The sequence below is a fragment of the Shewanella oneidensis MR-1 genome (assembly GCF_000146165.2).
GTDB lineage: Bacteria > Pseudomonadota > Gammaproteobacteria > Enterobacterales > Shewanellaceae > Shewanella > Shewanella oneidensis.
In genome coordinates this window covers 403,700-519,042 of the sequence record NC_004347.2, presented here as the reverse complement: position 1 = coordinate 519,042, position 115,343 = coordinate 403,700, and the positions used below count along the sequence as shown (strand labels likewise).

Below are 115,343 nucleotides of genomic sequence, written 5' to 3'. Positions count from 1 at the left end.
TTGCCTTTTTTAGAATTTCTTTTTCCATGCGTAATTCTTTGTTTTCTCTACGCAATCGCTTCAACTCATCACGCTCAGACTCTTCTAAGGTGATGCCTTGTTGCAGGGCTTCGTGTTTTTCCTTCCAGTTGTAAAGCAGGCTCGTGCTAACTCCAAGAGACTTTGCCGCATCGGCAACGCTATAACCTTGCTCCAGCACCATCAAGACGGCTTCATCTTTAAATGCCTGCGGATAACTCTTATGTGATTTTTTCAGACTCATATAGACCTCTTAATTTATTGACCATACTGTCTCAAAATTAAGTGTCCGATGGGATTAGACCAGAACAGTCGTTGCTTCTAAGTTCTCGACAATCAAAATGAAGACAACTGATATTGTGCTAGCAAAAGCTGTATATATCGACTGGATGTCTAGCAAAAATCAAATGGATGATAATGCTACTATACTTTTAAATGTGGAGAAATATCTCTACAGTAGCATTTGTTTTAGCATAATCGCTTGGGTTATTATATCGTCATCTACAGTTAGTGAACGTTTAGATGTTTCTTCTGGTTTAAATGCGATATTAAATTCGGCACAGGTTGTTGAAATCGCAAACTGTGACGGTAAAGTAAATATGGAACAAGTATCAAGGGTCGCAGCTGCTTTTGAGCGAAAACATGTAGCTTCTGTATTGTACTCAAAAGATAATCATCTTGTAGATACTGTCCTACCATTCCTAAAGAATTTTTCGACAGATAATAGTACTCAGATTAATTATGAAATAGATCTATCTGATTCTGATTGTAAATCCATCGTTATATTAGTAAAGGACGAAAAATGAAACCTTATATATTGCAATATAGTGAAACTTTTGAATTTATTCAGCAAGCACATCAAATGCAACTAACTAAAGGGGAAACGTGGATAACTAGGCAAATGGAACCAAGTGATGAGGATCAGGTATCGTTTGCTCACGATACAACAACTCTAACATTTGTAGTGGAGAACATCGACCACGATGAACTGTTGCTAGTAGATGAAACCACAAGACTAACGAAGACCACCGAAGTTAGTGACCCAGATGAAATAGTCATGTTTGGAGAGACTACACTCATTACTAATGTAGTTGAGAATGTAGATCCTGATGAAATCACATTAATGTAATATTTTTCTTTAAAAATTTATCAAAAGATGGGACAGGCAGAACTCTTTTGAGATACACAGCTAACCCAGAAATAGCAGAAGTTCACCTTCCCCTGCGAAGTTGTCGAAATACGCAGATAGCTCTTAGTTGTTTGAGTGGGACCGTGGCGACATCATGGATGATGGCGCAGGCTCGGGGGGACAGGGACGTCCCATCTGAGCCGTTAGGCGATTTTTATTGGAGTATGAGACAGGTAACCAATGCATCTAACTTCGCTATGGTGAGTGCTGCGTAGCAGCGTTACGAACGAGAGCCATGGATGGCGAACTGGCAGTTAAACAAGGACGTTGTTCGGCAAGGGAGATCCAAGAGGGAATTGCTGTTGATCCCCTCTTGGTCGGGTGTGGGGTGAAGCCCCACGACGTTGATTTAGCTTTTAATTACTAATGTATAAACCTTTAACACCACAACCATAAACCAACGCAGGGTTAAACACCCAGCCCTGCGGCGCCTGAGCCCCCTAAACCTGTGGTCTATGCAAATCAAACCGTAACGCTTCCGAAATCCCATAGTAGGCCGATGGGCCGCCAGCCCGCAGCACGGGTTCGGCGAGGGCGGTTTGATACACGCCGTCACTATCGAGTAAATGCTTGGCGATATGCACAGCGACCACTTCACCTAACACTAACCAAGTATCAATCTTGTCACCATTGGCGGCAGTTAATTGAATGCATTGAGAAAGCTTACATTCAAAGTTCACAGGGCTTTCTGCCACCAGCTCGGCTTTGACTATTGTGCCCGATTTTGGGGTGAGTCCAGCAAAGGCAAATTCGTTTTCACCGCGGGGCAGCATGGCTGAGGTTTGATTCATTTTCTCGGCAAGGCTGCGAGTGGTGAGGTTCCACACAAATTCGCCGGTGTCGACAATATTGGCGACACTGTCCTTCCAGCCCGTGCTGGCAAAGCCGATGATAGGTGGTTTGTAGTTGAAACAATTGAAAAAACTATAGGGCGCGAGATTGCGTTGCCCCTGTGCATTGCGGGAAGAAATCCAACCTATGGGTCTTGGAGCGACAATGGCATTTAATGGATCGTGCGCCAGTCCATGTCCTTTGCTCGGTTCGTAAAAATAGCGGTTTTCGGTGGTCATACTGCATCCCTTAATCACAATGAAAATGCTAAACCGCTATCTTACAGGACTTAATCCATCCACAAAATCGGCATCCGGATGAATCATTCAATAAATAAGGGGAACATAATATTCCCCTTTCGTTTACCGCATTAGGCTTACCAGATTTTTACCCGTTCCTCTGGTGCTAAGTACAGCTTATCGCCGGGCTTCACATCGAATGCTGTGTACCACGCATCTAAGTTACGCACCGTTAGCGCGCGATACATGCCGGGGGCATGACCATCGGTCGCCACGCGGGCACGCAAAGCCTCGTCACGCATCTTGGTCGCCCAGGTTTGCGCAAAACCGATAAAGAAGCGTTGATCGCCAGTAAAGCCATCGATAACCGGTGCAGGCTTGCCGTTAAGTGAGGCATGGTAGGCATCGAGTGCAGCCGCTAAGCCCGCTACGTCGGCAATGTTTTCGCCTAAGGTCAGCTTGCCGTTGACATGCAGATCGGGGAATGGCGCGTAGGCATCAAATTGCTTCGCCAGTGCCTCGCCCTGTTTAGCAAACTGGGCAAAGTCCGCCGGTGTCCACCAGTTACGCATAGCGCCCGTCGAATCGAAGGCCGCGCCATTATTATCGAAGCTATGGCTGATCTCATGGCCAATCACAGCACCAATCGCGCCATAGTTATAGGCGGCATCGGCCTTCGCATCGAAGAATGGCGGCTGTAAAATCCCCGCGGGGAAGTTAAGCGCGTTTTGCACTGGCAAGTTTACTGCGTTGACGACTTGCGGCGTCATCCACCACTCGCCCTTATCCATAGGTTTGCCGATTTTGGCGAGTTGATGGGCATATTCTACCTTCTCACCATTGATGGCATTGGCGTAGGCATTGGTGGGCAAAACAGTGTAAGCATCATAATTACGCCATTTATCGGGGTAACCCACGCCCACGGCAATGGTTGCGACCTTAGCCAGTGCTTCTTTCTTGGTTGAGGGGTCCATCCACTCTAGTTTTTCGACGCGCTTGCCAAAGGCAGTCACGATATTGTCGACCATAGTGCTAACTTCAGCCTTAGCTGAGGCAGGGAAATAGTGCTCGGCGTAAGCGCGGCCCACGGCATCCCCTAAATACTCATCCAATGCACTTAGTGCCCGCTTATCACGGCTGCGCTGCTCAGGCGTGCCCGACAGCTTAGTGCCATTAAAGGCAAACGACGCATTATCAATATTGGACGGCAACACATCCGCATGGCTGTTGATATGGTGGAACACAAGCCAGTCTTTCCACGCATCCAACGGCTCTGAGGCCACCAGCGCCGAGAGGTTGGTAATGGCACTGGCATGGTAGGCGGCAAATTTGCCTTGCTTATCCAGCTGCGCTGCGGCTAAAAAGGCGGTCCAGTCGATACCAGGGGCTTTGGCATCAAAATCAGCGCGGCTCCATACACCCGATGCCTTAGTGAAATCTTCGCTGTCTTCACGACTGGCGTGGGCAGCAGCGATTTTGTGCTCGAGGGCAAAAATGCGCTCGGCACGGGCAGCGGCATCGCTAATTCCGGCATCCGTTAACAGGGTTTCGATATAGGCGCGGTAAGCGCTGCGTAGTTCCACCATTTTAGGATCGTCCGAGAGATAATATTCGCGCTCGGGTAATCCTAAACCGCCTTGGAGAAAGTAAGGCAGTACTTCACCTGGGGTAGCTAAACCTTGGGTGACGAAAATACCGAAGAGGTTTTCGGTGAAAAAATCAGTGGCATTGAGTGGGTCCACATCAGCGCGCAGATTCGCCCCGAGCGCCGCCGATAAGCCCTGTTTATCCATAATGGCTTGATAACGGGCTAAGTCGGCTGCCATCGGCTTCATCCCCGCTGCATCAATGGCGGCGGTATCGGTAAAAGCCTTATAAAAATCGGCGATACGCGCTTCATCGCTGCCCGCCGCGTGTTCGGCCTTAACTAACTCAGCAATCAGGCTGGTCTTATGCTTTTCCGTCTCTTGGAAAGCGACTAAAAACGCCCCCGTGCTTGAGCGATCCGCAGGGATCTCTGTGGTTTTCATCCATTCGCCATTGGCGTAGGTATAAAAGTCATCACCGGGTTTAACCTTGGGCGACATAGCCGCGAGATTAATGCCGATGGGCATGGCGTTGGCTTGTTCGGCGTTTTGGCCAGTGCTGGTTTGGGCTGAAGCGACATTGCCGCTCACTGTTGCGACGGTATCTTTGGTGGTGTCACCACAGGCAGATAGTCCCGTTAGCACTGTCGTCGACAGTAATAAGGCGGGGATCAGGCGGTCCGACATAGAAGACTCCTTCCGTTGTTATTCTTGTATTTTGGCTTATGAAATGCTCGGTCGTGACTGAGCATAGGCGAAGCAGTGTAACTGGCGATAAGCCAAGATGTAAAAGAAAGTCACGCTTTATGGTGGAAAGTTAATGCAAAGTCTTTAGGGCGTGTTGACGTTTCGAGATTAGATTTTGTTCGTTCTGGCAAGCACGTGCTCGCGAAACGAGGAATGATGTGTAGTTATTCTACTCAAATGACGAGTGCCAAAGAACAAGGGCTTGCCAGACGAACCCTTCGGGCAGCATTTGGCTGACGTTTCTGCTGCGTTATCGTCTGTTTATGTAGAATAACTACACTGCACAGACGTTGCCTTGCATAAAAGCCAGCCAAACTGCTGCAAAAATAACCTGAAACGTCAACACGCCCTAAATACACTCCTAAAAGCAAAACAGCCGATGGCTATCGGCTGTTTTAATAACATGCGAAGTTAGAGTTTGACTTGGGTGTACTGAGTCCACGCCAGCAATTGTCCCATTTGCGGGACGATCCAGACTGCGGTGTCCTTATTTTGATAAACTCGGTAGTAAAACAGATCTTCATCGCGAATATCGTGCTTACGAATCGCACGATAAAACTGCATGGCAGAATGGCTTACCTCATCGGGTTTGGTCAGCTCCTTCTGCGCCACTTTGACATGGAATACATCCACATTCAGATCATCGATTTGAGTTTGATATTGCTCAAACTCTCCCCGAATCGTGTACTTAATCGGCGTAGTTAAACAGTCCTGATCGGTAATGCAGGAGGTAGAGTAAAACTTACCTCTATTTTGCCCTTGGTACACCAGCGACATGCTGAGGTCTGTACGAACCAATAATTCACCCGCCACCGGAAAATAGATATCGGCGTGATAGTTATGTTCCAGCAGTTCCCCCACCCCTTTATCATCAACGGGCAAGACCACACGGTTATAACGAATGCGCTCTTCCATCTTTTTACTAAGAGGAATAAATTCCGCCATGCTTAGGCCTGCGGGTTTAGCATCAATCGAGGTGATATTGATAATGCCTTTGCCAGTACAATCCTTGGCATCTAACGCAGGGCAAATCGCCATTGAATAGTTTTGACCATCCGTCGACGCAAAAGCACTGAAATAAGGTAATCCATTGATATGATTACCCTCTGGTGCTAAATGTTTTTGCCACCACGAGGGGTGCAGGTGTTCTTCCTCATCAATATACAGCACCTGCGCCGTGCCTAAGGTTCCACCAATATTAAGGCTGATATACTTGTCGGCATTCCATTTCGCAACATGCTTAACCACAGCATGGTGATCACTCCAGTACCAAACGAAGGTTAGGAGTAAACCCAGCATAATGATGCCCGCGACCTTAGTCCAAACCGATACACCCACAATGGCATCGCGGATGGCGTCGGCATCATTAATCGCCAACATCTTGACATGGGACTGTTCAGAAACATGCAATTGATAACCGCGGCGCGCCACAGTCTTGAGTTGAACCTCGGTATAAGGCTCTAATTTTTTTCGTAATGTACTGATGCACTGAGTCAAGGAGGTCGGAGCGACCACACGCTCAGGCCAGCCTACTTGCAACAAATCTTCCTTGGTAAAAATCGCATTCGGCGATGACAGCAACAGCACGAGTACGGCGGTTTCTGAAAAGGTCAGACCGATCTCGGTTCCATGAACATGGTCAACAAGCTGCTTGGCCTGTTCATCTAGCATTAGGTATGAAGTAATTTTATGCATGTTAAGCGCCCAAAACTAAGCCAAAACAATAGACTATGATTGCGCTAACAACGGGCAAACACAGTGAAACTCAGTTTCACCCGAGAGCAACCGTGATTTGTGGCTACCAAATCAAGATGACTGATTTTACCTTTTAACAACATAAAATACTGTGACTCTATACTCAGTTTACTTATTGTTTTACTGAACAATATTCAAACTTATATCCGGTAATTACACCTCTTGCCGATTAAAAATAAAACAACAAATCAGCGATAAAACCGCTAACCAGCCGACAAACAAACCGTACATTAAAGGGATGCCCATCCCCGATTGAGCAATGAGGGCAAGACTACTCTTAGCCGACAAGCTATCTGCAGGGTTTGCTAGCAGATTTAACGCCCGGAAAAGATCGGTCGGATTGATTAAAATCAATAGGTTAAATAAGTGACGACTAAGCACTTCCGCCATGCTGACGAGGGCGGTTAAGAGTACTAAATCATAAACCAATACCAATACAAACCAGAGTAACAGTAACACTCCAAGGGCTTTGGCTTTTTCCCGCACACATAGGCTCACGCAGTAACCTAAGAGTACAAACACTAAGGACAGTAAAATCCCACTGCCAATCAGATGGATAAAGCCAGTCACTAGGGTCAGTCTTGCATGCGCTTCCCCAAGCGCAACTAACAACAGCGCCGTTAAGCCAAATCCCAATAAACAGGCTGTGGCGATCACATAGGCATGGCCGAGTAATTTGCCACAAACCAAATGCCAACGTGCCAAGGGATAGGTAAGCAGCAACAGCAAGGTACCCGACTCCCGCTCGCCGACAAAGCTATCATAGCTGAGTAAAATGGCGCCCAATGGCAAAATAAACACCGCGAGCGTGACTAAACCCGAGAAGATTTGCGCGCTCTCAGATACCACTAAACTGCCCGACACAGCACTGCCCATAAAGCTCACGCACAGGGACAGAATCAACAACATACCTGCCATAAGCCATAACCAGCGGTTACGCAGGTTGTCTTTAAATTCTTTTACCGCAACAGCTTGAATCAGTGTCAACGCCATGGGCGGACGGTAACTCGCTAAACTGGACGGCTGTTCGAGGTGACGGATTTGACTCATGCCACTAACTCCGATTTAACGTTTTTTGCACTACCAAAGGCGGCGCTACTGGGCGTGCCATGGGGATAAAGACTTGCCATATAAAAATGGAAAATATCCTGCAAACTCGGCGGTACCACGGAAAACTCATGGATTTTGAGGCCCTGTAATTGCTGTATCACCTTGGCTTTTAGCACATCGGGCACCCTTAAGCACACTCTGTCCGAGGCTGAGGGTTCTAACAGTGAGGCGAATAAGGCTTGGCTTAACAACTGTTGATATTGCAGCGGCGTGACGTGGTGCAACTCAATCAGGCTTGGCAGCGAGGTGGCAGCCCTTAGACTGTGCAAATTCCCCGAGGCAAGCATCTGGCCTTGGCCTAAAATCAGCGCACTATCCATTTGATCTTGCACTAAACCTAACTCGTGGGTACTGATAATAATCGCGCAGCCCTGCGCCTTAAGTTGCGCCATTTTTTGGTATAAAAAGGCCGATGCGAGGGGGTCAAGCCCGACTGTCGGTTCATCCAGCAGCAACACTTTAGGATCAGCAAGCACCGCCTGCGCTAAGCCTAAACGTTGGCGCATCCCCTTAGAAAAGGTGCGCAGCCGTTTATCCTTCGCCGCCATCAGGCCAAACTCTTCCAGTAAAAGGTTGACTCGCACAGGTGCAACACCCTTAAGTTTGGCAAAGTAGCTTAAGAGTTCATGTGCCGTCATATTGTCATAAAAGCTTACATTTTCAGGTAAATAGCCTAAAGACAAACTCGCATTTACCCGTTTGGCTTGCACCTCTTGTCCCTGCACATACAACTGGCCCGCGCTTGGGGATACCAAGCCTAAGATCAATTTTATCAGGGTAGATTTACCGGCACCATTATGGCCTAGCAGCGCCAAGGTTTGGCCTGTAAGCACTTCAAAGTTAAGATCTTTTACCGCTTCAAATTCAGCATATCGCTTGCTCAATCCCACGGCCTTAACGGCTACTTGCCCTTGGGCGGCAGTTTGCTTTGTCATTAATGTCAGCGCCTGTGGATTGATGGCGTTGTTGGTAAAATGGCTCATATTCCATCTCCCTCTGTGATCAGTCGCATTAAGGGGAAACTATCACTCACACCGCTGATACTGGTTGGCTGAAACTGCCGCTCTACCCAACGTAGCAGCAATACCACTGGACTTTCCATCAATAACTTCGCCTCGGGATAGAGCCAAAATAGCTTGTCTAAACTGTCGTTAGGTCTGTGGGCGATATCCCCCACACCGTCGCCATTTGTATCCCAGCCACGGTATTCAGACCAGTAATTGCCCTGCCCCTGATAACTCCATTCCAGTTGCGCTTCACCAACGTATTTCACTTGGGTCTGGTTGCCTAAAATACGATTATGCCAAAGGCGATTGGCTTCGCCGCCCATGGCCATGCTGATCCCAGTATCACTCTGACTAAATTCATTATCTTCAATACGATTATTCTGCGCGGCGTAAATAAAAATGCCCTTGCCTTCGTTACCGAGCTCCACCGAACCTTGGGGATGCTGCACCTCTGTGGCGATATTCGCCTGAACATGGGAATCGTTGGTGATATTGAGCAGAATGCCAAAGTCCCGCGCTTGGCTAACGCGATTATGATGCAGATAGATTTGTTGTGAGTTCATCAGCGCATAGCCACCATCAACACTAGTGGCTTGATTTTGCGAAGCTTCATCGCCACGGGTATACATGTAGTGGATGCCGTATTGCAGCTTAGCAAATTGATTATGATGAATTTTGCTGTCCGTCACAGACTCGAGATATACCCCATCGCGAACAAAGATAATATGATTTTGTTGCACATCGGGCGCGGTCACATGCTTAAGAAAAATCCCGTCGCCTCGGTCTAATACATAAATGGCGCCATTGCCGCTGATGCTATTTTCAATAATGCGGGGCGATGCAAGTTGTTCGCCATAAATCCCAAAGCCATCACCGACGAAACGATTGCCCTTGATAAGCACCTCGTCAGCCCCGGGCAGCAATAAAATGCCAGCATCGTGATAGTAAAGATCCCGCCCCCAATGGCGGATATTAAGCCCTTCAACAATCACCTTGGGTGCGGTAATGGTTAAGGCACTACCTTGGCGCTGAGCATCGAGGGTCGCACCCGCTTCGCCCTTAATATGAATGGAGCGGGTGACACTGAAATTGCCCTCATACACCGCGGTGTCGAGCACTAAGGTGTCACCGTCCTGCGCCTGCACCAATGCTTGAGTCAAAGAAGCTGTATCTTTAACCCTTAACTCCTGCGCCCCCCCGATAAAGGATACGCCACAGAGCCAACAAAGGAGCAATAAACGCAACATGATCAATCGCCTACTTATCGCCAGCTAGCAATTCGAGGGTGATATCGTCAAAGGTTAATACTCGTCCACCGTATTCTTTAGCAAAGGCTTCGGCGGCAGCTTTGGTACTAAAAGGTGCCACTGCTGGCCCCATCACGGCTTTTTTACTGGTGCCATAAACATAAAAAGCGCTAGCGGCATCGATAAAGGCACCATCGTCAGGCTGATCCCAATCGGTCGCGGCGGCGTCATGCACCATCATATAGTCGATTTGTCTTTTATTTTCAGGTTGTAATGCAAAGTTAAACATATCGCGGCTAGAACAAAACTTAGGCACCATCTTCTCAGCCTTAAGGTGTACTTGCCCCTTTGGTCCTGGGTATTTGGTGATCACCATGCCGCACAGGTGACAACGATCATGCTCGTGGATCATTTCGGCCTTATGTTGGTGATCGGTGGCCTCACTCTTATTGCATCCCAATAACAAAGGAAGGAGTAATAACAACCCAAAGAACTTTTTCATACTGCTAATCCTTTGAAAAATATCAACACCTCGCCAAGGCACCTTGCAGGGACAGACCTCTTGCGACGAGGGTTGATAAAAAAAATGGTTCATCAAAGGCCTATGGCCTTATTACATTGCTAAATCGCGTAATTTTGGCCAGCTAACAGGATAAAGAGTCGTAGACACATCATCCCCACTACCGCACACATTCCCGACATATAAAACGCTTTGGCCGAATGACTAAAATGTTTACCCGTCGCAAAATTGAGTAGCAGTGGCGCGGCAAAGCCGATACCCACGACACCAATCCAGAATACGCTTGCCCACACACCTTCATGGAAGGCGGCAAAGGCAAATTGACCACCCGCATTACCAGTTAACAACGCTGTCGCGATCATGAAAATAAACATGGCTTCGGCGAACATAATTGGCCACTCAGCACCGTGCAGAATCTTCATTTCACCGCTGTGCAGGGGTTCTTTAAATAACCATACCGCCAGCATTTTGGCTGAAGCTCCACCCGCAGATAGACCCGAGGCAATAAATAGCGCTGGGAGTACCGAGGTGTTGATCAGCGGGAAGCGGATCAGCGCTGAAATCAAGAAACCAGTGTAAGCACACACAGATAACGCCAGCACTAACGCGAGCGCTTCCATTGGCCGTCTAAAGCCTTTTAACTTGGCAATAATCGGCGCTAAGAACTTCAATTGTGGGATGGCCATCAGCTCTTTTTCGAGGGCTAAAAGAGCGACTACTGCGACTAACGGGATATACACCGACAGCGCAATAACACCAATTGACATCACAGAATTTAAGTTATAGAACACCAAAATTCGCCAGAAGAATAAGGGGTTAGTTAAGTCAAGAACTAGACATAACATCCCTAAGCTAATGGTGACAAAGGACAGCAGGGTCGCCGCTTTTAAGAAGGCGGTATTTTCCACCTGACCTAAGTAAAAACGCAGTGCCAGCGCAATGGTTAACGCCCCGCCCGAAATCCCCGCGAAAAACAAATACACTGCAATCGGCCAAGGCCAAGCAACGCCTTGGGAGAGTCCTAGGGTAAAATCCATACTGGTATCCATATTTACACTCCCAGTTTGACGATTGGTATGTAACGTAAGCTCGGCTCAGTACCAAACTGTGGCTTAATGCGCACAGAGTCTTTTACCGCCAATAACTTACTGACATAGGACTGAGGATCATTGGCATCGCCAAAGATCAATGCATCATACTTACAGCTCTGCACGCATGCTGGTAACTCACCCTTAGATAGCTTGCTGTGCAGGCAGAAGTCACAGTTGTCAGCCACATCGGTATTGTTGTTAATCAAACGCGCATTGTATGGGCAGGCACCGATACAGTACTTACAGCCAGCGCATTTGCTTGCATCCATAGTCACGATGCCCGTTTTCGCGTCGCGGTGCGCCGCGCCCGTTGGACAAACCGTAACACAGGGGGCATTTTTGCACTGCTGACAGGAAACCCGCACAAACTTACGTTCACAGTCACAAACCATCTTGCCGCAGTGAGGGCAGGCTTGGCCTTCAACACGACCACTTTGCTGCTCAAGGATCACCCGAGAAACACCTGCGGGTAAGTTGTTTGCTTGGTTACAGGCGGTCTTACAATCGCCACAACCGACACATTTATTTTGGTCAAAGACCATGACGTAATGGGGCTTATGGGCGCTGTCAGCATCTTCTTTGACCGAACAACCCGCTAAAGGCGTTAAAATCAAAGAGCACATGCCAGCGCTTTTAAGGAACCTCCGTCTCTCTATATTTTCACTCACAACATCCTCCATCTATCGGTTTTATACCGACGTTTTTATTTATATCGTTATCGTTCCTACATGCCTGAAAATGGCTAGCGACTTGATTAATATCCACTTTCATTCAATTTTATTTGTGCTTTTTGTATCGCGTTATTGATGGCATCGCGATTTACACGGCCGCTGGCTTGAGTCAACAATGACTGCCAATGATCGATTGCCTCTTGATAACGGGTATGCAGGTAGGCATCGGTCGCCAGTAACATCTTGGTTTGAGGTTCAAAGGGCGAGAGAACCAACGCCTTGGCTATCACCTCTAAGGTTTCGGGGGTCATTTGCCTGCGGTCGCGGTAATACAGTGCATTAGCCTTTGCCCCCAACACCTCAGCATCTTCCGGCGTAAGTGCTAACAACTTATCTAGCGTCTGCACTGCATCGCCATACTTGCCACCCGCGCTGTATGCCTGGGCGAGTGACATCAATGCCAATGGATTTTTGGGTTCAGCATCCACCAGGCGTAGGGCTTTGGTGATGTCAGCAGCGACTAAATAGTCAATATGTTCATCGAGCTTGCCCTTATCCCAATCGCTATAACGTCCTGTTTGGCTGTAGATGGCGAGCGTCATCGCAAGCAATACACCACTGCACAGCACTGGCAACCAATGGGAGACTAGGGGCAGTCTCGCCACGGTTTGCAGCTGATTTAAGCGTGCGTGTTGCCAGAAAATCCAAGCAACAAATCCGCTTAATAAGAGTGCGATGGTGAACCCTAAACTTGCCATGCCTAACCTCTTTGCTCGCCTATCCCAAGCTCATTCATGAGCATTCAGCACTGAGTGCTTAGCCCGCGCTTAAACCTATCCTCAAACCAAACCTTAGTGAGCGGGCATCATGCCCATCATGCGGGCTTCTTTCTTCTCACTTGGCTTTTCGATATTTTTCAGCTCAATTTCAAATATCAAGGTAGATTGCGGTGGAATTTCACCCACAAATTCATTGCCATAAGCTAAGTTTGCGGGAATGACAAAACGGTATTTTGAGCCCATCGGCATCAGCTTTAAGCCTTCTTCCCAACCAGGGATCACTGTCATTAAGGCGAAACGTGTCGGCTCTTTACGACCAACAGTATTTTCAAACTCAGTGCCATCGATAAGCTTGCCGACGTATTCAACGGTCACCACATCCTCAGGATTAGGCTTGTTACCTGTGCCTTTGGTTAACACTTCATATTGCAGGCCTGATTCGGTCACAGTCACGCCAGCTTTCTTTTTGTTTTCAGCAAGAAAGGCTTCACCCGCTTTGATATTTTCAGCGGCTAATTTTTCAGCGTTAGCTTTTCTCACTTGATTTAATTCTTCGGCGCGTTGATTGAGATACGTCACCACTTCTTCATCGGTTAATTGCTGTTGCTTTTTCAGCGCGTCCACAAAACCTTGAACGACTAAATCCACATTCACTTCCGCGCCCAATTCCACTTGGTTATAAACCTGGCCAGAAATGTAGTTACCGACAGATGCACCGATACTGTATGACGCTTTATCTGCATCGGTTTTAAGGCTTGGGGCGGCAAAGCTCGCCATTGACACAAACAATGCGGCGCAGGTCGCCACTGTGATGGTTTTTGGGATAAAAGAAGTTGGCATAGATTTTTTCATTTTATGTTCTCTACAATTTAGCCCTTGGGCTTAGTGCTTTAGCCGAAAACGTATGGGCTTTGCCCATAACAGATTAAATTATTTATTTGATTACTATGGCTTTTCTGTTGCTCTTCCTGACATGCGCCAGCCGAAAATACCATCGGCCATATGGCGCACACCGGTGTAACCTAGCTTCATGGTTTCCCGTGCGGCCATGTTGCTGGCGGTGCAAAGGCGGTTAGCGCAATAGAACACCATCACCGCATCTTTATTCTTTGGAAGTAACTCTCTCCAATTTTGAACATTGAAAAAAACCGCCCCGGGGATAAAACCTTCCGCCCAGATTTCCAGCGTATTTACATCGAAAAAATAAACCCCTTGCTGACCGACTAAGGTCTCTGCTTCACGCATGGAAATGGGATTCAACTGAATTTCGTTATAGGGCACCTCTGACATTTCAGAACCACCCCCAGCCAAGGTTGGCATTGCAGGGATGAGCAATGTCGCGAAAAGAGCTAATTGAGTTAAGGTTTGGCGAATGAATTTATTCATAAATTAGTCTCTTAAGTTCCCGACATCCGAAGATGTCGGGACTTTATTTACACCTTATGTGCCGCTAGCTCAGCCGGATGACAAGGTGCATAGTCGAACTACATTTTAGCGTTGTAGCCATTACCATCGATGATGGCTTGAGCTTGCTGTACATATGTAAGCGCAGCATCTAAACGTTTTTGAGTGTAACGTGGGCCATGGGCACCCCATGAACCGTCTGCTTCCACCAACTTAATGACGTCTTGCGCTTTATCAGTCAGCATCAGTACTTCGGTTTTCTTATCTACAGGTAACTGGGTCACTTCCAGTAACTTGTCGATACGTTGTAAACCTTGCAGAACTTGGCCAAACAGATCTTTCACTGGTTTTTGCCACTTCTGAACTTCACCATAAATTTCCATTTGGTCTTCGAAATGTAAGCCCACTTCGAGTTCAGATTGGAACTGGCTATGACAACCTTTGTTTTCAGTTACGTCGTGGTCAGAAGCCGAAGTACGGGCACAAGTCCACATCAGGTCGAGGTAGTTGTAACCGTTTTCGTCTTTAGCCACAGTCCAACCTTTGGTGGTCGCATCGCGAGACTTACCTTCAGGTGGGTTAAGGGTCTTACGCAGTGGATCGACATCAATCTTCCACATGTGTGACTTACGAACGTTGTCGAAGCCCGCCATATCAGGGAATTGGATCGCAGTGAAGTTTTCACAGCTTCCCATGTTTGGCATGTGACAGCTTTGACAGGTTTGGTTGCTGTGAGTGTTGGTGTTCTTAGCAATCTCAGCTTGAGCCGTGTGACAGTCAGTACACTCTTTGATGATTTTTGGCTTAGTGATACCAGATTTCCAATCACCATCAGTCACTTCGTGTGGATCGTGACAGGTTGAGCAACGCATACCTTTGTCGTAGTGAGCAGAAGCAAACATTTGCGAACCTTCAGTACCGCAAGATGGGCAAGAAGACTTCATCTTCACGTTGAAAGCGTATTCCAGCTTTTCTTGACCCTGTGGTGTCTCAGCTAACTCTTCAACAAAGTTGAAGCGTTGGTGACAACGTTCACAGTTAGATGGCATGCCGCCACCGATACCACCGTCTAAGTGACCACCCGCGCCGTGACACTCTTCACAGGTAATACCTTTAGAAATAGTGTGTTTTTGCAGCTCTTTCGGGTTCCCTAGAGCAGCAAAAAACTCCTCTTTAGTTTGGAAGTCAAACTTGAAGCTGTGGCACATTTCACAATAGGAGCTAGCAGGTTGAAATAGGAATTCTTTCTCGTACTTAGCACCGTACGAGCTCATGCCCCATTGGTGTGAACCGCTAGTACCAAAATCTTCCATTTTGAGAGGGAAACTTGGGATGGCTTTGTTAATTTTTGCAGCCATTTCAGGCGTTAACCACTCAGCCCAACCACGGGAGAACTGGTTACCACCGGCGACCATAGTACCAGTGCCATCCTTTAACAGACCATCTTTCACGTGGTAAGTACCGCGCACCAGATAAGCATCGATAAAACCGTATTTGGTACGTGGTGTACCCACAGTGGCATAGATAGCGTCTGGAGTAATACCCGATGGCAGAATCGAGGTATCTTTAGTGGTATACATTGGTTTTTTCAGGTCGTTATCGACCTCTGGATGTTCGCCAGGGAAGCGAATCGTCTTAGAGTGACGTGAACGTCTCCATTTTTCGTATTGCGGACCATGACACTCACCGCATTTTTCTGGGCCAACAAACTTGTTAGGAAAATCTAAAATCGATTTTGCCCCTAAACGATATTGCAGTGCCTTTGGGCGTTGACCATCTTCATAGGCGCTGTAGCGAACTGCCGTGCCGTCAGTTGAGTTAACTTCTTTACTGTGTTTACTGTAAGCAACACTGTCACCACCGTGTAGATATTCTTCACCACGGTCACTGACTTTATAAGTGCCCTTTAATCGACCTTCTGCGTCATATTTAAAAACTGGGTGATTTTCAAAAAGAAAATCAAACAATTCTTGCTCTTGAACAATATAATCCTGCAGTGTTTTAACACCACGAGATTTTTCCATTAAATTTTCTGACACCTTTGGATTAGCCAGAATATCTTGAGTATAGTGAGTTTGTTGTTTATTACCCACACCAGGGACCACTTTACCATCCGATTTAGCATCGGATGCGATTGTGGTAGCGCTTACGGCAGAACCTAAGCAAAACAGCACGCCTAAGGCTGTTTTGGTTTTCCATCGCTTCATCATTCACTCCTAATTTATCATTAGTTTTATATTTTCCACTGAACCTAACTGTTCACTGAACGACATAAACAATTGACCAGTGACTGCATGATGAATGAGAGAAAAAGCAAAAAATCTGCGCTAGAGCACATTAATTTTCGATTCAGAAATCAATAGAGCTAAAAACATAAAAAACACATTAAATCATTAACTTAACAAATTTAAATTAGTGATTTCTTAGATTTTAAACCTGTTTTTTTAGATCTAAAAAAACCTAAAAACAGGTTTGATTTTTCAAAAATAACCAAAGTCATAAATGACCATTTTAATGCCGAGACAGATCACATTCCGCCCTCAAAAACTCAGTTACCCTGCGAGCTAATCGTTGAGTAGCTAACTACCAACATCCCGTTTGTCCAACGCGACGATAAATAAGTCAGCACAGATTAACAGCGAAAAAATTAATCCATCATTAATCTCAGTATTAATGTAAATCGTTAACTAATGCTATGCAGGAAATATCAATGATAAATATGATTCCAGAAATCGGGCACATATTGCTGATCATGAGTACTGTGTTTGCATTATTGTCGGCGGCCAGTCATTTAATCGGTAGTTACCAGCGCAACCTTTATTTAATTGCATTTGGCAATAGATTATTTTACGCGTTATTTTTCACCTTATTAACCGCGTTATGTAGCTTAGTTTTTAGCTTTATTGCCGATGACTTTTCAGTCGCCTATGTTGCCAATCATTCCAACAGCCAACTCGCCCTCGGTTATAAAGTCGCTGCGGTGTGGGGCAGCCATGAAGGCTCAATGCTGTTTTGGGTATTTGCCATTGCCCTATGGGGTGCAGTGATCAATTGGCGCCAAGCAACCCATAGCGCCAAACTCGATCTGGAAAACTTACAAGCAGATAAGGCTTACTTTGGTCGGGTACTCGCTATTTTGGCCTTAGTGATCCTCGGTTTTAATTTGTTTTTACTCTTTACTTCCAATCCCTTTGCTCGCTTGCTACCGAACATTCCAGTCGAAGGGCGCGACCTTAACCCCATATTGCAGGACATTGGCTTAATACTGCATCCACCTATGCTGTTTTTGGGTTATGTCGGGCTAACGGTTTGCTTTGCCGCAGCGCTGGCATCACTGATTGGGGGCAAGTTACCTGCTCGCCACCTCGATTATTTACGTCCTTGGGTGCTACTGGCGTGGATTTTCCTCACAGGTGGTAATGCCTTTGGCTCTTGGTGGGCCTACAACGAACTGGGTTGGGGTGGTTGGTGGTTTTGGGACCCCGTTGAAAACGCCTCTTTTATTCCTTGGTTGGTTGCAACAGCGCTGGTGCATTCCTTAGTACTCACCCGAAAAACCCAGGGATTTACCCTCACCACCCTGTTTTTATGTTTATTGGCCTTCTCCCTCAGTCTGTTAGGCAGCTTTTTAGTGCGTTCAGGCATAGTGCAATCGGTGCATGCCTTTGCCGCAGATCCAACCCGCGGTATGTCTATTCTCAGTTTGCTGGTGATTTTTGTTGGCGCTGCATTATTAATTTTTGCGCTCAAGGCCAATCTATTAAGGCGTGAAATCGACTTTGGTCTGTACAGTAAGGAAACGCTATTACTGCTCGGGATAGTGATTTTAGTGGTTGCCGCCTTTTCAGTGTTGCTTGGCACTTTTTACCCGCTGATTTATGAACTCCTCAACCTAGGTACACTTTCAGTCGGGGCGCCGTACTTCAACGCCATATTTGTACCATTGACCTTTTTAGTCGTACTACTGATGGGGATTGCCCCCCTCGTCGAATGGCAAAATACCTCTAAGGCTCAAGCTATGCCGATATTGCTGTTCGGCTTTGGGGTATTGGCTATCGCCTTTTGGGTAAGTCTACAGGCGGCGTCTGGCAGCAACTTATTCTTACTGCTTGGCACGGCGGCAGCCTTATGGCTTATCGTGTGCTTATTACTGACGCTGTTAGTGAGTCTTAGTGTTCGCAAACGCGCCAGTACAAACCAAATTACAGCCAACGCGCCCGTAAAATCCCGCACCTCAAAACAACGCTTTATCGGCATGATGCTCGCCCACCTCGGGGTTGCCATCACCATTATTGGTGCCTCAGCGGTATCCAATTTTGAAGAAGAAGCACTGCTCAGAATGGGCCCAGGCCAAGGTAAGCCGTTAGCGGGTTATATCTTAGTGTATGAAAGCACTGAGAATGTCGAAACCAATAGCTTTACGGCAATCCAAGCCAATATCAGTATCCGCGATGGCGCGAATGATGAAGAGATCCTCGGTTATGTAAGGCCGCAACGACAAACTTTTAAAAGCAACGCGATGGAAATGTCCCACGCGGGGATCGACCACGGTTTTTGGCGGGATATTTATGTCTCAATGGGCGTGCAATTAAGTGACAGCGAATATCTGATCCGTATTAGCTATAAACCACTGGCCACTTGGATTTGGCTGGGGGCACTTTTCATGATGCTCGGCGGCGCCATTGCCGCGTGGCCCGTAAGGCAAGCTCGCCGCGTCGAACAATCAGAACAGCTCAGTACAAGCTCATCATCTGCAAGGGAGACGGTAACCCAATGAATCCACTCTTTCGCTCACCCTATTTGTGTTTATTATTTTGGTTGTTGTCGCTTGCTCTCTGCTTTGGAGGCGCAACCTTCCTCGCCACAGCACAGGAAGGCCCCAATATGGGCGCATCCTATCAACAACAGGCAATAGCGATCAGTAAAGAACTGCGTTGCCCAATGGCAACCAACCAGACCTTATTTGAGTCACAGGCGCCTATCGCCCATGAGCTCAAAGGACAAATCTTTTCGCTGCTAGAACAAGGCTATAAACGGGATGAGGTGCTCGATTTTATGGTGCAGCGCTACGGCGAGAAAATCCGTTACCAACCAGAATTTAAGCCATCAACAATGGCGCTTTGGCTTGGCCCGCTGGTGTTATTAGTCGCAGGTTTAGGCCTAGGTCTCACCTTGATAAAACGTAAGTCTGCGTCACCCGACAAAGCGACTCGATCAGTTTGAATATAAGGATTAACCCATGAAATCTTACACAGCCAAGCTCACACTCCTTTGTACTTCACTACTGCTGAGCTGCACCGTTCAAGCCCATTCACTGCAAAACAAACTGTATGACACAGGCGAAACCATCCCTAAACCAAGAGTCATGACGGGTTTTATTGAGATGCAATATGCCCGCGGGATACCCGAGGTGCCTTTTATGGATGAAGCTGGACAGGCACAAACCCTCAAGCAGCATCAAGGTAAGCTAACACTAGTGAATCTCTGGGCAACCTGGTGTGTTCCCTGTTTAAGGGAAATTCCTGAGCTACAAAAACTAAAGCAGCAGTTTGCCGATAAAAATATCGCCATCGTCCCGATTTCAATTGATGAAGAAGTAAAAGATGTGCGACCGTTTCTTAATCAACATGGCTTTAACAACTACAGTACCTGGCTCGATCCTAACAAAAACATCGAGCAGATCATCCCTGCCAACGTAGTTCCTGCAACTTATGTGTTTGATGCAAAAGGTAACCTTGTAGGTTTTGTTCGCGGCTATTTAGATTGGACAGATAAAGAGGTAACCCCCTATCTGGAAAAACTGATCGCCAAATACGCTCAATAATCCCGTAAAGCACGGCGGTAAATGGCGCCGTCTTTACTGAGCTTGTAAATCAAATCTCCATTCGGTCCATCACCCTACTCTTTGCCGAAACCCGCTGCTCCCCGATTTGGCAGCGGGTATTTTTACTTCAAGGCCAGCACGCTTTGTATTCTGCGCCACCTTTCTTTAGAATTGCCGCTGTTATCCATGATATCGATTTCACAAATCTATTCGTACAACCCATTGATAAAATCTAAGGCTCCCCGATGAAACTCACCTGTTTAACTCAACCTATTTATGACCACTTGTACCGTGATATCAGTGAGTTTCGCAGCACCTTCGACCTCGCCGTCAACGATGCCAGCTCATTGGATGATAAAGCCGACACCTTACATACTTCTCTGATTATTGAAGAGTTAACTGAACTTGCCGAAGCCGATAGCCGTATCGAACAGGCCGATGCCATTGTGGATTCTGTTTACGTGTTGATGGGTCGTTTAGTGCATTTAGGCGCTGAACAAATGAGTGACAGATTGGAAATCAGCTACCTTATCGATCTGCTGCTGTGCGTTGCCAAAAACCGTGAAATTGACTTTATCGCCTGCTGGGACGAAGTCCATTCCAGCAATATGAGCAAAGTGTGCCGTAACGAGCAAGAACTGGCTGAAACGATTGCCTTTTATGCCAAGCAAGGCGTTGAGATCGTCGGCAGCAAAAAAGGCGAATTTATCATCGCCAAATGCGCTAAAGATGTGGAAATGGCGGGCAAAGTGGTACGTCAAGGTAAAGTGTTAAAGTCGGTATATTACCGCCCTGCGGATTTAACTAAGTTAGTAAAAGCCTAACGTTTAGTTAGTCTTCACTTGCACTGGCGGCCAATGCTTTTATCATCAGGAGAACCAAATGAATCCAGCAAAAGTGGTTCGCTCAGAGGTTAAGCAATTAACAGATTTACCCAATATTGGTAAAGCCTGCGCTGCAGATCTGCGTCTGCTCGGCATAGAGACGCCAGTGCAATTGCTTGGGAAGAATCCCTATGACATGTATAAAACACTGTGTGACAAAACGGGCAGAAACACGACCCCTGCATGCTTGATGTGTTTATCTCTATAACCCGCTTTATGGCTGGCGACGATCCTAAACCTTGGTGGTTTTACACCGAGGAACGCAAACAGACACTTAGCATCGCTTAATCTTTTGTAAACACGGTTAATCTAAGCGGCGCTGCACCTTATCTGCTTCAAGGGTTTCAGGGGCAAGGGATTCAGGCATTACGAAGGTATCAGGATCATCCCTTAGCCACTCGCGCCAGATAGCGACTAACAACGCCATTAACACCGGGCCCACAAACAGACCCACAAAGCCCATGGTTTTAACCCCGCCAATTAACCCGAAAAACGTCGGTAAGAAAGGTAACTTGATAGGCCCACCGACCAGATTAGGCCTCAGGGTTTTATCAACAATAAACAGCTCAATACTGCCCCAGAGAAATAACCCCACCCCAGCGGTCATATCGCCGGTACCCACCAAATAGAGGGAGATCAGGGTAAACATGGTTGGCGCCCCGCCGGGTATCAACGCCATAAAGGCCGTTAAGACCCCAAAAGCCACCGCCGAAGGTACGCCGGCAATCCAGTAGGCAATCCCCAGTACTATGCCTTCGCCAATAGCGATAAGCGTCATGCCGATAACGGTTGAACTCACCGTCGCAGGCACCACACGGGAAAATCGATACCAGCGAGCGGGCAAAATCCGTTCTCCCACAACATCAACCTGCTTAGCAACAGATTCACCATCTTTATATAAGAAAAACAAGGTAATCAGCATAAACAGTAGAGTCAGCAGCAATCCAAGGGTATTCCAGCCCAATTGCAGCACCCAGCGGGAAATGCCGGTCAAATTTTGGCCGCTGATCGCACTCACAATCTGGCCTAATTCATGGGGTTCGCCAATAAACTGCTGCCATTGCAGGGTTAACCACTCGCCCACCCAAGGTAAATCCTTAATCCAAAGGGGGACGGGTGCACCATGTTGGTTAGCATACACTAACCATTCGGCCCATATTCTTATCTCTTGTAAAGCATAGGAAAAAACAAAAATTAGCGGCGTAATCAGCCCGAGGACAATTAACACTAACGCAATACTGGCCGCGACAGCCGAACGACCACCGCATTTAACCAATAATTTTTTATACAGCGGCCAACTGGAGAAACATATGATTAGCGCAGCCAAGGCAGGAACTAAGAAATCAATAAAGAAGAAAACACCAGCACACAGCAATAAAATCAATAGGGTACGACCAACCGCAGCATTGCTGATAATTTGTGCCATAGTCAAACTGCTCCTCGACTAAAAAGACTTTACAACCTACATAAAAATAGCGCCTATTTTCCCTGTGCAGACTAACTTAGATAAGCCAATAAATCATCCTGTTAGCCAGACTTTTCTTGCGGCTCAACGCAAGATGAGGGCAAGCTTAGCACAAAGCTTCTAGTCAAATCTGCGGCAGGGATCGCTCGGCACCCACTGGCATTCTGCCCGCACCATAGCGGACTAAAATCCCAAAATCCTAGTCGCTCCGCCGCTGTCCTTAAGCCTGCAACCGCCGAGGATGCCAAGGGGAAATCAGGCACAGCCTCATTCATCGGTCCCATTTCTGCCATAAAACGGTTCACTATGCCACGCGCAGGTCTACCGGAAAATAAATTAGTCAGTGCCGTATGTTGCGCAGCGTCACTTTGCAACGCCTCACGATGGATTGCACTGGTATTACATTCTGGACAGAGCAAATAAGCCGTCCCCACTTGCACGGCCGAAGCGCCCATTGTCATTGCCGCCCGAACCGTGGTGGCATCGACTATGCCGCCTGCGGCTATCACGGGAATCTCCACCGCCGCAATAATCTGTGGTAATAGACTAAAAGTGCCGAGCTGCTCGGTTAAATCCTCGGATAAAAAGTGCCCTCTGTGGCCTCCAGCCTCTAAACCTTGGGCAATAATCGCATCCGCGCCACGGGCTTCGAGCCAGAGCGCTTCTTCGACTGTGGTCGCCGTGGAGATAACTTTTGAGCCCCAAGATTTAATTTCCAGCAGCAACTCTTCATCGGGCAAACCAAAATGGAAACTCACCACCTCGGGCTTAAACTTGGCTAACACCTCAGCCTGCGCCTTGCTGTAGGGTGTGCGCTGCGCGCCAGCAGGCTGCGCGTTTGGGTCGAGATTAAATTCCGCAAAATAGGGCGCTAACTGTTCAAGCCAAGCGGCTTGTTTAGCTGCCTGCGCTACAGGCTCGCGATGGCAGAAAAAGTTCACATTGATAGGTTTAGCGGTTTGCGAGCGTATTGCAGTTAATTCAGCCTCGAGCGCCTCAAGGGATAACATGGCACAGGGTAATGAACCTAAACCACCCGCCTCAGAGACGGCAATCGCGAGCGCACTCCCCTGCACTCCGGCCATAGGTGCCTGAATAATCGGAAATTCAATCCCAAATAATCGCGTGAGTCGACACGGCATACTTCACCTCCTTTGAACTTAATCCTGGCGTTACTCGCTCCGCAGCTGTTACTCAACTTTGCAGTTGTCTGCTTCTCAATAACGACATACCACCGAACAGAGCGCGCATTAAGCACAATCTACCAGATAAAGTGCATGCAGCTTATCACTTTTAGTAATGTTAAAAATCAGCAAATTTAGCCAGATGATAAAATGTCATTAATTAAGGGATATTTCAGTCTAATTAAAAAGAAAAATAATAACGCCACAATCAAAATTACATTTGTATCAAATATAAAAACATATATTCGTTATTTTAAAAAATTCCCGTGACATCCGCCGCAGTAACTCATTAAAAAACTATTTTGGTTAATTTAAATACTTTATGATTCGCCCCTTTTTTTGGAGGCTCTATGTTATTAAAATCAAGTTTACTTTCTGCTGCAAATATAAATCGATTTATCATCACTGTACTCTTGATGTTTACGACATCCGTTGCCTATGCAAAAAATGATGATAAGGAAGATGAGATCACCCTTGGTCGCACCATATTACTCGGCATTGGCGATCATCCTGCAACCATTCCGTTAGTTATTTGCCGACAGGCAAAATACATCAAAATCAAGGCCGAAAGAGATGTGAGTATCGATCGCGTCGTCGTGACCTATGGTGATGATAAAACCCGCACAATCAAATTTGATACCGATATTGAGAAAGATGAACACTCAGAGTGGAAATCATTAGGTGCACGCCGCTGTGTGAAAAAAATTGAAGTGTATGGCAACTCAGATCGCAGCAAAGCAGGGATTAAAGTATTAGGACGTAAATAACCTGAGCTCGTAATAAGCAGAGCCGCTGAATAAGCATCTTTTCGGGCCTCTCTGCGTTGCTCTGTCTAACCATAGCTCGCTATGGCGTACGACAGAGCGCCTTGATATGCGCAAAAATCTGCGCATTCAGTCAGAAAATAGATTTTTCGTTTCAAAATAATTATTTATAGCATTGATTTAGTTTGTCAAATTTAGATTATTCGACACTCATTACCCCGAGTTCAGGTTAAATAACCTATTACCTTAAAAATTAAATATCCATTAGGAGCTTAAATTGAAACATTTGCGTTTATTTACGCTACTCACCTTAATGACATTAGGGCTAAGCGGCTGTATTACCTTTCCAACGGCTGAATCTAGCCATGTTAAAGTCATTTGGAATAATCCTGCAGCGCTAAATAACTGTGTCCATAAGGGAACAATTTTTGGCTCGGAAGGGCATTTTTATGACTATTGGCTCCACAGCGACCAAGATATGGTGTGGGGCACATTGAATGAAATGCGCATCAAAGCGCATAAACTGAATGCAGACACTGTTTATCTATATGAAAATTTTGGATTTTTAAGTTCAGTCACGTTAATGGGTAATGCCTACGATTGCTCACAGGTTCCGCTGATAGACAAGCCAGCGTCTGAGCCAGATGCAGCAACCAATTCTAGCGAAATAAGCGAAGCGCCAAAGCAATAAGCACACGCTTTTAAGTCGCTAAAAAGCGTAAGTGTAAAATAGCCCGTCAATGTGCGGGCTTCTTATTGGAGCAATCACATTATTGGTTAATGCTATTAAAACAGGTAATCGGCACCTAAGCTGACAAACAATACTAAACCCGCCCAATTATTATTGAGGAAGGCTTTAAAGCAAGGGGCTCTTTCGCGGCCAAAAATAAGCATTTGCTGGTAAGTGCTAAAGCCAACGAAGGTGAGTAATCCCAAACCATAAACTAAACCTCGGTCGGCGCTCCAGCCCGCTGCGACAAAGCAAAAAAGCGCGGCAATTTGAAATAATCCAATGATTTGACGATCGTATTTGCCAAAAAGAATCGCGGTCGATTTAATACCTATCTTTAAATCATCATCCCTGTCGACCATGGCGTACATGGTATCGTAGGCTACTGTCCAGAACCAATTGGCGGCAAATAACCACCAGGCTTCAATCGGTACTTCGCCGGTTTGCGCCGCATAGGCCATAGGTATCGACCAGCTCCACACCACGCCCAAAAACATCTGCGGCATATTAGTCACGCGCTTCGTAAAGGGGTAGATAATGGTGAGGATAATGCCGACGACAGATAGCTTAACCACTAAACCATTGAGTAATAAGACCAATCCGAAGGCTGCTAAACCTAAAATGACAAACAGGAGCAGGGCTTCTTTGGTGCTGATTTCACCACTAGCAAGGGGGCGGGATTTGGTACGTTCAACATGGGAGTCGAGATCGCGGTCGGCATAGTCGTTAATAATGCAGCCACAGGCACGCATTATCACCACACCAATAATAAAGATAATGAGTACTTTAAGATCTGGCATCCCTCCGGCTGCTAGCACCAGCGCCATTAAACAGGGCCAGAGTAATAACAAAGTGCCAATAGGACGGTCGAGTCGAGTCAAACGGGAATACACATCCCACTTGTGCTTTAAATTCATTAACTAGCTACTCCCACCTAATTCTTTATCTCGTTTTTATCTCGGTTGCTAGGGCAAACATCATATACCCTAGCGAGCGTTGAAGCGAACTTATACCGATAAAAGCGGCCACAAAATCATGGCATTGGCGCTAATCAACGCGCCTCTAAGCGGGCGTAAGCGACCACCAACCATTTGCTGCCAAAATCGCTAAAATTCACCTGTACCCGCGCCTGTGCGCCACTGCCTTCAAAGTTAGTCACTTTGCCATCGCCAAATTTAGGATGATGCACTCTTTGGCCGACGCTAAAGCCGGTATCGTTGGCAACCGCCGATTTTTGGGTACTAAAACGATTATTGGCCATCGGTGTCGACACCTGCGCCTTTAAGCGGATCTCGTCCACATATTGCGGCGGGATTTCCTTAATAAAACGCGATGGCCGAGCATAATCTTCACGGCCATAAATCCGCCGAGATTCGGCATAGGTGATATAGAGTTTTTCCATCGCGCGGGTCATGCCCACGTAACAGAGGCGGCGTTCCTCATCGAGTCTGTCGCCCTCTTCGAGCGCCATCTTACTCGGGAAAATCCCCTCCTCGACACCCGCCATAAATACCATAGTAAACTCCAGCCCCTTGGCCGAGTGCAGAGTCATCAGTTGCACTGCATCGGTAAAGGCATCGGCCTGACCTTCGCCCGCCTCTAAGGCCGCATGGGATAAAAAGGCATTCAGCTCGCCCATATCCTCAAGCTCTTCAGGCATTTCGAAGGTGCGCGCGGCGGTGACGAGTTCCTCTAAGTTTTCGATACGAGCGTGGGCCTTTTCGCCCTTTTCTGCTTCGTACATAGCTTTAAGGCCAGAAGCTTGGATCACTGTGTCCGCCATCCGGTACAGCGCCATATCTTGAGTGTCTTCCTGCAGGGTGACGATAAGATCCATAAAGCCACGCACCGCTGAGGCGGCTCGGCCCGCGAGCACTTTTTCATCCAGCAGCCGTAAACACGCTTGCCATAACGTGAGCTCTTGCTGGCGCGCGGTAGTGCGTAAAATATCTAGAGTGCGATCGCCAATGCCTCGGGGCGGTGTATTAACCACGCGCTCGAAGGCGGCATCGTCATTTTTATTGCTGATTAGACGCATATAACCCATCGCGTCTTTAATCTCTTGGCGTTCGAAAAAGCGCAAACCACCGTAAATCCGATAGGCTAAGCCTTTGTGTAATAAGGCTTCTTCGAGCACGCGCGACTGGGCATTCGAGCGATATAAAATCGCGCAGTCACTTAAATTGCCGCCTTTTTCGTACCAATCATTGATCCGGCCGACAATAAAGCGCGCTTCGTCCATTTCGTTAAAGGCGCAGTAGAGGGAAATCGGCTCACCATCGGCTTCGTCGGTCCACAGCTCTTTACCTAAACGCTCGGGGTTATTGGCAATAAGGGCATTTGACGCCTTCAAAATATTGCCCTTGGAGCGATAATTTTGTTCGAGGCGAATCGTGGTCGCCGTCGGGAAATCCTTCAGGAAGCGGTGCAGGTTTTCAACCTGAGCGCCGCGCCAACCGTAAATGGATTGGTCGTCGTCACCGACGATCATCACATTGGCGGTTTGGCCGGCTAGCATGCGGATCCAAGCGTATTGAATGGCGTTGGTATCTTGGAACTCGTCCACCAGAATATGCTTAAAACGTTCTTGATAATGCGCCAGCAAATGCGGCTTATTGAGCCAAAGCTCGTGGGCACGTAATAGGATTTCGGCAAAATCGACAAGGCCAGCGCGATCGCAAGACTCTTGATAAACCTGATAAATCTTCAGCAGGTTTTGCTCAATCGGAAAACCACCCGCATCGATATGCTTAGGCCGTAATCCTTGGTCTTTTTTACCATTGATATAACCCTGCGCCTGACGAGGAGGATATTGTTTTTCATCCAGATTCAAACTTTTAAGGATGCGTTTCAGCAAACGCAGCTGATCGTCCGAATCAAGAATTTGGAAGCTTTGCGGTAGTCCCGCATCTTGGAAGTGAGTGCGTAATAAACGATGCGCCAGCCCGTGGAAGGTGCCAATCCACATCCGCCCCATATTGGTGCCAGCGACTTTTTCAACCCGCTCGCGCATCTCAGCCGCGGCTTTATTGGTAAACGTCACGGCTAAAATCGAGTAAGGACTCTGCTGTTCAACCTGCATTAACCACGCGATACGGTGAGTTAACACCCGCGTTTTACCACTGCCCGCCCCCGCAAGCACTAACATGCTAGATTGCGGTGCCGCGACAGCCTCGCGCTGTTTATCATTCAGGCCGTCTAGTAAAGAAGATACGTCCATTCTCGCCTCCAAAAAATCGAGGGAGCATTATAACAGAAGAAATCCCACCTGCGCGCCTGATCCACAAGACAAGAGGCTCGAGACTATAGCCATAAGGTGAATGACAAGTTGCCGTACCTTGGTTTGCGCTTATGTCGTAATGACTACATTGATTAAGCACTGTCATTCCAGTGACTCGCAGCAAGCACATCCCTGTGTGCTCGACGACGGCATCCATGCCGTCAACGGTCACTTCCATGACAGCGCTTAATCTTGCAATCCCCTACAGTCATCCGAACCCTTTCTTACAAGCATGCACCGTGTAAATTTAATGATGGATGGCTCGTTATTTTGAGCGGCTTATATTCATGATGGAACAATTTTTAATTGGCAGGATTATATAAACAAAACCCGCAAAGTGCGGATTTAAAATTTTGTTCTGAAGTTATCAGCGACAACTTTATATTTGATAATCAGACTATAATTATTTGCACGACTTCGTTCATGTGCTTTTTCACTAAGGAAATCTATTACACGTATTGCATCTTCATCAAAATAACCGAATGTATAAACAATATAAGAATTACTTGTCTTTGCTGCATTCCAAGTGTCTGGACAAGAAATACCCTTAACAAATATATGAATATGGTGTATTTCAGAATCTTGAACATGACTAGGATCACGGTATGGTGCATCTTTTCCAAGATAAGCAACGCGTTTAGTCTTTTCTGAATTAAAGTAAAGCTCTAGATCTTCCTTTAGTTGAGTCAGCTTGAACCCCTTGGCTGCAAGCTGGTTTTCTAAATTGTCTTCAAATGTTACTGTTGCTGCCACTACACGTCCCTATGAATAGTGTTAATGTGTTGGGTACAAGTTTTCGCTAACTTGATAAGCGGCAGTAATAAACTTTTCAGTTGGTTCAAAAGCAGAATTATTAATAGTTTCTACTTCACCCATTTTATCTTTATAAAAGGCAACAATATTACTGATGTTTTTACGCACCTGACCATGTATGGCAACTAAATGTCTGAATGATTCATACACTTCATCACCATGTTCTTCTTTGATAGAATCAGCTTCATTCACTAAAACTCCCTTCATAAACTCACTCATTCCACGTGAGAATAGTTCAAGATTTTTTAGTTGTTCATACTGACTGTGGTCAACGGTTTCAATATCATTACAAAGATTGTAATAATGTTCTCTGAAACTTTTAAGGATACACGCAAGCTCTTCCCTGCGACTTTCTATGGAGCTCAGCACAGAAGTTGCGCTAGTCACGTCCTCACAATGGCGATTACAAACGGTGTGTTGCTTTGATGCAAGCATGCTAGCTTCAACAGTAGGAGTTGAAGCAAAGGCTGACATGATGGTGGCGATTAGCATAGCAGATCCCCCCTTCATAATAATTACTCCGTATTTATTATAGCAGCTTAGACACAAAAGGCCTGTTACGTAGCGTAAACAGACCAACTTCTAAGGCCGCGACATTATCCATTTCCCTGAATAAAATACAAGCGATTTAGACACGCTTCTGTCAAAAAACCTTGTACCTTATTATCCACTCTACATGAGAAATACCAAATTACAAACAGATAACAAAAGATATTTTGATATCTGTGACAGAGTGTAAATGCTTTAAGTACTGTGATTACATACAGTACAAGAGGCAGAACATCCACAACTCTTTGATGCTTTAAGTGACCAACAGACAACTCAACAATCACAGGAATACGCCATCCCCTCGGAGTTGCCGCAGGGCATTTGCGTTCTTTGCGTAATCGAGGCATGGATGCCGAGATAGCGTCAGTCGAATCAGGGACGAGCGTCTGACGCGGTAGCATTAGAACGCTTAATGCACAAGGGGCTTTCAACTCCGTAAGGGGCGTCTTGGAGCATCCAAGGAGGATAGGACGAGCAGTCCTCCTTGGTCGGGTGTGGGGTGAAGCCCCACGACTTTGACTTTGATTTTATTAAAGAAATCAAACAGGGTTTGGGCTGCGCCCTCCAACAAGCAGAAACAGGACGTCCACCACTCTTTAATGCTTTAAGTGACCAATAGACAACTCAACAATCAAAGAAATACACCATCCCCTCGGAGTTGCCGCAGGGCATTTGCGTTCTTTGCGTGAGCGAGGCATGGTCGCTCACGTGCATCCATACACTTCACGACATTCAGGCATCCTGCCTATCAGATGTCGAGATAGCGTCAGTCGAATCAAGGACGAGCGTCTGACGCGATAGCATTAGAACGCTTAATGCCCAAGGAGCTTTCAACTCCGTTAGGGGCGTCTTAGCTAATGTGAAAACAATAGGCAAGGAGGATAGGACGAGCAGTCCTCCTTGGTCGACTCTTGATTAAAAATCAGGGGGTGAAACCCCACGACTTTGAGTTTGCTTTCAAAAGCAATCAAACCAAGCAACTGCCCAATCTTACTGGCAAAACCTTAAAACTTTGCACTTACGACAACACCATTGAAATTAAGGCAATCTTTGATTCTTTGCTGCTGAACCGCACTAAGCGTGTCGATATCATGAAAGGCAAACTCTGAGTGCTCATGACTCAAGCGAATCATCGCATCGGCAGCAGCAAACTCACAACGAAAGATAAAGGCTTGGGATTGATAGGCACTGTGATAATACACGCCGCTTAGGTAGTGGATGTTAACCTCAAGCCCCAATTCCTCTTGGCATTCGCGCAGCAGCGCTTCGTGAATGGTCTCTCCTGGTTCTAAGGCGCCACCGGGTAAACCCCAAGCAAAATTGCCATAGTTCGCTTTGAGCAGCAGCACTTGCCCTAACTCATTGGTGATAACTGCATGACTACTGAGCCGAAACCTATCTTCAAATGCCATCTACCCATCCTACGTTGGCGCGATTACCAGCTCGCTATTTGCCATTAAAAGTATTGCAGCTGGCAGGTTTGCCGGAGGCAAAGCCGATATTAAACCATTTCACCCTGTCCGCCGAACTACCATGGGTAAAGGCTTCAGGTTGCACGGCGCGACCCGCCATTTTTTGCAGGCGATCATCCCCCACTGCACTGGCGGCGGCAATGCCTTCTTCTACATCGCCAGGCTCAAGCAAATTGAGCTGTCTATCGACATAATGACCCCACACGCCAGCATAACAATCGGCTTGCAATTCAAGGGCGACACTCAGTTGATTGGCCTGCGCCTTGCCAGCGGCTTGCTGCGCCTGACGCACTTTAGTGCTGGTGCCGAGTAAGTTCTGCACATGGTGACCCACCTCGTGGGCGATAACATATGCGAAGGCGAAATCCCCCGACGCCCCAAGCTTTTTCAGCTCTTCGAGAAAACTCAAGTCGATATACACTTTGCCGTCAGCGGGGCAATAGAAAGGCCCCGATTGCGCCTGCCCCATACCGCATCCGGTTGAGGTCATATTGCGATAAAGCACTAGCTTAGGTTCGACGTATTGCCCTTGCAGTAATTGATTCCAAACGGTCTCCGTCGTGCCAAGAATCGCCGCCACAAACTGGGCATTTTCATCTTGAGCAGCGGTATTGCTGGCCGACTGTGACTGACTAAACCCCGCTTGATTACTCGGCTCGAGGGATAATCCGCCAGTAAAGTATTGAAACGCAAAATATAGCCCGCCTAGTAGCAATATCACTCGGCCGATTTTAGTTTGCAGCAGAAAAGGCAATAACCTAAGCAAGAGCGCACTGGGCACCCCCGCCGAGGCCATCTGTTGGTCCCGTCTGTCTTCGATATTGGAGCTGCGGTCACTGTCACGCCAACGCATTGGATTTCCTCGGCTATGGGTATGCAATAGACATTTCAGTTTAGCCGTTATTTGGGATCATTCTGCTCAGTGGGCGCCTCTTTTAACGAACGCAAAAACAAGCCTAGTCCACCGAAGGCCAACACTAAAATCACGATCAAATCGAAGGCCGACATGGCTTTAAAGTGAAACTGAATCGAGCTAATGACGCCGGCAATTAAGGCGACTAACGCGCCTAAGGTGAGTAGCCAACCTAGCTTAGTCTTGCCATCAAAAAACACCATCACTATCCCGATGATAAACGGCAGCATTACCATGCCTGTAGTGATCGAAAATCCCTGTCCAAAGGCATTCATGCGGTAGAGGCCGTAACCTAGCCCAAAGCTGGAACTTAGCTGTATCGCATTGAATAATAGATAAAATCCCGCACACATCATACCCAGCCCGATAAAAAACTGGCCAATACCGCCCTGTGTTCCACCCGCTCCCTTCATATCAATCCTTTTCTATTGACGTTGTTTGATCGCCCGATCCACAGCTTCTTTAAGCTGTTGTTCCTCTTCAGCCTTTTTGGCCTTTTCATAGGCCGCTAACTGCTTATCCGCCTCCGCCACGCAGCGCTGCTTATCTAGCATTGGCTCATAGGGGTCGACATCCGTCCGAGCGGAACAGGCTAACTCAGCACAGCCAGAGGTCAATAATAATGTCGACAAGACTAACATAATCAATGGGGTTTTCATCTTAGGCGCCTCAATAAATGCAACAAAATGACTACACTTAGCCAAGCTAACACTGGCAAGCTTTACTAGGGCGTGTTGACGTTTCAGGGTTATTTTTGCAGCAATTTGGCTGGCTTTTATGCAAGGCAAAGTCCGTGCTGTGTAGTTATTCTACATAAACGGACGATAACGCGGCAGAAAAGCCAGCCAAATGCTGCCCGAAGGGTTCGTCTGGCAAGCCCTTGCTCTTTGTCACTCGTCATTTGAGTAGAATAACTACACATCATTCCTCGTTTCGCGAGCACGAACTTGCCAGAACGAACAAAATTTAATCTCGAAACGTCAACACGCCCTAAACCTGTATCAATTATGTGCTCATCGACATTGACAGAAATTGGCTAAAGGCAAACACTGGATGATGTTTTTTTATCCGCCCATGACCAACTCCCCCTTGGTTCACCTTGGGGTGTTAATTAAGACAAGGACTGCGCTTGAATACTCTACTCTTAGATAAAGGTGAGCAACAGGTTCACTTAAATCTTAAATATGCCAACCGCCACGGGCTCATTGCGGGCGCTACAGGTACAGGCAAAACCGTTTCGCTGATGAGCCTAGCAGAGGGTTTCTCGCGCCAAGGGGTGCCAGTTTTTATCACCGATATTAAAGGCGATATTTCAGGGCTTGGCGTGGCGGGTACACCAAACGATAAGCTATTACAGCGGGCGGCTGAAATCGGGGTTGAGGGTTATCAAACCGAGGCAAATCCCGTCGTGTTCTGGGACTTAGCAGGGATTCAAGGACATCCGCTACGCACCACAGTAAGTGAAATGGGCCCCACCTTGCTTGGGCGCATCCTTGAGCTCAACGACACCCAAAGCAGCATTTTAGACATAGTGTTTCAACTGGCTGACGACCAAGGTTTATTGTTACTCGACCTTGACGATCTGCGCGCGATGCTGAACTTAGTGGCCGATGAGCGTAAAGACATCTCCGCCAAATATGGGTTAATTAGCGCCCAATCCCTCGCTGCTATTCAACGCTCAGTGCTTGGTTTAGAACGCGATGGCGGCAAAGACTTTTTCGGCGAGCCAGCATTGCAACTCGAAGACTTGATGCGCACTAACTTGCAAGGGCGCGGCATTATCAACCTGTTAGCCGCCAATAAACTAATCCTCACCCCTAACCTCTATTCCAGCTTCTTACTCTGGCTGCTATCAGAACTCTTTGAAAATTTACCCGAAGTCGGCGATCTCGATAAACCTAAATTAGTCTTCTTTATTGATGAGGCACACTTATTGTTTGAAGGTTGCCCAGCAAGTTTGCTTAAACGCATAGAGCAAATTATGCGGCTTATCCGCTCCAAGGGCGTCGGGGTATATTTCTGCTCGCAATTTCCCGACGACATTCCCAATGAAATTCTCGGTCAGCTCGGCAATCGCATTCAGCATGCCCTCAGGGCGTATACCCCAAGGGATCAAAAAGCCGTTAAAACCGCAGCCGAAACCTTTGTATCGAATCCTAAATTGGTGGTCAGCGAGGTAATTTCACAACTTGCCGTGGGCGAAGCCTTAGTGTCAACCCTTGCCGAGAAAGGTGTGCCAACTATGGTTGAGCGCACCTTGATAGCACCACCACGCTGCCGTATGGGGCCAGCCAATCCCGAGGAGTTAACCGCTATCCGCGCCCTGAGCCCGATAGGCGGCAAATACGATACCTTAATCAATCGCGAATCTGCCTATGAGCGACTGAATCAACGACATACCGACGAAACGAATGGCGTCAATACTGCACAGCCAGCCGCGAATGAGGCTGAACAAGGATGGTTGAGTGAACTGATTTTTGGCAATAAACGCCGTCAAGGGTTGGCCGAAACCTTGTCCAAACAAGCAGCAAGAACCGTTGGTAATCAACTCGGGAAACAAATTTTACGCGGTTTACTCGGCGGTATACTCGGAAAATCGACCCGTAGGTAAATTGATGAAATTTGTAAATACCGTGTCCTGATTCGCATATTTTATATACAGATTCGCACTAGCGTTAGCGTGAATTATTCTAAGCAGCGAGTGGATCTTCCTTAGGATTTAGGTGATAAGATTATTTTGCGAGTACAGCTCAGAGAGGCAAACAAATTCAAATAAATTACCAATCGTTTTAAATAGTTGTGATTTAAAAATGGTGTAATTCGAGTTTAAACGTTTCGCTTTAATCAGGACATCATGGAACGGGTTTTACGCAAATGGCTTACATGATTAGCCTGATGAACAACCACTGAAAGTACATGGAGTTAACTATGAGTAAAGAGCAAAAAAATCGCAAAGAGGCCAAGAAAAAGCCGTTAATGTCGATGAAGGAAAAACGCGCTGCAAAGCACGCCAAAAACGCGACTAAAGGTCTCCTCGATAACGTTAAGTAATATTGTGACACCTTAGGGTGCGCCTCCAATATCTTGATTAAGGGTTAACTACGGTTAGCCCTTTTTGTTAACCCGTTTTTTATTCTCACCTCCCACTAGGGCGTGTTGACGTTTCAGGGTTATTTTTGCAGTAAAGGAAAAAATCTTAGCAACTGATTTTTACATGCCCACTCGCTAACACACCTTTATTTAGAAAGTCACCTAGACAAAAGCAATATCCACATTACTTGAGTCTTTTGTTAAGGTTTTATTCACCTAGATCACCAAGAAGCACAACCGTAGCTAAGTTCTCGATTTATTAGCCTATTCCAGCATCGCCATCGCTGTACCCGACACTCGATCGCCCTGCAGCAAGAGACATCATAAGCCTAATAAATCACAGTTATAGCTGCATCGATACTCGCGTTAAAGCTTGTATTTTGAACAGATTTGGGTATATAAGGTCTTTGACTTGAATAACTCATCAACGATATCGACTTTACTCACCTTATATAACACAATAATAAATAAGGATATTTCAGCATGAAAATCAATAAACGCTTTATCGCCGTAAGCGCCGCTCTCACCCTCTCACTCAGTGCAGCCACTATGGCGGCCGCGCCAGCCTTTATCAATATTTTGACCGGTGGCACCAGTGGTGTGTATTACCCAATTGGTGTGGCACTGTCGCAACTCTACGGTACAGGGATTGAAGGCGCGAAGACCTCTGTGCAAGCGACTAAGGCCTCAGTTGAAAATCTTAACTTACTCCAAGCGGGTCGTGGTGAGCTGGCCTTAGCCTTAGGTGATTCAGTGGCTGCGGCCTATCAGGGCGATGCCGATGCAGGCTTTAAAAAACCGTTAGATAAGGTTCGTGTACTCGCGGCGGCTTATCCTAACTATATTCAAATTGTGGCGAGTAAAGAATCAGGTATCAAAACCTTAGCCGATTTAAAAGGTAAACGTATCTCTGTTGGCGCACCTAAATCGGGCACAGAACTCAATGCTCGCGCCATCTTCAAAGCGGCCGGTTTAAGCTATGAGGATATGGGCAAGGTAGAGTTTTTACCTTACGCCGAATCCGTTGAGCTGATTAAAAACCGTCAGTTAGATGCAACCTTACAGTCCTCAGGCTTAGGTATGGCTGCAATTCGCGATTTGGCAACGACTATGCCAATTAACTTTGTTGAAGTCCCCGAGGATGTCATCCTCAAAATTAATAATCCAGCCTACCAGCATGGGGTGATCCCCGCATCGACCTATGAAGGTCAAACTGCTGATGTCTCAACGGTTGCCATTCAAAACCTATTTGTCACTCAAACGGGTGTCTCAGACGATTTAGCCTATCAAATGACTAAACTGATGTTTGAGCATTTAGATCGTCTCGGTAACGCACACTCAGCGGCGAAGGCCATTCAATTAGACAAGGCAACCAAAAACCTGCCAGCGCCGCTGCACCCTGGTGCGGAGCGTTATTTCAAAGAAGTTGGTGCACTCTAAGGGTGTAACCTCAATCTGTGCGACCCTTTTCCAGCTAAGCACTTGGGTGATGCACCCAAGTGCTGCGTCGCCCTCTGTAGTCTAATGCTGTGAGGCATAAATATGAGCGATTCCGAACAAGGCCTAAGTGCAAATACCAGTGACTGGCCCAAAGCGCTGTTTTATTCAGCGCTTATTTTCTCGATTTTCCAAATCATTACCGCTGCATTTCACCCCGTATCAACCCAAGTGCTGCGGGCAACCCACGTTGGTTTTTTACTTTTGGTGGTTTTTTTAAGCTATCCCGCTGTGGGCAAATCTCGACCTTGGCAACCCTTAGCTTGGCTGCTTGGCCTTGCAGGTATGGCAACGGCTGCCTATCAATGGATTTTTGAGGCCGATCTGATCCAACGATCGGGTGAGTTAACCGATGCCGATATGGTCATGGGTATTATTTTGATTGTATTAGTCTTTGAAGCCGCGCGGCGGGTGATGGGTTGGGCATTACCGATCATTTGCTGTATCTTTTTGGCCTATGGCTTATTCGGCCAATATCTCCCCGGTGACTTAATGCACCGCGGCTATGGCGTTGACCAAATTATCAATCAGTTATCATTTGGAACCGAGGGACTCTACGGCACCCCAACCTATGTGTCGGCAACCTATATCTTCCTGTTTATTCTATTTGGTGCCTTTTTAGAGCAGGCGGGAATGATCCGTTTGTTTACCGATTTTGCAATGGGACTATTTGGCCATAAACTGGGTGGCCCAGCAAAAGTGGCCGTAGTGTCATCCGCCTTGATGGGAACTATCACAGGTTCTGGTGTCGCCAACGTGGTGACTACAGGGCAATTTACCATTCCTCTGATGAAACGCTTTGGTTACCGTCCCGCCTTTGCCGGTGGTGTTGAAGCAACCTCCAGTATGGGTAGCCAAATCATGCCGCCCATTATGGGCGCGGTTGCCTTTATCATGGCTGAAACCATTAACGTGCCGTTTATTGAAATAGCCAAAGCGGCCTTACTACCAGCGTTACTGTATTTTTGCTCCGTTTTTTGGATGGTGCATTTAGAAGCCAAACGCGCCAATCTTTGTGGCTTGCCCAAAGATCAGTGTCCCGATCCTTGGGCGGCGGTTAAAGCGCGTTGGTATCTGCTTATTCCGTTGTTTATTTTGGTTTATTTGCTGTTTTCCGGTAGAACGCCCCTGTTCTCTGGCATGGTCGGTTTAGCCCTGACTTCGATAGTGATATTAGGTTCAGCCATTGTGCTGCGTCTGCCTTCTAATGCCTTACGTTTTGCCTTTTGGATTGCCCTTGGCGTGCTGTGCGCGGGCTTCTTTCAGATGGGGATTGGCGTGGTATTTGGGGTCATTGCCATACTCGTTGCCATTTGTTGGTTTATCAAAGGCGGTAAAGATACTCTGACCATTTGCTTACATGCATTGGTTGAAGGTGCGCGCCATGCTGTACCTGTTGGGATTGCTTGCGCCTTAGTAGGGGTGATCATCGGTATTGTCTCGCTCACGGGGATTGCTTCTACTTTTGCCAGCTATATTCTCGCCGTGGGGCAGGATAACCTGTTCTTATCCTTAGTATTAACCATGATCACTTGTCTGGTATTAGGCATGGGAATTCCGACCATCCCTAACTACATTATCACCAGCTCAATTGCTGCGCCTGCATTATTGGATTTAGGCGTGCCGCTGATCGTCTCCCATATGTTTGTGTTTTACTTTGGGATTATGGCTGACTTAACGCCACCCGTTGCCTTAGCCTGTTTTGCGGCCGCGCCGATTGCAAAGGAGTCGGGGTTTAAGATCAGTCTGTGGGCGATTCGTATCGCCATTGCAGGCTTTGTGATCCCCTTTATGGCGGTTTACGATCCGGCCCTAATGCTCCAAAGCGATAGCTGGTTAGCCACTATTTATGTGCTGATTAAAGTCACTGTCGCCATTGGAATTTGGGGCGTGGTCTTTACTGGCTACCTGCTGCAAAAGCTGTATCTGTGGGAGAGGGTCATCGGCTTCCTTGCGGGGGGTAGTTTGATCCTTGCGACCCCTCTGAGTGATGAAATTGGCTTTGGACTGGCGCTACTGTTTATCGTGCAACACAGCTTACGCGCGCGCAAACTCAAACGTCTTGCAGCGCAAGGATAAGTCCTTGGGATTGCTAGCCTTGAAGATGTCGAGGGTAACTCAATGCTAGGCCTGTGCTTAGGCCTCGCGGGCACACTGTGGGCACAAGTGCCCACAGAGCACTTTACCTTAGCTTGGAACCACAGCATCGAAAAAATCCGCTGGGAGGAGGACTATCAGCTCACGCCTCAAGGCTTAGTGTTAGTTGAAGCCAGAGTGAAAGGCACAGGGGCGGGTATGGAAATCCCCGATGATGCCGTGTTTAACAATGGTAGTTGGCATTATCGGCCTAAGTTACCAACGCTGCCCAAATTAACCCTAGGCCGAACGCCGGAGGCGGGCGACTATGACTTGTGTTTTGCCAACCGCAAAAGTGAAGCAAGCTGTTATCCACTGGCGTACTGGATTGGCAAACCTGAAAAACAGCAGGCAAAAGTAGAAGTGTGGGGATGCGAGCTGATACGCACTCCCCAGTATCCGGATTAGTCGCGAGTCAGCACTTCAAGCAATTCGATTTCAAAGGTGAGATCAGAATTTGGTTTGATATGAGCCCCAACTTGGCGCTCACCATAGGCTAAATGAGCTGGCACCAATAACTTGCGTTTGCCGCCCACTTTCATCCCCATAATCCCTTGGTCCCAGCCTTTAATCACTCGGCCAGTCCCAATCACACATTGAAATGCCTGACCACGGTCATAGGAGGAATCGAACTGCGTACCATCCTGTAAAAATCCCCGGTATTGGGTAGTGATCAACGCGCCTTTTACAGCTTCTTTTCCATCACCGACAACCAGATCGATTATTTCTAATTCAGTCATTTAATTAATCTCTTACTCTTCACTTAACACAGTGACTTATCAAAGTGCCTATTCTAACATCGCCAGCCAAGCTTGTCGGCGCGTGCCATCTATTTTGTGGCGCGCCTGACGTTCCTTTAAATTCGCCGCAGCGCCCCCATATCTAAATCGTGCATTGAGCTAAGGAGCCATTCCATGATTATTGCTTGCCCCCACTGTGACACCTTAAACCGTGTACCCAACGAGCGGTTAACTGAACAACCAACCTGTGGCAAATGTAAACAAAGTCTGTTTGCGGCAGCCCCCATCGAGCTCACAAGCGCCAATTTTATCAATCATGCCCATAAATCAGAGTTACCCATAGTTGTTGATTTTTGGGCCAGTTGGTGCGGCCCCTGTAAAAGTTTTGCGCCTATATTTTCTGATGCCGCAAAAGCATGGGAGCCAAGGTTCCGCTTCGGTAAGATCAATACTGAAGAACAACAATCACTTGCAGCTCAATTTAATATTCGCTCCATTCCTACCTTAATGATTTTTAAACAGGGGCATATTATCGCCCAGCAATCAGGAGCCTTACCCAGAACGGCACTCGACCAGTGGCTAAAGGGTTATCGTTAATTTGTGCTCCCATAAAATTACCCAGCTAAGCTGGGTAATTTTTACCTCGATATGACCAGAACCATAAACGATCTCATTGGCCAGCGTCGGCACTGGCAGCATAAAGGCGAACACGGCAAATACAGACAGCCACATATTGTTACAGCCAAAGAGGCCATTCAGTGGGTGAGCAACACACTCTTACCCGTAGTTTTAAGCACAGCACTTAGGGTCAAACCACCAGCAAAATTGCTGAAAAAATACCCCCGCAAACCTCAATACCCCTAATATGCTGCAAACCAATAACATTTAAATTTCATTATCTATATGAATAATAAACACAAATATTATTCACCACCTCAGTCAATCTTACTCACTTTACCCCGTGAGCAATCCAGCCTAAAGTCGCGCTCGCAACCTCGCCTCCTGTTTATTTTTTTACCTGTTTGGTACCGCTTGTGGAAAATATGCTGTTAGCTCAACCCAATCAAAAGCCAGGGCTATTTGTTCCAGTGGCTGGACTCAGTCTATTTGCCTTGGCGTCAGGCTACTTGATGAGTTTGATCCCGCTCTCGCTCACTTACTTTGATCTAAGCCTTGATCTTGCGCCTTGGCTGGCGAGTATTTTCTACCTCGGCTTATTACTGGGCGCACCTTGTATTGCGCCGATAGTCAGCCGCATAGGCCACAGTAAGGCCTTTATTTTGTTCTTAAATATCTTACTGTGCAGCGTTGTAGTTATGGTGTTACTGCCGCAGACAAGTATCTGGTTGGCATCACGGTTGATCGCGGGCTTGGCCGTTGCGGGGATTTTTGTGGTGGTTGAGTCCTGGTTACTAATGGCCGATACCCAAAAACAACGGGCAAAACGCTTAGGCTTATATATGACAGCCCTCTACGGCGGCACCGCCATTGGACAGCTCGCCGTAGATTATTTAGGCACCACAGGTAATTTACCCTATTTGGTGGTAATTGGTTTGCTGGCTGCGGCCAGTTTACCCGCACTTTTGGTTAAACGCGGCCAACCGCAGTCAAGTGAACAACACTCTATTGCCCTTTCCGACCTAAAAACCCTGAGTAAACCCGCCATTGCAGGCTGTTTAGTTTCAGGATTATTACTCGGCCCCATCTACGGTTTATTACCTATCTATGTATCGCAGGACATGGGGTTTGCCCAGCAAACGGGGCAATTTATGGCACTGATTATCTTGGGCGGTATGATAGTCCAGCCCTTAGTGAGCTATTTATCTCCCCGCATTCAAAAGAGTGTGTTAATGATCGCCTTTTGCTTAGTGGGTGCTGCTGCGCTGTTATTACTGATGCAAACATCGCTTGTGGGATTATGGTTGGGTTTTGTGTTACTCGGTGCTTGCGCCTTTGCCCTTTACCCCATAGCCATTAGTCTGGCGTGCGATCACTTGCCTAGCAGCCAAATAGTCTCCGCCACTCAGATTATGTTGCTAAGCTATTCTGTGGGTTCGGTTATCGGCCCCGTTGCCGCCAGTCGTTTTGATGATATAGAACATGGCTTACCACTCTACTTAGCAGCAAGCTTTTTAATGACGGCTTGCTACTTAAGCGCACACTTACTCGCACGAAGCAAGGCCCGCCTACCCACTGCGAAAGCTTAGTCCAGAGCCGTTAATGTTAAGTCTCTACACAGTGTGAATAGCAATGGGCGCCGATAACTGCGCCCATTGTGATTACGATGTTTGCTGGGTTAATTCTGCCACTGGCACTGTGGCGGCAATGGCCCAGACACTGTCCTGTGGCCCATTAAGCACCCGATGACGAGTAAGCTTGTAACCATAAAAAAACACCCCGCTAAAGGCTAACGCCACCAGATCAACACCCCAAGTCGCTGTAGAATAAGGCGCCCACAAACCTAAACTTGGCGCGAATACCGCAACTAAAGACGTGATTGGCATCGCCAATGTAGCCAAGGCGCACAAAGGCAAAATCAGTAACGCCGCCTTGGCTGCGCCACGCCAAAAGGCGTAAGCCACCAGCAATCCAAACAGCAGATAATATAGCCACAAATAGACGTGGTTAATATTGCTAACGTGGGCATATAACCATTTACCCAGCAGCATACTTACCGCTAAAGCGGCAACAGAGCCAAGGCAAATCCCCACTGTAGCGCTGGCCATTAAACGACAAGCACGGGTTTGCTCGCTCGCCTGCTTTTTACGGCGTTTTTCCAGCCACAGTAAATTGCCACTGTAGAATAAAAAGGCGCCGCTTAACCCTAAAAAGAAATACACCCAGCGACCGAGGTCGCCACCATAACTGCCAAAGTGCAACCCAAAGAATACCGCAACGGTTCTAGCCCAGATGCCCTGCTCACTTTGATCAATCGTGCTATTGGACACCTTAAGACTGTAAGGATGCAGGTATAAGAAATCAGTAACGGGTCCACGCATAAAACCATTTGGGTTATATAACCCCAACCGCAAGGTCGCACGGGGATTATCCAAGTTCATAAAGGTCATTTCATTCACTTGATAATCGGGAGCAATTTGCTGCACTTTGGCCAGTACAGTTGTGATCTTTGGCAAATCGGCGAGTGTGTAAGGCGTTCTGTCCGGCGCCGATTGGGCAAATAATGGTTTTTCACCATAAACCATATGCTTAAGCCCATCGTAAAGCTGATCATGGAAAGCAAACACAATCACAGTTACACATATCACCAGATGAAACGGCAGGCTGGTAATCCCCACTAAGTTATGGGCATCGAGCCAAAAACGACTCTCACCTTTATCTTTACGCAGGGCGAAAAAGCTCTTGGTTAAGGTGGGTAGTAAAAAAATCACCCCAGAAACCAATGCCAAGAAGTATAAAACGGCGGCTATCCCCAACACATAGACACCGGCCTGATCGTGACCGACTTCGCCCGCAATCCCCGCGGTGCGGTGTAATTGGTCAATCAATTCTGCTAACTCACTTGATGTACTTAACTGTCTAAGTAGCAGCCCATTTTCATCAAGGCTTGCATGCCAAAGCTGGTGACTCATGCTGAGCTCACGCTCCGAACCCTGTTGATACCAGGTCATCGGCGATTGATGTTCATCATTTAAGTGCAAACTAAAACCGATTTTGGCCTTATCATCCTGCGCTAACACTTGCGACACTAAGTCATCCAGTTTCTCAGCGGGCACTTGGGGCAAAGTCATGGCTGGCGGCATTGACCAAGCGTCAATCGCCCCTTTAAACATCGTGAGCGAGCCAGCATAAAAGCCAATAAACAATACGATTCCGGCGATGATCCCTGTCCAAATATGGATAGACTGATACACCCTTAATACATCACTGCGAACTTTCATCCCTGATCACCTAAAGGCATATAACACTATATAAGTCAAAATGTTAAGCAGACTCAAATAGCCGATTGCCCTGAGTCCGGTCTTAAACAGAAAGCTAAAACTTAAGATCAATAACCAGATGGGTGTAATTAGCCACATGTTGAACTGCACTTTGGTATCGGCGTCGATACCGCCAGGGCCAAACCAGGCAAATAACCCCACCAATCCAAGCGCTAAAGTAAATCCTAAAATCAATCCCGCCAGAGACTTAGTCCACCAGTCGGGTTGTAATTTGTCCTGCTCAGCTAAACGCGCCATGAGTTATTTCCGACCGATAAGAGAGAGAAAAGGCACCAACCCCGTCAATAACATCAACAGGGCTAACCAAATAAAAATAGCGGCGCTAAGGGTAAATAGACTGAGCCAACCGATTAAGCTGGCAAAGGCAACACCATAGGCGAGTAACCGCCAAGGCCGCTGAGGAAGGGAGCTTGCAAACAGTTTTTGCTGCTTATTCGTCAAATAAAATAACAAGCAGGCCAGAAGCGTCGACAACAGGAATATAAGTTGCAACACGGGATGTTTTCCTCTCACCACAAAGCGTTAGCATTCGAATCCACTTGCCTATACGCGCTCGACATCCTGTAAAAAGGTAACAGCATGAAAGCAATGGAAGAATCTTAGTTTTGGGACTCTAGCACTGATGAGAATAGTTCGCAATAAGATTTACACTGTAAGGATGGGATGTGATACGCCAGTCACAAATTGATAAGCCAGCCCCCTATTGTTGCCTACTGATAACCATTAAGATACATTCTGCAACAACCGTTCATCGCAATACAAATAGCCATTAACCAGATTCGCCTCACCCCAACAAAGCTCATCACAACAACAGCAAAGGATGCTACATGATAAAAAATGAACTCAACCTGCCGAGCTCTTTCGGTCTTACTAAAATCATCCCTTTAGTGATTTTATTAACCCTATTCATCTCGCTCTTTGGCAGTTGGTATACGGTTGACCAAGGCGAGCGAGGGGTTATTTTGCGTAACGGTAAAATCATTGGCACCGCGGAGCCAGGCCTTGGGTTTAAAATGCCATTGTTTGATACCGTGGTGAAGATTTCGACCCAAACCCACACCACAGGCTACAGTTCATTACAAGCTTACAGCCGCGACCAACAACCCGCGACACTCAATGCCTCTGTGACCTTTAGTGTACCGCCGGATCGGGTCGAAGAAGTCTATGCCAACTTCAAAAGTATCGATGCCATGGTGGCTCGCTTGCTCGACCGCCAAGTGCCAACGCAAGTAGAGAATATTTTTGGTAAATACACCGCGATTTCGGTGGTGCAGGAGCGGGTCAAATTTGGTATCGATGTTACCAACGCAATTACCCAATCGGTGAAAGGGCCTATCGAGATCACCTCAGTACAGATTGAAAATGTCGACTTTTCGAACGCCTACGAGAAATCCGTTGAAGACAGAATGCGCGCAGAAGTTGAAGTGCAAACCCAATTGCAAAATCTAGAGAAAGAAAGAGTCAGCGCGCAAATCGTTGTCACCCAAGCACAAGCCGAAGCCGACTCGCAACTCGCCCGCGCGAAAGCCGAAGCCGAAAGTATCCGTATCAAAGGGGATGCTGAAGCCTCGGCCATTAAGAGCCGCGCCGAGGCTTTGGCACAAAACCAGAATCTCGTCGAATTGACCAAGGCCGAGAAGTGGGATGGCAAACTGCCGACTACCGTCTTACCAACAGGCACACTGCCCTTTATCGACGCCAAGAAGTCGAATGAATAAACCGCTTGAAATAGCAAGTTAGCGATTCCCTGTGAGCAACACAATTTACTGTTGCTGCATAAAAAATCCCCAGTCATTGCTGGGGATTTTGATTTGCTCTTATGACTATGAGCAACAATCGCTGCGGCGTAACCAACTGCGGGGGATCTTTTCAAATACCGCTTTCGCCATTAACAGTGCAAGGACGATGCCCGAGCTTGCCACTAACCACTCAGGCAACATTTGGTGTTGTTCACCGATTTGTGGCATCACCTCAAAGCCGAAATGTGTCACCAAATAATTGACTAAAGCGCCAGCAGCCAAAGCAACGCCGATCACGCCGCCAATATAACCATAGAGCGCACGCTTACCCAACTCTTTGGTCACAACGCCTAAAGTCGCGATATTGGTTGCAGGCCCCGCCAACATAAACACCAACACAGCACCGGGAGAGACCCCAGCGAGCAGTAATCCCGCGGCAATCGGTGTTGATGCCGTCGCACAAATATACATAGGCACAGATACCAGCACCATCACCAGCATTGCCAATAAACCATCGCCCCATTTGGATAAAAAGTCTGCAGGAACATAAGTTTGCACTAATGCCGCAAAGAATAAGCCCACCAACAGCCATAACGTAGTATCACGCACCAGATCCGTTGCGGCATATTTAAGACCAATCCCAACCCGTGCAATCACAGACTCTGACTTTAACTCCGTCGCCATATCTTGCGTAGAGGCGCAGCAGCTTTCACCTTGAGGCTTGTCAGCAACCTGCGAGCTTGTGCTGCAGCAGGCGCCTTTTTTCACTACCACCAATTTTTCAAGCTCAGCCGTTTGCGTGCCACAACATGAACCCGCGCTTTCACTCTTAACAGGGTTCACCTTAGCCACAGCCCCAAACGTTTGACCAGCCATCACACTGGAAGAAGCCGCCATTAAGCTCGGCGTAGCCATAGGGGTCATTTTGATTTTCGGCTCGGTTGATGGCGTTTGCTCACCATCGCTGCCACAGCAGGAAGACTTAACCGGCGTCATCATGGGCACCTTGGTCGATGAGCAGCAGCTTTGCACCGCTTCGGCTTTTACCATCGCAGGTTGCGCCGAAGATTTAGAAGCACAGCATGAAGCCACCGGAGCACTGCTATCTAACGCCTTGTCTGATTGAGATAGAGTTTCAGCCTTACCCATAGGCTTGCCATCGTCATCATCACGGCCAACCAATAAGCCCGCAAGAATGGCACTGGTGATCGCCGCAATTGGGCGCACTATTGCCATAAAAGGGCCAAGCAACACATAAGAAACAGTCACCGAATCGACGCCAGTTTCAGGGGTGGAGACTAAAAAGGAGGTGGTTGCCGCTTTCGATGCCCCAGAGCGGCGCAGCCCTACCGCCGCTGGGATTACCCCGCAAGAGCACAGCGGCAAAGGGGCGCCTAATAATGCCGCCTTGACCACGGTTTTAAACCCATGCCCGCCTAGCTGTTTTTGCATCCATGCCATGGGCACAAATACCTTCAGCAATCCTGCTAAAACCAACCCAAGCAACAGCCAAGGGGCGGAATCTAAAAACAGATCGATAAAATTGTTCAGTAACATCATTAATCCCCTGATTTATCTGCTGTTGCAGCAATATGAGCATGCTCTGAATGGGAGCCTGGCCCATGGTCGTGCTCAAACCGAACTCGCTCGGTACTCGACTCCAGCGCCTCTAAAATCGAGCAATGTTCGGCGCTACGAGGCCCGCCACAGCAGGCATTCGACAGACTCTGCAAACTGGTTTGAAAATGCAGTAACTCGGCAATCTTCGCCTGCACCTGCGCCAACTTGAGGTCGACCATACCCTTGACATCGGCACAGGCCCAATTGGATTTATCGAGGTCGATAGACAACAACTCACTGATCTCACTCAAGGTAAAACCCACGGCCTTCGCCCGCAAAATAAAACGCAGCCTCGCCGCGTCGGCATCGGTATAGACCCGATAACCAGAGTCGGTACGGCTCGAAGGCGCAAGTAGGCCGTGTTTCTCATAGAATCTGAGGGTATCGGCCTTCACCTCGCATAAATCGGCTAACTCACCAATTCGGTACATAGTTAATCCTTTGCAGTTTTACTCGAATCATCTCAAGCAACACTGACAACCAATATAATAGAGCGAGTATAAACCTTGGAGCCTACTCCAAGGTCAAGGGCTATTTTTAACTTTATACCGCACTCAAAAACCATTGCACTTTGTTCTGATATCAATATTGTGAAATCGCGCAGAAAAAACACCCGTAAATCCCGTTTTACGGTAGAATACGCGCGCCTGACGCTGGGACAAAAAATATAAGTAGGACCAAGGGGCTTTTGGAAAGCAGAACCGATTGAAGTTGTTCTGTTTTCCGAAAGATCCTTGAAACTAAAATAACTGGACCCTGTACCCAAATGACTGTTGCAAATCATGCCAGACCCATTCGTCGCGCGCTGTTAAGCGTTTCAGATAAAACCGGAATTCTCGAGTTCGCCAAAGCATTACACGCCCAAGGCGTTGAACTGCTATCAACTGGCGGCACCGCTCGCCTGTTAGCGGATAACGGTGTACCTGTTATCGAAGTATCTGACTATACAGGACACCCTGAGATCATGGATGGTCGCGTTAAAACTCTGCATCCTAAAGTGCATGGTGGTATTCTGGCTCGTCGTGGTCTTGATGAAAATGTCATGGCTGCCAACAATATCAATGCAATTGATCTGGTTGCAGTTAACCTCTACCCCTTTGCCGATACTGTCGCAAAAGCCGGTTGCACCTTAGAAGATGCAATTGAAAACATCGATATCGGTGGTCCAACAATGGTTCGCGCTGCGGCGAAAAACCATAAAGATGTGACTATCGTGGTGAATGCTGCTGATTACAATCGCGTCTTAGCTGAAATGGCCGTCAACAATGGCAGTACAACTCATGCAACCCGTTTTGATTTAGCGATTGCCGCCTTCGAACACACTGCCGGTTACGATGGTATGATCGCCAACTACTTCGGCACTATGGTTCCAATGCATAGGGTTCCAGCGCATAGCACTGATGAATGCTTCCAAGATTCCCTATCCGTTGAAGGCTCAAAGTTCCCACGCACCTTCAACACCCAATTAGTGAAGAAGCAAGATCTGCGTTACGGTGAAAACAGCCATCAAGCGGCGGCTTTCTATGTCGACACTAAGATCGATGAAGCTTCAGTAGCCACTGCCGTTCAGCTGCAAGGTAAGGCATTGTCTTACAACAATATCGCCGATACCGATGCCGCCCTTGAGTGCGTTAAAGAGTTCAGTGAGCCAGCTTGCGTTATCGTTAAACACGCTAACCCATGTGGCGTAGCACTGGGTAAAGACTTACTCGATGCCTACAACCGCGCCTATCAAACTGACCCAACCTCAGCCTTTGGCGGCATTATCGCCTTCAACGGCGAATTAGATGCGGCCACCGCCAGCGCTATCGTTGAGCGTCAATTCGTTGAAGTGATCATCGCGCCAGTTGTGAGCCAAGGTGCCCGCGATGTGGTGGCTAAGAAAACTAACGTGCGTCTATTAGAGTGTGGCCAGTGGAATACTAAGACCCAAACCTTAGACTACAAGCGCGTAAACGGTGGTCTGCTGGTGCAAGATCGCGACCAAGGCATGGTTGGTTTAGACGACATTAAAGTGGTGACTAAGCGTCAACCCACAGAAAGCGAACTCAAAGATTTAATGTTCTGCTGGAAAGTGGCTAAATTCGTTAAATCTAACGCCATTGTTTACGCTAAAGACGGCATGACAATCGGTGTCGGCGCTGGCCAAATGAGCCGTGTCTACAGCGCCAAGATCGCCGGTATCAAGGCTGCCGATGAAGGTTTAGAAGTGGTGAACTCTGTGATGGCCTCCGATGCGTTTTTCCCCTTCCGCGATGGTATTGATGCCGCAGCGGCAGCAGGCATCAGCTGCATCATCCAGCCAGGTGGCTCAATGCGCGATGCGGAAATCATCGCAGCGGCCGACGAGCACGGCATGGCCATGGTGATGACTGGCATGCGCCACTTCCGTCACTGATCACTAGGCCCTAGATTCTAGATTCTAGGGCCTTATCTATTTCGATTCATGGGAGCTTTACAATGAAAGTATTAGTTATTGGTGGCGGCGGCCGCGAACATGCCCTAGCGTGGAAAGCGGCTCAGTCGGCTCAGGTAGACACAGTCTATGTTGCACCGGGCAATGCGGGCACAGCCCTTGAACCCAACATCGAAAACGTCGACATCAGCGCGACGGATATTCCTGCGCTAATCGATTTTGCAAAAATTAATCAAATAGAACTCACTATCGTCGGCCCTGAAGCGCCGCTGGTATTAGGCGTAGTGGATGCCTTTAACGCTGCAGGCTTACCCATTTTTGGTCCAACCAAGGCGGCGGCGCAGCTCGAAGGCTCTAAGGCCTTTACCAAAGACTTTTTAGCCCGCCACAATATCCCCACCGCAGGTTATAAAAACTGTACCGAGATTAGCGATGCCAAAGCCTTCGTGCGTGAATTAACCGCAACTACTGGCTATCCAGTAGTGATCAAGGCCGACGGTTTAGCGGCGGGTAAAGGCGTGATCATCGCCCAAGATCAAGCAGAAGCGGATGCGGCAATTGATGATATGCTCGCCGGTAATAAGTTTGGTGATGCTGGTTCACGCGTCGTCATTGAAGAATTCCTCAAGGGCGAAGAAGCCAGCTTTATCGTGATGGTCGATGGTAAAAATATCCTTGCCATGGCGACTAGCCAAGACCATAAAGCCCGCGATAACGCCGACCACGGTCCAAACACCGGCGGCATGGGCGCTTACTCCCCTGCGCCAGTCGTTACCCAAAGCGTACACGATTGGACAATTGCCAATGTTATCCGCCCAACAGTGGATGGTATGGCTGCCGAAGGCAATGTTTACACAGGCTTCCTGTATGCGGGTCTGATGATCGCACCAGACGGCAGCGCTAAGGTACTGGAATACAACTGCCGTTTTGGCGATCCAGAAACCCAACCTATTATGATGCGCTTAAAATCAGACTTAGTTGAACTCTGTTTAGCAGCAACCCGCGGCGAGCTGGATAAAGTCACCGCTGAGTACGACGAGCGCGCCGCAGTTGGCGTAGTGCTGGCCGCAGGCGGTTATCCAGATGAGTATCGCAAAGGCGATGTGATTGACGGCCTCAGCTTAGGTAATCACGATGCCAAGGTCTTCCACGCCGGTACCGAAATGAAAGGCGGACATGTAGTCACTAATGGCGGCCGCGTGTTATGCGCTACAGCCTTAGGGAACACAGTGACCGAAGCACAAAAAGCCGCGTATCAACTGGTTGATGAAATCCACTGGGATGATGTGTACTTCCGTACAGATATTGGCTATCGCGCCATCGCCCGTGAACAACAGGGCTAAGTATTAATCCTGCGAAGAACCGGCTTTCTGCCGGTTTTTTTATGCCTTTATTTTGACGATCGCCAAAAATAAGATGATGATTTAAATAGTTTTTATTTGAATAAATTCTACTTTAGCCCACATTATTCCGATACAATGCTGCATAATTGTTAATTATCTAAAAGATTAAGGACTCCCTATGGAGATTAGACTGATATCTGCCGCCATCGCCTTACTGATTGGCGGGTGTGGGGGCGGATCTGAGGATACGGGCACCACAACACCACCCACACCACCACCGGTTCCGCCTCCGACAGTGACCCAATATACTGCCAGCGCGAGTCTGGTAGCGGGTGGCAAGCTCACTCCCGCAAGCCAAAAAGTCGATTCGGGCAAAAGAGCCAGCTTTAGTGTTCAAGCGGACGCGGGCTTTGTACTGGATAATATTAGCGGCTGTGGCGGCTCATTAACCGAGTTAACTTTCAGCACGGCTGCAATGACTGCAGATTGCACTATTACCCCAGCCTTTATCAGCAATGCTGAAAATGCCATTCGGCATCAAGATCATAGCCTTGCCAGCGCCATTGAGCTGATTGACTTCAGTACCGCTAAACTGGCAAGCATTGATGCGGTACGTAAAGCGCAAATCACCCAGCTCTATCAAGGTGTAGGTAGCAGTATTAGCTGGCATCCGACCCACGACTCCATTACCTTTTCGAGCTTTATGCCGGAAAACACTTTTACCCTACTGCCATCAAATGTGGATGGCAGTGGCGCCAGTGTCGTTCGCGGCCTAGTGATGGCGGGCGAGCAACAGGGACAACGCTATGCCGCTATGGGTGGCAACTTGTTTAGCGTTAACACCTCAGCTCAAACAGTTACGTTGCTGAAAAATCTTATTTCCTGGCTAACCCAAGGTAACGATCAACGCGATGGCCTCAGCATAGTCACGGCACAAATGCCGAGTCGTGCCGACAGTTGGTATTTCCCCCATAACGAAGGGATCCGCACTTGGCTGACCACCCATTACCCCAATGCCCACAGTATCAATACCGCCAATAGCTGTGACTACAGCGCCCTTGCCAGCTGTATTGATAACCAAAAGCCAGATTTAATTGTTATCAGTGATATTGACCGCGACGGTTTAGGTTACGCTGGGGTGAAAGCGGCGATAGCCAAAGCCAAGGCTGCGGGTATTCCCCTGCTACTCTCAAATTATCGACGCGAACAAAGCCCAATGCTCTCAACCCTTTACCTTGAAATGGGGCTCTCCACCGCGGGCAACTATTGGTCCAAACTCAATGCCGACAATCTGAGCGTGAGCACCATTCTTGCTGAAGATAAAGCCCTTGAAGATGTTAAGAAACTGCTGACGAATCTGCGGGAGCAGCGCTTTGACACGCAAGTATTAAATGACTGCACAGGCAATTACTTAAGCTGTAATAGCGGCGCCTTTGTTGAGGCCTTTAAAGCAGGCGCAGACTGGTACCGTAGCAGCGCTGAAACCTTAGATAGCAATGGTATTGATGTGTTTAGTCGCACTAACTTCCCATTAATGAAGGCTGGGTTACTGCTCGCCGATAAATACCGCAGCGAAATTGACTATCCCATCGCCTACAGCGAGTTCACTCAATGGCAGCAGGCGCTATTTGCCGATTGGACTGTGAGCTACGCCCGCGCCCATAACCTTGCCCAAGCCGATTTAGGGGAATACGTCACCGACAAGGCAAATCTAAGTAAAGGCACGAATGCTCACTACGCTTATCCGGCCACAGTATCAGAGCGCAAAACCATCACAGTGCCTTACTCGGGTCAATGGACGAGCACAGGTTGGTACGCCTTGCCGGGACAAACCATCAAATTCAGTCGTTTGGATAACACCAATGCCAACGTGGAAATTAAGCTCAATTATCATAGACGTAATACCAACCGCGCCTTTGAGCAAAAGGTTTATCGCGCGCCGCTAGAGTTAGCACAGCAACGCATTAAACTCGCTAAAGGACAAAGCATTGAGTTTTCAACACCCTATGGTGGCCCGATTTACCTCTATATCAGTGGTGGCGAGGGAGCCCTCAGTATCGATGTCAATGCACAGAATGTGGCTAAACATCCAAGTATCATGGATTTCTCCAATCCTACTGAAATCACTGCCTTCAATGACAAAATCCAAAATACCGAGCTGCCCCATGTAGATCTGCGCACCGATGGCGCCGAGCAGCATTTACGCCGCGACCGTTTTATGAATGCCATTGGCGGTAATGTGCCCGATGTAAATGCACTGCTTAAAAGTATTGTCGATGACCATATCAACAGTGTTTACACCTTAGCGGGACTTAAGATCCAAGGTAAAAGCTTAACTGAGTCGTTACCCGCCGATGTGCTCTCAAGCTGTCAGGCACTGTTTGGGCAAGATTGCATCGATGCCAGTCTGCACACTCGCACGATTATCCAACATGCTAACTATGACCAAAATGCCCACTGCGGCTCGGGCTGTAGCGGTAACCCTTGGGATGCAGCTTGGAATATTTCACCGACAGGTTGGGGTGATAACCACGAGCTAGGGCATAATCTGCAAACCAATCGCCTCAATGTGCAATATGCCACCGCTGCCAATAGTGACAATTGGACTGGCTATGGCAGCCGCGCGGGTGAAAACTCCAACAATATCTTCCCCTATGTGGTGAAGTGGAAAACTCACTATCTGCGTGATGGTAATACCAACACCATCAATGATGGCCATATGAATCACAAAGATCTCTTCTATGTGTTTATGTCCGATGCTGCAGGCACGACGGATACCAGTGGCAAACGCGTAGTCTTTGGTGCCAACTGTAAAGTGCTCGATATCGGCGAAGACCGATATACCGCGCCTTGGGCCAGCAATGCCTATGCTGTGCATAACGGCTATCGCATGGCGTTTTACATCCAAATGGCACTTAAGGCCCATGGCATGACATTAAGTGACGGCACTACCTTAAATAATGGTTTTAATCTTTTCACCTTGTTGTATCAGCACAGCCGTATTTTTGGTAAATACGCCAATAACGCCAGCGACTGGGAGGCAAACCGCAGCAAACTCGGTTTTGACTTATTCCCCTTCGATAGCCACAGCGTCTACGGTGGTAAAAGCGTCAGAGATATTCCGGGCAATGACTTTATGCTGGTTTCCTTAAGTAAACTCACAGGTAAAGATTGGCGCAGCTATTTCGACATGCTGGGGCTGCGTTACTCCAGCCTTGCTGCAGCGCAAGTCACGGCAAACGCCACACTCGGTACTATGCCTATGGGCATGTATGAGCTCGAAACCGATTTGCCCCCCGCCAACATGAGCCAAGGCTTAACCTTTATCCCACTGTCACTGAGCGATAGCAGCACACTTTGGAAAGGCACAGGCTCACCCAGCCAATGCGCAAAACCTTAAGGCATTGAAATTTAAATATAAAAACTAATAAACCTCGCCAATGCGAGGTTTATTTTTGCCTAAATACGTGATCTGACGCACATCAGCAGAGGGAGGGATGGCGCACTATTTAACCTCAATAATGATATCCAACAATAAATCAGGGTTTTTTATGGGTTATTCAATCAAAGACATCATTTATCAAGGCGAAAAGTCCGGCGTGCACAACTGGCAAACACTGTCGGGGCAGAATTTTTACTGGCACCCAGACTGGCTGCATATCGCCGAGGATCTTACAGGCCACAAAGCGACCGCGAGTATTCAGGCAGAGGGAACAAAAGCGACTCAAAACGAAGCTGAGCAAACCATCGTTAAACACCTCAATAAAAGCTAACGCCCTGAAGCAATTGCTTTACGGGCAATTTTATCGATTAAGCCCGGCGCAATCAGCTTAAGCCAACGCCCGAGACGGCCGCGCAGAGAAGTAATGAGCAGCCGACCTCGGGTTGCTATCACAGGTAGCATCATGTTGGCACATTGCTCCGCAGAGAGAATTTTTGCTTCTTGCATTGGGGATTTACCGAGTGGCTTACCCGCTCCATCTAGGGCTCGCTTATGAATTTGCGAAACGACAAAGTCAGGACAAATAACCGTTACCGCCACATTATCATCCGCAAGTTCAATCCGCAGTGAATCAAAAAAACCGATAACAGCATGTTTAGACGCCGCATAGCCACTACGTGTCGGTACACCCGTTAACCCCGCCACCGAAGCAACAATCACCACCTGACCTTGGCTCGATTTTAAATAAGGCAATGCGGCATGGGTCAAATAGGCTGGGCCTAAGTAGTTGACTCGCATGATGTCCTCAAGCACGGACAACTGGGTTAACTCATCAAAACGTGACCACATGGTCATGCCCGCATTATTTACCAGAATATCGATACGACCATAATGGGCAATCGTGGCATGAATTAAATCTTCACACTGGGAGGCGCTACTAACATCGGCAGCAAACACAAAAGGAGTGGGACCATAGTTAGCCACTTCGAGGGCAAGGGAGGCGAGCCGCGTTTCGTTGCGAGCACTCAATACAAGTTGGCATCCTATCCGCGCCATCGCAATGGCCAGCGCACGACCAATTCCTTCAGACGCGCCAGTAATGATGACCACTTTCCCCGTCAGTCCATCCATAACTATTCCTTTGTTACTAATGTGTTAATTACATTTAAGGCTAAGCTCGCACAATCACCTTAAAAGCGCAATCCCCTATGCGCGTTGTGCTAAGCGCGTCTCAAACTGCTCGCAATAACTCGCTAAAGGTTGCGGCCGTCCGATTGCATAACCTTGCGCATAGTTGATACCAATCGTTTGCAACCTATCAATAATCTCTTGATTTTCAACAAATTCAGCAACCGTTTCGATCCCCATAACACGACACACGTCTTGAATGGATTTCACGATGGCATAGTCCTTGGCATTAACGGCAAGGTTTTTAACAAAGCAGCCGTCTATTTTTACGTAATCCACAGGTAATTCGCGTAAATAGCCGTAGGAAGCAAAGCCACTGCCAAAATCGTCCAATGCAAAGGAAAACCCGAGTTTGCGCAGCTGTCTGAGCATTTCCATGCCGCGGTGGCGGTTTTGAATAGCGGTAGTTTCAGTAATTTCAAAGCACACACATTGGCTCGGAATATCAAAAATCTGTTGCTGCTTGGCGATATATTCCACCATGCCTTCGGCGCCTAAACTATTGCCCGAAAGGTTGATTGAGATGCAGTGATCCTGCCAAAGCTGCGAATTTAAAGACAGCCATAAAAAGGCTTTACGTATCACTTCTTTATCAATTTCAGGCATCAGCTTAAAACGCTCTGCTGCGGCAATAAACTGCGCCGGCGCCAAAATACGGCCGCAGGGCTCTTGGATCCTAAGTAAAACCTCCATCCGCTGGCGTTTAGAACTGGCGCCTAATCCTCGGATTGGCTGGTAATAAAGTAGCAGTTCATTTTCTTCAATCGCCTGGGCAATACGCACCGCCCATTTGGGAGCATTGCGCTGATAAGTCAGCTCTTTATCTTTATCATCGTAAATGTGGATTTGGTTGGTGCCCTTGGCTTTAGCGGCAATACAGGCGATATCTGCATCCTTAAGTAACTCTTGCGCATTAATATAGGGCGCTCGTCCAAAGGCAACACCAATACTTAACCCCACTTTGTAGTTGCAGTTTTTGTCGTGCAGCACTTGCAGCGATACTTGAGCAATAATTTGCTTCAGCAACTGCGCCACAGCTAACGCGGTGCGATCGCAAATCACCAATCCAAACTCATCACCTCCTATGCGGGCTAATAATTCCTGTGGCCCAAGACATGACTGAATCGCCCTAGCGACCATCGCCAACATACGATCACCCGCAGTATGCCCACAGCTATCATTGATCAGCTTAAACTGCTCTAAATCCAGATAACATACTGCAAGGCTCCTCGCCTGACTGGCAAATTCGGGCAGTTGTTCTTCAAATGCTTGCCGATTCAGTAGCCCAGTGATGCCATCGAAATTAGCGCGTTTTTGTAGCTGATGCTTAAGAAGTTCTTCTTGGGTAATATCCCGCAGCACCACCACAGTTCCGACAATCTCTTTTTCATGATTAAGGACATTGCTAATGCTACGTTCGATAATCCGCGGCATTGTGGTTAACAATTTGATTTTAGCGACCTGAGGCATTGTTTCCCCAAGACGAATACAGTGAAATACCGCTTGATTTAACTGCTCTCCCGCCTTTAATAAACTAGCAAGGCTCTCGCCAACGGCATTAGAACTGGCAACTTCAAGCAGTGTTTCGGCCTTAGGATTCATATAAATTACCTTGGCCTCGATGTCGGTCAAGATCACGGCTTCGGCAATCGACTCTAAGGTTATTTTACCGCGCTCTTTCTGCTGATAAATCCTTGCGAGTAGGCTATTGACTCTATTCGCCAGCACAGATAACTCTTCATTGCCCTCGCTGGTAACAGGCCGATAGACACTTGCCATGGGATCAACAAGCGCCAATTGCTGCATTAAGCTTTTAAAGGGCTGTAATAGGCACGCACGCAACCAAACATAACCTAAGGCAACAATCAATATCCCCAGCAAGATCACCGCGAGCGACACCCAGTCGAGGCTAAGTTTTACATCACGGAAGGGATCATCGGAAAATTCAACGTGAAGATAAATAGGTTGCTGACTAATCAAACTCGGCAACGCAACCGAACTTGAGTGTGAGGAATGATGGGCTGTTACAACATTAGACATGCTGACCCGAGCAACGAGGGAGGTTTGAGCATATTCCAGTAGATCACGCTCAGTAAGTTGCCGCACCAACAACACATACTCGCCCAGATGTGAAGCGACTGCCGTCACCACATATCCTTTATCGCCAATTAAATAGGCGCTTGCAAACTCGGGCTTAGCCTGCGTTGTTATCGCCTTAGCAATTTCCTGCCGATTGGCTTCTGCGATTGGTTGCTCGTTCTGGAAAACATTTTGCAAATTTCCGTCGCGCAGAATAAACCAGCTTAAATTGCCAGACATGGAGCTCTCAAGCCACGAGGATTCGAGGGATTTTAACTGCTCACTATCGAGATGAGATAATGGTGAGGCATAGATATTAGTGAGAAAACCTAACCGATCAACATCGATTCGAAACTGCTGCTGGATATTCGCCAACTCGTGCCGCACATTATCTTGACGTAATAATTCGACCCTATGGTCAAACCAAACACCGAGGCAATAGGAGACAAGCACAACCGCAGGTAAACAGAACCCTACAATAAATACCAATATTTTGTTGCCTATGCGCATCTTTTACCACGGCTTACGTAATTAAATTAACAAACGGCTTTATTTAGTCCTTTATCGCGCCATGCAACATATCTCATTTGCAAATAGTATTAAATATCACTTTGCTTTATCCGTTGCTAAAGTAAGCAATAGCATGCATTTAATTGTGTTAAACGCCTTTGATTTAACGCAGCTATTCGATAAATAAGTGATTACAAGTTAAAGATTAATCAACATCCTATGCACTAAAACCCCGAGTAAGCGCTTTCTAATACATTTGCTTAACGCACTTATTATACCAATCACATTAAATATCTAATCAGTTCAGAGCCTCACAGGCATTTCAATCCAAGGCGCATTGACGCAGAAATGGTCATTCCCTTTTAAGTCAATGCAACACCGGAGTGGGATGCCTGTGTGGCTCCCAAAGGGCGGCTGATGTTCACTGTATGGCAACGCGCTTTATACTGCGTTTAAGGCTTTCGACAGAGCACCACTATGCCTTCAAGCCTTCGCCTTGTCTAAAGCGCGTTGAATTCCCGCTGAATGAACAGATATTTAATACGATTGGTATTATCATCCAAGCTTCAAGTAACCAGAACCTAAAGCATAAGATTATGGCTTGGCGGCTTATCCCATAAAAAAACGGACCCTTAGGTCCGTTTATCATTTAGTGCTGTTTACTTATGGTATTGCTTAGATTGAGCGTGGACCGCCTTAATAAAGGCGCCTGCATGCTCTGGATCGACATGCTGGTGAATACCATGGCCTAAGTTAAATACGTGGCCTGTACCTTCACCGTATCCCGCAAGGATTTGACCAACTTCCTCTTCAATGCGTGGGATAGGTGCATATAACATAGATGGGTCCATGTTGCCTTGTAGCGCAACTTTATGGCCTACACGGCGACGAGCATCGGCAATATCCACCGTCCAGTCTAAACCTAAGGCGTCACAACCGGTTTCCGCCATGGCTTCTAACCATAAGCCACCACCTTTAGTGAATAGGGTTACTGGTACTTGGCGACCATCGGCAAAGCGAGTCAGACCATCGACAATCTTCTGCATATAACGCAGTGAAAACTCACGGTAAGCTGTATGCGACAATGCACCGCCCCAAGAGTCGAAAATCATTAAAGATTGAGCACCATTAGCGACCTGCGCATTCAGGTATAAAGTCACTGAGTCAGCTAACTTGTCGAGTAACATATGCAGTGCAGCAGGCTCGGCATAGGCCATTTTTTTGATTTTTTCGAAGGTTTTGCTCGAACCGCCTTCAACCATATAAGTGGCCAGCGTCCAAGGTGAACCTGAGAAGCCGATTAATGGCACTTGACCATTCAATTCACGACGAATTGTACTCACCGCCTTCATCACATAACCCAGCTCATCTTCTGGATCAGGAATTGATAATTTTTTGATGGCATCAATAGTGTCTGTCGGGCGCTCAAAACGTGGGCCTTCACCCGCCTCAAAATACAGACCTAATCCCATAGCATCGGGAACCGTCAGAATGTCGGAAAACAGAATCGCCGCATCTAGCTCGTAACGACGCAGCGGTTGTAGCGTCACTTCACAGGCCAATTCGTGGTTTTTACATAAAGACATAAAATCACCCGCCTGGGCGCGAGTTGCTTTATATTCAGGGAGATAACGGCCCGCTTGACGCATCATCCACACAGGGGTCATATCAACAGGCTGTTTTAGTAGGGCGCGTAAATAACGATCATTCTTTAATTCTGCCATTTGGCTTGATTCCTAGACTTATTGAGATCCGCTGGGGCGGTAGTTTAGCATTTACGCGAATAATGTAACCAAAATGAGCTAATTTATGTGAGCTATTCCCCATCATTACTGTCCATTTAAGCACTTATCCTCAAAATGCTAGCCAGATAACATACTGTTTATTTATCGGACATGAAGTCACAGTCAGACAGAAAAAAGTTGCACCGGTTCCCCGCGTTTGGTATAAAAAGTCTGCGCTAGCAAGAACAATCAAGAAGCTCGTCGCATCGAGCCTGCTATATACATACTCGCCCAACGATAGCTTTCTATCGTTGGGCTTTTTATTTCCACATTTTTTTATACAAAACAGCTGGTTTGTCCATCAGACAATTCTTACAAATCCCGATAAAAAGGGTTGATCGAATAGCAGTTTCTCCCCTACATTAGAGTTATGTCCTAGCACCTAAATGGAATGCATCATGCTGAGAGAACTCGAAAAAGCAGAACAAAAGTGGGGCGGTTCAAATAAGCTTATAGATCAATGGCTAGAAAATCGTCGCAAACTCTTGGTGCATTATTGCCAAATTGCTGGGCTACCACCCTACACTAACGCTGAAAAATCGCTTCCCTCCTTCGAACACGTAAAATCCTTTTGCGACTTATTAGTGGATTACGTTTCCGAAGGTCACTTTGAAGTGTATGACCAAGTGATTAATGCCTGTGAAAAATTTGGCGCCCCTTGCAAAGCCGCGATTCAACAGGTTTTGCCAAAAATCACCCCAACAACCAACGCAGCGTTAGACTTTAACGATAAATATGCAGAAACGCAGGACGATCAAGTGCTGTATCAACTCGATAAAGATCTCTCTGAACTGGCCCATACCATGGAGACGCGTTTCGAGTTAGAGGATAAGCTCCTCGAAGTGCTACACAGTAAATACTCAGAGCACGCCCAACAAGCTTAATGCTACTCGATAATCAATGGATAACTCTTTACCACTGGAGTTAAGCCATTGATACCCAATGAGCTGCCTCAATGTTTTTCGTATTTGTACATTATCCTTACCCAAAGAATATGATAGAAACAAAAAAGCCAGCTTTCGCTGGCTTTTGCATTTTATATCAATCAATTATACAGCTGATTGAAAGATCACTTGCGATGCTTTCTTGGTGTAAGAATCGATTTGATCGAAGTTCAAGTAACGGTAAGTGTCAGCTGCAGTTGCGTCTAACTCTTTAGCGTATTCTTGGTACTCTTCTACCGTTGGCAGACGACCTAACAGTGCTGCTACTGCCGCTAATTCCGCAGAAGCTAAGTAAACGTTAGCGCCTGTACCTAAGCGATTCGGGAAGTTACGGGTAGAAGTAGAAACCACAGTTGCACCTTCGGCCACTCGTGCTTGGTTACCCATACACAGTGAACAACCTGGGATTTCGATACGCGCACCGACGCGGCCGAAAATACCGTAGTAACCTTCTTCGGTCAGTTGATCTTTATCCATCTTAGTCGGTGGTGCAATCCACAAACGTGTTGGCAGTGTCTTAGCAAACTTGTCTAACATCTTACCGGTCGCACGGAAGTGACCGATGTTAGTCATACAAGAACCGACAAACACTTCGTCAATCTTAGTTTGCGCAACAGATGACAGTAATACGGCATCATCAGGATCGTTAGGCGCACATAGGATAGGTTCTTTGATCTCGTTCAGATCGATTTCGATCACAGCAGTGTATTCGGCATCAGCGTCAGCACTCATCAGCTCAGGATTGGCTAACCACTCTTCCATGCCTTTGATACGACGCTCTATTGTACGACGGTCGCCATAACCTTCAGCGATCATCCACTTAAGCATAGTGATGTTCGAGTTCAGATACTCGATGATTGGCTCTTTGTCTAACTTGATGGTACAACCCGCCGCAGAACGCTCTGCTGAGGCGTCAGACAGTTCGAATGCCTGTTCAACTTTCAGGGATTCTAAGCCTTCGATTTCCAGTACACGACCAGAGAAGATGTTCACCTTACCTTTCTTCTCAACAGTCAACATGCCCAGTTCAATAGCTTTTAATGGAATCGCATGTACTAGATCACGCAGGGTGATACCAGGTTGCATCTTACCTTTGAAGCGCACTAATACTGATTCAGGCATGTCCAGCGGCATTACACCAGTCGCAGCAGCAAATGCGACTAGGCCAGAACCCGCAGGGAATGAAATACCAATTGGGAAACGCGTATGAGAGTCACCACCAGTACCGACGGTATCAGGCAGGAGCATACGGTTTAACCATGAGTGAATAACACCGTCACCAGGGCGTAGCGACACACCGCCACGGTTCATGATGAAGTCTGGCAGCGTGTGATGCGTGTTCACGTCAACGGGTTTTGGATACGCTGCAGTGTGGCAGAATGACTGCATAGTCAAATCGGCACTGAAGCCTAAACAGGCTAAGTCTTTCAGCTCGTCACGGGTCATAGGACCGGTAGTGTCCTGTGAACCCACAGACGTCATCTTAGGTTCGCAGTATTGCCCTGGACGCACGCCAGCAACACCACAAGCTTTACCGACCATCTTCTGTGCAAGGGTATAACCTTTGCCATTATCAGCGATGTCTTGAGGACGAACAAACACCTCAGAGGCTGGTAAACCTAACACAGCGCGTGCTTTGTCAGTTAAACCACGACCAATGATCAGTGGAATACGACCACCTGCACGCACTTCGTCTAACAGTACGTCGGTTTTCAGGCTGAACTCAGAAATCACTTCATCTGAGCCATGACGCTTAACCACACCAGCGTATGGGTAAATGTCGATCACATCGCCCATTTCCATTTTGCTAACGTCAAGTTCGATTGGCAGAGCGCCCGCATCTTCCATCGTGTTGAAGAAAATCGGTGCAATCTTGCCACCTAAGCAGAAACCACCAGCACGTTTGTTAGGGACGAATGGGATATCATCACCCATGAACCACAGTACTGAGTTAGTCGCTGACTTACGTGATGAACCCGTACCAACTACGTCACCCACATAAACTAATGGGAAACCTTTGGTTTTTAGTTCTTCTAATTTCTTGATTGGACCTACGCTGCCAGCAACATCTGGCTCGATGCCATCACGCGCGTTTTTCAGCATAGCTAATGCGTGCAATGGGATATCTGGACGAGACCAAGCATCGGGTGCAGGTGACAGGTCATCTGTGTTGGTTTCACCGGAGACTTTAAATACCGTCAGGGTCACTTTGTCAGCTAATTTTGGACGACTTAAGTACCAGTCTGCATTTGCCCAAGCTTCAACCACTTGCTTAGCAAACTGATTGCCCGCTTCCATCTTCTCAACCACATCGTGGAAAGAATCAAACATCAACAGAGTGTGAGCTAGCGCTTTAGCGGCTAATGGCGCTAGCGCAGGGTTATCGAGCTGTGCAATTAACGGCTCGATGTTATAACCACCTTGCATAGTGCCAAGTAATTCAGTAGCACGTTCGGCAGACAGGATTGGTGAAGTTGCAGTGCCTTTAGCAACCGCATCTAAGAATGCAGCTTTAACGTAAGCCGCTTCGTCAACACCGGGGGGAATTCGATTTTCGAGCAGGTCAAGAACAAACGCTTCTTCACCAGCGGGGGGATTTTGAACCAATTTAACCAGTTCAGCCACTTGATGTGCATCTAATGGCTTAGGGACTACGCCCTCTGCAGCACGTTCTGCGACGTGTTTACGATATGCTTCTAGCACGGCAACATTCCTCTTTGTTTGGCGCTCTAACAACGAAACTGCACGTCTTCTCAATTGAAGCTGACAGTCCGACATGATCGACCCGTATTTCCGGCCAGCAGTATACTACAGCTTTGCAAAAGTATGAATCAGGTCACACTCGGCAAAAGACGAAATAAGGGCTAAATCCGGAGGTGCAACTCAACTTACGGCATGAATAAAACAATGGAAATTAGACAATAGTTTGAAAACAGATAAAAAACCATAATCTACAGATAGTTAATATAAGTTCATCAATTTAAAATCGAACGAACATTTTTCTGATAACGAAATGCTTTTCACAGTAAATATTTCTCAACTTTGTGTATTTAGGCTTTGAAGATAGCGGGCTTAAACTTACACTCAAGCTCCAATAACCCATTTCCCGTCCTTTGGAGTAGTAATGACATCCCTTAGCATTCAAGCCGTCATTTTTGATATGGATGGCGTTTTAATCGATTCTGAACCCCTATGGCAGCGGGTTGAATATGAAGTCTTATCCGCCCTCGGTGTGCCTGTCACTCTCGAAACGATTCAACAAACCACGGGGCTACGTATCGACCAATGTGTCGATTATTGGTATCACAAAGCCCCTTGGGCCGACTACGACAATGCCAAAGTCAGTAAAACAATTGTCGATAAGGTCGCAGAAGAAATCCTGCAAACGGGTGAGCCGATGCCTGGCGTTCAGCAAGCAATGGCATACTGCCAAGCCAAAGGCTTAAAAATAGGCTTAGCGACCTCATCACCAACGGTGCTGATTGATGCAGTGCTGGCAAGGCTTAAGCTTAAGGGCCAATTTATGGCAGTCGAATCGGCAGAAGCGCTCACCTATGGTAAACCGCATCCCGAGGTTTACCTCAATTGTGCGACCGCTCTAGGGGTTGATCCACGTTATTGTCTTGCCATTGAAGACTCTTTTAATGGGATAATCGCTGCCCGTGCGGCCAATATGCAAACGGTCGCAATCCCTGCACCAGAGCAACGCGGCGAGACTAAATGGATAGTAGCCCATCATCAGCTGGAAAGTTTATTCCAACTAAACAAGGTGTTATAGCTAAAATCACCAAATTTATTGGCCATAAGTTAATCAACGCTAGGACAAACCGATGAAGTATTATGTGTTGTTAGTTCTCTGGGCTGCGAGCTTGCCAGCCTTAGCCACGGACTCTATGCGCTGTAAGCAATTCGTTATCAGCGTTGGCGATCCCCTAGATACAGTCTTTGAAAGATGCGGTCAACCAAACGAAGTTAAAGAATACAGCAAACCAGCAACCTACCGAAATTCCGCTGGCGATATTGTCGTTGATCCAAGCAAGTTGCCGATAGAATATGCTGAATGGACCTATGATTTTGGCCCGACACGGTTGATGCGGCGTATTTATGCCACCGAACAGAAAGTTGAAAAAATTGAAACCCTAGGATATGGGCATTAATACCAATCGTATTAAATATCTGTTCATTCAGCGGCAATTCAACGCGCTTTAGACAAGGCGAAGGCTTGAAGGCATAGTGGTGCTCTGTCGAAAGCCTTAAACGCAGTATAAAGCGCGTTGAAAACCGCCCTTTGGGAGCCACACTGGCATCCCACTCCGGTGTTGCATTGACTTAAAAGGGAATGACCATTTCTGCGTCAATACGCCTTGGATTGAAATGCCTGTGAGGCTCTGAACTGATTAGATATTTAATGTGATTGGTATAACCTAAGCAAAAAGCCAGACAGTGTCTGGCTTTTTCGTTATAACAGAATGGATTACCAGATTTTTACGCGCTCTTCTGGTTTTAAGTACATCTTATCGCTCTCTTTCAGCTCAAAGGCTTTGTAGAAGGCTTCAATATTACGCGGTGTCCCCATCGCGCGGTAATGGCTAGGTGAATGAGGGTCAGTCAACAGACGACGACCTAACTCTTCATCACGGTAGTTACGGCGCCATACCTGAGACCAACCGACAAAGAAACGCTGCTCGCCCGTTAATCCATCGATCACTGGTGCAGGCTTACCATTTAAGCTCATCAGATAAGAACGAGCAGCCACCGTTAACCCACCTAAGTCACCGATATTTTCACCTAGGGTTAAATCACCGTTTACAAACTTACCGGGCAGCGCTTCATAGCCTGAATACTGTTCAGACAGTTGCTTACCGCGTTTTTGGAACTCTTCACGGTCTTTATCTGACCACCAGTCACGAAGATTGCCGTCGCCATCGTATTTCGCGCCTTGGTCGTCAAAACCATGACTGATTTCGTGACCAATAACCGCACCGATACCACCGTAGTTCACCGCATCATCGGCTTCCATATTGAAAAATGGCGGTTGCAGAATCGCCGCAGGGAACACGATCTCATTGCCGACGGGGCTGTAATAAGCGTTTACCGTTTGTGGTGTCATACGCCACTCAGTACGATCGATAGGTTTACCCAGCTTATTGAGCATGTCTTGATATTCAAACTGGGCATAACGCATATAGTTACCCACCAGCTCATCGGGTTTAATCTCGAGCGCGGAGTAATCTTTCCATTTGTCTGGATAGCCAATTTTGTAAGTAAACTTAGACAGTTTTTCCTGCGCCGCAACTTTAGTCTCTGGCGTCATCCATTCCAGTTCATTAATACTGACTTCAAAGCCTTTGATCAGATTTTTGATCATGGTTTCCATGCGCGCTTTGGCTTCTGGTTTGAAGTATTGTTTTACATACTCCTCTCCCACCAGCTCACCAATCACAGTATCTGCACCATCCACCGCTTTTTTCCAGCGCGGTTGCTGCTCTTCAATACCCATCAAGGTTTTGCTCTTAAAGGCAAAGTTAAGATCAACAAAATTTTTGCTTAACAGCTCTGCGTAGCTATCAACGAGGTGGAACGTTAAATAATCCTGCCAAGCCGAAACAGGGAAGGCATCAAAATTGGCACCTAGCTTTTCAAAATAAGAGGGTTGGCGCACAATCACGTCAGCCACTTTATCACCTAAGCCAGCATTCGCAGCAAAGGCATTAAAATCAAACTGTCCCAACAGCTTTTGCAGCTCAGCGCGGTCAAGTTTGTTATAGGATTTGTTTGCATCGCGCGACTCAACACGGCTCCACTGACTTTTCGCGATCATCATTTCGATGTCGGCCACGTTTTTCGCGGCGCGTTTCGCATTTTTATAGCCTGCTTCAGTCAGAATATCTGTCACATATTTCGCCATCGCTTGGCGGTTAGCGACAAATTTTGCGTCATCTTTTAAGTAGTAATCGCGATCAGGCAGGGTTAAACCCGATTGGCTTAAATACACCGCGTATTGGCTCGAGTTTTTCGCGTCGTTATTGACGTAGAAACCAAAGGGAATGCCTGAACCACTGGTCAGTAACTTGCCCATCACTGCGGGTAGTTCGCCGTGGGTTTTCACCGCTGCGATATCCCCCAACAATGGATTGAGCGGTGTAACACCTAAGGTTTCGAGCAAATCGGTGTTCATAAAGCTGGCGTTAAAGTCACCAATTTTTTGATCGTTGGAACCTGGGGCGGCATTCTTTTTCGCGGCTGCGGCATCGATGATTTTTTTCAATGCATCTTGGCTTTGATCGTACAGCACAGAGAAGGCGCCGTAGTTAGACTTGTCGGCAGGGATAGGCGTGTTCGCTAACCATTTACCGTTAACGCTGTAGTAAAAATCATCTTGATGGCGAACTGAGGCATCAAAGTTTTGTAATTCAATGCCAGAAACCGCGGCGACTTCAGTTTTAGGCTCGCTGCTGCAAGCGGCTAAACCTAGGCTCAAGGCAATACCCAGCGCCAGTGTGCTAATCTTCTTCATTGTTTTCCCCAGCTTCCGTTGAGAGTGTGGTTATTTTTTTCTCGCAAAACCTTAGCATTTTGCCAAGTCTCACTGTAGTAAGATTTTGTAAAAGGTTATGACACTTACCAATAGGACTTATCAATAGGGCATCTAATAAACCTAAGCACAAGGTGTTTAGTGAAAATGGCTACTCTACTCGTGATAAAAACAAGGACATAACTCCAGTTATGTCCTTACCGTTAGAATGCTTTACCGATGAATAAATAAACTGACTTATCCCCCATATCGGTAATACCAAACCCCAGCGCCGCAGGTCCCATTGTGGTATCCGTACCAATATACAGGCTCGATGCATAAATAAGGTCAGTGAGCGACACTTCGGAGCGCTCAAACCACACATTACCCGCCTCTAAACTTAGGCCTAAATAAAGTGGATAATCTTTCATGCCTAAGGCATCTCGACCTAAGTCATACTGATAAACAAAAGCACCAAAAATCTTATGAGCACCGGTCAATGAGTCTTTGTGATAACCCGAAAGATTCAAGAAACCGCCTAAATCGGACAAATGTAAGGTATTGAAGCCATCATTATTATTGGTGGCAAGCGATGCTTTACCCACAAAAGCATGATTACCAACGCTGAGCGCCCCTTTCCAGTCGGCCTCTATCTGCACGCTATAGTCGTTCTGATATTCGACGACATCATCAAAATTCTCTTTACGAACATAAACGTTTAAGGTGATATGGTTACCCGATGTTGGGAAACTAATACTGTCTAAGCTGTCGTACCCCACTTTTAAGTAAGCACCGTAGGAATTAAAATCAAAATCTTGAGACAGCCAAGCATCATTAATAATGACGCCTTTTTCCGCCACTAGCCCCAACTCAACAACCCCTTGAAGCACATAGTTATAACCAATACCCAATTCTACGGTGTGGGTTTTCTTATCGAAGACAAAGGCACGGTTATTGTTATCGTATAGATCCCAGTTATGGACGTCGTATTGATAACGAGCTCGGCTATAAAACTCTTGGTCCCGATTCAGTGGTTGGTAAAACTCGGTTGCAAATAATCTCTCGAATCCGAGTTTCACTTCGTTTCGCCACTCACCACCATTAATGGTTAAGTCAGTCATGGTATAAGCCATATCAAAACTGATGGCCGAGTCAGAACTAAAGTCATCTTCCCAATTAAAGCCTAATTGGAAATAATTGGGACCCCATGATTTGGCACGGGTAGTCACGGTAAGCACTCGTCCATCTTCACCCTCTACAAATTCGGCGTCAACGCGTTCAAACTTGTTTAAGGCATAGATACGTTTTATAGCCTCATTTAACTCATCTTTAGTAATGTTTTGGCCGGGTTTAAGCTCTAGGGTTTCTTTTAATAAATTGAGGCTGACTTTGGATTGGTTATCAAAAACAATGTCCTCAATTACATGAGACACATCAGCCATCACCATTTGGCCCTTGGCTTTTTTGCCCTCAACATAGGCGGCGTATTGCTCTTCGCTGACACTTAACTTTTGTAGCTTAACCAACTGATTGGTAGCCGCTTCTTTTCCTAGGGTTAACGCTAAGGGCATGATGGTGAAATCGGTAGTGCTCAGGGCATCGATCGCCGGACGAATTAGCACATCTTTATCAGTCAGTAGTTGTTTTTGTTTTTCAGTGCTGGCATTGGTCAAGAAATTAGATAACTGATCCAGTACAGCAATTGTGCTATCGAGCTTATCCTTTTTTACCAGCGGCGAGCCGATATCCACCGCAATAATAATATCGGCGCCCATGGCTTTCACGACATCCACAGGCATATTGTTGGCAATACCGCCGTCTACCAGTAACTTACCGTCGATTTGCGTGGGCTGTAACGCGCCTGGCACTGTTGCAGAAGCCTGCATAGCTTTGACGATACTGCCATGGTTAATCACCACAGGTAGGCTGGTTTCTAAATCCGTCGCCACCGCACGATAAGGAATGGCTAACGCGTTAAAATCACCGAACTGCTGTACCAAATCCGTAGACTGACGTAACAGCTGCGACATGGTTTGCCCGCGCAATACCCCACTTGGCGCTTTAACTTCCCCCTCAGAATAACCAATATTGAGCGGGATATTATAACGATCTCTTAACTTTTTATCTCGGTAACTCAACACATTACGTGGGATGGTGTCCGAATAACCACTGTCCCAATCAACCCCCATCATAATGGCTTCAACTTCAGTTGCACTGTATCCCAAGGCATACATACCTGCGACATAAGCACCGATACTCGTGCCTGCAATATAGTCCACAGGAATATGATGTTCTTCTAAGACTTTAAGCACGCCGACATGGGCAGCACCTTTAGCGCCACCACCGCTTAACACCACTCCTATTTTTGGCCGTTCAGCCGCATATAAAGGAGTGAGTAACACACATAAAAAGAGAGAAGCTACTATTCGGCGCATCATAATAAGTACTTTTTATAGGGTAAAAATTCGAGTTAATATTAACAAATTTATCAAGTTAACTGTCAGTCATATTTTATCTGAACCGATGAGTTACGACATTTTCAATCAATAACTGCAACCTTTCATTTCCGCTTAAGACCCACCTATCAATCGGATGATTGAAAGGTTTCATCCTTGAGTATTAACCTAGATAGATGAAGTACAATTAAACCAGCTAAAATTGCAGATTAAGATTGCAATGAATCAAGCGGATACTGCGACTGTAGATATTTCTCAAAATCACTGACAGACATAGGCTTAGCAAAATAATATCCCTGAACAATATAACAGCCACGGCTAAAAAGCTGCTCTAACTGTTCTACGGTCTCAACCCCTTCAGCGATAACGGTTAACTTTAAATTACGCGCCAGCTCAATAATACTGCTCACAATAGCCTGATCTGCACCATTTGAGGCGATATCGATCAAAAACGAACGGTCAATTTTAAGTGTATCCACTTCAAAATTACGCAAATAAGCTAAAGAGGAGTATCCAGTACCAAAGTCGTCAATCGCAACTTCAATTCCTAGGTCATCAAGTTGCTTTAAATGGGTCTTGGCCACTTGCAACTCTTTCATTAATACCCCTTCAGTAATTTCTAAACACAAAGACGAAGCTGGCATGTGGGTAGCATCAAGTATTTTCTTTACACCGTCAATAAAGTCGGGTTGACGGAAATGCACGGCTGAAATGTTAACCGACATTTTAAACGGCTCTATCGTTTGTTTAGCCCATCTTGCCCCATCCAAACACGCACAGCGCAAGACCCAGCGATCAATATCAACGACTAAACCACAAGCTTCAGCAACTTTAATAAAAATATCCGGGCGAACAAAGCCATCGACGGGATGCTGCCAGCGAATGAGCGCTTCCATCCCAATAAATTTATCCCCCCGCAAAATATCAATTTGTGGTTGGTAATACAGTTCAAATTCTTGCCGCTCTATCGCTTTACGTAAATCGGCCTCTAGCCGTAAATGGTATAACGCTTGGGCATTACGCTCTGATGAATAATATTTGAAGTTACCGCGCCCTTCCTCCTTGGCGTGATACATGGCCAGATCCGCATTTTTAATGAAGGCTTCTGGCTGCATTGCATCATCGGGCCAAATACTGATCCCAATACTGGTTGAAATGTAAAACTCGCGACCAAACAACCTAAAGGGGGCTACGATTTGTGCGAGTAGCTGCTCAGCCAAATGGTTGATATCGGATAATTCTTTGACATTCTTTAATAAAATAACAAACTCATCACCGCCAAAACGACAGAGTAAATGCTCACTCCCGATACAAGACTGTAGCCGATTTGATGCCTCAACTAAGAGTGCATCCCCCATACTGTGGCCATAGGAGTCATTCACATGCTTAAATCTATCGAGGTCAAGGAACAATAACGCTAATTTTTCACCGTTTTGCTCCGCCGCTTGTATCGATTGCATCAACCGATTCGAGAATAAAGAGCGATTAGGTAGCCCTGTTAATACATCGTAATTGGCCAGACGTCTAAGATCCGCCTCTGTACGCTTACGCTCGGTAATATCAGAAAATACAACTACATAATGAATGGCATTTTGATTCACTGACTGCATCACTGACACGTTAAGCCACACTGGACATACCAAGCCATTTTGCCCCACTAACTCACGTTCCCCCGTCCATGAGGTTTCCTGACCAAGCAACTGGGCCACCTCAGTAGACAATCCATCTTTCATTTGGACAAACTGCGAAAACGATAAGCCGACAAGACTCTTTTGTTCAGAGCCAATAATGTGCTGTGCGGCATGGTTGGCAACTCGAATATTTTCATCCACATCTAAAATCAACACACCTTCAGATGTATTTTCAAATGCTTGGGCTAAGAGGCTTACCTCATCTTCAAGCTGACGTCGTAGGGTAATATCACTATAAATCCCCGCAACCCGCTCAATTTCCTGAGTCTGTTTATTGCGAGCCACAGGACGCCCACGCACCCGCAACCACCCCCAATTGCCATCTCTGCGATGATAGCGATATTCGGCTTCAAATCGATCGAGGTCACCACTTAACATACGATTCCACTGTATAAGCACTTTTTCTCGATCCAAAGGATGAACGGGAAGCGTTTCAAGGGTAAGTACAATTTCGTTTGCATGGTTTCCCAATACATAACCGCGGTTATCGAGGTAAAAACACTGGGTATCCCTGTGCCATTCCCACAAATCCGAGTCACTGCCCCGTAACGATTGTCTGAGGCGATCATCACTTTCGGTTAACGCTTGGTTCATGGCCATAAAGGTGCGAACCTGACGCTGGCGGTACCAAGCTAAACCCAGTGCAATAATCGAAAAGACTAACAGCAAGATGCCTTTAAATCCTTGAGAGAGCCACCAATGCTGCTCAACATAGAAAGGAAAGGTGAAGGGCTTATCCGACCAAATACCGTTAACTTGGCTTAAGACCTCAAGTACATATTCCCCAGCAGCTAAACCTGCAAGGTTAATCTGCGATTCCCCCTGAAGGAGTACATAGTTATCTTCGTCACCTTGGTATCTAAGCCGATATTTAAATTGAATAGGAGAATCATCAAGGTAATCCAAATTGGTAATTTGCAGACTCACCATATTGGCGCCAGGTTTAATCACCATCATGGGCTGAGGCAATAGTGAGACTTGGGTGTTATTGTCGTAATAAACCGATACCGACTCTAACATCACATGATCATCAGCAATGCGGTTCGTCAGCTTATCGGCATCGAGATGCATCACCCCTTCTGGCGTACCAATATATAATCCAGCCCCTGGAGAGTAAAAATAGGCGCCTTCATTCATCTCGTTAGAAATCAGGCCATCAAGCTGAGTAAACATCGCGATTTGCCCAGACGCCCTATCTTGGCGAATAAGCGAATCAGCGCAGGCCACTATGTTGGCATTAGTGGTCTTTTGTATGAAAAACACTGAACTACAGTTAACTTGCCACTGTAAAGTGAGTGAAACAAGTTTGCCATCTTGGAGGTGGTACTCGAATAAGCCCCTCTCGTAGGAGCCAAACCACATCACTCCGGGAGATATTTCTTCAAGATGACTAATTGACGGCTCAGAATTTAAGCCGCTAAACAATTGCCTTTGATCATGGAAAAGATTTTGCTCGTCAATATAACCAAAAACTTTTCGTCCACTTATCCATAACTTACCATCGGAAGCACGATACAAAGTACGGATTGTTGGCCGCTTGAGCTCAGGCGAATCATCCCCCGTTGGCCCATCAATGTTAAAAGGCTGCGGCTCAAATAGCCCCTGCTCCCAAAAATACAGGCCCGTAGCCGATGCAATCCAAAATCGTCCTTTTAGCTTGGGATCGGCATAGGTGCCATAGATGACTTTATTTTTAAATGCTTCACTTCCATGCGCCCACTGGGCAAAACTGCTCCCTTTTAAGGTCAGCTTATCCACAACAAACAAACCACTGGTGGTAGAAACTAATAAGTAGTGATCAATAAAATCACTGATCCCATAGATACTCTCATGGGGCTTTAATCCATCAATGTCTATGGTCACGGCTTTTTGGCTATTTCGAGCGATAAAGCTGAGGTGTGAAGCACCAAACCATAACCCTTCATCACTTGCAAACACCGACCATACCATAGCATCCGATAATTCATGGGGCGGTTCACTGGTGAAAGTGTCGAGAATGAAATCCGGCTGTGAAGCCAGTAAAGCTAAACCATCTCCAGAACCACCGACCCACATCAAACCTGATTTATCAAACAAGATTGCCTTTAATGTTTCCATATTGGCTTGAGCCTTAAGCTCTTGTTGATAATTTTCAAGCTGATGAGTATCTGGTGACCACTTCAATAATCCCGCGCGGCTTGAAAACCAAATCTCACCATGACGGTCTTCAACCATAGCCGTGCTCCAATCCGGTAATTCAGGCACTGGCGAAATCTGCAAGGTCTGAGGTTCAAATCGATAAACGCCTCGACTGGTCGCAATCCAAATGCGCTGCTTTGAATCCTCAAGCATATCCAGAATGTTACCCATGGACTCAGTCCATTGATAATCAACTAGCTTTTCCCCCAAGTGATTAAGAAGCAACAATTGGAATTGCCCTGCGACAAGGATCTGACCATCCGGCATGCTCAGCAACTTGCGCCAAGGTAAATCACGATTAACGGGTAACTGAGTGACTAAGGTTAAGGTTAACGTTGCGGTCGATAAATCGTAAATCTGGCCGTTATCAATCAACAAGCGCCATTCTTGGGCATTTTTACGAACAGCAGAAATTAACACGCCACCTGAAAAATGTGGGAATAAATTGGGCGAACCCATTTGAATAAACTGATTTTTGGCGATGTTATACAGATAGGTTGCCGCATTGGTACTCAGCAACAATAAATCTCGATCAATATTGACGACGGTCGTTATAAACTCATCGGCAAGGCGTAACTCGGAACCGGTTTTATCAATCCGCCTCACTTTAGAATTACTAACTCGATATAAACCTTGCTCCGTTGCCGCCCAGATAAAGCCATGGTCATCGAGTGTGAGCGCTCGAATACTGGTTGCTTCAAGTCCGTCCCTATCGGTAAAAACCCGCTGCACAAAATTACCAGCCCAAGCTGAATACAGACCAGAGCAGAAAACCAACATAGATGCCAAAAGGAAGTGAATTATTATTTTTTTCATCTGACGACTTACTTCACACCATAGTTGTACAGTAACAGTTCAACAGCCTGAATACACTCACACATTCACATTAACGTCACATCTTTACTTAGGCAATAAAAAAGCGCCTCGAAGGCGCTTTTGCAAAATAAGCCTAGATTACTTTTTCTTTGCCTTTGGGTTTGGCAAGTCAGTAATCGAGCCTTCGTAGATTTCAGCCGCTAAACCAACAGACTCATGTAGCGTTGGGTGAGCGTGAATCGTTAATGCTAAATCTTCAGCATCACAACCCATTTCGATTGCCAGACCGATTTCGCCTAACAGTTCGCCACCGTTTACACCGACGATAGCACCACCGATAACGCGGTGAGTATCTTTATCGAAAATCAGCTTAGTCATACCTTCAGAGCAATCTGACGCAATAGCACGACCACTAGCTGCCCATGGGAAAGTAGCAGTTTCGTAAGCAATACCTTGCTCTTTCGCTTCTTTCTCTGTCAGACCAACCCAGGCCACTTCAGGGTCTGTGTAAGCGATTGATGGGATAACTTTTGGATCGAAGTAATGCTTCATGCCCGCGATAACTTCGGCCGCGACGTGGCCTTCATGCACACCTTTATGAGCCAACATTGGTTGACCAACGATGTCACCGATGGCGTAGATGTGCGGTACGTTAGTACGTAATTGCTTGTCTACGTTGATGAAACCACGCTCATCAATCTTAACGCCCGCTTTTTCAGCGTCGATCAGCTTGCCATTTGGCGTACGGCCGATGGCGACTAATACCGCATCGTAACGTACAGGCTCAGCTGGCGCGCTCTTACCTTCCATAGAAACGTAAATACCGTCTTCACGGGCTTCAACCGCTGTGACTTTAGTTTCGAGGATCAGGTTGAATTTCTTCTTGATTTGCTTAGTGAATACGCGAACAACGTCTTTGTCAGCCGCAGGGATCACTTGGTCGAACATTTCAACCACGTCGATTTCACTGCCCAGAGAAGAGTAAACCGTACCCATTTCTAAACCGATAATACCACCGCCCATTACCAACAATTTGCCAGGGACTTCTTTCAGTTCTAATGCGTCGGTCGAATCCCAAATACGTGGGTCTTCATGGGGAATAAATGGCAGTTTAATTGGGCGAGAACCCGCAGCGATGATCGCTTGGTCAAACTTAACAACCGTCACAGTGCCGTCTTCTGCAGTCACTTCTAGGCTGTTAGGGCCAGAGAATTTACCGAAGCCATTAACAACGTTAACTTTCCGCATTTTAGACATGCCGCCTAAGCCACCAGTCAACTGGCTGATTACTTTTTGCTTGAAGCTGCGTAACTTGTCTAAATCGATGGTTGGCTCGCCGAAAACCACACCGTGTGCAGCAACGGCTTTGGCTTCTTCGATCACTTTAGCAACGTGTAACAGGGCTTTAGATGGGATACAACCCACGTTCAGACACACACCACCTAAAGTGCTAAAACGTTCAACGATAACGGTTTCCAAGCCTAAATCCGCCGCACGGAAGGCCGCAGAATATCCAGCAGGACCCGCTCCTAATACCACTACCTGAGTTTTGATTTCGTTACTCATGTTTTCCTCTAATTCTCATTCAATCCGTTGGAGGAGAGTAATCCTGCCAACCGAAAATGCGCCAGCGCGTAAGGTGGGCGCATTTTAACCTGTGTTTGATACTGATCACAATAAACAAAAGGCCACTCTAGATGAGCAGCCTTATTTGTTTACAGAATCAAAGTACGAATATCGGACAGAATTCCTGACAGGGTCACGCTAAAGCGTGCCGCCATTGCACCATCGATCACACGGTGATCGTAAGATAGCGACAGTGGCAACATCAATTTAGGCTCGAACTCTTTACCATTCCACTTAGGCTTAATTTCAGATTTAGACACACCTAAAATCGCCACGTCTGGGTAGTTAACGATTGGGGTAAAGGCTGTACCACCAATGCCACCTAAACTTGAAATAGTGAAGCAGCTACCCTGCATATCGGCAGATTTGAGCTTACCATCGCGAGCGCGGATAGAGATATCAGCTAATTCGCGAGATAACTCGATAATGCCTTTCTTATCCACATCACGCACCACAGGCACAACTAAACCGTTTGGCGTATCAACCGCCACACCGATATGGAAGTACTTCTTCTGGATCAGTGATTCGCCGTCGCTGCTTAGGCTTGAGTTGAACACAGGGAACTGTTGCAACGTTTTCGCCACGGCTTTCATCATAAAGACCAGCGGAGTGATCTTATAATCGGCTTTCTTCTTCGCCGCCGCGTCGTTTTGCTGTTTACGGAACTCTTCCATTTCGGTGATATCAGCTTCATCGAACTGAGTCACGTGGGGAATAGTTACCCAGTTGCGGTGCAGGTTTGGACCTGAGATCTTCTGGATACGGCTTAATGGAATTTCTTCCACTTCACCAAACTTGCTGAAGTCCACTTTAGGTGCCGCAATCACTTGCAGACCGCCACCGTTACCCGTTGCAACTGAGGTAGCCGCTGTCGCCTTAGGACGCGACAGTTCGTACTTCACATACGCCTGCACGTCTTCCTTCATGATGCGACCTTTACGGCCAGAACCCGTCACTTGAGTGAGGTCTACACCAAATTCACGGGCCAAACGGCGAACCGCAGGAGACGCATGCACCGCACCAGTAGATACTGGCGCACCCGCACTTGGGTGATGTGGCACCGGTGGACGGCTCGGTGCAGCAGCAACAGGGGCTGGTGCCGCTTCTTGGGCAACAGGAGCAGGAGCTGCGGCTTGAGCCACAGGTGCAGTAGCTGCACCCGCACTTACTGTTGCAACAGAAGTAGTTTCAATCGTCGCAATCACGCTACCTTGAGAAACCTTATCGCCCACTTTAACGGTCAACGACAGCAGTTTGCCGGCGAATGGCGCTGGTACTTCCATGGTTGCTTTATCGGTTTCGAGCGTGATCAAACCTTGGTCAGCACTGATCATATCGCCCACTGACACTAGCACTTCGATCACATCGACATTGCTGGCATCACCAATATCAGGCACTTGGATTTCTTTAACGGCAACCACAGGCACAGCAGCTACTGGAGCAACAGCCGCCGCAGGTGCAGCTTGAGCTACAGGAGCTGACGCTGCTGGCGCGTTCGCTTGTGGAGCTGCAGCAGGTGCCGCGCCGCCCACTTCGAGCATGATAACCAGTGAGCCTTGGGAAACCTTGTCACCCACAGCCACTTTCACTTCTTTTACCACACCCGCGAATGGCGATGGTACGTCCATGGTCGCTTTGTCGGTTTCAAGCGTGATAAGGCCAGCGTCAACCTCAATCTTATCGCCAGCAGCAACTAAGACTTCGATAACTGACACATCGGTGTCACCACCGATATCTGGCACACTGATTTCGACAACCTTAGCTTCAACTAATTTGGTTGCACCCGTTGCCGGCGCTGCAACAACAGGGGCTGGAGCCGCTTGTACTGGGGCTGGCGCAGGAGCGGCAGCTTGAGCAACTGGCGCAGCAGCTTGAGCAGATGCACCCGCTGCTTGTATCAACGCAATTAAGGTGCCTTCACTGACTTTGTCACCAACAGCCACTTTCAACTCGGCTAACACACCGGCGAAAGGCGCAGGAATGTCCATGGTCGCCTTATCGCTTTCAACGGTCAGAATCGACTCTTCCGCCGCTAAGGTATCGCCCACAGCAGCACAGATTTCGATAACCTGTACTTCATCGCCGCCGATATCAGGAACAAAAACTTCTTTTAATTCAGCCATTTTTATTGCCTCTTACGCGTACTGTGGATTGATCTTGTCTGCGTCGATGCCGTATTCCTTGATGGCATTCGCTAACACATCAACAGGCAGTTCTTTACGATCAACCAGAGATTTCAGTGCCGCGATGACGATGAACTTAGCGTCCACTTCGAAGTGGTGACGCAGATTGTCACGGCTGTCTGAGCGACCGAAACCGTCAGTACCTAACACTTTGTAATCGGTTGGCATAAATGCACGTAACTGCTCGCCGTAGATCTTCATGTAGTCAGTCGCTGCGATTGCAGGCGCATCACTTGAGATCACTTGGCTGATATACGCTTGTTTTGGCGTTTGCGTTGGGTGCAGCATGTTCCAACGCTCAACCGCTTGACCATCGCGAGTCAGTTCGTTGAAGCTGGTCACGCTAAATACGTCGGCAGTGATACCAAAGTCTTTCGCCAGCGCCTGCGCCGCTTTACGGGTTTGCTCAAGAATAGTGCCACAACTCAGTAACTGCACTTTGCCTTTACCAGAACCGCTAACCGTTTCAAGCTTGTAGATACCTTTAACGATACCTTCCTCGGCACCTTCTGGCATTTCAGGCTGAATATAGTTTTCGTTCATTGTGGTCAGGTAGTAGAAGATATCTTCTTGTTTTTCGCCGTACATACGACGGATACCATCTTGTACCACAACCGCAATTTCGTAACCGTAAGTTGGATCGTAAGTAATACAGTTAGGGATAGTGTTAGCCAATACGTGGCTGTGACCATCCTGATGCTGTAAGCCTTCGCCGTTAAGCGTTGTACGGCCAGACGTACCACCGACTAAGAAGCCGCGTGCACGCATATCACCTGCAGCCCAAGCCATGTCGCCAATACGTTGGAAACCGAACATTGAGTAGTAGATGTAGAATGGGATCATAGGTGTATCGTTGACTGAGTAGCTGGTCGCTGCTGCTACCCAAGATGACATTGCACCCAGTTCGTTAATCCCTTCTTGCAATACTTGACCGGTTTTATCTTCACGATAGTAAGCCACTTGGTCAGAGTCTTGCGGTACGTATTTTTGGCCTTCGTGAGCATAAATACCCACTTGGCGGAACAGACCTTCCATACCGAAAGTACGCGCTTCGTCAGGGATAATTGGCACAATATTTTTGCCAATTTTCTTGTCTTTTAACAGTGCAGTCAGTACGCGAACAAACGCCATAGTTGACGAAATTTCACGGCCGTTAGAGCCCTGTAAAATCGAATCGAAAATCTTCAGTGATGGCACTTCCAGCTCTTCGCTGAACTTCTCACGACGTTGTGGCACGCTACCATGCAGCGCGGCACGACGGCTCATCATGTACTTCACTTCTTCCGAATCTGGACCTGGGTGGTAGAACGGCAGATCTTCTAATTGATCGTCAGGGATCGGGATATTGAAACGATCGCGGAAGTAACGAATAGACTCGATACCCATTTTCTTCACGTTGTGAGCGATGTTTTTACCTTCACCCGCATCACCTAAGCCGTAACCTTTTACAGTCTTAGCTAAAATCACCGTTGGGCGACCTTTAGTTTTTTGTGCGTGATCTAAGGCAGCGTACACTTTTACTGGATCATGACCGCCACGGTTTAAGCGCCAAATGTCATCGTCTGACATGTTAGCCACCATTTCGGCCGTTTCAGGATACTTACCAAAGAAGTGTTCGCGGGTATAAGCGCCGCCCTTGGCCTTACAGTTTTGGTATTCACCGTCAACGGTTTCTTCCATTAACTGCAGCAGTTTACCGCTGGTATCACGGGCCAATAATGGGTCCCAATAACGACCCCAAATCACTTTAACCACTTCCCAACCTGCGCCGCGGAATTCGCCTTCCAGTTCTTGGATGATCTTACCGTTACCGCGAACAGGGCCATCAAGACGCTGTAAGTTACAGTTAACGATGAAGACTAAGTTATCTAACTCTTCACGCGCCGCTAAACCAATCGCACCTAAGGCTTCTGGCTCATCGCACTCACCGTCACCTAAGAAACAGTAAACGGTTTGTGCTGAACAATCTTTCAGACCACGGTCAGTCAGATATTTCAGGAAACGCGCCTGATAAATCGCTTGGATAGGACCTAAGCCCATAGAAACCGTTGGGAATTGCCAGTAATCCGGCATCAGTTTTGGATGTGGATAAGAAGATAAACCCTTGCCATCCACTTCTTGACGGAAGTTAGCTAATTGATCTTCGCTTAAACGACCTTCAAGGAATGAACGCGCATAAATACCAGGAGCGATATGGCCCTGGAAATACACTAAGTCGCCGCCGTCTTTTTCGTTTGGTCCGCGGAAGAAGTGGTTGAAACACACGTCATAGATAGTCGCGCTTGAGGCGAAGCTTGAAATATGGCCGCCTAATTCTAAATCTTTCTTAGAACCACGAAGCACCATAGCTAAAGCGTTCCAACGGATGATGGCGCGAATGCGACGTTCCATCTCTTGGTTACCAGGCATGTGCGGCTCTTGACCCGCAGGGATAGTGTTCAGGTAAGCCGTTGTGGCGTTATAAGGCAAGTGAGTGCCATTACGACGCGCTTTATCGATCAGCTTCTCTAATAAGAAATGGGCGCGTTCAGGGCCTTCCTGTTCTAATACAGCTTGCAGGGCATCAACCCATTCCTGAGTCTCTAACGGATCTACGTCTTGTAGCATATCTTCAGACATGACACTGTCCTTCTCTATATACATGATAATGAATGGTGTTTGCGGCATATTCCGCTTTAGCTGGCAGCTAAATCACAGAACTTAAGCGCCACTCTTTAAACGGCGCAAACTTCGCTGCAACCGGCTATCTTCTTCCCGCACAGATAACATCACCTCTTCAATGTAACTTAAGTGTTCATTCGAGGCTTCTCTAGCGGCTTCGGGATCACGACGAACGATTGCAGCGAGCAGCGCTCGTCTGTGATCGTTAGCCATAGTGGAAGCTTCTTCGCGGCGGCTTAAAAGCTCCAAGTTTTGCGCCACATTCTTATGCAGCACAGGGGTTAAACTGAGTACGAGATGCAACATAGCCACATTGTGTGACGCTTCAGCGACGGCACGGTAGAAACGCACAATGGCAGCAGCTTGTTGTTCGATATTGGTGGCGGCTTCCACCTCAAGGATCATACGCTTGATATTCTGCATATCGGCGTCGGTGCCACGCAGCGCGGCAAAATAGGCCATCATGCCTTCAGTTGCATGACGGAACTCCAGCAAATCGTACTGACTTTCTGGATCGGCAGTCATTAATTCAACGATTGGATCGGCAAGACTCTGCCAGAGTTGTTCTTTAACATAGGTGCCACCGCCTTGACGGCGCATTAACAACCCTTTCGCCTCAAGCTTTTGAATGGCTTCACGCAATGAGGGGCGAGACACTTCAAACTGGATAGCCAGTTCACGCTCCGGCGGCAATTTTTGGCCAGGCTGTAAGCTGCCCTCGAGGATCATTTGCTCGAGTTGCGCCATGATCACATCAGAAATTTTTGGCTGATTTATTTTGCTATAGGCCATTTGGCGCTCAGCTCCGTTGTAAATTGGTCTTACCAATTTTTATGAGTGAGCGCACTTTATCAAATCACACTTTTGATGTCCAGATTGAAAATCAACCTTAAAAGGTGATCTCACTCAAAACCGCTCACGATGAGAGAGCATAGCCTAAAAATATCACCAAGGGGTCAGACCATTAAACCACAACAAGGGCAAGTGCTAGGTTCTAGGTTCTAGAGCGCTGCAAAAAGCACTGCTGCTAGAAAAAGCAGAACGGGCCGCGCCCTTATAGATTCTAGGCTCTAGGTCCTAGAGCGCTGCAAAAAGCGCTGCTGCTAGAAAAAGCAGAACGGGCTGCGCCCTTATAGATTCTAGATTCTAGGTTCTAGGTCCTAGAGCCACGAAGTGGCGTCCTAGAGCAGCGCTTTTTGCTGCGTCCTAGCAGCGAAGCGTCCTTCTTATTAACTCACCAACCCAAAAATTGTCAGCAGCGACAGCACGGCAACCATCAGAGTAAAGTTGCGCTTGCTTAGCACTAATAATGCTAACGTTGACTGCACGCAAACAGGCGCGCTAGACACCTCAGGTAAAGGCTGCGAGGCTAACGCCGTTGCAGTGACGACTTGTCTGGCACTAGTATGAACATTTAACGCATTATCACGCCAAGCCGAGAGCCCTTCACTAAACTGACCACTGAGCGCATAACCAAAGGAAAATATCCGGCTCGGGATCCAATCAAGGACAAACATAATATCTTCAATCAGCGGTAAATTGAGTGATTTACGTATATTTTCTTCAGCATAAAAACGGGCAGTGCAATATAGCGCCGCGCCTACAGGCCCAAGAAAAATAAGCAATAACGCCACCGCACCATAGTAGCGATAGTTAATCCAAGCAACGCTTTGCCCCACCTTGGCACCTAAGTCTTTTTCAGAAACCGCATTTAAACACTCACTGCAATCTAACTCAGCGGCATAGTGGTAACAGGCCTGCACATCGGAGCGGCAAGCTGCCTGCATATATTTTTTAAAAGTATCGCGTTGTTTTTGATGGTTAAAACAAATAATTGCCACCAGCACCCATAGGGCGAGGTTTAACAGTCCCCAAAACATATCAGACACAATCCAGCCCAACAGATAAACCACAACGGCGGGTAATATCAATGCCAACAGCATATTGGTGTTGTTAAGGGATGCTTTATCACCAAAAAAGGTAGATTGGTAAGATTGCAGTACGCGATCACATTGCCAAGCAGCGGGAAGAAACTTTAATCGCTCCACAAGAATGGCGACCAGTAATGAAAATAATGCCATCGGTAGTACTCCTTGTATAAAAGCAGGACAAGCTAGAAACAAACAGAGCGGGCTTCGCCATTCTAGACCCTAGGTTCTAGGCTCTAGGTTCTAGGTTCTAGGCTCTAGGTTCTAGGTTCTAGGTTCTAGGTTCTAGGTTCTAGGTTCTAGGTTCTAGATTCTAGGCTCTAGGTTCTAGAGCCTAGAAGTGGCGTCCTAGAGCAGCGCTTTTTGCTGCGTCCTAGCAGCGAAGCGTCCTAGATTCTAAAAGCAGCGCAACGTCCTAGATTCTAGAAGTCGCGAAGCTTTGTTAAATACCTTTCCCAGTCAAAGCTTGGGCCAGGGTCAGTCTTTCGCACTGGCGCAATATCACAATGTCCAACAATCCGCTCAGCACTCAAGCTAGAGTATTGTGCTAACAAGGCTTGAGTCAATTCAACAAGTTGTTGATATTGGGCGGCAGTATAGGGCTCAGTATCGGTTCCTTCAAGCTCAATGCCAATGGAAAAGTCATTACAATTTTCCCTTTCGCCATAACGAGATACGCCAGCATGCCAAGCTCTATCGTCACAACTCACATACTGCACACATTCACCATCACGGCGAATTAAAAAATGCGCTGATACTTTAAGCCCAGCCAAATCAGCAAAACTGTTATCCGCGTTGGTATCTAAACAGCCTTGAAATAATTGATCAATGTAAGGCAAGCCAAAGCATCCCGCGGGCAGGCTGATATTGTGGATCACCAACAGGCTAATCTCCCCAAAGGGGCGCTGGTTAAAATGTGGCGACTCACAACGCCGCGCCGCAGTAAACCAACCAAACTCAAAACTCATGTTTACTCCTTAAAAGCAGAACGGGCTGCGCCCTTATAGAGCGCTGCAAAAAACGCAGCTGCTAGAAAAAGCAGAGCGGGCTGCGCCCTTATAGATTCTAGAGCGAGCTTGCGAGCGTCCTAGCAGTTGCGCAGCAACGCTCTAGGCCCTATATCCTAGCAGTTGCGTAGCGACGCTCTAGCACCTAGCGGCGCAGCCATGATAATCTTAAGCCCAAATGCAAGCAGGCAGACAGTTTACCCCATGTTAGCCCATGCCTACTCGCCCGACGTACCAGAGCAAGGATTCCAATCATGCTAGAAAACGATATTCGCCACGCCGTAAAAACCGCGCTCAGTGAAGACCTTGGTGGCACCGAAATCAACGAACATACCAAAGCCATTGCCTACGGCGATATTACTGCCGAGCTTATTCCAGCAGATAAATATGCCGAGGCGACATTAATCACCCGTGAAGAAGGCGTTTTTTGTGGCAAAGCCTGGGCAGAACAAGTCTTTAATCAATTAGGTGGCGAAGTCGCGCTGCATTGGCATGTCGATGATGGCGATCTTGTGTTACCCAATCAAGTCTTGTGTGAATTATCAGGCCCCGCTCGCGCCTTATTGACGGGCGAGCGCACTGCGATGAACTTTATTCAAACTTTATCCGGTGTCGCCACGCTCACAAAACACTATGTAGACAAACTGGCTGGCACTCACACCCGTTTGCTCGATACCCGTAAAACCATCCCAGGACTGCGCACCGCCCAAAAATATGCCGTCACCTGCGGCGGCGGCAAAAACCACCGTATCGGTCTGTTTGATGCCTTCTTAATTAAAGAAAATCACATCATGGCCTGTGGCGGCATAAGCCAAGCGGTAGAGGCGGCCCGTCGCTTACATCCCAATAAACCCGTTGAAGTGGAAGTCGAATCCTTAAGTGAACTGGCCTTAGCACTAGATTCTGGCACAGATATCATCATGTTAGATAACTTTGATATCACCATGATGGTCGAAGCTGTGGAGCTAAACAATCAATACAAAATGAAAGGCAGCGGCGCCAAGCTAGAAGTCTCGGGCAATGTGACCCTAGACACCTTAGCAGAGTTTGCCAAAACAGGTGTGGATTATATTTCCGTCGGCGCCCTCACCAAACATGTCCGCGCCTTAGACCTATCAATGCGATTGAAAGGCTAGAAAAAGCAGAGCGGGCTGCGCCCTTATAGATTCTAGATTCTAGAGCGCGCTTGCGAGCGTTCTAGCCGTTGCGCAGCAACGTCCTAGATTCTAGCTTCCTAACCTTTACAGCATAACCCCACTAAATAGTCCCATTAAAAACAGGTATAACTCGCGCCGATGTTTTGACTCTGTGTTAAATGCGTCAACTTAACTAACAATGTCAAACCTTTGTTAGAACGCAATACGTTTTAGCATCAAGTTTTTAGACAAAATAATCATTTAATTAATACTTTATGCGTAAAAGTAGTTTCAATTTAGTTAACTTTGTACTAACTTTTACCACAGGCGAGATGGCCGTTTCGGCCTTCCTTATCGAAAATAGCTCAAAATGAATTGTCGCTAGCCAAAAAACCAGCAATTCATTGCAAGCAATCAAGATAAGTAGCCGAAACGAACACAATCGATAAACGACACTTTCCACTGTATTGGAGCGAGAAAATGAAAAGTATCAAGATGAACAAACAAGCTCAGGGTTTTACCTTGATCGAACTGATGATTGTAGTAGCCATTATCGGTATTTTGGCTGCTGTAGCATTGCCAGCTTATCGTGAATATGTTGCAACCTCGCATGGTGGCGCATCAATGAAAGGCCTTGCAGGATATGTAACTAAGGCCCAAGCATGTATCCAAACTGGTGTCGGATGCGCAACTATCGGTACTGAAATTACCGCAGATCCCAAAATTGCAGCAACTCCTGATGTTGCTGAAGCAACTGCAACAGCGTTAACATATGATGACGGTACTTGTACTGTTACAGCAACAATAGGTGCTACTGGCGGCGTATCCTATGCTGCTGACACTAAAGAGACTACTAAAGCGACCAAAGCACAATGTGAAGAGGGCGCTGGTTTATAACCTTTTAGCATCTTATTATGGTTGATATGGTTTAGTACCATATCAACCTTCGTTTTTTTATTGAGTTTATCCAATGCCCACCACAGGCTTACATTTAGGTTTATCCACTTTATTTATTCGTAAAGGGCTGCTAAATGAAGAGCAGATGGCGACTGCCATCACCAAATCCCGCCAAAACAAACAAACCTTAGTTACCACCTTAGTGCAGACTAAGCTCGTATCGGCCCGCAGTATTGCCGAGCTTTGCTATGAGGAATATGGCACGCCGCTGCTGGATTTAGCCGAATTTGATGTTAGCGCCATCCCTGAAGAGTTTCTGAATAAAAAACTGATTGAAAAACACCGCTGCTTACCGCTATTTAAACGCGGCAATCGCCTGTATATCGCCACCTCCGACCCCACCAATATTGCAGCCCTTGAAGAGTTCCAATTTAGTGCCGGCCTGCATGCCGAAGCGATTTTGGTGGAGGAGGATAAGCTCGCCAAAGCCCTTGAAAAAGTACTAGAAGAAGATATTACCGGCCTTGATTTAAGCGGCATGGATGAGGCGGCGCTAGCGGGTATCGAAATTACCGATACCGATAAACGCAATGAAGAGACAACTGGCGAAAGTAGTGATGATGCGCCAATTGTTATCTATATCAATAAGATATTAACCGACGCCATTCGCAAGGGCGCCTCAGACTTACATTTTGAGCCCTATGAAAAACGCTATCGTATCCGTTTTCGTATCGATGGCATTTTGCATGAAGTCTCCGAACCGCCCATTAGCTTAGCTGGACGACTCTCGGCGCGGTTAAAGGTGATGTCAAAGCTCGATATTGCCGAGCGCCGCGTCCCTCAAGATGGCCGGATTAAGATGAAGCTGTCCCGCACTAAGTCCATCGACTTTCGGGTAAGCACCCTGCCGACCCTGTGGGGCGAAAAAATTGTAATGCGGATATTGGACTCGTCCTCCGCCCAATTAGGCATTGAAAAACTAGGCTACGAGCCTGATCAAGAAAAACTCTACCTTGAGATGCTGGCCAAACCCCAAGGGATGATTCTGGTCACAGGCCCCACGGGTTCGGGTAAAACCGTTTCGCTCTATACAGGGTTAAATATCCTCAATACCGCCGAGCGTAATATCTCCACCGCTGAAGATCCGGTTGAGATTAACCTTGAGGGCGTAAACCAAGTTCACATTAATTTAAAGGCCGGTTTAACCTTTGCCTCGGCACTACGCTCCTTTTTGCGCCAAGACCCCGATGTGGTAATGGTGGGCGAAATCCGCGACCTTGAAACCGCCGAAATTGCCATTAAAGCCGCGCAAACTGGCCACTTAGTATTATCAACTCTGCATACCAACTCCGCCGCCGAAACCTTAACCCGCTTAATCAATATGGGCGTGCCTGGCTATAATATCGCCAGCTCAGTTAACTTAATTATTGCCCAGCGTTTGGCACGGCGGCTCTGCCCCGAATGTAAACAGCCCGAGCAAATACCTGATCATGAGTTACAACGTTTAGGCTTTAGCGATGTGCAAATCGCCCAAGGTTTTACCACCTATAAACCCGTGGGCTGCGAGCATTGCTCCGGTGGCTATAAAGGACGGGTGGGGATTTACGAAGTGATGAAGATGTCAGATGAAATTGCCCGTACTATTATGGAAGGGGGCAACTCGTTACAGATTGCTGGCCAAGCTAAAGCGCAAGGCATGCGCGATCTGCGTCAATCGGGGCTACTAAAAGTACTCCAAGGCGTGACCAGTATTGCCGAAGTGAATCGGGTTACCAGTTTTTAATAGCGGGACGGCTGTGGCATGCTAGAACGCTTCTAGAGTGCTGCAAAAAGCGCAGCTGCTAGAAAAAACAGAACGGGCTGCGCCCTTATAGATTCTAGAGCGAGCATGCGAGCGTTCTAGCCGTTGCGCAGCAACGTCCTAGATTCTAGAGCAAGCATGCGAGCGTTCTAGCCGTTGCGCAGCAACGTCCTAGATTCTAGAAGCAAGCTTGCGAACGTCCTTCTTAGCTTTACAACCAATAGGGATAATTTATGGCTACGGCAACGACAGTAAAAAAGCCTCGCCCAAAAAAGATTGAGCAAAAAAGCCAACCTAAAATTTATACCTTTGAATGGAAAGGTGTTAACCGCGATGGCCAAAAAACCAGTGGCGAGCTGCGGGGTGCTTCTGCGGCAGAGATCCGCAGCCAGCTAAAATCCCAAGGGGTAAATCCTAAAACGGTACGCAAACAATCGGCCGCCCTATTTAAATTAGGTGATCCCAAAATTACCCCAATGGATATCGCCATGGTGACTCGGCAAATTGCCACCATGCTTGCCGCTGGGGTACCGTTAGTCACCACCATTGAATTACTGGGCCGCGGCCATGAAAAAGTCAAAATGCGTGAGCTACTAGCAACGATTCTTTCAGAAATCCAATCGGGTATTCCATTGTCCGATGCGCTGCGCCCCCATCGACGCTATTTTGATGATCTCTATGTCGACTTGGTCGCCGCAGGTGAGCATTCGGGTTCCTTGGATGTGGTATTCGATCGTATTGCTACCTACCGCGAAAAATCTGAGGCCTTAAAGTCAAAAATCAAAAAAGCCATGTTTTATCCTGCTGCGGTAGTGATTGTGGCCATTTTAGTGACTGCATTACTGTTACTCTTTGTGGTGCCACAATTCGAAGATATTTTTAAGGGCTTTGGGGCCGAGTTACCCGCTTTTACCCAATTAGTACTGCAAATCTCCCGAGGCTTACAATCCTCTTGGTATATCTTCTTAGGTGCAATTGTGGCTGGCGTATTTTTATTTGTCCGCGCCCACCGAAACTCTCAAATAGTGAGGGATAGAGTGGATGAAGCCGTCTTAAAAATTCCGGCGATTGGGCCGATTTTACACAAAGGTGCTATGGCACGTTTTGCCCGCACCTTAGCCACCACCTTTGCCGCTGGCGTACCATTGATTGATGGTTTAGAGTCCGCGGCGGGGGCATCGGGTAATGCGGTATATCGTAAAGCCATTTTAAAAATCCGTCAGGAAGTGATGGCGGGGATGCAAATGAACGTGGCCATGCGAACCACTGGGCTGTTCCCCGATATGCTGATCCAAATGGTGATGATTGGCGAAGAGTCAGGCTCACTCGATAATATGCTCAATAAGGTTTCAACCATCTATGAGATGCAGGTGGATGATGCCGTGGATGGTTTATCCAGCTTGATTGAACCTATTATGATGGTGGTGATTGGTACTGTCGTCGGCGGCCTTATTGTTGCTATGTATCTACCCATCTTCCAAATGGGTAAAGTAGTTGGCGGCTAGAACGCAGCAAAAAGCGTTGCTAGAAAAAGCAGAACGGGCTGCGCCCTTATAGATTCTAGGTCCTAGGTTCTAGAGCAGCGTTTTTTGCTGCGTCCTAGATTCTAGCGAAGCGTCCTAGACGCCTAACATCCGTTTTACATTGAACAATATAATTAAGTAAGAATAATGACTGAATTTTTCACTTTATTGGGTCACACCTTTGACCAAGCACCATGGCTTTTTATCTCATTAAGTTTTGTGTTTGCGGCCACCATTGGCAGCTTTTTAAATGTGGTGATTCACCGTTTTCCGGTGATGATGAAACGCGAATGGCAGCAGGAATGTAATCAGTATTTGCAGGAATATCATGCCGATATTGTTAAGCAAGTGGGTATCGATAAGCTCAGTAAAGCGATAGATCACTATCCTCCAAAATACAATCTCGTGGTGCCAGGCTCCGCTTGCCCTAAATGTAAAACCGCCATCAAACCTTGGCATAATTTACCGATGTTAGGCTGGTTAATGTTGCGAGGAAAATGCGCCGCCTGTAGCGCGCCAATCTCAGCCCGTTACCCCATTATTGAATTAATAACCGGTTTACTGGTTGCGACATTGGCTTGGCATTTTGGCCCAAGCTGGCAATTTGTGTTTGCTGCAATCCTCACTTTTGTGTTGATTGCGCTGACGGGAATCGATCTGGATGAAATGCTGTTACCCGATCAGATGACCCTTCCCCTGCTGTGGTTAGGGCTACTCATCAACCTAAACCATACCTTTACCAGCCCAGCCGATGCGATGATTGGTGCGGCAGCTGGCTATTTAAGTTTGTGGTCGATTTTTTGGCTGTTTAAGCTGTTAACTGGCAAAGAGGGCATGGGTTATGGTGACTTTAAACTACTCGCCGTATTTGGTGCTTGGCTAGGCTGGCAAATGTTGCCGCTGGTCATTTTACTTTCATCCTTGGTTGGCGCCTTCGTTGGCATCACGCTGATCGTGACCAAGCGTAATCAGCTTGCTAACCCGATTCCCTTTGGTCCTTACATTGCCGCCGCAGGCTGGATCGCCCTAATATGGGGCCAACCTATAGTGGATTGGTATTTAAGTACGTTATAGAACAGACTTTGTCCTTATAGGTTCTAGATTCTAGGTGCTAGATTCTAGGTTCTAGGCTTTAGATTCTAGAAGGAGCGCAGCGACGCCCTAGCAGGACGAAGTCCGCTCTAGGTCCTAGCAGCGTAGCGTCCTTCTTAGCTTTCAGAGAGAATTATGTCCAAATTTGTTGTCGGTTTAACGGGCGGGATTGGCAGCGGTAAAACCACTGTGGCGAATCTGTTTGCCGAAGAAGGTATTTGCCTAGTCGATGCCGATGTAGTTGCTCGAGAAGTCGTCGCACCAGGCACCCACGGGTTAAACGCCATTATTAGCCATTTTGGTACCGAGATGTTAACGGCCTCGGGCGAACTTGACCGCGCAAAGCTAAGGCAACGGGTGTTTAATGATGAACAAGAACGCCAGTGGTTAAACCAACTACTTCACCCTATGATCCGCCAAGAAATGCTTTTGCAGGTCGAAAAAGCCACCTCAGACTATGTAATTATGGTTGTACCCTTGCTATTTGAGAATGGGTTAGATAGGTTAGTCCATCGGACTTTAGTGGTGGATATTTCGCCAGAGTTGCAAATCAGCCGTACCGTACAACGAGATAATGTTGATGCAACTCAAGTAAATAACATCATTAACAGCCAATGTAGTCGCAGTGAAAAACTCGCCAGAGCAGACGACATTATTGATAATCATGGAGAGATATCAAGATTAAAACGAGAGGTGCACGCATTGCATCAACGCTATTTACAATTATCCGGTAATCACAACGCCCATGACTGACTTAGTTTATGAACAGCCTTTAAATGAGAAGATTCGAAGTTACTTACGACTCGAATACCTCAGTAAACAGCTCTGTAATAACCTAAATAACGACCACCAACATAGATGTTTTTACCCTCTTTTTTCCCTGTGCGAGTTATCGGAACGCTGTGACTATCGCAATGAAGTCCTTAAAGATATCGAGCGAAATCTTCTGCAACTGAGCAAATGGCAAGAACTCGAACATATCGATAGCAAACAAATCACGTTTTATATTGAAGCCTTAACTCAAGCCAGAGAGTCATTACAACGCCCCGAGCGTTGTGGGAATCAACTAAAACAAGACCGATTTTTATCCGCGCTCAGACAACGCTTTGGTATGCCGGGCGCTTGCTGCAATTTCGACCTGCCCCAACTGCATTTTTGGCTCGCCAAACCTTGGGATGAAAGACGACAGGATTACCAAGCTTGGGTAAGTCATTTCGAGCCCCTACTCACCCCAATCGCCCTTTTACTTCAACTGACCCGCAGTACCGCTGATTACGCTAAAGCCACCGCCCACGCCGGATTTTATCAAGGGGATAGCACCCAAGCCCTGTCCTTGGTTCGAGTCAAAGTCGATGCTGCCCACGGTTGCTATCCGACGATCAGCGGCCATAAAAATCGCTTCGCCATTCATTTTGTACAATTCGATCAACAACGCCACTCAGACCGCAGCATCGAATTCTTACTAGCGACCTGTGCTTGAAGCCATTACACTAACGGCATTGATATTTGTTATTCCGCAGTAAATCAAGAGAGCCCCATTATGCCGTTAACCGTAAGCTGCCCTATTTGTAAAACCCCAGTAGAATGGGGGCCTCAATCGAAATTTAAGCCTTTTTGTAGCGAACGTTGCAAGATGATCGACCTCGGTGATTGGGCGTCCGAAAAACATGCCATTCCAGTTAAATCTGAATTTGACCTCGACGCTTTAGACGAACTCGGTTACGACGAAGACAGCTTCTTTAAAGAATAAGCTTCATATAACAACTCCGTATATTTACCAGCAGCCAGAAGCGACGAGTTTCAGATTGTTTGGCTATACAGTGATAAGTAGAAATTTATGACAAAACGCATCCATGTTGCCGTGGGCATTATTCTTAATGCTAACGGACAAATCTTACTCGCCAAGCGCCCGGAGCATTTACATCAGGGCGGCAAGTGGGAATTTCCCGGCGGTAAAGTCGAACTGAACGAAACCGTTACCCAAGCCTTAATACGTGAGTTAAAAGAAGAAGTGGCGCTAAACGTCCATTCAAGCGAACCTTTTATGGCGTTAAGCTACGATTATCCCGATAAGCAGGTTTTGCTCGATATTCATACTGTGAGCGACTTTACTGGCGAGGCGCAGGGGCTTGAAGGGCAACAAATTGCTTGGGTCGATAAACATGATCTCACCCATTACGATTTCCCTGAGGCGAATAAACCCATCCTCGCCAAGTTATTGGAACAATAGCTAACTTTTTGCGGGCAGGAGCAAGTTTTACATTAGCGATACGTGATCTGCCTTGCAGCAAATTCATTGGCAACTTTTAGAAAACCAAAATTAGTGTTTGAATGCAAACTCATTCTTCTTCGATTTTGAGGGCATATCATGCACAATAACGTTAAAGCATTACTCGCCACGACCGCGTTATTTTTTAGTTGCCAAGTACTAGCAAATGGCGGCTGTGGCTTTGAAGAGCAAAAACAGGGCTTGATTGCCACCTGCAGCGAGGAGAAGCAAGAAGTGATTTTAACCGGTGTAGTTGAAGCGCAACATTTAGTAAAAGATCTCAATGAGTTTGCTGAAGGCTACAAAAGCTACCAAGTCGATACCGACGCCTTAGCACCACTCAAAAAAGTTACGGAACCAACAGAAATCGTAGTGATTATTGGTACTTGGTGCCCAGACTGCCATCGCGAAACGCCACGTTTTATCCGCATTATCGAAGAAGTGGCCAACCCCAATATCAAAGTGACTTATATTGGCGTCGATCGCAGCAAGCAAGATCCTGAAGGGCTGGCGGCAAAATACGAGTTTAAACGCATCCCCACCTTTATCGTGCAACAACAAGGTAAAGAAATTGGCCGTATCGTAGAGCGTCCAACCGTATCGCTCGAAAAAGACTTAGCCGAAATATTGAAATAAAACAGAGCGGGCTACGCCCTGATAGGTTCTAGATTCTAGAAGGAGCTTCGCGACGCCCTAGCCGCGAAGCGTCCTAGCAGTTGCGCAGCAGCGCCCTTCCTAGCTTTCAAGTATCCGATTAGCCAACATCACTAACACGCCTTCACGCAATGCGCCACCGGATAGTGCTAATTGTTCAAGACCCAAAAGCTCAAATAGGGCGAGTAAAATCGCGACTCCTGCAGCAAATGTCGGCGCACGTTCAACACTTAAGCCAATAATGCCAGAAAGACTCGCATCCTCCTCGGCAAGGATTTCCGCTTTCAGCTGTGTCAACACAGATAAAGTGATGATTTCTGACAGTTTGCGATGCATCAAGATTTCGACCACTGATTGCACCGCGCCAGAAGCCCCAACCACACAATGCCACCCTAAGTCTTTTAGCCTTTGTCTATGCTCACCTAGCACTTCCAGCACTTGCTGTTTAGCATCGTCAAAGTCGAGTTCTTGCACCGGCGCGTTGCTAAAGAAGCGTCGATTAAAGGTCACACTGCCCATCGGCAAGCTAGTTTTAAATTGGACTTGATGACCATCACCGATAATAAATTCGCTGCTTGCTCCACCAATATCAATCACTAAGCGTCGACCTTGGCCACAGGTTGTTGCCACCATACCTTGATAAATCAGTTCAGCTTCACGCATGCCCGAAATAATCTCAATTGGGTGACCAAGGAGAGGAATGGCCTTCTGGTTAAACTCGTCGGCGTTATTGATGGTACGCAGTGTTGCTGTGGCAATCACAGCAACATGATTGGGATGGATTTTATGCAGTGTTAACATTTGGGCAAACATGGCGAGGCAATCTAAGCCTCGCTGCATCACTTCCTGTGATAAATAACCATCTTCGCCAATCCCTTCGGCTAACCTGACTTTACGTTTATATTTAGCAATAATATGTGGCTGATCGCCTTTTGTCTTAGCGATCAGCATATTAAAACTGTTAGAGCCTAAAGTAATGGCAGCATAAGCAGGTGTTGGCATTTACGGCTGTCTACGCGTCCTGTCATGGCGAGGCGGACGACCACCACTGCGATGAGCACCTGGAGTTCGACCCGCTCCTGAGCGCTCACGTAAATTACGGGCACCCGCTGGGTGTTTACGGTGGATCTTGACCGGCGATGGAATATCATCGAGCAGCGCATCGCGATCATAATTACTCACAGGAATAGAGTGATTGATATAAGTTTCAATCGCAGGCAAGTTTAGTGCATATTCCTCACAGGCAAAACTGACTGATACGCCCTTGTTACCCGCGCGTCCAGTACGACCGATACGATGGACATAATCTTCACAATCATCAGGTAAATCATAATTGTACACATGGGAAACATCGGAAATATGTAGACCACGTGCGGCAACGTCAGTCGCGACCAAAATATCTAATTGGCCTTGAGTGAATTGTTCAAGGATTCGAATACGTTTCTTCTGTGGCACATCGCCCGTAAGCAGACCCACACGGTGGCCATCACCCTCAAGCCAAGACCATAAGTTTTCACAGCTATGCTTGGTGTTTGAAAAAACAATGGCTTTCTCAGGCCAGTCTTCTTCAATCAGCGTTAGCAGTAAACGCATCTTATCTTCTTGGGAAGGATAGAAAATTTCTTCTTTGATGTTCTTGGAGGTTTTTTCTTCAGGTGCGATTTCGACTTTCACTGGATCATTCATATGATCATAGGCCAACTCTTGCACCTTCATCGAAAGCGTGGCTGAAAACAACATATTCAGGCGCTGATCGGCATTGGGCATACGTCGGAATAGAAAACGAATATCCTTGATAAAACCGAGGTCAAACATACGATCGGCTTCGTCTAACACAACAGCTTGAATCGCATTTAAATTGATAATGCCCTGACGCACATAATCGATAATCCGTCCGGTAGTACCGATTAAGATATCAACACCTTGGTCGAGCACTTTACGTTGAACATCATAACTCTCGCCACCATAAACAATACCCACCTTTAGGCGAGTATGTTTCGCGAGTAAAATCGCATCCTTAGCAATTTGGATCGCTAATTCACGGGTAGGTGCCATGATAATGGCACGAGGTTGATTTAATTGGCGCCCTTCAGGAATGGAGGACGACAATAAATGGTTAAATGTGGCAACCAAAAACGCCATTGTCTTGCCTGTGCCCGTTTGAGCTTGGCCAGCGATATCTTTTGATTGAAGTAATACGGGTAATGATAACGCCTGAATCGGCGTACAAAATTCAAAGCCGTTCTCGGCAAGGGCCTGTTTTACCTCAGGATGTAGAGGTAGGTCGGCAAATTTTTGATTTGATAAATGTGTTTGGCTCATAGCGCAAGCATACCATTTGGGGTTGCAATAAGATACTCGATCGTTTGAAATAGCCACATTGTAAAAGGTAACTTGAAAAGCTATTTTTCAGCCCCAATATACATGGTAAGCCATTAACAAACCAGCAATGGCAACCAAACTGGAGAACATCATGAGCGATAAAATTATATACCTGAGCGACGACAGCTTCGAAAACGACGTATTAAAGGCCGATTTACCAGTATTGGTAGACTTTTGGGCTGAGTGGTGTGGTCCATGCAAAATGATCGCACCAATCCTTGACGACGTTGCCGAAGAGTACGCAGGTCGCGTGACTATCGCTAAATTAAACGTTGACCAAAACAACGTTTCTCCTGCTAAATATGGCGTTCGCGGTATCCCAACTCTACTGTTATTCAAAAACGGCGAGTTAGCTGCGACCAAAGTTGGCGCCCTCTCTAAAACTCAATTAAAAGAGTTTATCGACGCACAAATCTAATTTGTTGTCGCTATGAGTGACGTCCGGCACAAGCTTAAATTAAATTGTGCCGGAATCCCCCTAAATTTCTGGACGCCCTGCTTTGTTAGTGCTACTTTAATAACCAGATTCTTTCTAACTAAACCACTTCTCGCTCATCAATAACTATCCTGAATCACAAACTTTACTGATTGATCGAGGTAAGCTTTGTCGCGTAACACAAGATCCCCAACATGAACTTAACTGAATTAAAAGACACGCCGATATCCGACCTAGTTTCGCTAGCCGAAAACATGAAACTCGAAAATATGGCCCGTGCTCGCAAGCAGGACATTATTTTCTCCATCCTTAAAGCCCACGCCAAAAGCGGCGAAGACATTTTCGGTGGCGGCGTATTAGAGATACTCCAAGACGGATTCGGTTTCTTACGTAGTGCAGATGGATCTTACTTAGCTGGCCCAGATGATATTTACGTTTCACCAAGCCAAATTCGCCGTTTTAACATGCGAACGGGTGACACTATTTTTGGTAAGATTCGCCCACCCAAAGAAGGTGAACGTTATTTTGCCCTGTTAAAAGTTAACGAAGTTAACTTTGATAAACCTGAAAACTCTCGCAATAAAATCCTCTTTGAAAACTTAACCCCACTCCACGCAGAAGAACGTATGCGTATGGAGCGTGGTAATGGCTCAACTGAAGACATCACTGCCCGTATTCTGGATTTATGTTCACCTATCGGTAAGGGTCAACGTGGTCTGATCGTTGCGCCACCGAAAGCAGGTAAGACGTTATTACTGCAGAACATTGCCCAGTCAATTACCTACAACAACCCTGAAGTGGTGTTGATGGTTCTGCTGATCGATGAACGTCCAGAAGAAGTGACAGAGATGCAACGCCTCGTTAAAGGCGAAGTTATTGCATCTACCTTCGACGAACCAGCAAGCCGTCACGTACAAGTGGCTGAAATGGTTATTGAAAAAGCTAAGCGTTTAGTCGAACACAAAAAAGACGTAGTGATTCTACTCGACTCTATCACCCGTTTAGCACGTGCGTATAACACTGTCATCCCTTCATCGGGCAAAGTGTTAACGGGTGGTGTGGACGCTAACGCCCTACACCGTCCTAAGCGCTTCTTCGGTGCGGCTCGTAACATTGAAAACGGCGGCAGCTTAACCATTATCGCGACGGCGTTAGTCGATACTGGTTCTAAGATGGACGAAGTGATTTACGAAGAGTTTAAAGGTACAGGTAACCAAGAGCTGCATCTGTCACGCAAAGCCGCTGAAAAACGTGTCTTCCCTGCGATTGACTTTAACCGCAGCGGTACTCGTCGTGAAGAGAAACTGACAAATCCGGACGAGCTACAAAAAATGTGGATCCTACGTAAGATCCTCAATCCAATGGATGAAGTCAGCGCAATGGAATTCCTCATTGATAAACTGGCGATGACGAAGACTAACGATGAATTCTTCACCGCGATGAAACGCGCCAAGTCTTAAGCCATACAAGATTACATGAATAATAAGGCCGCTCACTGAGCGGCCTTTTTTATGTTTTACACATGGTTATGGATTGCAAAGCCGCGGGTGCGGCTCACTCGATTCAAGTGACTTAATCAAGCACAGGTAAATAACTGAGCACTAGCTGATCTCGACTTAGCTGCCTGTCAATGATCTCACCTACTGTGCCGTTGTTTAACTTGATGGCAAGCGTGGCCTCACCGGCCTGCGTCTTAAAGGTTTCCATCTCTTTAATTCGGTTAATCAGCGCCAATGCTAAAGTGTTTTCTGCGGTTGCAGCATACACTCGGCCATTTACCGTCACTTCTGCTTGAGTCGCCAATGCTGGACCCGCTAAACGAATACCAACGTATTCACGCCATACCCTAGCTTTTTGCTCGCCTTGATAGTCACTGTCCACGGATGCAAGCACCACTTGGCGTAATATCATCTGCAGTAAATTACTCTTACCTTTTGGTTGGCCGTTAACGGTATCAAATTGGAAGTAACGTGATACTGAACGGTCATAATTAGGTAATGGTTCAATACTTTGTTGTGCAAAATCAGTGTAATAAGGCAGATAGCTATCGAGCTTACCACTCACGCCACAGCTTTCGGTAAAGAGCGGCGTATTACCGCGAGTCAGGCCAGGACCTTCGCCCATGGTCATTTTACACAGCATGTCTTGGAACACCGGACCCACATTAGGTAAATCAACCAATGCTTTATAGCCACGGCTTGACGTACTACGGGGAGTGGTACGTGATACTAAGGCTCTCACGGCTAACAATTTATCTGGCCACACTCCCAACACGTCGCGTTCATTCACATAGGGGTGGTTAGGTGAAGATGCTGGCGTTTTAATGCCGTTGAGTAAGCGACCCGAAAAGCTAACATCCGCCGTTAATAAATCCTGAAATTTAGGATTGATTTGCGATTTAATGATCAACTCTTTCAAGGCTTCAGGAGAATCAGAGAACTGACTGATCACCTCACCTGGCTCAAATTGCGCCTTCATATCGCCGCTTTTAAAACGATATTGCTCAAGTACCTTAGCAAAATTGTACTGTTGCCTTAACGCAACGCTGCCATCGGCTTGCTTGTATGTCACATCGAGGGTCGCATCATTTTCTCCAACCAGCTTGAGGAAGAAATCTGCCGACTGATTCATCGCCCGCTGATTCGCGCAATACCAAGCCTCGCTACCTGCCGCCGCCAATCGTTCGCATTCACCAGCGAAAAAGTTTTCAGATAGACCAAATAATTGCTCTAAAAAGCTCACATCTTCAATGAATTGACGTATTTCATCAAACTGAGCTTTACGATTAATAGCGTAACTTAGGCTATGATCTTCAAACAAAGATTGACGATTATGGCGTAGGTTCATGGTCTCGTAGCTATCGAAATACTTTTCGATATAAAACTGACCAATATCATCCAAGTTTTTGCCCGCATCTCCACGATTACAGTTGCTGTTAAGGGACACGTGCTCATCAGTACAGAAAGAATACTGACGTAGGCTATTGTTTTGCTCGATGTTATAAAGCGCGCCAAATCGGGTATCACCGTTAACGACGCCTTTGGCAAGTTCGTCACGACGCTTAGCATCTTCCGCTTTGAGCGACACAAATTCATTGGTCTTCGTTTCTACTTCACGGGCATAGCCAAAACGTAATGCAGCTAAGTCATAGGGTTCAAACGTGGTCGCAAACCGATTCACGTTATAATCCATTTGGCTCGAAAACTCGGCATTAACAGTAATGTCTGGGTAACCTGCATCGCTAAAGGCGGCTTTTAACTCCTTCAGTTGTGCTTGGTTAAAGGTATTGTCGTGGTCGCGACTCCCTGCAAAGTTATGCCTTAAGCCAAAAGTATGTCCTAACTCATGGGTCAAGGTGCCAGCAAATGCTTGTGCAGCTAGGGCTGTTGTTAAGGTGTCTTGTAAACTTATGGGCAGATCTTCAAATGCCGCTAACTTACCGCCCACTTTGCCATCAACCCACATGTCGGCTTTTTTCCAGTCAATTTCATGACCTTTGATACCGCGTGGTAATTCACGATCACTACCACCTGTAGCAAACACGGTATCGACATGCATCATTGAGTTTTCAGACCAAAACGCTTGTGTTTTTTCGTCAAAATCCGCTAAGGCATCGAAGCTATTATCCTTGGGCGTTAATAACAGCGATTTGGGTGCAGCAATGAGTTGCTGAGTGGGTTGCTCAAATGCTGCCGCCTCAACAGGCGCGGTATCGAGGCTGACATCTGGCTTGTTCAAATTCGATACATAAGGCTCGCCCGTTAACGATGTGACTGAATTCGCGTCCAATTTGCCTCTGTTATAATCTAAACGCACTTGACGATAGTAACGAACGGCGCCTTGTTTTAGATTCGAGCTGTATTGATTGACTCGCGCACTAACAATTTCACCTGTTAGCGGGTTTGCCGCTGATGGACCATAACCCGCCAGGCCATTATCCAGAGGCTCATCGAATAAAGTGATGTTGCTATAACGTAGGTCGCCATGGCGTTTATCGTTGGCTTGCTCAAGTTTTATCTGTGGAAAACCGGTTTTATACAACTTGTTTTGAATGTTAATTGCCGTAACAGACTCAATGGCAGCATCCAAAAAGGGTTTATTTTTCGCATCGTAGAAATTATTACTCAGGTAATAAGTCAGTTCCGATTTGGCCGGATTAAAGCGATTCAAGTAAGTTCGCACATACCCGTCAACGCCCTCTGAGTCAGTCGCATCACGATAGGTATGGGAGGAGGTAAAGAAACCAAATGCGCCCTTTTCGTTTTCGGCATAAGGAATCGCTTGATAGTCTTTACTGGCTAACTGATCCACCGCCACAATCGAAATAAACTCAGTGGTCGTAAAGGATAAATTGTCGAGATTGCCACCGTAAAATTGGTTAAAGCAACTTGGTGAAGCTTGATAGGTATGCTCAATTTCAAAGTTAACCACGCCCTTGGCTAAATCCATCTCATAGCCTTTTTGGCCTTGAGTATTCACTAAACGCGGCGCTTCGGTTTCAGTAACGCATTCCCCAAAGGTAAATATGTCATTAATGCCCAACTCGGCAATTTTAGCTTTGGCAAAATCAGGGACAAAGTAACGTTTATTCTGCCATGTTAAATTAGCATCGGTATTAACTTGCTCCACGTTAATACACTCACGCCATTTGTCTTCGGTACATTTAAAATCGATATATTCGCCGGGAATGGTTAATACTGGCGCTTGGTTATACTCATTAGGATAACGACTGTCATGACCTAATCCGATATTATCTCGATCAATTTGACGTACTTGGATGCCATTCTCAGTTTTATGCAAGGTCACCAACTTAGGATCACCTTGAGTAAAACCTCGCACCTCAGCGGCATAACGCGGAGCCTTACCCACGCTGCGAATGTAGAGATACTGCCGCTCAGTTGCTTTATCGATGTCAGCAGTGGTGACTTGCTTTTCATCTTTCGGGAGTTCTTTATAAGGCTCATCGCCGGCACCACACCCCACAAGGGTCAGTGCGCTGGTGATCGCCAGACATACCATTGACTTCTTCATAGATTCCTCTTAACTACTGTTTTTATAGATATTTAGTAATTGACAAATAAAAGGTTGAACTCTTTTTGTCATAAATCTCAAATCCCTGAGATGTCCCCACTTCTGGGTTATAGAAACGACCACTATTGTTGTGACCAACAGCCAACACCCAATCAGGCTTAAACGACCAACCGAGTTCTTGGGCGAAGGTAAATTGATCGTCGAGTCGGCGACCGTAATAGTTTTTAGAAATCCGATAACGACCACTCACATCCAAATACCAATTGGCGGTTATTTGCCAATAAGCATCGACTAATCCATCGAGTTGCTGTTCAACTAACACGCGCTCACCAGCGGTTTTGTATTGGTAAGCGTTGTAGCGATAGCGCGGTGAAAAATAAAAACTTAGGTTATCTAGCGGGCTCCAAAATAAGTACGCGGCAATGCGTGGCGCATATTGCAACCGATCCAGCTTTGATTCGCGTTCTGCGGGCAGATACACACCTAAACTACCTTTCAATGAGACGGTATCGCTTAAGGCATACAGTGGCGTGCGGTACTCCAGCAAAGGGTCATAAAAACTGGACTCCTTGCCATGTAATGTTTGCTTTTCACCCCCAAGGGTAAATAGCACATTGCCCCAATTTGCCTTGTAATCGATCCGGCTATCGATGTTAAAGGCTTGATAGGCGTAATAACTATCTGAGTCATAGATGTTTCGCGTAAAACCCACATTAACGTAGCCAGACCATTTTGCGACTTGTGCATCCGTTGCTAACTCAAATTCATTGACGGCCAATACTTGGCCGACAAATGAGAAACTGGCCAGCATCACCTGCACGCAGAAAAGTACTGACCATTTATTTCGCCGACGAGAAATCGACGAATAATATTGATTATTCGTTGGTTGCATAATAAAACCTTGATTTATATTTTTAATGGAAAATCTTGATAGTGAGCATTCGCTCTATGTAGCACTAGGATGTACTTGCTTGAACTGATTTAATCCAATTAAGTAAAACTGAATAATAGTTTTCTATATTAGTAATATAACCACGAATAAATATGGTTAAGATTAAATAAATAAAACTAAAAAAAACGAAAAAGGACGCTCCCCAAAATATGCTTTCAAAATCCGTTTGGCTAAAGCCAGTCCAAAGGGGAGCGCCATATTCACCAACTATTACTGTTGACTGATGGCTAACAGGTTCACAGTGAGACGCCATCACAGAAGCCATTGATAAGCTATTTTTTCCAACAATACATGAATCAGATGCAGCGGCAATATTCACAGGTAAGCTCACCCATAATATTCCAAACATCAGCCACTCACCCACAGCGAAAAGAAAACGCTTTGGTATTTTTGGATAATTTTTTGTGGCTAATTTAATTAACATTGCTCGTCAATACGTCATGCTATAAATAATCTCCACTGCAACATCACAGCTAAAGATACAAAAGGATACATTTATTGCATCATACGCACGAACAAAAAATCTTTTCAACTCACGCAAGAGCTAACTCATATTAAATTAAAATAAATATGAGTTAGATCAGAAAAATTTAGCAAAAACACACATAATAAACACAAGGAGCAACAACTAATCTCATCAAGAAAAACAATTTTAAAAACTTTATTTAAAAATAAATAACAGTATGCGATACGCTTATTTACATATACTACCACTATGCAATTGCTTAACGGTGTTTTGGGAGGATATGTTGAGCCGCCAACTGCGTTTGCAGCGCTTTACAACGCTGACGTAACATTTCGCGAAGCAGTAATACCACCGGAGTGACATGCTCGCGCCCAGGACACACTAAGTATAAATTGACCGACTCGCCGCGATATTCTGGCAATAAGGGCACCAAACGCCCTGCCATAATATCCTCTGCCAAATCTAAACTCGACTTAAACACCAACCCCTTTCCCGCTACCGCCCAGCGGCGCGCAATTTCAGCATCATTGGCACTGCGATTGCCTGTGACTCTTACTTTACATTCCTGGCCATCACGCTCAAATTGCCATTGGTCATGGGTTCTCTCATCTAATTTATAAAATAAGCAGTTATGCTGTGTTAGCTGCTCTAATGTCTCGGGTTGACCAAACTTGGCAAGGTATTTTGGCGATGCACATAGCACTCTGTCGGCACTGCAAATCGGAAAGGCAACTTGATTAGAATCCTGCGGCTTACCATAGCGCACTGCCACATCAATTTTATCGTGGTAAAAACTGCTAATATTGTCGCCCAAATGCAAACGTACTTGCAGCTGCGGAAAATCCAGTAAAAAGTCATCAAGCCAAGGGACAAATAAGTTTCGCCCAAAGTCTGATGAAACAGACAGGCTTAAGGTGCCAGACACCTTGCCTTTATCGCTGGCGATCGCCTGTTCTCCCAGGGCGAGATCACTTAAGGCGCGGCGACAATGGATTAGGTAACGCTCACCTTGAGCAGTTAACCTAAGGCTGCGGGTTGTGCGCACAAATAGGCTGGTATCAAGCTGTTTTTCAAGGCGTTTAATCGCTGCACTGGCCGACGCTGCCGAGAGTTCCAATTCAGCCGCTGCGGCCGAAATACTGCCGCAATCGGCAACCCGAACAAATAATGCGAGATCATTGAGCAGCATGATTATCAAATTTCCTTTGAAAAAATTACAAACTTTACCCCGTTTATCTAAAGGTTAATATTTCACACAATGGCACTCAATGACAAGTGACTGACACGAGTCGCCAGTGAGGAATGATTATGAGAGCCGTAGGTTACCAAACAGCAGGTGCAATCAATGCATTAGAAAACATCACATTAGCCAAACCCACCCCAACAGGTTTTGATCTTTTAGTCGAGGTTAAAGCCATATCGGTTAACCCCGTCGACACCAAGATCCGCGCATCCAGCTCAGCGCCCGCAGGGGAATATAAAATCCTCGGTTGGGATGCCGTCGGTGTTGTTAAAGCCATTGGCGACAAAGTCAGCCTATTTAAAGTGGGCGATGAGGTTTGGTATGCCGGCGATATTAGCCGCAGTGGCAGTTATGCGGAATATCAGTTAGTCGATGAGCGCATTGTTGCCCATAAACCGCAAACCTTAAGCTACGCACAGGCTGCGGCCTTGCCCTTAACCAGCATTACAGCATGGGAGTTATTGTTTGATCGCTTAGGTCTGCCACAAGATGGCTCAGCCACAGATGCACGTATTCTGATTATCGGTGCGGCTGGCGGTGTGGGTTCGATTATCACTCAACTGGCGGTCAAATTGACTGGAGCAGAGGTTATCGGTACCGCATCACGGCCAGAATCCGCAACTTGGGTGCAAACCTTAGGTGCAGATGTCGTCATCAATCATAACCAACCCCTTTCGCAAGAGCTGGCTAAGCTAGATATTGCCGATGTCACCCATGTGATTAGCCTGACTCAAACCGATAAGCACTTTGACGAAATCGTAAAAGTGCTCAGACCGCAAGGTAAACTGGCACTGATTGATGATCCTGTCGGCCCGTTAGATGTGATGAAACTGAAGCGTAAAAGCCTGTCGTTACATTGGGAGCTCATGTTTACCCGCAGCCTGTATCAAACCGAGGATATGATTGCCCAGCACCATCTACTCAATCGCATTGCCGAACTTATTGATACCGGCAAAGTAAAAAGCACCTTTGGCGAGCATTACGGTACGATCAATGCGCAAAATTTACTTAAAGCCCATGCACAAATTGAGTCGGGTAAAGCGATTGGTAAAATTGTACTTGAGGGATTTAGCCAATGAAAATCACGGTTTTTGCGCAAATCCAAGCGCATTCAGGTCAGAGTGATGCGCTCTTTAACATCCTCAAACAACTGGTGAGTGACACCCACACCGAGGCCGGTTGTTTTGAGTATACGCTGCATCGATCTTTAGATAATGCAAATCACTTTTGGATGTATGAAGTGTGGCAATCCCAAGCGGCGCTGGAGGCACATATGGCAAGTCCGCACTTTAATGCTTTTTTAGCCGTCTCGGCGACATTCGTTAAGCAGGTGGATATTCATAAGACTTTTGCCTGCTAAGCTCCCAAACAAAAAGCGCCTACAAAGGCGCTTTTCATTTTAAAATCAAAGTAATAAAAGGAACTAAACCAGCGTCATTGCCATTTTACGGCGTAGATAAGCAATCTGCTGCATATGGGGTAAATCTTTAGGGCAGTTATCTTGGCAGCCGAGCAAGGTCATACAGCCAAACACCCCGTCCTGATTACCGATCACATGGTAAAAATCCTCAGCGGTACGGGCATCACGGCTATCGAGTTCAAAGCGGGCGATCTTCATCATGCCGACTGCACCAACAAAGGTCTCGCGCATTTGCTTGGTCGCACAGGCTGATACGCAAACCCCGCATTCAACGCAGCGCTCTAACTCATACAAGCGCGCAGCTTCTTCCGGCGCCATAGGCTCTTCGAGGCGATGGATGCTGATATCATTCGCCTTCGGATGTAACCACAGCTTTAACCGCTCAGCAAGTTCACGCATAAACTTACCCGTATTCACCGAGAGATCGCCAATTAACTCAAAGCCAGGTAATGGCATCAGGGTGATCTCGCCCTTGGGATATTTGGCGGTTAAGGTGCGGCATGCCAATGTTGGAAAACCGTTGATCACCATGGCGCAACTGCCACAGATCCCTGCACGACACACAAAATCAAACTGCAATGAGGTATCTTGCTCTTCTCTGAGTTTATTGAGGGCGATAAACACCGTCATGCCTGGCGTTTCAGTGAGTTGGTAACGCACCATTTTCGGCTTATCGTTTGGCTCCTGCGGATCATAACGAAAAATATTAAAGGTTAACTGACGACCTTGGCTCATTATGATTTTTCTCCTAACGCATTAGCTGAGGGTTTTTGTAAGGTATCACTTAAACGTTCATTGTTAGCTTGCAGGCTAGGCGGCAGCTCAAAAGGCATCAGCGCCGCTTGGCGTTGATAACGATCGGCATCCTCCCCAAGCTCTGCCAAAATCTGCGCAATTTGTTGCTCACGTTTAGCGGTATCAGGGTGAGCAATGGCATTGTCGATACCATAACCACGGTATCCCGGTGGCAACTCCATCTTCATCACATCCAGCGGCTCGTAGCTTAAAACGGGTTCTAACGCATTAGCATCGGGCCAACTGGCGAGGGTGCGATTAAGCCAATCGCGGTCGTTACGCTGCGGATAATCTTCACGGGCATGGGCACCACGGCTTTCGGTGCGAGCAGCAGCGCCGCAAGCAACAGTCAGCGCGACTTTGAGCATACGCTTAACCCGCAGCGCCTCCACCAACTCTGGATTGGCGTGGCGTTTTTTGCACTTAATGCCGAGCTTGCGTGAACGCTCAAGCAAGGCTTTAAGCTCAGTCACCGCTTTATCGAGTTCAGGCCCATTACGGAAAATCCCTACGTAATCCATCATAATCCGCTGCATTGCGTGCTTAAGCTCGAAGGGGCTTTCGTGACCATCGCCATCGACTAAGGTGTCGATTTCAGTCTGCACCTGCCGCATAAACTGCTCGGCAAGTGTTGTGTTGATCTCAAGGCTGTTATTTTCACAAAAATCAGCGATATACTTGCCGATAATCATGCCGCCCACTACGGTTTCGGCGAGCGAGTTACCACCTAAGCGGTTAAAGCCATGCATATCCCAACAGGCGGCTTCACCTACACTAAACAAACCCTTAAGCTGCGGACTTTCACCGGTTGCTTTGGTGCGAATGCCACCCATAGAATAATGCTGGGTTGGACGCACGGGGATCCAATCCTTTGCAGGATCGATACCGAGGAAATTTTCACAAATCTCTTGCACTTCACGCAGGTTGGTTTCGATATGTTTGCGCCCAAGCAAGGTAATATCCAGCCACAAGTGAGGACCATAGGGGCTATCGACGCCCTTACCTTTACGCATATGCTCGGTCATGCGGCGGGACACCACGTCCCGCGAAGCTAGCTCTTTCTTTTCAGGCTCATAGTCAGGCATAAAACGGTAACCGTCTTTATCCCGCAATAAACCACCATCACCACGGCAACCCTCAGTGGTTAAAATGCCAACTGGCACAATTGCCGTGGGGTGGAATTGCACCGCTTCCATATTACCAAGCGTCGCCACGCCCGTTTCGAGCGCAAGCGCCTGACCGATACCTTCGCAGATAATCGCATTGGTTGACACTTCGTAAATGCGGCCATAACCGCCGGTGGCGATGGTGGTTGATTTCGCCACATAAGCACGCAATTCACCACTGATAAGGCAGCGAGCAACCACCCCATGACAGCGCTCTCCATCGTGGATTAACGCCAGTGCTTCGACGCGCTCATGGACCGGAATATCCATTGAAATCGCTTTGTTATCCATCGCATAAAGCAACGAGTGACCCGTACCATCGGCGGTGTAACAGGTGCGCCATTTCTTGGTGCCGCCAAAATCGCGAGCATTGATCAACCCGTGGGCTTCTTCGGCTTCTTGCAGAGTGACTTTTTGTGCGTTAACAATCACTTCCCTTGGACCTGCACTGACGCGTGACCAAGGTACACCCCAGTTGGCTAACTCACGTACCGCCTTAGGCGCACAATGAGCAAACATTCTGGCGACCTCTTGATCGCAGCCCCAGTCCGATCCTTTAACTGTGTCTTGGAAGTGCACGTCTTCATCATCACCCATGCCTTTAACAGCATTGCCAAGACTTGCCTGCATTCCCCCTTGCGCCGCCGCAGAGTGAGAACGTTTAGCAGGAATAAGCGAAAGCACTAAGGTATCGAGTCCACGCTCTTTAGAGGCAATGGCTACCCTTAGCCCGGCCAATCCGGCACCAACCACTAATGAATCGGTATAAATCAGTTTCACGCCTGCTCCTTAACGGGTACTGCAATGATTATTTTGGGATAACACGCTTTTATTATTTGTTTTGCTCAACTTGCATAGGGTAAAAATGCCAGCAATGAGGCAAGCCCTACGGTGACAAAAGCCACACTCACAATCGTTTTGATCTTGCGCAAACGGCTGCGGCTATTAAGATCCAGCGCCGCGCCCCACTTAAGTGCCACACGGTAAATACCAATTGCTGCATGTAACTCCACAGTGAGCAGCAAAGGCAGATAAACCATCCAGACACCTTGATTCCAAATACGATCGGCACTACCTTGCGGACCTATGGTTTCGGGGGCTGAACCGATAAGCCACAGATGCACAGGCAATAACAACAAAATCACCACCCCTGTGATGACTTGCCAGCGCCATAGGCGAGTATCACTGTGGTTAATCACTTGCATCTGCTGTTGCAGCGCCCTTTGCTGGCGCAAACTCATTGGCAGCTTCTGCAATGCCACTAACACATGCACTAACGCTAAAGCGGCGATGCCGATAGCAATACAGGTCACAACCCAAGGGAAGCCGCGGCCATCACTGGAGAGAAAACTCAACTCCATAGTGCGAGCCACCCAGTGCATGGCATCGCCACCCAACAAAATGGACGACACCAACACTAAGTGGGTCCATAAAAACACCGCCAAAATAACACCCGACACACTCTGGCTTAAATCCAGCCACGCACTCCATTTTTTTATACTTAGTTTGATTGCCATTGCTTTCGCCTCGCGCCACCAGCTTCATCGAGCCAGAGTGATTAAGTCCTATCCTCGAAAATTAATATCGCTCACAAATCCAACAACAAACCTGAGTTAGATCAACTAGAGGGTGAATAATTCATCGAATGCTTAACTATTAGCGGTAAAACAAATTAAAACGAGTCGCAGCTAAACAAAATCCTGCCGAGACGATCCATTACAGGGCAACGCAGCAGGATTGGCAATCAAATCACTGGGGCACGTAGGGCTGCACAGGAATGCTCAACTCGCTGCCGATAAGCATATAAGCAACTAAGCTGGCGCTACCAAGGCACAACAAATAGATAATCAAAACCTTAGCGAGTTTACGTAAACCTGAACGCTGAGCCGTTATGCCCCACTTAACCGCCACACGGTACAAACCAATCATGGCGTGGATCACCACAGCGGGCAGCAATAAGGCGTACAGCAGCCAAGCATTATCGTGATAAACACGCTCGGCGGATAAATGTGGGCCAATCTCAGGATTTAAGATCATGGTAAACAGATGCACTGGCACAAGGAAAAACAAAATAAAACCAGTGATCAGCTGCCAAAACCAAGCATGGGTATCGCGGTGGTTAATGCAACCTAAGTGCGAGCGCAATGCCCGCCACTGACCCAGTTGTGCCGGAAACCGTCTAAGCGCAACCGCGGCGTGCAATATCACCACCAACAGCATAAAGACCGAAAAGACTTTAGTGACCATAGGAAAACCATGGCCAGTACTACTAAACATGCCGCCTTCAAGCAGTTGTACGACTTGGTAAAATGCCTCTTTGCCCAGCAAAATGCTCGACTCGAAGTGCATATGTAACAACAGAAAGCATCCCAGCATAATGCCTGTCGCGCTCTGTAATCTATCGGCCTTCGCCGACCAAGGGTGACCTATCCCCTGTGTTTTCACCCTAGTGTGAACGCGCGTTACGCTTATCATCCTGCTTTTACCCTTTGATGGTTTGTTGACACCTCTTTGCAAACTACACGATAGCAGTAACAAAATACCCGACTGAGCGTCACAGATTTAAAGCGTGAGATAACTCACGGGGTGAACATCAACTCTTAGAAGATGATCACAAAAACAAGGTAAAAAACCAAACAAAGGTAAAACCAATTAACCATTATATTTCATAGCTTTATACTAAATATCGAAACGAGTGGTTTGCATTTGCGTACAACAAAATGCTGACCCAATAACGCCTTGTCAATGCAGGAATAAAAGCCATTTTTATCTAAACGTGACGATAGAAACCCATTTACACAACCAGAGTTAAAAACGGCTTTGTTATGGTAATTTCTCGCCAAATCCTGCCGCTTAAGATGGTTTGGGTATACAATAGCGCGATATTTTTTAACCCTAGCCACAGGATTTACCCCATGCCTTGGATCCAACTCCGCATTAACACTAACAGTGATGATGCTGAAACCATCAGCGACTTACTCATGGAAGAAGGCGCAGTCTCTATTACTTTTGAAGATGGTAAAGACACCCCGATCTTTGAACCTAAACTGGGTGAAACCCCGCTGTGGCGTGATACCGTGGTTGTCGCGCTATTTGAGGCCGATACCGATCTAACGCCAACCATTGAGATGTTGAAAACACTGCCGTTTTTAGGTGAACACTTCAGCCACAAAATTGAGCAGATTGAAGACAAAGACTGGGTACGTGAGTGGATGGATAACTACCACCCGATCCAATTTGGTAAACGCCTATGGATATGCCCAAGCTGGCGTGAAGTGCCCGATCCAACTGCAGTCAATGTGATCTTAGATCCGGGTCTTGCCTTCGGCACTGGCACTCACCCCACAACAGCACTGTGTTTAGAGTGGTTAGATAGCTTAGATCTAAGCAACGAAGAAGTGATCGACTTTGGTTGTGGCTCAGGCATTCTCGCCGTTGCCGCCCTAAAACTGGGCGCGAAAAAAGTCACCGGTATTGACATCGACTATCAAGCCATTGACGCCTCAAAAGCCAATGCCGAACGTAACGATGTTGCCGACCAACTCGAGCTCTACCTGCCTGAAGATCAACCCGCCGATCTTAAGGCCGATGTATTAGTTGCCAATATTCTCGCAGGCCCACTGCGCGAACTTGCCCCCCTTATCGCCGAGCGAGTCAAAACCGGCGGTAAATTAGCCCTCTCTGGACTCCTAAAAGAGCAAGCGCAAGAAATCTCTGACTTTTATAGCCAATGGTTCGACATGGACGAAGCGGCTCACAAAGAAGATTGGAGCCGCTTGACAGGTACGCGCAAATAACGCTAAAGGGTGGCCGCAACATGCGCCACCACTGGCTTAGGCTTATTTTGCCGATTACTTCTCAAGGCTAAAAAGTCAAGAAAAAAAATTGCTCCTAGGTCATTTATTGACCTTTTCATGGCCAATAAAAAGGGCTACTATAGCGCCCCTTTGAAGAGCTAAGGTGAAACAGTAAATGCAGATTGGACCCTATCAACTGAAGAATCAGCTGATCGTGGCACCAATGGCAGGTGTCACCGATCAAGCTTTCCGTAATCTCTGTCTTCGTTATGGTGCAGCCTTAGCGGTGTCGGAGATGCTTTCATCCAATCCTGAGGTTTGGGATACGGATAAGAGCCGCCAGCGTATGACACATTCTGGTGAGGAAGGTATTCGCTCAGTGCAAATTGCAGGTGCAGATCCAGAGTTAATGGCGCAGGCCGCCCAGTTCAACGTTGAACAAGGTGCCCATATCATTGATATCAACATGGGATGTCCTGCAAAAAAAGTGAATAAAAAGCTGGCTGGCTCAGCCCTAATGCAAAATCCGCCCCTCGTAAAAGACATTTTACAAGCCGTGGTTGCCGCAGTAGATGTGCCCGTTACGTTAAAAATTCGCACAGGCTGGGAGCCTGAACACAGGAACGGTGTTCAAATCGCCCAGATTGCCGAGGATTGTGGCATCGCCTCGCTGGCCGTTCATGGCCGCACGAGACAATGCATGTACAAAGGCAACGCCGAGTACGACACCATTAAAGCAATTAAACAGAATGTCTCGATTCCTGTTGTCGCAAACGGGGATATCGACAGTCCGGAGAAAGCCCGCTTTGTGCTGGATTACACCGGTGTCGACGCTCTGATGATAGGACGGGGTGCTCAAGGACGGCCTTGGATTTTCAGAGAAATCCAGCACTACTTGGAGACGGGTAATAAGCTAGCGCCCATTGAGGTGGCAGAACAGCGTCAAGTGATGCTGGAACACCTCACCAAACTTTATGATTTGTATGGTGAATATAAGGGTATCCGCTTCGCCAGAAAACATATTGGATGGTACCTAGACCAGGAGGATCAGCGCCAGTTCCGGGCTGACTTTAATCAGCTGGAAACCGCTGCAGAACAGTATTCCCTCGTGGAATATTATTTTGATGAATTAGTACAGAATTAATAAAGAGCAGAATAGAATGTTTGATCAGACAACTAACACAGAAGTTCACCAGCTTACCGTTGGCAAAATCGAAACCGCAAACGGCACTATCAAGCCCCAATTATTACGTGACGCTGTTAAGCGTGCCGTAACTAACTTCTTCGCACAGTTGGACGGTCAGGAAGCACAAGAAGTGTATGAAATGGTGCTAAGTGAAGTTGAAGCACCTCTGCTTGACATCATCATGCAACACACTCGCGGCAACCAAACCCGCGCAGCAAACATGCTAGGTATCAACCGCGGTACTCTGCGTAAGAAATTAAAGAAATACGGCATGAATTAATCTGCAAGGATTAAGCTGTTGTATTGAAAAGGGCTTCTAGTTAATAGAAGCCCTTTTTGCATCCAAAGTTACACACCGAGTTACACACTGATAAAACCCACCACCTCAAAGTGCATTAGAAAAACTCGCCATACCTGCCTAGGTTACATGAGATTATTGAGGACATAGAAGCGGGCAAAACTTTAACTTGCTGCAAACCATTGCGGATACAGCAAATCACTAGATATTGAGAAAACAATATTACAAATATGGCTGGACTTCTTGATAGTAAAATTTATTGAGGTTTGGCAAGAATGCTTTAACAATGCTGTTGTTCGGCCTACGGGGAAAATCAATGCTTGAATTTAAGCCTTTTACCCTAATCTCGATTGACTGCGCATCTGCTAGTTTCTTTAGCTGTTTTGGTGATATGGCAAACACACCGTTATCAAATTCACTGACGTAAACTTGTCTTTGAGCTGATGATACGGAGTAATCAATTACACCATCATCGGCATACAACTCTACTTTATCATTCCCATTGTTTAGCAGAAATGTGGCTGAACTTCCCTTACCTATGTTCAACCATGATCCTCTAGCTGTCGTTGTAACCTGCTCCATTGAAAATTTCACACCCAAAGCGATTATTTTATTTCCTGAGTCTTTTATTACGAATGGGTTTAATTCTGCTGAGTTTGCCACGATACCCAAATAGTCAGCGTCAATGACTCCACCTGTCATGGTTGTTGTGGTTCGATTTTCAAACTGATCTGTCTTTGTGACTGTGTTGTATTTGCTTGCATAGGATGCAGCACAGCCACTGACAAACAAGACGATAAATAATCCTGCTACAAATTGTTTCATTGTGTTTTCCCTAACGTATGCTCATTAAATGATAAACAGATACTACAGTATTGCATTCTGTATTGCTTGATACATGGCTCACAGAATAGGTTGCAATAAAACTGAGCTAAATAACTGAAATTACTTATTCAAAATAATTAATGCCCAGCCCAGCACCTAAAGAATGCAACTTTTTCATAAAATAAACATTGTAGGCGTCTTCAACCTTAACCAACTTTGTAAAATCTCGCTCAAAAGTCCTGTAATGACTGCCTTTCGGTTTTATGGGTAAACTCACTTCAAATAAACTCTGTACGGCATCATTACCCCATATCACGCGCCTGCGTTTACGTATGGCTCGACTTAATCTATCTATTGGCGCCTCTGACTGACAGGCATAATGTAACCCTAGGCATTCTCTACATGCCCAACCATTAGGAACACCATACAAATACAACCTTTTTTGCAGGCAACATGGACAGATAAAAATCAGTCGTGGGTAACGGGGAGTATCCCATACCAACGGCACTGGGAAGCGTTCTGAACCATCCAAATCAAACCATATTATCGCAGCGTAGTCTTGGTGTAACTCTAGCGTGAATTGGCTTGGTGCCTTAAATTTGGCATTAATGCTGAATCGTTTACCCAACTCGGCTAGCAACGGCTTAAATAGCTTAGCCGCCAATTTAGGATAGTTTTCGACATAGCGCCTTACTTGTGTTCTTGACACCCAACAACCTTTAGTCATACGAAAACCTATTTAAAATGAGGGTAATTTGTGACGTTTGGCTTTAGCCTGCTGGTGCCATAATCTTTAGATTGAGCAGGTCGATAGCCCTTGCCCCGCCCTTTGGCTAAGTAACTAACCCGATAAATGGCCTTGCTGAGTTCATTCAGTTCCCCTCTTACTAAATTGTAATGCCGCTTAGGCAGCCAATATGTTCCACCCATTTGTTGCCAAACCTCATTAACCAGCAAACCAATGCCCCATGATGCCTGTACCGTCCTTCCGTCTAACATGACAACAAAATGGTAATGCTGCGCCTTTGCTTTCTCTTGCTCTCTGCACCAACAAAAGCCCACTTTATTTACCCCATATCTAGCAATTAATTTCTGCTTGAACCTTCGGTTAAATTGCGTAATCCGCTTGCTGGTGGCCGTATTCGTTGGCTGATGTAAATCAAATCGAATTAGCGTAACCCGCTTGTAATAAGTGAGCATGACCAACACTTGTTCAATCATCGTTTTTAGCATTGGCGTGTAACAACCTGACTTACGGGAATTAATAAGCCAAAGTTGACCGCTGTACTCGAATATCCTTTGGTGAGTTAGATACATAATGAATAGATCGTAATAGATAATATTATTTACCCCTGACTAAGTAAGTAAGCACTCCCGCGGTATGCCATACGCCACAACACTTAATTATTAAGTTCTTCAATTTAATAGGGTAATAAACCCGTAACTGTTGTTTAAGATTGTTCACGCCATTAGTAGCAGGCGATACAGGGTTAGTGATCACTATCACAAAGGAAACATGTGAGATTTAGTCTTATTGGGGTATGCTTGAAAGGCTGCAACGCATGGTCGCCAAACTGATACGTTGCGGCACACTTTTGAAGCCCGATTAGGTTAGCCCTTGTCGGGCTTTTTTATTGAAACAAGTCGCCAACTATGTGACTTATGACGGCCATCTACAGCGGACTTTGCAAACGCCCAACCTAAGGTTGATAGTCTCGGCTTTAAGCTATTTGAAATGCTATGTAGGTTGTTAGAGGGTAAAAACGACTCAACAATGTCATGTGTTTTAATGTTTGGGGAGTTCCAAACCACTAACAGTAAAGTTCGTCCTTTTCCCTTAATAGAGTCTAATTCAGAAGGGAGTTGCTGCTTAAAATTATGCATTGGCTTTCCCCTCCCATTCACCACGAACGAATTGCTCGTGTAAATCGGCTCGATATCGAACACAACGGGGAGTCAGGCGAACACCTTTAGGGTAGCGGCCTTCTCGCTCAGCTAAAAACAACCATGACCTTGATAGGTTTAGTGACGCACAAACCTGTTTAACGGATAGTAAATTTTGAATATTCATGTAACTGCCTTCATTTGTTGTTTCGGACAGTTGGGAGTCTATTAAGGTTGTGTTGGGTTGTAACGGGAATAAAATTGGCAAAAAAATTCTATCTTCTCTGCCCATTTTGATAATCGGGTATTTGTCCTACCAACCTAAAATTGGCTAGAAAGCTTTTTTTCTCATCTTCCGTCCATGTAGGCCTACGCCTAAACATCAATTTTTCACGTAATGAACTATCATTCTTTTCAAGCTTTTCGTATTCCTTTTCCAACGATGATGCTCTAAAAGAATTCGACATACCA

99 protein-coding genes and 1 pseudogene (2 of these 100 running past the window's edge) are annotated in these 115,343 nt (G+C 46.8%); 42 read left to right on the top strand and 58 right to left on the bottom strand.

Annotation, left to right across the window (positions count from 1 at the left end):
• Positions 1-262, bottom strand: a protein-coding gene (locus SO_RS02365; protein WP_141135407.1) for an IS3-like element ISSod1 family transposase whose coding sequence is annotated in 2 segments (ribosomal slippage) — positions 1-13 and positions 13-262 — 1,161 coding nt in all (it extends 898 nt beyond the left edge of the window). Because the reading frame shifts where the segments join, the coding sequence is not laid out codon by codon here.
• A 97-nt stretch (positions 263-359) separates the two neighbouring features.
• On the opposite strand from SO_RS02365, the gene SO_RS02360 reads away from it, so the two are divergent.
• Together SO_RS02360 and SO_RS02355 are read left to right on the top strand one after the other, a co-directional pair.
• On the top strand, positions 360-824 hold the full coding sequence (locus tag SO_RS02360) for a hypothetical protein (protein WP_164925605.1): 465 nt from the start codon (positions 360-362) through the stop codon (positions 822-824).
• Positions 821-1,147 carry a hypothetical protein gene (locus SO_RS02355; protein WP_011070842.1) on the top strand — a complete coding sequence of 109 codons (327 nt, stop codon included), beginning with the start codon at positions 821-823 and terminating at the stop codon, positions 1,145-1,147. The genes SO_RS02360 and SO_RS02355 overlap by 4 nt, the downstream gene beginning before the upstream one ends.
• A 500-nt stretch (positions 1,148-1,647) precedes the next feature.
• Here the strand turns inward: SO_RS02355 and SO_RS02350 are convergent, their stop codons facing one another.
• The 13 genes from SO_RS02350 to sirA form a co-directional block, all read right to left on the bottom strand.
• Positions 1,648-2,277: a flavin reductase family protein gene (locus SO_RS02350; protein WP_011070841.1), complete on the bottom strand. Its 630-nt coding sequence runs from the start codon at positions 2,275-2,277 to the stop codon at positions 1,648-1,650.
• Between the two features lie 137 nt (positions 2,278-2,414).
• On the bottom strand, positions 2,415-4,550 hold the full coding sequence (locus SO_RS02345; RefSeq protein ID WP_011070840.1) for a M13 family metallopeptidase: 2,136 nt from the start codon (positions 4,548-4,550) through the stop codon (positions 2,415-2,417).
• A 471-nt stretch (positions 4,551-5,021) separates the two neighbouring features.
• Positions 5,022-6,305: a winged helix-turn-helix domain-containing protein gene (locus tag SO_RS02340; protein WP_011070839.1), complete on the bottom strand. Its 1,284-nt coding sequence runs from the start codon at positions 6,303-6,305 to the stop codon at positions 5,022-5,024.
• Between the two features lie 213 nt (positions 6,306-6,518).
• Entirely contained in the window at positions 6,519-7,415 is an 897-nt protein-coding gene (locus SO_RS02335) for an ABC transporter permease (RefSeq protein ID WP_011070838.1), read from the bottom strand.
• Complete coding sequence (locus tag SO_RS02330) at positions 7,412-8,458, bottom strand: ABC transporter ATP-binding protein (RefSeq protein WP_011070837.1); 1,047 nt, start codon at positions 8,456-8,458, stop codon at positions 7,412-7,414. Before SO_RS02330 ends, SO_RS02335 begins: the two co-directional genes overlap by 4 nt.
• Positions 8,455-9,729, bottom strand: coding sequence for a nitrous oxide reductase family maturation protein NosD (nosD, locus tag SO_RS02325; protein WP_011070836.1), 1,275 nt, complete (start codon positions 9,727-9,729; stop codon positions 8,455-8,457). The genes SO_RS02330 and nosD overlap by 4 nt, the downstream gene beginning before the upstream one ends.
• A 10-nt stretch (positions 9,730-9,739) precedes the next feature.
• Complete coding sequence (locus SO_RS02320) at positions 9,740-10,231, bottom strand: nitrous oxide reductase accessory protein NosL (protein WP_011070835.1); 492 nt, start codon at positions 10,229-10,231, stop codon at positions 9,740-9,742.
• Positions 10,232-10,350: 119 nt separating this feature from the next.
• A complete protein-coding gene (nrfD, locus tag SO_RS02315; RefSeq protein WP_011070834.1) occupies positions 10,351-11,298 on the bottom strand; it encodes an NrfD/PsrC family molybdoenzyme membrane anchor subunit in 948 nt (315 codons plus the stop codon).
• 2 nt (positions 11,299-11,300) lie between these two features.
• Positions 11,301-12,008 carry a 4Fe-4S dicluster domain-containing protein gene (locus tag SO_RS02310; protein WP_011070833.1) on the bottom strand — a complete coding sequence of 236 codons (708 nt, stop codon included), beginning with the start codon at positions 12,006-12,008 and terminating at the stop codon, positions 11,301-11,303.
• Between the two features lie 86 nt (positions 12,009-12,094).
• The gene (locus SO_RS02305) at positions 12,095-12,769 is read right to left on the bottom strand and encodes a tetratricopeptide repeat protein (protein ID WP_011070832.1); all 675 of its coding nucleotides are present in this window, start codon (positions 12,767-12,769) and stop codon (positions 12,095-12,097) included.
• 93 nt (positions 12,770-12,862) lie between these two features.
• Complete coding sequence (locus SO_RS02300; protein ID WP_011070831.1) at positions 12,863-13,642, bottom strand: FKBP-type peptidyl-prolyl cis-trans isomerase; 780 nt, start codon at positions 13,640-13,642, stop codon at positions 12,863-12,865.
• A gap of 93 nt (positions 13,643-13,735) precedes the next feature.
• Positions 13,736-14,176 carry a rhodanese-like domain-containing protein gene (locus SO_RS02295; protein ID WP_011070830.1) on the bottom strand — a complete coding sequence of 147 codons (441 nt, stop codon included), beginning with the start codon at positions 14,174-14,176 and terminating at the stop codon, positions 13,736-13,738.
• A gap of 98 nt (positions 14,177-14,274) precedes the next feature.
• Positions 14,275-16,401, bottom strand: coding sequence for a dissimilatory sulfite reductase SirA (sirA, locus tag SO_RS02290; RefSeq protein ID WP_011070829.1), 2,127 nt, complete (start codon positions 16,399-16,401; stop codon positions 14,275-14,277).
• Positions 16,402-16,904: 503 nt separating this feature from the next.
• On the opposite strand from sirA, the gene nrfE reads away from it, so the two are divergent.
• From nrfE to SO_RS02265, 5 genes and pseudogenes are all read left to right on the top strand, one after another.
• Positions 16,905-18,971, top strand: a complete 2,067-nt coding sequence (gene nrfE / locus SO_RS02285) for a heme lyase NrfEFG subunit NrfE (RefSeq protein WP_011070828.1) — start codon at positions 16,905-16,907, stop codon at positions 18,969-18,971.
• Entirely contained in the window at positions 18,968-19,417 is a 450-nt protein-coding gene (locus SO_RS02280) for a cytochrome c-type biogenesis protein (RefSeq protein ID WP_011070827.1), read from the top strand. The genes nrfE and SO_RS02280 overlap by 4 nt, the downstream gene beginning before the upstream one ends.
• A gap of 16 nt (positions 19,418-19,433) precedes the next feature.
• Entirely contained in the window at positions 19,434-20,018 is a 585-nt protein-coding gene (locus SO_RS02275) for a TlpA family protein disulfide reductase (protein WP_011070826.1), read from the top strand.
• A 245-nt stretch (positions 20,019-20,263) separates the two neighbouring features.
• Complete coding sequence (locus SO_RS02270; RefSeq protein ID WP_011070825.1) at positions 20,264-20,842, top strand: nucleoside triphosphate pyrophosphohydrolase family protein; 579 nt, start codon at positions 20,264-20,266, stop codon at positions 20,840-20,842.
• Positions 20,843-20,981: 139 nt separating this feature from the next.
• A pseudogene (locus SO_RS02265) lies at positions 20,982-21,190 on the top strand (helix-hairpin-helix domain-containing protein).
• Positions 21,191-21,206: 16 nt separating this feature from the next.
• Here SO_RS02265 and SO_RS02260 read toward each other — a convergent pair.
• Together SO_RS02260 and SO_RS02255 are read right to left on the bottom strand one after the other, a co-directional pair.
• Entirely contained in the window at positions 21,207-22,328 is a 1,122-nt protein-coding gene (locus SO_RS02260; protein WP_011070824.1) for an AI-2E family transporter, read from the bottom strand.
• Positions 22,329-22,429: 101 nt separating this feature from the next.
• Positions 22,430-23,509 (bottom strand): NAD(P)H-dependent flavin oxidoreductase, encoded by a 1,080-nt coding sequence (locus tag SO_RS02255; RefSeq protein ID WP_011070823.1) that lies wholly within the window; start codon positions 23,507-23,509, stop codon positions 22,430-22,432.
• A gap of 392 nt (positions 23,510-23,901) precedes the next feature.
• Here SO_RS02255 and SO_RS02250 point away from each other — a divergent pair, with 392 nt between their 5' ends.
• A complete protein-coding gene (locus SO_RS02250; protein WP_011070822.1) occupies positions 23,902-24,318 on the top strand; it encodes a DUF2541 family protein in 417 nt (138 codons plus the stop codon).
• A gap of 274 nt (positions 24,319-24,592) precedes the next feature.
• Positions 24,593-25,006 (top strand): DUF4156 domain-containing protein, encoded by a 414-nt coding sequence (locus SO_RS02245; protein WP_011070821.1) that lies wholly within the window; start codon positions 24,593-24,595, stop codon positions 25,004-25,006.
• Between the two features lie 95 nt (positions 25,007-25,101).
• Here SO_RS02245 and ubiA read toward each other — a convergent pair whose 3' ends face one another.
• The 8 genes from ubiA to SO_RS02200 all read right to left on the bottom strand — a co-directional run bounded on the left by ubiA (position 25,102) and on the right by SO_RS02200 (position 32,731).
• Positions 25,102-25,962 carry a 4-hydroxybenzoate octaprenyltransferase gene (gene ubiA / locus SO_RS02240; protein WP_011070820.1) on the bottom strand — a complete coding sequence of 287 codons (861 nt, stop codon included), beginning with the start codon at positions 25,960-25,962 and terminating at the stop codon, positions 25,102-25,104.
• Between the two features lie 134 nt (positions 25,963-26,096).
• Positions 26,097-28,265, bottom strand: coding sequence for a DNA helicase II (uvrD, locus tag SO_RS02235; protein WP_011070819.1), 2,169 nt, complete (start codon positions 28,263-28,265; stop codon positions 26,097-26,099).
• Positions 28,266-28,670: 405 nt separating this feature from the next.
• Positions 28,671-29,078: a type II toxin-antitoxin system YafO family toxin gene (locus SO_RS02230; protein ID WP_011070818.1), complete on the bottom strand. Its 408-nt coding sequence runs from the start codon at positions 29,076-29,078 to the stop codon at positions 28,671-28,673.
• Between the two features lie 21 nt (positions 29,079-29,099).
• Positions 29,100-29,648 (bottom strand): toxin-antitoxin system antidote, encoded by a 549-nt coding sequence (locus SO_RS02225; protein WP_011070817.1) that lies wholly within the window; start codon positions 29,646-29,648, stop codon positions 29,100-29,102.
• A gap of 1,043 nt (positions 29,649-30,691) precedes the next feature.
• Positions 30,692-31,099: an NUDIX hydrolase gene (locus SO_RS02215; protein WP_011070816.1), complete on the bottom strand. Its 408-nt coding sequence runs from the start codon at positions 31,097-31,099 to the stop codon at positions 30,692-30,694.
• A 34-nt stretch (positions 31,100-31,133) separates the two neighbouring features.
• Positions 31,134-32,012 (bottom strand): KPN_02809 family neutral zinc metallopeptidase, encoded by an 879-nt coding sequence (gene ypfJ, locus SO_RS02210; protein WP_011070815.1) that lies wholly within the window; start codon positions 32,010-32,012, stop codon positions 31,134-31,136.
• Between the two features lie 47 nt (positions 32,013-32,059).
• Entirely contained in the window at positions 32,060-32,485 is a 426-nt protein-coding gene (locus SO_RS02205; RefSeq protein WP_011070814.1) for a hypothetical protein, read from the bottom strand.
• Between the two features lie 12 nt (positions 32,486-32,497).
• On the bottom strand, positions 32,498-32,731 hold the full coding sequence (locus SO_RS02200; protein ID WP_011070813.1) for a hypothetical protein: 234 nt from the start codon (positions 32,729-32,731) through the stop codon (positions 32,498-32,500).
• Positions 32,732-33,201: 470 nt separating this feature from the next.
• Between SO_RS02200 and SO_RS02195 the strand changes: the two genes are divergently transcribed.
• From SO_RS02195 to SO_RS02180, 5 genes are all read left to right on the top strand, one after another.
• Positions 33,202-34,683 carry a helicase HerA-like domain-containing protein gene (locus SO_RS02195; RefSeq protein ID WP_011070812.1) on the top strand — a complete coding sequence of 494 codons (1,482 nt, stop codon included), beginning with the start codon at positions 33,202-33,204 and terminating at the stop codon, positions 34,681-34,683.
• A 317-nt stretch (positions 34,684-35,000) separates the two neighbouring features.
• The gene (locus SO_RS23370; protein ID WP_011070811.1) at positions 35,001-35,123 is read left to right on the top strand and encodes a hypothetical protein; all 123 of its coding nucleotides are present in this window, start codon (positions 35,001-35,003) and stop codon (positions 35,121-35,123) included.
• A gap of 522 nt (positions 35,124-35,645) precedes the next feature.
• On the top strand, positions 35,646-36,602 hold the full coding sequence (locus tag SO_RS02190; RefSeq protein WP_011070810.1) for a TAXI family TRAP transporter solute-binding subunit: 957 nt from the start codon (positions 35,646-35,648) through the stop codon (positions 36,600-36,602).
• A gap of 102 nt (positions 36,603-36,704) precedes the next feature.
• Entirely contained in the window at positions 36,705-38,738 is a 2,034-nt protein-coding gene (locus SO_RS02185; protein ID WP_011070809.1) for a TRAP transporter permease, read from the top strand.
• Positions 38,739-38,780: 42 nt separating this feature from the next.
• Complete coding sequence (locus tag SO_RS02180) at positions 38,781-39,203, top strand: DUF1850 domain-containing protein (RefSeq protein WP_011070808.1); 423 nt, start codon at positions 38,781-38,783, stop codon at positions 39,201-39,203.
• Here SO_RS02180 and SO_RS02175 read toward each other — a convergent pair.
• The gene (locus SO_RS02175) at positions 39,200-39,535 is read right to left on the bottom strand and encodes an FKBP-type peptidyl-prolyl cis-trans isomerase (RefSeq protein ID WP_011070807.1); all 336 of its coding nucleotides are present in this window, start codon (positions 39,533-39,535) and stop codon (positions 39,200-39,202) included. The genes SO_RS02180 and SO_RS02175 overlap by 4 nt on opposite strands.
• Positions 39,536-39,709: 174 nt before the next feature.
• Here SO_RS02175 and trxC point away from each other — a divergent pair, with 174 nt between their 5' ends.
• Together trxC and SO_RS02165 are read left to right on the top strand one after the other, a co-directional pair.
• Positions 39,710-40,132 carry a thioredoxin TrxC gene (gene trxC, locus SO_RS02170; RefSeq protein WP_011070806.1) on the top strand — a complete coding sequence of 141 codons (423 nt, stop codon included), beginning with the start codon at positions 39,710-39,712 and terminating at the stop codon, positions 40,130-40,132.
• Between the two features lie 437 nt (positions 40,133-40,569).
• Positions 40,570-41,742, top strand: coding sequence for an MFS transporter (locus SO_RS02165; RefSeq protein WP_164925604.1), 1,173 nt, complete (start codon positions 40,570-40,572; stop codon positions 41,740-41,742).
• A 72-nt stretch (positions 41,743-41,814) separates the two neighbouring features.
• Here the strand turns inward: SO_RS02165 and SO_RS02160 are convergent, their stop codons facing one another.
• Genes SO_RS02160 through SO_RS02150 form a run of 3 tightly spaced genes read right to left on the bottom strand, consistent with a single transcriptional unit; the run spans position 41,815 to position 43,989 of the window.
• On the bottom strand, positions 41,815-43,434 hold the full coding sequence (locus SO_RS02160) for a PepSY-associated TM helix domain-containing protein (RefSeq protein WP_011070804.1): 1,620 nt from the start codon (positions 43,432-43,434) through the stop codon (positions 41,815-41,817).
• 6 nt (positions 43,435-43,440) lie between these two features.
• Positions 43,441-43,731 carry a hypothetical protein gene (locus tag SO_RS02155; RefSeq protein WP_011070803.1) on the bottom strand — a complete coding sequence of 97 codons (291 nt, stop codon included), beginning with the start codon at positions 43,729-43,731 and terminating at the stop codon, positions 43,441-43,443.
• 3 nt (positions 43,732-43,734) lie between these two features.
• Positions 43,735-43,989, bottom strand: coding sequence for a hypothetical protein (locus SO_RS02150; RefSeq protein WP_011070802.1), 255 nt, complete (start codon positions 43,987-43,989; stop codon positions 43,735-43,737).
• Between the two features lie 332 nt (positions 43,990-44,321).
• On the opposite strand from SO_RS02150, the gene SO_RS02145 reads away from it, so the two are divergent.
• Positions 44,322-45,212, top strand: a complete 891-nt coding sequence (locus tag SO_RS02145) for an SPFH domain-containing protein (RefSeq protein WP_011070801.1) — start codon at positions 44,322-44,324, stop codon at positions 45,210-45,212.
• Positions 45,213-45,317: 105 nt separating this feature from the next.
• On the opposite strand, the gene SO_RS02140 is transcribed toward SO_RS02145, so the two are convergent.
• Positions 45,318-46,790, bottom strand: a complete 1,473-nt coding sequence (locus SO_RS02140) for a permease (protein ID WP_164925813.1) — start codon at positions 46,788-46,790, stop codon at positions 45,318-45,320.
• Positions 46,791-46,792: 2 nt separating this feature from the next.
• Entirely contained in the window at positions 46,793-47,284 is a 492-nt protein-coding gene (zntR, locus tag SO_RS02135; RefSeq protein ID WP_011070799.1) for a Zn(2+)-responsive transcriptional regulator, read from the bottom strand.
• Between the two features lie 335 nt (positions 47,285-47,619).
• On the opposite strand from zntR, the gene purH reads away from it, so the two are divergent.
• The 4 genes from purH to SO_RS02115 all read left to right on the top strand — a co-directional run bounded on the left by purH (position 47,620) and on the right by SO_RS02115 (position 54,385).
• A complete protein-coding gene (purH, locus tag SO_RS02130) occupies positions 47,620-49,251 on the top strand; it encodes a bifunctional phosphoribosylaminoimidazolecarboxamide formyltransferase/IMP cyclohydrolase (RefSeq protein ID WP_011070798.1) in 1,632 nt (543 codons plus the stop codon).
• Between the two features lie 62 nt (positions 49,252-49,313).
• On the top strand, positions 49,314-50,612 hold the full coding sequence (gene purD / locus SO_RS02125; protein ID WP_011070797.1) for a phosphoribosylamine--glycine ligase: 1,299 nt from the start codon (positions 49,314-49,316) through the stop codon (positions 50,610-50,612).
• Between the two features lie 178 nt (positions 50,613-50,790).
• Positions 50,791-54,012 carry an ImpA family metalloprotease gene (locus tag SO_RS02120; protein ID WP_011070796.1) on the top strand — a complete coding sequence of 1,074 codons (3,222 nt, stop codon included), beginning with the start codon at positions 50,791-50,793 and terminating at the stop codon, positions 54,010-54,012.
• A gap of 151 nt (positions 54,013-54,163) precedes the next feature.
• Positions 54,164-54,385 (top strand): hypothetical protein, encoded by a 222-nt coding sequence (locus SO_RS02115; protein ID WP_011070795.1) that lies wholly within the window; start codon positions 54,164-54,166, stop codon positions 54,383-54,385.
• Here SO_RS02115 and SO_RS02110 read toward each other — a convergent pair.
• Together SO_RS02110 and pdeB are read right to left on the bottom strand one after the other, a co-directional pair.
• Complete coding sequence (locus SO_RS02110; RefSeq protein ID WP_011070794.1) at positions 54,382-55,185, bottom strand: SDR family oxidoreductase; 804 nt, start codon at positions 55,183-55,185, stop codon at positions 54,382-54,384. The genes SO_RS02115 and SO_RS02110 overlap by 4 nt on opposite strands.
• 75 nt (positions 55,186-55,260) lie before the next feature.
• Positions 55,261-57,831, bottom strand: coding sequence for a cyclic di-GMP phosphodiesterase PdeB (gene pdeB / locus SO_RS02105; protein ID WP_011070793.1), 2,571 nt, complete (start codon positions 57,829-57,831; stop codon positions 55,261-55,263).
• A gap of 428 nt (positions 57,832-58,259) precedes the next feature.
• Here pdeB and SO_RS23145 point away from each other — a divergent pair, with 428 nt between their 5' ends.
• Positions 58,260-58,451: a hypothetical protein gene (locus tag SO_RS23145; protein ID WP_164925603.1), complete on the top strand. Its 192-nt coding sequence runs from the start codon at positions 58,260-58,262 to the stop codon at positions 58,449-58,451.
• 39 nt (positions 58,452-58,490) lie between these two features.
• Here SO_RS23145 and hemE read toward each other — a convergent pair whose 3' ends face one another.
• On the bottom strand, positions 58,491-59,555 hold the full coding sequence (gene hemE / locus SO_RS02095) for a uroporphyrinogen decarboxylase (RefSeq protein WP_011070792.1): 1,065 nt from the start codon (positions 59,553-59,555) through the stop codon (positions 58,491-58,493).
• Positions 59,556-60,013: 458 nt separating this feature from the next.
• On the opposite strand from hemE, the gene SO_RS02085 reads away from it, so the two are divergent.
• A complete protein-coding gene (locus tag SO_RS02085) occupies positions 60,014-60,499 on the top strand; it encodes an Rsd/AlgQ family anti-sigma factor (protein WP_011070791.1) in 486 nt (161 codons plus the stop codon).
• Positions 60,500-60,664: 165 nt separating this feature from the next.
• Here SO_RS02085 and acnB read toward each other — a convergent pair whose 3' ends face one another.
• Complete coding sequence (gene acnB / locus SO_RS02080) at positions 60,665-63,262, bottom strand: bifunctional aconitate hydratase 2/2-methylisocitrate dehydratase (RefSeq protein WP_011070790.1); 2,598 nt, start codon at positions 63,260-63,262, stop codon at positions 60,665-60,667.
• Between the two features lie 421 nt (positions 63,263-63,683).
• Between acnB and hxpB the strand changes: the two genes are divergently transcribed.
• Positions 63,684-64,337, top strand: coding sequence for a hexitol phosphatase HxpB (hxpB, locus tag SO_RS02075; protein ID WP_011070789.1), 654 nt, complete (start codon positions 63,684-63,686; stop codon positions 64,335-64,337).
• Positions 64,338-64,389: 52 nt separating this feature from the next.
• Positions 64,390-64,716 (top strand): DUF2845 domain-containing protein, encoded by a 327-nt coding sequence (locus SO_RS02070; protein WP_011070788.1) that lies wholly within the window; start codon positions 64,390-64,392, stop codon positions 64,714-64,716.
• 317 nt (positions 64,717-65,033) lie between these two features.
• On the opposite strand, the gene SO_RS02065 is transcribed toward SO_RS02070, so the two are convergent.
• The 9 genes from SO_RS02065 to ampD all read right to left on the bottom strand — a co-directional run bounded on the left by SO_RS02065 (position 65,034) and on the right by ampD (position 83,580).
• Complete coding sequence (locus tag SO_RS02065) at positions 65,034-67,076, bottom strand: M13 family metallopeptidase (protein ID WP_011070787.1); 2,043 nt, start codon at positions 67,074-67,076, stop codon at positions 65,034-65,036.
• Positions 67,077-67,297: 221 nt separating this feature from the next.
• Positions 67,298-69,511 (bottom strand): patatin-like phospholipase family protein, encoded by a 2,214-nt coding sequence (locus SO_RS02060; protein WP_164925601.1) that lies wholly within the window; start codon positions 69,509-69,511, stop codon positions 67,298-67,300.
• Between the two features lie 227 nt (positions 69,512-69,738).
• Positions 69,739-74,214 carry an EAL domain-containing protein gene (locus tag SO_RS02055; protein ID WP_011070785.1) on the bottom strand — a complete coding sequence of 1,492 codons (4,476 nt, stop codon included), beginning with the start codon at positions 74,212-74,214 and terminating at the stop codon, positions 69,739-69,741.
• Positions 74,215-74,352: 138 nt separating this feature from the next.
• Positions 74,353-75,780: a dihydrolipoyl dehydrogenase gene (gene lpdA / locus SO_RS02050; RefSeq protein WP_011070784.1), complete on the bottom strand. Its 1,428-nt coding sequence runs from the start codon at positions 75,778-75,780 to the stop codon at positions 74,353-74,355.
• A gap of 149 nt (positions 75,781-75,929) precedes the next feature.
• Positions 75,930-77,963 (bottom strand): pyruvate dehydrogenase complex dihydrolipoyllysine-residue acetyltransferase, encoded by a 2,034-nt coding sequence (aceF, locus tag SO_RS02045; protein ID WP_011070783.1) that lies wholly within the window; start codon positions 77,961-77,963, stop codon positions 75,930-75,932.
• 12 nt (positions 77,964-77,975) lie between these two features.
• Positions 77,976-80,642 (bottom strand): pyruvate dehydrogenase (acetyl-transferring), homodimeric type, encoded by a 2,667-nt coding sequence (aceE, locus tag SO_RS02040; RefSeq protein ID WP_011070782.1) that lies wholly within the window; start codon positions 80,640-80,642, stop codon positions 77,976-77,978.
• Positions 80,643-80,723: 81 nt separating this feature from the next.
• Positions 80,724-81,476, bottom strand: a complete 753-nt coding sequence (pdhR, locus tag SO_RS02035) for a pyruvate dehydrogenase complex transcriptional repressor PdhR (RefSeq protein WP_011070781.1) — start codon at positions 81,474-81,476, stop codon at positions 80,724-80,726.
• A gap of 437 nt (positions 81,477-81,913) precedes the next feature.
• Complete coding sequence (ampE, locus tag SO_RS02030) at positions 81,914-82,765, bottom strand: beta-lactamase regulator AmpE (RefSeq protein ID WP_011070780.1); 852 nt, start codon at positions 82,763-82,765, stop codon at positions 81,914-81,916.
• 269 nt (positions 82,766-83,034) lie between these two features.
• A complete protein-coding gene (gene ampD / locus SO_RS02025; protein ID WP_011070779.1) occupies positions 83,035-83,580 on the bottom strand; it encodes a 1,6-anhydro-N-acetylmuramyl-L-alanine amidase AmpD in 546 nt (181 codons plus the stop codon).
• Between the two features lie 293 nt (positions 83,581-83,873).
• On the opposite strand from ampD, the gene nadC reads away from it, so the two are divergent.
• The 10 genes from nadC to SO_RS01975 all read left to right on the top strand — a co-directional run bounded on the left by nadC (position 83,874) and on the right by SO_RS01975 (position 92,973).
• A complete protein-coding gene (gene nadC, locus SO_RS02020; RefSeq protein ID WP_011070778.1) occupies positions 83,874-84,755 on the top strand; it encodes a carboxylating nicotinate-nucleotide diphosphorylase in 882 nt (293 codons plus the stop codon).
• Positions 84,756-85,235: 480 nt separating this feature from the next.
• Positions 85,236-85,652, top strand: coding sequence for a pilin (locus tag SO_RS02015; RefSeq protein WP_011070777.1), 417 nt, complete (start codon positions 85,236-85,238; stop codon positions 85,650-85,652).
• A 73-nt stretch (positions 85,653-85,725) separates the two neighbouring features.
• Entirely contained in the window at positions 85,726-87,435 is a 1,710-nt protein-coding gene (gene pilB, locus SO_RS02010) for a type IV-A pilus assembly ATPase PilB (protein ID WP_011070776.1), read from the top strand.
• Between the two features lie 251 nt (positions 87,436-87,686).
• Complete coding sequence (locus SO_RS02005) at positions 87,687-88,958, top strand: type II secretion system F family protein (RefSeq protein ID WP_011070775.1); 1,272 nt, start codon at positions 87,687-87,689, stop codon at positions 88,956-88,958.
• Between the two features lie 165 nt (positions 88,959-89,123).
• On the top strand, positions 89,124-90,050 hold the full coding sequence (locus SO_RS02000; RefSeq protein ID WP_011070774.1) for a prepilin peptidase: 927 nt from the start codon (positions 89,124-89,126) through the stop codon (positions 90,048-90,050).
• Positions 90,051-90,203: 153 nt separating this feature from the next.
• Positions 90,204-90,821: a dephospho-CoA kinase gene (coaE, locus tag SO_RS01995; RefSeq protein WP_011070773.1), complete on the top strand. Its 618-nt coding sequence runs from the start codon at positions 90,204-90,206 to the stop codon at positions 90,819-90,821.
• Positions 90,814-91,548: a cell division protein ZapD gene (gene zapD, locus SO_RS01990; protein ID WP_011070772.1), complete on the top strand. Its 735-nt coding sequence runs from the start codon at positions 90,814-90,816 to the stop codon at positions 91,546-91,548. The genes coaE and zapD overlap by 8 nt, the downstream gene beginning before the upstream one ends.
• Positions 91,549-91,608: 60 nt before the next feature.
• A complete protein-coding gene (gene yacG, locus SO_RS01985; RefSeq protein WP_011070771.1) occupies positions 91,609-91,818 on the top strand; it encodes a DNA gyrase inhibitor YacG in 210 nt (69 codons plus the stop codon).
• Positions 91,819-91,905: 87 nt separating this feature from the next.
• Positions 91,906-92,298, top strand: a complete 393-nt coding sequence (mutT, locus tag SO_RS01980; protein ID WP_011070770.1) for an 8-oxo-dGTP diphosphatase MutT — start codon at positions 91,906-91,908, stop codon at positions 92,296-92,298.
• 138 nt (positions 92,299-92,436) lie between these two features.
• A complete protein-coding gene (locus SO_RS01975) occupies positions 92,437-92,973 on the top strand; it encodes a thioredoxin family protein (protein WP_011070769.1) in 537 nt (178 codons plus the stop codon).
• 99 nt (positions 92,974-93,072) lie between these two features.
• On the opposite strand, the gene SO_RS01970 is transcribed toward SO_RS01975, so the two are convergent.
• Positions 93,073-93,993 carry a Ppx/GppA phosphatase family protein gene (locus SO_RS01970; protein ID WP_011070768.1) on the bottom strand — a complete coding sequence of 307 codons (921 nt, stop codon included), beginning with the start codon at positions 93,991-93,993 and terminating at the stop codon, positions 93,073-93,075.
• Positions 93,994-95,313 (bottom strand): ATP-dependent RNA helicase RhlB, encoded by a 1,320-nt coding sequence (gene rhlB / locus SO_RS01965; RefSeq protein WP_011070767.1) that lies wholly within the window; start codon positions 95,311-95,313, stop codon positions 93,994-93,996.
• Positions 95,314-95,464: 151 nt separating this feature from the next.
• On the opposite strand from rhlB, the gene trxA reads away from it, so the two are divergent.
• Positions 95,465-95,791, top strand: a complete 327-nt coding sequence (gene trxA / locus SO_RS01960; protein ID WP_011070766.1) for a thioredoxin TrxA — start codon at positions 95,465-95,467, stop codon at positions 95,789-95,791.
• Positions 95,792-96,003: 212 nt separating this feature from the next.
• Positions 96,004-97,269, top strand: coding sequence for a transcription termination factor Rho (gene rho / locus SO_RS01955; protein ID WP_011070765.1), 1,266 nt, complete (start codon positions 96,004-96,006; stop codon positions 97,267-97,269).
• Positions 97,270-97,381: 112 nt separating this feature from the next.
• Here rho and SO_RS01950 read toward each other — a convergent pair whose 3' ends face one another.
• From SO_RS01950 to SO_RS01935, 4 genes are all read right to left on the bottom strand, one after another.
• Positions 97,382-100,840 carry a zinc-dependent metalloprotease gene (locus SO_RS01950; protein WP_011070764.1) on the bottom strand — a complete coding sequence of 1,153 codons (3,459 nt, stop codon included), beginning with the start codon at positions 100,838-100,840 and terminating at the stop codon, positions 97,382-97,384.
• 22 nt (positions 100,841-100,862) lie between these two features.
• A complete protein-coding gene (locus SO_RS01945; protein ID WP_011070763.1) occupies positions 100,863-101,732 on the bottom strand; it encodes a hypothetical protein in 870 nt (289 codons plus the stop codon).
• 64 nt (positions 101,733-101,796) lie between these two features.
• A complete protein-coding gene (locus SO_RS01940; RefSeq protein WP_164925600.1) occupies positions 101,797-102,216 on the bottom strand; it encodes a hypothetical protein in 420 nt (139 codons plus the stop codon).
• 301 nt (positions 102,217-102,517) lie between these two features.
• Positions 102,518-103,447 carry a LysR family transcriptional regulator gene (locus tag SO_RS01935; RefSeq protein WP_011070762.1) on the bottom strand — a complete coding sequence of 310 codons (930 nt, stop codon included), beginning with the start codon at positions 103,445-103,447 and terminating at the stop codon, positions 102,518-102,520.
• A gap of 119 nt (positions 103,448-103,566) precedes the next feature.
• Between SO_RS01935 and SO_RS01930 the strand changes: the two genes are divergently transcribed.
• Positions 103,567-104,580: a zinc-binding alcohol dehydrogenase family protein gene (locus tag SO_RS01930; protein WP_011070761.1), complete on the top strand. Its 1,014-nt coding sequence runs from the start codon at positions 103,567-103,569 to the stop codon at positions 104,578-104,580.
• Positions 104,577-104,861, top strand: coding sequence for a putative quinol monooxygenase (locus SO_RS01925; RefSeq protein WP_011070760.1), 285 nt, complete (start codon positions 104,577-104,579; stop codon positions 104,859-104,861). The genes SO_RS01930 and SO_RS01925 overlap by 4 nt, the downstream gene beginning before the upstream one ends.
• 63 nt (positions 104,862-104,924) lie before the next feature.
• Here the strand turns inward: SO_RS01925 and SO_RS01920 are convergent, their stop codons facing one another.
• The 4 genes from SO_RS01920 to SO_RS01905 form a co-directional block, all read right to left on the bottom strand.
• Positions 104,925-105,656: a fumarate reductase iron-sulfur subunit gene (locus SO_RS01920; RefSeq protein WP_011070759.1), complete on the bottom strand. Its 732-nt coding sequence runs from the start codon at positions 105,654-105,656 to the stop codon at positions 104,925-104,927.
• Positions 105,656-107,662 carry a fumarate reductase flavoprotein subunit gene (locus tag SO_RS01915; RefSeq protein WP_011070758.1) on the bottom strand — a complete coding sequence of 669 codons (2,007 nt, stop codon included), beginning with the start codon at positions 107,660-107,662 and terminating at the stop codon, positions 105,656-105,658. The genes SO_RS01920 and SO_RS01915 overlap by 1 nt, the downstream gene beginning before the upstream one ends.
• A 65-nt stretch (positions 107,663-107,727) precedes the next feature.
• Positions 107,728-108,399 carry a fumarate reductase cytochrome b subunit gene (locus SO_RS01910; RefSeq protein WP_011070757.1) on the bottom strand — a complete coding sequence of 224 codons (672 nt, stop codon included), beginning with the start codon at positions 108,397-108,399 and terminating at the stop codon, positions 107,728-107,730.
• 232 nt (positions 108,400-108,631) lie between these two features.
• The gene (locus SO_RS01905) at positions 108,632-109,357 is read right to left on the bottom strand and encodes a fumarate reductase cytochrome b subunit (RefSeq protein WP_011070756.1); all 726 of its coding nucleotides are present in this window, start codon (positions 109,355-109,357) and stop codon (positions 108,632-108,634) included.
• A 440-nt stretch (positions 109,358-109,797) separates the two neighbouring features.
• Here SO_RS01905 and prmA point away from each other — a divergent pair, with 440 nt between their 5' ends.
• From prmA to fis, 3 genes are all read left to right on the top strand, one after another.
• The gene (gene prmA, locus SO_RS01900) at positions 109,798-110,679 is read left to right on the top strand and encodes a 50S ribosomal protein L11 methyltransferase (RefSeq protein WP_011070755.1); all 882 of its coding nucleotides are present in this window, start codon (positions 109,798-109,800) and stop codon (positions 110,677-110,679) included.
• A gap of 175 nt (positions 110,680-110,854) precedes the next feature.
• On the top strand, positions 110,855-111,823 hold the full coding sequence (gene dusB / locus SO_RS01895; RefSeq protein ID WP_011070754.1) for a tRNA dihydrouridine synthase DusB: 969 nt from the start codon (positions 110,855-110,857) through the stop codon (positions 111,821-111,823).
• A 16-nt stretch (positions 111,824-111,839) separates the two neighbouring features.
• Complete coding sequence (gene fis, locus SO_RS01890) at positions 111,840-112,145, top strand: DNA-binding transcriptional regulator Fis (protein WP_006083371.1); 306 nt, start codon at positions 111,840-111,842, stop codon at positions 112,143-112,145.
• 240 nt (positions 112,146-112,385) lie between these two features.
• On the opposite strand, the gene SO_RS01885 is transcribed toward fis, so the two are convergent.
• The 5 genes from SO_RS01885 to SO_RS01865 all read right to left on the bottom strand — a co-directional run.
• Positions 112,386-112,988: a lipoprotein gene (locus SO_RS01885; protein ID WP_011070753.1), complete on the bottom strand. Its 603-nt coding sequence runs from the start codon at positions 112,986-112,988 to the stop codon at positions 112,386-112,388.
• 124 nt (positions 112,989-113,112) lie between these two features.
• Positions 113,113-113,697 (bottom strand): hypothetical protein, encoded by a 585-nt coding sequence (locus tag SO_RS01880; protein WP_164925599.1) that lies wholly within the window; start codon positions 113,695-113,697, stop codon positions 113,113-113,115.
• 26 nt (positions 113,698-113,723) lie between these two features.
• Positions 113,724-114,209, bottom strand: a complete 486-nt coding sequence (locus SO_RS01875; RefSeq protein ID WP_164925598.1) for a YagK/YfjJ domain-containing protein — start codon at positions 114,207-114,209, stop codon at positions 113,724-113,726.
• Between the two features lie 655 nt (positions 114,210-114,864).
• Entirely contained in the window at positions 114,865-115,059 is a 195-nt protein-coding gene (locus SO_RS01870) for a helix-turn-helix transcriptional regulator (protein WP_164925597.1), read from the bottom strand.
• Positions 115,060-115,147: 88 nt separating this feature from the next.
• Positions 115,148-115,343 carry the 3' end of a hypothetical protein gene (locus SO_RS01865; protein ID WP_164925596.1) on the bottom strand. 416 nt of this gene lie beyond the right edge of the window, so 196 of the gene's 612 nt are visible here — the last part of the coding sequence; its start codon lies off the right edge, out of view — the gene reads right to left on this strand; its stop codon occupies positions 115,148-115,150.

Bases quoted from the DNA above. Each gene is read 5' to 3' on its own strand.
- SO_RS02360 (WP_164925605.1), top strand. From the start codon at position 360: ATGAAGACAACTGATATTGTGCTAGCAAAAGCTGTATATATCGACTGG.
- SO_RS02355 (WP_011070842.1), top strand. From the start codon at position 821: ATGAAACCTTATATATTGCAATATAGTGAAACTTTTGAATTTATTCAG.
- SO_RS02350 (WP_011070841.1), bottom strand. From the start codon at position 2,277: ATGACCACCGAAAACCGCTATTTTTACGAACCGAGCAAAGGACATGGA.
- SO_RS02345 (WP_011070840.1), bottom strand. From the start codon at position 4,550: ATGTCGGACCGCCTGATCCCCGCCTTATTACTGTCGACGACAGTGCTA.
- SO_RS02340 (WP_011070839.1), bottom strand. From the start codon at position 6,305: ATGCATAAAATTACTTCATACCTAATGCTAGATGAACAGGCCAAGCAG.
- SO_RS02335 (WP_011070838.1), bottom strand. From the start codon at position 7,415: ATGAGTCAAATCCGTCACCTCGAACAGCCGTCCAGTTTAGCGAGTTAC.
- SO_RS02330 (WP_011070837.1), bottom strand. From the start codon at position 8,458: ATGAGCCATTTTACCAACAACGCCATCAATCCACAGGCGCTGACATTA.
- nosD (WP_011070836.1), bottom strand. From the start codon at position 9,729: ATGTTGCGTTTATTGCTCCTTTGTTGGCTCTGTGGCGTATCCTTTATC.
- SO_RS02320 (WP_011070835.1), bottom strand. From the start codon at position 10,231: ATGAAAAAGTTCTTTGGGTTGTTATTACTCCTTCCTTTGTTATTGGGA.
- nrfD (WP_011070834.1), bottom strand. From the start codon at position 11,298: ATGGATACCAGTATGGATTTTACCCTAGGACTCTCCCAAGGCGTTGCT.
- SO_RS02305 (WP_011070832.1), bottom strand. From the start codon at position 12,769: ATGGCAAGTTTAGGGTTCACCATCGCACTCTTATTAAGCGGATTTGTT.
- SO_RS02300 (WP_011070831.1), bottom strand. From the start codon at position 13,642: ATGAAAAAATCTATGCCAACTTCTTTTATCCCAAAAACCATCACAGTG.
- SO_RS02295 (WP_011070830.1), bottom strand. From the start codon at position 14,176: ATGAATAAATTCATTCGCCAAACCTTAACTCAATTAGCTCTTTTCGCG.
- sirA (WP_011070829.1), bottom strand. From the start codon at position 16,401: ATGAAGCGATGGAAAACCAAAACAGCCTTAGGCGTGCTGTTTTGCTTA.
- nrfE (WP_011070828.1), top strand. From the start codon at position 16,905: ATGATAAATATGATTCCAGAAATCGGGCACATATTGCTGATCATGAGT.
- SO_RS02280 (WP_011070827.1), top strand. From the start codon at position 18,968: ATGAATCCACTCTTTCGCTCACCCTATTTGTGTTTATTATTTTGGTTG.
- SO_RS02275 (WP_011070826.1), top strand. From the start codon at position 19,434: ATGAAATCTTACACAGCCAAGCTCACACTCCTTTGTACTTCACTACTG.
- SO_RS02270 (WP_011070825.1), top strand. From the start codon at position 20,264: ATGAAACTCACCTGTTTAACTCAACCTATTTATGACCACTTGTACCGT.
- SO_RS02260 (WP_011070824.1), bottom strand. From the start codon at position 22,328: ATGGCACAAATTATCAGCAATGCTGCGGTTGGTCGTACCCTATTGATT.
- SO_RS02255 (WP_011070823.1), bottom strand. From the start codon at position 23,509: ATGCCGTGTCGACTCACGCGATTATTTGGGATTGAATTTCCGATTATT.
- SO_RS02250 (WP_011070822.1), top strand. From the start codon at position 23,902: ATGTTATTAAAATCAAGTTTACTTTCTGCTGCAAATATAAATCGATTT.
- ubiA (WP_011070820.1), bottom strand. From the start codon at position 25,962: ATGAATTTAAAGCACAAGTGGGATGTGTATTCCCGTTTGACTCGACTC.
- uvrD (WP_011070819.1), bottom strand. From the start codon at position 28,265: ATGGACGTATCTTCTTTACTAGACGGCCTGAATGATAAACAGCGCGAG.
- SO_RS02225 (WP_011070817.1), bottom strand. From the start codon at position 29,648: ATGAAGGGGGGATCTGCTATGCTAATCGCCACCATCATGTCAGCCTTT.
- SO_RS02215 (WP_011070816.1), bottom strand. From the start codon at position 31,099: ATGGCATTTGAAGATAGGTTTCGGCTCAGTAGTCATGCAGTTATCACC.
- ypfJ (WP_011070815.1), bottom strand. From the start codon at position 32,012: ATGCGTTGGCGTGACAGTGACCGCAGCTCCAATATCGAAGACAGACGG.
- SO_RS02205 (WP_011070814.1), bottom strand. From the start codon at position 32,485: ATGAAGGGAGCGGGTGGAACACAGGGCGGTATTGGCCAGTTTTTTATC.
- SO_RS02200 (WP_011070813.1), bottom strand. From the start codon at position 32,731: ATGAAAACCCCATTGATTATGTTAGTCTTGTCGACATTATTATTGACC.
- SO_RS23370 (WP_011070811.1), top strand. From the start codon at position 35,001: ATGAGTAAAGAGCAAAAAAATCGCAAAGAGGCCAAGAAAAAGCCGTTA.
- SO_RS02190 (WP_011070810.1), top strand. From the start codon at position 35,646: ATGAAAATCAATAAACGCTTTATCGCCGTAAGCGCCGCTCTCACCCTC.
- SO_RS02185 (WP_011070809.1), top strand. From the start codon at position 36,705: ATGAGCGATTCCGAACAAGGCCTAAGTGCAAATACCAGTGACTGGCCC.
- SO_RS02180 (WP_011070808.1), top strand. From the start codon at position 38,781: ATGCTAGGCCTGTGCTTAGGCCTCGCGGGCACACTGTGGGCACAAGTG.
- SO_RS02175 (WP_011070807.1), bottom strand. From the start codon at position 39,535: ATGACTGAATTAGAAATAATCGATCTGGTTGTCGGTGATGGAAAAGAA.
- trxC (WP_011070806.1), top strand. From the start codon at position 39,710: ATGATTATTGCTTGCCCCCACTGTGACACCTTAAACCGTGTACCCAAC.
- SO_RS02160 (WP_011070804.1), bottom strand. From the start codon at position 43,434: ATGAAAGTTCGCAGTGATGTATTAAGGGTGTATCAGTCTATCCATATT.
- SO_RS02155 (WP_011070803.1), bottom strand. From the start codon at position 43,731: ATGGCGCGTTTAGCTGAGCAGGACAAATTACAACCCGACTGGTGGACT.
- SO_RS02145 (WP_011070801.1), top strand. From the start codon at position 44,322: ATGATAAAAAATGAACTCAACCTGCCGAGCTCTTTCGGTCTTACTAAA.
- SO_RS02140 (WP_164925813.1), bottom strand. From the start codon at position 46,790: ATGTTACTGAACAATTTTATCGATCTGTTTTTAGATTCCGCCCCTTGG.
- zntR (WP_011070799.1), bottom strand. From the start codon at position 47,284: ATGTACCGAATTGGTGAGTTAGCCGATTTATGCGAGGTGAAGGCCGAT.
- purH (WP_011070798.1), top strand. From the start codon at position 47,620: ATGACTGTTGCAAATCATGCCAGACCCATTCGTCGCGCGCTGTTAAGC.
- purD (WP_011070797.1), top strand. From the start codon at position 49,314: ATGAAAGTATTAGTTATTGGTGGCGGCGGCCGCGAACATGCCCTAGCG.
- SO_RS02120 (WP_011070796.1), top strand. From the start codon at position 50,791: ATGGAGATTAGACTGATATCTGCCGCCATCGCCTTACTGATTGGCGGG.
- SO_RS02115 (WP_011070795.1), top strand. From the start codon at position 54,164: ATGGGTTATTCAATCAAAGACATCATTTATCAAGGCGAAAAGTCCGGC.
- SO_RS02110 (WP_011070794.1), bottom strand. From the start codon at position 55,185: ATGGATGGACTGACGGGGAAAGTGGTCATCATTACTGGCGCGTCTGAA.
- pdeB (WP_011070793.1), bottom strand. From the start codon at position 57,831: ATGCGCATAGGCAACAAAATATTGGTATTTATTGTAGGGTTCTGTTTA.
- SO_RS23145 (WP_164925603.1), top strand. From the start codon at position 58,260: ATGGCAACGCGCTTTATACTGCGTTTAAGGCTTTCGACAGAGCACCAC.
- hemE (WP_011070792.1), bottom strand. From the start codon at position 59,555: ATGGCAGAATTAAAGAATGATCGTTATTTACGCGCCCTACTAAAACAG.
- SO_RS02085 (WP_011070791.1), top strand. From the start codon at position 60,014: ATGCTGAGAGAACTCGAAAAAGCAGAACAAAAGTGGGGCGGTTCAAAT.
- hxpB (WP_011070789.1), top strand. From the start codon at position 63,684: ATGACATCCCTTAGCATTCAAGCCGTCATTTTTGATATGGATGGCGTT.
- SO_RS02070 (WP_011070788.1), top strand. From the start codon at position 64,390: ATGAAGTATTATGTGTTGTTAGTTCTCTGGGCTGCGAGCTTGCCAGCC.
- SO_RS02065 (WP_011070787.1), bottom strand. From the start codon at position 67,076: ATGAAGAAGATTAGCACACTGGCGCTGGGTATTGCCTTGAGCCTAGGT.
- SO_RS02060 (WP_164925601.1), bottom strand. From the start codon at position 69,511: ATGATGCGCCGAATAGTAGCTTCTCTCTTTTTATGTGTGTTACTCACT.
- SO_RS02055 (WP_011070785.1), bottom strand. From the start codon at position 74,214: ATGAAAAAAATAATAATTCACTTCCTTTTGGCATCTATGTTGGTTTTC.
- lpdA (WP_011070784.1), bottom strand. From the start codon at position 75,780: ATGAGTAACGAAATCAAAACTCAGGTAGTGGTATTAGGAGCGGGTCCT.
- aceF (WP_011070783.1), bottom strand. From the start codon at position 77,963: ATGGCTGAATTAAAAGAAGTTTTTGTTCCTGATATCGGCGGCGATGAA.
- aceE (WP_011070782.1), bottom strand. From the start codon at position 80,642: ATGTCTGAAGATATGCTACAAGACGTAGATCCGTTAGAGACTCAGGAA.
- pdhR (WP_011070781.1), bottom strand. From the start codon at position 81,476: ATGGCCTATAGCAAAATAAATCAGCCAAAAATTTCTGATGTGATCATG.
- ampE (WP_011070780.1), bottom strand. From the start codon at position 82,765: ATGGCATTATTTTCATTACTGGTCGCCATTCTTGTGGAGCGATTAAAG.
- ampD (WP_011070779.1), bottom strand. From the start codon at position 83,580: ATGAGTTTTGAGTTTGGTTGGTTTACTGCGGCGCGGCGTTGTGAGTCG.
- nadC (WP_011070778.1), top strand. From the start codon at position 83,874: ATGCTAGAAAACGATATTCGCCACGCCGTAAAAACCGCGCTCAGTGAA.
- SO_RS02015 (WP_011070777.1), top strand. From the start codon at position 85,236: ATGAAAAGTATCAAGATGAACAAACAAGCTCAGGGTTTTACCTTGATC.
- pilB (WP_011070776.1), top strand. From the start codon at position 85,726: ATGCCCACCACAGGCTTACATTTAGGTTTATCCACTTTATTTATTCGT.
- SO_RS02005 (WP_011070775.1), top strand. From the start codon at position 87,687: ATGGCTACGGCAACGACAGTAAAAAAGCCTCGCCCAAAAAAGATTGAG.
- SO_RS02000 (WP_011070774.1), top strand. From the start codon at position 89,124: ATGACTGAATTTTTCACTTTATTGGGTCACACCTTTGACCAAGCACCA.
- coaE (WP_011070773.1), top strand. From the start codon at position 90,204: ATGTCCAAATTTGTTGTCGGTTTAACGGGCGGGATTGGCAGCGGTAAA.
- zapD (WP_011070772.1), top strand. From the start codon at position 90,814: ATGACTGACTTAGTTTATGAACAGCCTTTAAATGAGAAGATTCGAAGT.
- yacG (WP_011070771.1), top strand. From the start codon at position 91,609: ATGCCGTTAACCGTAAGCTGCCCTATTTGTAAAACCCCAGTAGAATGG.
- mutT (WP_011070770.1), top strand. From the start codon at position 91,906: ATGACAAAACGCATCCATGTTGCCGTGGGCATTATTCTTAATGCTAAC.
- SO_RS01975 (WP_011070769.1), top strand. From the start codon at position 92,437: ATGCACAATAACGTTAAAGCATTACTCGCCACGACCGCGTTATTTTTT.
- SO_RS01970 (WP_011070768.1), bottom strand. From the start codon at position 93,993: ATGCCAACACCTGCTTATGCTGCCATTACTTTAGGCTCTAACAGTTTT.
- rhlB (WP_011070767.1), bottom strand. From the start codon at position 95,313: ATGAGCCAAACACATTTATCAAATCAAAAATTTGCCGACCTACCTCTA.
- trxA (WP_011070766.1), top strand. From the start codon at position 95,465: ATGAGCGATAAAATTATATACCTGAGCGACGACAGCTTCGAAAACGAC.
- rho (WP_011070765.1), top strand. From the start codon at position 96,004: ATGAACTTAACTGAATTAAAAGACACGCCGATATCCGACCTAGTTTCG.
- SO_RS01950 (WP_011070764.1), bottom strand. From the start codon at position 100,840: ATGAAGAAGTCAATGGTATGTCTGGCGATCACCAGCGCACTGACCCTT.
- SO_RS01945 (WP_011070763.1), bottom strand. From the start codon at position 101,732: ATGCAACCAACGAATAATCAATATTATTCGTCGATTTCTCGTCGGCGA.
- SO_RS01940 (WP_164925600.1), bottom strand. From the start codon at position 102,216: ATGTTAATTAAATTAGCCACAAAAAATTATCCAAAAATACCAAAGCGT.
- SO_RS01935 (WP_011070762.1), bottom strand. From the start codon at position 103,447: ATGCTGCTCAATGATCTCGCATTATTTGTTCGGGTTGCCGATTGCGGC.
- SO_RS01930 (WP_011070761.1), top strand. From the start codon at position 103,567: ATGAGAGCCGTAGGTTACCAAACAGCAGGTGCAATCAATGCATTAGAA.
- SO_RS01925 (WP_011070760.1), top strand. From the start codon at position 104,577: ATGAAAATCACGGTTTTTGCGCAAATCCAAGCGCATTCAGGTCAGAGT.
- SO_RS01920 (WP_011070759.1), bottom strand. From the start codon at position 105,656: ATGAGCCAAGGTCGTCAGTTAACCTTTAATATTTTTCGTTATGATCCG.
- SO_RS01910 (WP_011070757.1), bottom strand. From the start codon at position 108,399: ATGGCAATCAAACTAAGTATAAAAAAATGGAGTGCGTGGCTGGATTTA.
- SO_RS01905 (WP_011070756.1), bottom strand. From the start codon at position 109,357: ATGATAAGCGTAACGCGCGTTCACACTAGGGTGAAAACACAGGGGATA.
- prmA (WP_011070755.1), top strand. From the start codon at position 109,798: ATGCCTTGGATCCAACTCCGCATTAACACTAACAGTGATGATGCTGAA.
- dusB (WP_011070754.1), top strand. From the start codon at position 110,855: ATGCAGATTGGACCCTATCAACTGAAGAATCAGCTGATCGTGGCACCA.
- fis (WP_006083371.1), top strand. From the start codon at position 111,840: ATGTTTGATCAGACAACTAACACAGAAGTTCACCAGCTTACCGTTGGC.
- SO_RS01885 (WP_011070753.1), bottom strand. From the start codon at position 112,988: ATGAAACAATTTGTAGCAGGATTATTTATCGTCTTGTTTGTCAGTGGC.
- SO_RS01875 (WP_164925598.1), bottom strand. From the start codon at position 114,209: ATGATTGAACAAGTGTTGGTCATGCTCACTTATTACAAGCGGGTTACG.
- SO_RS01870 (WP_164925597.1), bottom strand. From the start codon at position 115,059: ATGAATATTCAAAATTTACTATCCGTTAAACAGGTTTGTGCGTCACTA.